General features: G+C 73.0%; 97 protein-coding genes and 2 pseudogenes (1 of these 99 running past the window's edge). 62 read left to right on the plus strand and 37 right to left on the minus strand.

Translation table 11 applies throughout. From position 1 onward, the window contains the following. A protein-coding gene (locus ACZ619_RS23315; RefSeq protein ID WP_469602020.1) for an alpha/beta hydrolase crosses the window boundary here: on the minus strand, nucleotides 1–450 show its start. It extends 1,173 nt beyond the left edge of the window; 450 of the gene's 1,623 nt are visible here — the first part of the coding sequence; its start codon is at nucleotides 448–450; its stop codon lies off the left edge, out of view. 303 nt (nucleotides 451–753) lie between these two features. Here ACZ619_RS23315 and ACZ619_RS23320 point away from each other — a divergent pair, with 303 nt between their 5' ends. The 3 genes from ACZ619_RS23320 (at nucleotide 754) to ACZ619_RS23330 (ending at nucleotide 3,457) form a co-directional block, all read left to right on the plus strand. Then, nucleotides 754–1,413, plus strand: a complete 660-nt coding sequence (locus tag ACZ619_RS23320) for a chaplin (RefSeq protein ID WP_469602023.1) — start codon at nucleotides 754–756, stop codon at nucleotides 1,411–1,413. A gap of 353 nt (nucleotides 1,414–1,766) precedes the next feature. Further along, a complete protein-coding gene (locus tag ACZ619_RS23325; protein ID WP_469602025.1) occupies nucleotides 1,767–2,621 on the plus strand; it encodes a GNAT family N-acetyltransferase in 855 nt (284 codons plus the stop codon). Nucleotides 2,622–2,677: 56 nt separating this feature from the next. Beyond that, nucleotides 2,678–3,457 carry a GNAT family N-acetyltransferase gene (locus ACZ619_RS23330; protein ID WP_469602028.1) on the plus strand — a complete coding sequence of 260 codons (780 nt, stop codon included), beginning with the start codon at nucleotides 2,678–2,680 and terminating at the stop codon, nucleotides 3,455–3,457. Nucleotides 3,458–3,473: 16 nt separating this feature from the next. Here the strand turns inward: ACZ619_RS23330 and ACZ619_RS23335 are convergent, their stop codons facing one another. Next, the gene (locus ACZ619_RS23335; protein ID WP_469602031.1) at nucleotides 3,474–3,737 is read right to left on the minus strand and encodes a GlsB/YeaQ/YmgE family stress response membrane protein; all 264 of its coding nucleotides are present in this window, start codon (nucleotides 3,735–3,737) and stop codon (nucleotides 3,474–3,476) included. A 220-nt stretch (nucleotides 3,738–3,957) separates the two neighbouring features. Here ACZ619_RS23335 and ACZ619_RS23340 point away from each other — a divergent pair, with 220 nt between their 5' ends. After that, nucleotides 3,958–5,409: a hydrolase gene (locus tag ACZ619_RS23340; RefSeq protein WP_469602033.1), complete on the plus strand. Its 1,452-nt coding sequence runs from the start codon at nucleotides 3,958–3,960 to the stop codon at nucleotides 5,407–5,409. A gap of 48 nt (nucleotides 5,410–5,457) precedes the next feature. On the opposite strand, the gene ACZ619_RS23345 is transcribed toward ACZ619_RS23340, so the two are convergent. After that, nucleotides 5,458–8,196, minus strand: a complete 2,739-nt coding sequence (locus ACZ619_RS23345; protein WP_469602035.1) for a glycoside hydrolase family 2 protein — start codon at nucleotides 8,194–8,196, stop codon at nucleotides 5,458–5,460. A gap of 480 nt (nucleotides 8,197–8,676) precedes the next feature. Here ACZ619_RS23345 and ACZ619_RS23350 point away from each other — a divergent pair, with 480 nt between their 5' ends. Then, nucleotides 8,677–10,146, plus strand: coding sequence for an APC family permease (locus ACZ619_RS23350; protein ID WP_469602038.1), 1,470 nt, complete (start codon nucleotides 8,677–8,679; stop codon nucleotides 10,144–10,146). Nucleotides 10,147–10,261: 115 nt separating this feature from the next. Here the strand turns inward: ACZ619_RS23350 and ACZ619_RS23355 are convergent, their stop codons facing one another. Continuing rightward, on the minus strand, nucleotides 10,262–10,702 hold the full coding sequence (locus ACZ619_RS23355) for an SPW repeat protein (protein ID WP_469602041.1): 441 nt from the start codon (nucleotides 10,700–10,702) through the stop codon (nucleotides 10,262–10,264). A gap of 135 nt (nucleotides 10,703–10,837) precedes the next feature. Here ACZ619_RS23355 and ACZ619_RS23360 point away from each other — a divergent pair, with 135 nt between their 5' ends. The 8 genes from ACZ619_RS23360 to ACZ619_RS23395 all read left to right on the plus strand — a co-directional run bounded on the left by ACZ619_RS23360 (nucleotide 10,838) and on the right by ACZ619_RS23395 (nucleotide 18,533). Further along, nucleotides 10,838–11,071 carry a hypothetical protein gene (locus ACZ619_RS23360; protein WP_469602293.1) on the plus strand — a complete coding sequence of 78 codons (234 nt, stop codon included), beginning with the start codon at nucleotides 10,838–10,840 and terminating at the stop codon, nucleotides 11,069–11,071. Between the two features lie 487 nt (nucleotides 11,072–11,558). Then, nucleotides 11,559–13,079: a transferase gene (locus ACZ619_RS23365; protein ID WP_469602044.1), complete on the plus strand. Its 1,521-nt coding sequence runs from the start codon at nucleotides 11,559–11,561 to the stop codon at nucleotides 13,077–13,079. Between the two features lie 24 nt (nucleotides 13,080–13,103). Beyond that, the gene (locus ACZ619_RS23370) at nucleotides 13,104–13,907 is read left to right on the plus strand and encodes a DUF4328 domain-containing protein (protein ID WP_469602047.1); all 804 of its coding nucleotides are present in this window, start codon (nucleotides 13,104–13,106) and stop codon (nucleotides 13,905–13,907) included. 118 nt (nucleotides 13,908–14,025) lie between these two features. Then, nucleotides 14,026–14,538, plus strand: coding sequence for a RipA family octameric membrane protein (locus ACZ619_RS23375; RefSeq protein ID WP_469602049.1), 513 nt, complete (start codon nucleotides 14,026–14,028; stop codon nucleotides 14,536–14,538). Between the two features lie 91 nt (nucleotides 14,539–14,629). Then, nucleotides 14,630–15,121, plus strand: coding sequence for a hypothetical protein (locus tag ACZ619_RS23380; RefSeq protein ID WP_469602051.1), 492 nt, complete (start codon nucleotides 14,630–14,632; stop codon nucleotides 15,119–15,121). Between the two features lie 704 nt (nucleotides 15,122–15,825). Next, nucleotides 15,826–16,188: a bifunctional 3-phenylpropionate/cinnamic acid dioxygenase ferredoxin subunit gene (locus ACZ619_RS23385; RefSeq protein ID WP_469602053.1), complete on the plus strand. Its 363-nt coding sequence runs from the start codon at nucleotides 15,826–15,828 to the stop codon at nucleotides 16,186–16,188. Then, nucleotides 16,185–17,348, plus strand: a complete 1,164-nt coding sequence (locus ACZ619_RS23390) for an NAD(P)/FAD-dependent oxidoreductase (RefSeq protein ID WP_469602056.1) — start codon at nucleotides 16,185–16,187, stop codon at nucleotides 17,346–17,348. Before ACZ619_RS23385 ends, ACZ619_RS23390 begins: the two co-directional genes overlap by 4 nt. Nucleotides 17,349–17,399: 51 nt before the next feature. Beyond that, nucleotides 17,400–18,533: an aromatic ring-hydroxylating oxygenase subunit alpha gene (locus ACZ619_RS23395; RefSeq protein ID WP_469602059.1), complete on the plus strand. Its 1,134-nt coding sequence runs from the start codon at nucleotides 17,400–17,402 to the stop codon at nucleotides 18,531–18,533. A 60-nt stretch (nucleotides 18,534–18,593) separates the two neighbouring features. Here the strand turns inward: ACZ619_RS23395 and ACZ619_RS23400 are convergent, their stop codons facing one another. Next, nucleotides 18,594–19,391, minus strand: coding sequence for an IclR family transcriptional regulator (locus tag ACZ619_RS23400; protein ID WP_469602062.1), 798 nt, complete (start codon nucleotides 19,389–19,391; stop codon nucleotides 18,594–18,596). A gap of 150 nt (nucleotides 19,392–19,541) precedes the next feature. Between ACZ619_RS23400 and betA the strand changes: the two genes are divergently transcribed. The 10 genes from betA to ACZ619_RS23450 all read left to right on the plus strand — a co-directional run bounded on the left by betA (nucleotide 19,542) and on the right by ACZ619_RS23450 (nucleotide 35,358). Continuing rightward, on the plus strand, nucleotides 19,542–21,212 hold the full coding sequence (gene betA, locus ACZ619_RS23405) for a choline dehydrogenase (RefSeq protein ID WP_469602064.1): 1,671 nt from the start codon (nucleotides 19,542–19,544) through the stop codon (nucleotides 21,210–21,212). Between the two features lie 187 nt (nucleotides 21,213–21,399). Further along, nucleotides 21,400–22,869, plus strand: coding sequence for an aldehyde dehydrogenase family protein (locus ACZ619_RS23410; protein ID WP_469602067.1), 1,470 nt, complete (start codon nucleotides 21,400–21,402; stop codon nucleotides 22,867–22,869). A gap of 19 nt (nucleotides 22,870–22,888) precedes the next feature. Then, nucleotides 22,889–23,980: a quaternary amine ABC transporter ATP-binding protein gene (locus ACZ619_RS23415; protein ID WP_469602070.1), complete on the plus strand. Its 1,092-nt coding sequence runs from the start codon at nucleotides 22,889–22,891 to the stop codon at nucleotides 23,978–23,980. Continuing rightward, nucleotides 23,980–25,956 carry an ABC transporter permease gene (locus tag ACZ619_RS23420; RefSeq protein ID WP_469602073.1) on the plus strand — a complete coding sequence of 659 codons (1,977 nt, stop codon included), beginning with the start codon at nucleotides 23,980–23,982 and terminating at the stop codon, nucleotides 25,954–25,956. Before ACZ619_RS23415 ends, ACZ619_RS23420 begins: the two co-directional genes overlap by 1 nt. 14 nt (nucleotides 25,957–25,970) lie before the next feature. Continuing rightward, complete coding sequence (locus ACZ619_RS23425) at nucleotides 25,971–26,936, plus strand: ABC transporter substrate-binding protein (RefSeq protein ID WP_469602077.1); 966 nt, start codon at nucleotides 25,971–25,973, stop codon at nucleotides 26,934–26,936. A gap of 219 nt (nucleotides 26,937–27,155) precedes the next feature. Then, nucleotides 27,156–29,594, plus strand: coding sequence for a GcvT family protein (locus tag ACZ619_RS23430; protein WP_469602080.1), 2,439 nt, complete (start codon nucleotides 27,156–27,158; stop codon nucleotides 29,592–29,594). A 113-nt stretch (nucleotides 29,595–29,707) separates the two neighbouring features. Continuing rightward, nucleotides 29,708–29,980, plus strand: a complete 273-nt coding sequence (locus ACZ619_RS23435) for a hypothetical protein (RefSeq protein WP_469602083.1) — start codon at nucleotides 29,708–29,710, stop codon at nucleotides 29,978–29,980. Continuing rightward, entirely contained in the window at nucleotides 29,977–31,209 is a 1,233-nt protein-coding gene (locus tag ACZ619_RS23440) for a sarcosine oxidase subunit beta family protein (RefSeq protein ID WP_469602085.1), read from the plus strand. The genes ACZ619_RS23435 and ACZ619_RS23440 overlap by 4 nt, the downstream gene beginning before the upstream one ends. Before the next feature lie 11 nt (nucleotides 31,210–31,220). Then, entirely contained in the window at nucleotides 31,221–34,625 is a 3,405-nt protein-coding gene (locus ACZ619_RS23445) for a sarcosine oxidase subunit delta family protein (RefSeq protein ID WP_469602088.1), read from the plus strand. Continuing rightward, entirely contained in the window at nucleotides 34,618–35,358 is a 741-nt protein-coding gene (locus tag ACZ619_RS23450) for a sarcosine oxidase subunit gamma (RefSeq protein WP_469602090.1), read from the plus strand. The genes ACZ619_RS23445 and ACZ619_RS23450 overlap by 8 nt, the downstream gene beginning before the upstream one ends. Nucleotides 35,359–35,404: 46 nt before the next feature. On the opposite strand, the gene ACZ619_RS23455 is transcribed toward ACZ619_RS23450, so the two are convergent. Then, nucleotides 35,405–36,454, minus strand: coding sequence for an acyl-CoA dehydrogenase family protein (locus ACZ619_RS23455; RefSeq protein WP_469602093.1), 1,050 nt, complete (start codon nucleotides 36,452–36,454; stop codon nucleotides 35,405–35,407). A gap of 169 nt (nucleotides 36,455–36,623) precedes the next feature. Between ACZ619_RS23455 and ACZ619_RS23460 the strand changes: the two genes are divergently transcribed. The 6 genes from ACZ619_RS23460 to ACZ619_RS23485 all read left to right on the plus strand — a co-directional run bounded on the left by ACZ619_RS23460 (nucleotide 36,624) and on the right by ACZ619_RS23485 (nucleotide 42,531). After that, the gene (locus ACZ619_RS23460) at nucleotides 36,624–37,970 is read left to right on the plus strand and encodes an aldehyde dehydrogenase family protein (RefSeq protein ID WP_469602095.1); all 1,347 of its coding nucleotides are present in this window, start codon (nucleotides 36,624–36,626) and stop codon (nucleotides 37,968–37,970) included. A 45-nt stretch (nucleotides 37,971–38,015) separates the two neighbouring features. Then, on the plus strand, nucleotides 38,016–38,921 hold the full coding sequence (locus ACZ619_RS23465; RefSeq protein ID WP_469602097.1) for an oxidoreductase: 906 nt from the start codon (nucleotides 38,016–38,018) through the stop codon (nucleotides 38,919–38,921). A gap of 508 nt (nucleotides 38,922–39,429) precedes the next feature. Further along, entirely contained in the window at nucleotides 39,430–39,813 is a 384-nt protein-coding gene (locus tag ACZ619_RS23470; protein WP_469602100.1) for a BlaI/MecI/CopY family transcriptional regulator, read from the plus strand. Beyond that, nucleotides 39,810–40,748, plus strand: coding sequence for a M56 family metallopeptidase (locus tag ACZ619_RS23475; RefSeq protein WP_469602103.1), 939 nt, complete (start codon nucleotides 39,810–39,812; stop codon nucleotides 40,746–40,748). The genes ACZ619_RS23470 and ACZ619_RS23475 overlap by 4 nt, the downstream gene beginning before the upstream one ends. 272 nt (nucleotides 40,749–41,020) lie before the next feature. After that, nucleotides 41,021–41,422: a VOC family protein gene (locus ACZ619_RS23480; protein ID WP_469602105.1), complete on the plus strand. Its 402-nt coding sequence runs from the start codon at nucleotides 41,021–41,023 to the stop codon at nucleotides 41,420–41,422. A 38-nt stretch (nucleotides 41,423–41,460) separates the two neighbouring features. After that, complete coding sequence (locus tag ACZ619_RS23485) at nucleotides 41,461–42,531, plus strand: adenosine deaminase (protein WP_469602108.1); 1,071 nt, start codon at nucleotides 41,461–41,463, stop codon at nucleotides 42,529–42,531. Here ACZ619_RS23485 and ACZ619_RS23490 read toward each other — a convergent pair. Together ACZ619_RS23490 and ACZ619_RS23495 are read right to left on the minus strand one after the other, a co-directional pair. Next, nucleotides 42,513–43,028 carry a mycothiol transferase gene (locus tag ACZ619_RS23490; RefSeq protein ID WP_469602111.1) on the minus strand — a complete coding sequence of 172 codons (516 nt, stop codon included), beginning with the start codon at nucleotides 43,026–43,028 and terminating at the stop codon, nucleotides 42,513–42,515. The genes ACZ619_RS23485 and ACZ619_RS23490 overlap by 19 nt on opposite strands. 234 nt (nucleotides 43,029–43,262) lie before the next feature. Continuing rightward, nucleotides 43,263–44,177: a LysR family transcriptional regulator gene (locus ACZ619_RS23495; protein WP_469602114.1), complete on the minus strand. Its 915-nt coding sequence runs from the start codon at nucleotides 44,175–44,177 to the stop codon at nucleotides 43,263–43,265. 111 nt (nucleotides 44,178–44,288) lie between these two features. Here ACZ619_RS23495 and mgrA point away from each other — a divergent pair, with 111 nt between their 5' ends. Beyond that, entirely contained in the window at nucleotides 44,289–45,281 is a 993-nt protein-coding gene (gene mgrA, locus ACZ619_RS23500) for an L-glyceraldehyde 3-phosphate reductase (protein ID WP_469602117.1), read from the plus strand. A gap of 60 nt (nucleotides 45,282–45,341) precedes the next feature. Here the strand turns inward: mgrA and ACZ619_RS23505 are convergent, their stop codons facing one another. Beyond that, nucleotides 45,342–45,806, minus strand: a complete 465-nt coding sequence (locus ACZ619_RS23505) for a nuclear transport factor 2 family protein (protein ID WP_469602119.1) — start codon at nucleotides 45,804–45,806, stop codon at nucleotides 45,342–45,344. Nucleotides 45,807–46,118: 312 nt separating this feature from the next. Between ACZ619_RS23505 and ACZ619_RS23510 the strand changes: the two genes are divergently transcribed. From ACZ619_RS23510 to ACZ619_RS23525, 4 genes are all read left to right on the plus strand, one after another. Then, nucleotides 46,119–46,529: a hypothetical protein gene (locus ACZ619_RS23510; RefSeq protein WP_469602121.1), complete on the plus strand. Its 411-nt coding sequence runs from the start codon at nucleotides 46,119–46,121 to the stop codon at nucleotides 46,527–46,529. A gap of 69 nt (nucleotides 46,530–46,598) precedes the next feature. Next, nucleotides 46,599–48,941, plus strand: coding sequence for an ABC transporter ATP-binding protein/permease (locus tag ACZ619_RS23515; protein ID WP_469602123.1), 2,343 nt, complete (start codon nucleotides 46,599–46,601; stop codon nucleotides 48,939–48,941). 20 nt (nucleotides 48,942–48,961) lie between these two features. Then, nucleotides 48,962–49,510: a hypothetical protein gene (locus ACZ619_RS23520; RefSeq protein WP_469602126.1), complete on the plus strand. Its 549-nt coding sequence runs from the start codon at nucleotides 48,962–48,964 to the stop codon at nucleotides 49,508–49,510. After that, the gene (locus tag ACZ619_RS23525) at nucleotides 49,510–50,430 is read left to right on the plus strand and encodes a serine/threonine-protein kinase (protein WP_469602129.1); all 921 of its coding nucleotides are present in this window, start codon (nucleotides 49,510–49,512) and stop codon (nucleotides 50,428–50,430) included. The genes ACZ619_RS23520 and ACZ619_RS23525 overlap by 1 nt, the downstream gene beginning before the upstream one ends. A gap of 39 nt (nucleotides 50,431–50,469) precedes the next feature. On the opposite strand, the gene ACZ619_RS23530 is transcribed toward ACZ619_RS23525, so the two are convergent. Continuing rightward, nucleotides 50,470–51,729 (minus strand): streptophobe family protein, encoded by a 1,260-nt coding sequence (locus tag ACZ619_RS23530; protein WP_469602132.1) that lies wholly within the window; start codon nucleotides 51,727–51,729, stop codon nucleotides 50,470–50,472. A gap of 216 nt (nucleotides 51,730–51,945) precedes the next feature. Between ACZ619_RS23530 and ACZ619_RS23535 the strand changes: the two are divergent. Both ACZ619_RS23535 and ACZ619_RS23540 read left to right on the plus strand, forming a co-directional pair. Next, nucleotides 51,946–53,151: pseudogene (locus ACZ619_RS23535) on the plus strand (DUF6777 domain-containing protein); the annotation flags it as partial. Between the two features lie 330 nt (nucleotides 53,152–53,481). Continuing rightward, complete coding sequence (locus ACZ619_RS23540) at nucleotides 53,482–53,934, plus strand: ATP-binding protein (RefSeq protein WP_469602135.1); 453 nt, start codon at nucleotides 53,482–53,484, stop codon at nucleotides 53,932–53,934. 101 nt (nucleotides 53,935–54,035) lie between these two features. Here the strand turns inward: ACZ619_RS23540 and ACZ619_RS23545 are convergent, their stop codons facing one another. Together ACZ619_RS23545 and ACZ619_RS23550 are read right to left on the minus strand one after the other, a co-directional pair. Continuing rightward, nucleotides 54,036–54,923 carry an RNA polymerase sigma factor SigF gene (locus tag ACZ619_RS23545; RefSeq protein WP_469602138.1) on the minus strand — a complete coding sequence of 296 codons (888 nt, stop codon included), beginning with the start codon at nucleotides 54,921–54,923 and terminating at the stop codon, nucleotides 54,036–54,038. Between the two features lie 199 nt (nucleotides 54,924–55,122). Then, a complete protein-coding gene (locus ACZ619_RS23550; protein ID WP_469602141.1) occupies nucleotides 55,123–55,935 on the minus strand; it encodes a class I SAM-dependent methyltransferase in 813 nt (270 codons plus the stop codon). Nucleotides 55,936–56,111: 176 nt separating this feature from the next. Here ACZ619_RS23550 and ACZ619_RS23555 point away from each other — a divergent pair, with 176 nt between their 5' ends. Then, nucleotides 56,112–56,594 (plus strand): VOC family protein, encoded by a 483-nt coding sequence (locus ACZ619_RS23555; protein ID WP_469602143.1) that lies wholly within the window; start codon nucleotides 56,112–56,114, stop codon nucleotides 56,592–56,594. Between the two features lie 58 nt (nucleotides 56,595–56,652). Here ACZ619_RS23555 and ACZ619_RS23560 read toward each other — a convergent pair whose 3' ends face one another. The 4 genes from ACZ619_RS23560 to ACZ619_RS23575 form a co-directional block, all read right to left on the minus strand. Further along, a complete protein-coding gene (locus ACZ619_RS23560; protein WP_469602146.1) occupies nucleotides 56,653–57,537 on the minus strand; it encodes a geranyl diphosphate 2-C-methyltransferase in 885 nt (294 codons plus the stop codon). Between the two features lie 50 nt (nucleotides 57,538–57,587). Continuing rightward, the gene (locus ACZ619_RS23565) at nucleotides 57,588–58,640 is read right to left on the minus strand and encodes a family 2 encapsulin nanocompartment cargo protein terpene cyclase (protein WP_469602149.1); all 1,053 of its coding nucleotides are present in this window, start codon (nucleotides 58,638–58,640) and stop codon (nucleotides 57,588–57,590) included. 15 nt (nucleotides 58,641–58,655) lie between these two features. Further along, nucleotides 58,656–60,098: a family 2B encapsulin nanocompartment shell protein gene (locus ACZ619_RS23570; RefSeq protein WP_469602152.1), complete on the minus strand. Its 1,443-nt coding sequence runs from the start codon at nucleotides 60,096–60,098 to the stop codon at nucleotides 58,656–58,658. Nucleotides 60,099–60,326: 228 nt separating this feature from the next. Beyond that, nucleotides 60,327–61,334: a zinc-binding alcohol dehydrogenase family protein gene (locus tag ACZ619_RS23575; RefSeq protein WP_469602287.1), complete on the minus strand. Its 1,008-nt coding sequence runs from the start codon at nucleotides 61,332–61,334 to the stop codon at nucleotides 60,327–60,329. Nucleotides 61,335–61,481: 147 nt separating this feature from the next. On the opposite strand from ACZ619_RS23575, the gene ACZ619_RS23580 reads away from it, so the two are divergent. Further along, on the plus strand, nucleotides 61,482–62,276 hold the full coding sequence (locus tag ACZ619_RS23580; RefSeq protein WP_469602155.1) for a VOC family protein: 795 nt from the start codon (nucleotides 61,482–61,484) through the stop codon (nucleotides 62,274–62,276). Between the two features lie 71 nt (nucleotides 62,277–62,347). Then, nucleotides 62,348–63,049 carry a ribonuclease H family protein gene (locus ACZ619_RS23585; protein ID WP_469602158.1) on the plus strand — a complete coding sequence of 234 codons (702 nt, stop codon included), beginning with the start codon at nucleotides 62,348–62,350 and terminating at the stop codon, nucleotides 63,047–63,049. A gap of 30 nt (nucleotides 63,050–63,079) precedes the next feature. On the opposite strand, the pseudogene ACZ619_RS23590 reads toward ACZ619_RS23585, so the two are convergent. Continuing rightward, a pseudogene (locus tag ACZ619_RS23590) lies at nucleotides 63,080–63,298 on the minus strand (tyrosinase family oxidase copper chaperone); the annotation flags it as partial. A gap of 269 nt (nucleotides 63,299–63,567) precedes the next feature. On the opposite strand from ACZ619_RS23590, the gene ACZ619_RS23595 reads away from it, so the two are divergent. From ACZ619_RS23595 to ACZ619_RS23615, 5 genes are all read left to right on the plus strand, one after another. Beyond that, on the plus strand, nucleotides 63,568–64,758 hold the full coding sequence (locus tag ACZ619_RS23595) for an FAD-dependent monooxygenase (RefSeq protein WP_469602161.1): 1,191 nt from the start codon (nucleotides 63,568–63,570) through the stop codon (nucleotides 64,756–64,758). 124 nt (nucleotides 64,759–64,882) lie between these two features. Beyond that, complete coding sequence (locus ACZ619_RS23600) at nucleotides 64,883–66,376, plus strand: MFS transporter (protein WP_469602164.1); 1,494 nt, start codon at nucleotides 64,883–64,885, stop codon at nucleotides 66,374–66,376. Next, nucleotides 66,373–66,975 (plus strand): TetR/AcrR family transcriptional regulator, encoded by a 603-nt coding sequence (locus tag ACZ619_RS23605; RefSeq protein WP_469602167.1) that lies wholly within the window; start codon nucleotides 66,373–66,375, stop codon nucleotides 66,973–66,975. The genes ACZ619_RS23600 and ACZ619_RS23605 overlap by 4 nt, the downstream gene beginning before the upstream one ends. Before the next feature lie 102 nt (nucleotides 66,976–67,077). Next, entirely contained in the window at nucleotides 67,078–68,061 is a 984-nt protein-coding gene (locus ACZ619_RS23610; RefSeq protein WP_469602170.1) for an aldo/keto reductase, read from the plus strand. A 97-nt stretch (nucleotides 68,062–68,158) separates the two neighbouring features. Then, nucleotides 68,159–68,644: a DUF6328 family protein gene (locus ACZ619_RS23615; protein WP_469602173.1), complete on the plus strand. Its 486-nt coding sequence runs from the start codon at nucleotides 68,159–68,161 to the stop codon at nucleotides 68,642–68,644. Here ACZ619_RS23615 and ACZ619_RS23620 read toward each other — a convergent pair. From ACZ619_RS23620 to ACZ619_RS23655, 8 genes are all read right to left on the minus strand, one after another. Beyond that, nucleotides 68,629–69,297, minus strand: a complete 669-nt coding sequence (locus ACZ619_RS23620) for a DUF2238 domain-containing protein (protein WP_469602175.1) — start codon at nucleotides 69,295–69,297, stop codon at nucleotides 68,629–68,631. The two genes, ACZ619_RS23615 and ACZ619_RS23620, sit on opposite strands and share 16 nt — an antisense overlap. A 68-nt stretch (nucleotides 69,298–69,365) precedes the next feature. Beyond that, nucleotides 69,366–69,791, minus strand: a complete 426-nt coding sequence (locus tag ACZ619_RS23625) for an SsgA family sporulation/cell division regulator (protein WP_469602178.1) — start codon at nucleotides 69,789–69,791, stop codon at nucleotides 69,366–69,368. 63 nt (nucleotides 69,792–69,854) lie between these two features. Beyond that, entirely contained in the window at nucleotides 69,855–70,901 is a 1,047-nt protein-coding gene (locus ACZ619_RS23630; RefSeq protein WP_469602181.1) for a hypothetical protein, read from the minus strand. Nucleotides 70,902–71,017: 116 nt separating this feature from the next. Then, nucleotides 71,018–72,637, minus strand: coding sequence for a serine/threonine protein kinase (locus tag ACZ619_RS23635; protein WP_469602184.1), 1,620 nt, complete (start codon nucleotides 72,635–72,637; stop codon nucleotides 71,018–71,020). A gap of 200 nt (nucleotides 72,638–72,837) precedes the next feature. Further along, nucleotides 72,838–73,797, minus strand: a complete 960-nt coding sequence (locus ACZ619_RS23640) for a threonine/serine dehydratase (protein ID WP_469602187.1) — start codon at nucleotides 73,795–73,797, stop codon at nucleotides 72,838–72,840. Nucleotides 73,798–73,904: 107 nt separating this feature from the next. Beyond that, nucleotides 73,905–74,582: an AIM24 family protein gene (locus ACZ619_RS23645; protein ID WP_469602189.1), complete on the minus strand. Its 678-nt coding sequence runs from the start codon at nucleotides 74,580–74,582 to the stop codon at nucleotides 73,905–73,907. Nucleotides 74,583–74,638: 56 nt separating this feature from the next. Beyond that, nucleotides 74,639–75,982: a CAP domain-containing protein gene (locus ACZ619_RS23650; protein WP_469602192.1), complete on the minus strand. Its 1,344-nt coding sequence runs from the start codon at nucleotides 75,980–75,982 to the stop codon at nucleotides 74,639–74,641. Between the two features lie 145 nt (nucleotides 75,983–76,127). Continuing rightward, nucleotides 76,128–77,351 carry a serine hydrolase domain-containing protein gene (locus ACZ619_RS23655; protein WP_469602195.1) on the minus strand — a complete coding sequence of 408 codons (1,224 nt, stop codon included), beginning with the start codon at nucleotides 77,349–77,351 and terminating at the stop codon, nucleotides 76,128–76,130. Between the two features lie 136 nt (nucleotides 77,352–77,487). Between ACZ619_RS23655 and ACZ619_RS23660 the strand changes: the two genes are divergently transcribed. Then, entirely contained in the window at nucleotides 77,488–77,940 is a 453-nt protein-coding gene (locus ACZ619_RS23660) for a M4 family metallopeptidase (RefSeq protein WP_469602198.1), read from the plus strand. Nucleotides 77,941–77,973: 33 nt separating this feature from the next. Here ACZ619_RS23660 and ACZ619_RS23665 read toward each other — a convergent pair whose 3' ends face one another. Further along, on the minus strand, nucleotides 77,974–78,717 hold the full coding sequence (locus ACZ619_RS23665) for a hypothetical protein (RefSeq protein ID WP_469602201.1): 744 nt from the start codon (nucleotides 78,715–78,717) through the stop codon (nucleotides 77,974–77,976). A gap of 158 nt (nucleotides 78,718–78,875) precedes the next feature. On the opposite strand from ACZ619_RS23665, the gene ACZ619_RS23670 reads away from it, so the two are divergent. From ACZ619_RS23670 to ACZ619_RS23685, 4 genes are read left to right on the plus strand one after another with little or no spacing between them, the layout of a single operon-like run. After that, nucleotides 78,876–80,066 carry an ROK family transcriptional regulator gene (locus ACZ619_RS23670; protein ID WP_469602204.1) on the plus strand — a complete coding sequence of 397 codons (1,191 nt, stop codon included), beginning with the start codon at nucleotides 78,876–78,878 and terminating at the stop codon, nucleotides 80,064–80,066. 35 nt (nucleotides 80,067–80,101) lie between these two features. Beyond that, complete coding sequence (locus tag ACZ619_RS23675; protein ID WP_469602207.1) at nucleotides 80,102–81,898, plus strand: alpha-galactosidase D; 1,797 nt, start codon at nucleotides 80,102–80,104, stop codon at nucleotides 81,896–81,898. A 37-nt stretch (nucleotides 81,899–81,935) separates the two neighbouring features. Beyond that, a complete protein-coding gene (locus ACZ619_RS23680; RefSeq protein ID WP_469602210.1) occupies nucleotides 81,936–84,266 on the plus strand; it encodes a glycosyl hydrolase family 95 catalytic domain-containing protein in 2,331 nt (776 codons plus the stop codon). After that, on the plus strand, nucleotides 84,263–85,495 hold the full coding sequence (locus tag ACZ619_RS23685) for an SGNH/GDSL hydrolase family protein (RefSeq protein WP_469602213.1): 1,233 nt from the start codon (nucleotides 84,263–84,265) through the stop codon (nucleotides 85,493–85,495). The genes ACZ619_RS23680 and ACZ619_RS23685 overlap by 4 nt, the downstream gene beginning before the upstream one ends. A 12-nt stretch (nucleotides 85,496–85,507) precedes the next feature. Here the strand turns inward: ACZ619_RS23685 and ACZ619_RS23690 are convergent, their stop codons facing one another. The 4 genes from ACZ619_RS23690 to ACZ619_RS23705 all read right to left on the minus strand — a co-directional run bounded on the left by ACZ619_RS23690 (nucleotide 85,508) and on the right by ACZ619_RS23705 (nucleotide 91,997). Continuing rightward, a complete protein-coding gene (locus ACZ619_RS23690; RefSeq protein ID WP_469602216.1) occupies nucleotides 85,508–88,393 on the minus strand; it encodes a helix-turn-helix transcriptional regulator in 2,886 nt (961 codons plus the stop codon). A gap of 108 nt (nucleotides 88,394–88,501) precedes the next feature. Then, complete coding sequence (locus ACZ619_RS23695) at nucleotides 88,502–88,855, minus strand: UBP-type zinc finger domain-containing protein (RefSeq protein ID WP_469602219.1); 354 nt, start codon at nucleotides 88,853–88,855, stop codon at nucleotides 88,502–88,504. Then, the gene (locus tag ACZ619_RS23700; protein ID WP_469602222.1) at nucleotides 88,852–90,324 is read right to left on the minus strand and encodes an ATP-binding protein; all 1,473 of its coding nucleotides are present in this window, start codon (nucleotides 90,322–90,324) and stop codon (nucleotides 88,852–88,854) included. Before ACZ619_RS23700 ends, ACZ619_RS23695 begins: the two co-directional genes overlap by 4 nt. Continuing rightward, nucleotides 90,321–91,997: an NAD(P)/FAD-dependent oxidoreductase gene (locus tag ACZ619_RS23705; protein WP_469602225.1), complete on the minus strand. Its 1,677-nt coding sequence runs from the start codon at nucleotides 91,995–91,997 to the stop codon at nucleotides 90,321–90,323. The genes ACZ619_RS23700 and ACZ619_RS23705 overlap by 4 nt, the downstream gene beginning before the upstream one ends. Before the next feature lie 196 nt (nucleotides 91,998–92,193). On the opposite strand from ACZ619_RS23705, the gene ACZ619_RS23710 reads away from it, so the two are divergent. Next, nucleotides 92,194–93,063: a universal stress protein gene (locus ACZ619_RS23710; protein WP_469602227.1), complete on the plus strand. Its 870-nt coding sequence runs from the start codon at nucleotides 92,194–92,196 to the stop codon at nucleotides 93,061–93,063. A 30-nt stretch (nucleotides 93,064–93,093) separates the two neighbouring features. Here the strand turns inward: ACZ619_RS23710 and ACZ619_RS23715 are convergent, their stop codons facing one another. The 3 genes from ACZ619_RS23715 to ACZ619_RS23725 all read right to left on the minus strand — a co-directional run bounded on the left by ACZ619_RS23715 (nucleotide 93,094) and on the right by ACZ619_RS23725 (nucleotide 95,809). Next, complete coding sequence (locus tag ACZ619_RS23715) at nucleotides 93,094–94,329, minus strand: DUF4032 domain-containing protein (protein WP_469602230.1); 1,236 nt, start codon at nucleotides 94,327–94,329, stop codon at nucleotides 93,094–93,096. Nucleotides 94,330–94,339: 10 nt separating this feature from the next. After that, the gene (locus ACZ619_RS23720; protein WP_469602233.1) at nucleotides 94,340–95,089 is read right to left on the minus strand and encodes an MBL fold metallo-hydrolase; all 750 of its coding nucleotides are present in this window, start codon (nucleotides 95,087–95,089) and stop codon (nucleotides 94,340–94,342) included. Between the two features lie 93 nt (nucleotides 95,090–95,182). Then, on the minus strand, nucleotides 95,183–95,809 hold the full coding sequence (locus tag ACZ619_RS23725) for an alpha-ketoglutarate-dependent dioxygenase AlkB (protein WP_469602236.1): 627 nt from the start codon (nucleotides 95,807–95,809) through the stop codon (nucleotides 95,183–95,185). A gap of 124 nt (nucleotides 95,810–95,933) precedes the next feature. Here ACZ619_RS23725 and ACZ619_RS23730 point away from each other — a divergent pair, with 124 nt between their 5' ends. Further along, nucleotides 95,934–96,560, plus strand: a complete 627-nt coding sequence (locus ACZ619_RS23730) for a TetR/AcrR family transcriptional regulator (protein WP_469602239.1) — start codon at nucleotides 95,934–95,936, stop codon at nucleotides 96,558–96,560. A 20-nt stretch (nucleotides 96,561–96,580) separates the two neighbouring features. Beyond that, complete coding sequence (locus ACZ619_RS23735; protein WP_469602290.1) at nucleotides 96,581–98,254, plus strand: FAD-binding dehydrogenase; 1,674 nt, start codon at nucleotides 96,581–96,583, stop codon at nucleotides 98,252–98,254. Nucleotide 98,255: 1 nt separating this feature from the next. Here the strand turns inward: ACZ619_RS23735 and ACZ619_RS23740 are convergent, their stop codons facing one another. After that, nucleotides 98,256–98,603: a DUF488 domain-containing protein gene (locus tag ACZ619_RS23740; protein ID WP_469602242.1), complete on the minus strand. Its 348-nt coding sequence runs from the start codon at nucleotides 98,601–98,603 to the stop codon at nucleotides 98,256–98,258. A gap of 173 nt (nucleotides 98,604–98,776) precedes the next feature. Between ACZ619_RS23740 and ACZ619_RS23745 the strand changes: the two genes are divergently transcribed. The 4 genes from ACZ619_RS23745 to ACZ619_RS23760 are packed head-to-tail and all read left to right on the plus strand — an operon-like array spanning nucleotide 98,777 to nucleotide 103,591. After that, entirely contained in the window at nucleotides 98,777–100,183 is a 1,407-nt protein-coding gene (locus tag ACZ619_RS23745) for a M1 family metallopeptidase (RefSeq protein ID WP_469602245.1), read from the plus strand. A 54-nt stretch (nucleotides 100,184–100,237) separates the two neighbouring features. Beyond that, the gene (locus tag ACZ619_RS23750) at nucleotides 100,238–101,029 is read left to right on the plus strand and encodes a hypothetical protein (RefSeq protein WP_469602248.1); all 792 of its coding nucleotides are present in this window, start codon (nucleotides 100,238–100,240) and stop codon (nucleotides 101,027–101,029) included. 31 nt (nucleotides 101,030–101,060) lie between these two features. Beyond that, a complete protein-coding gene (locus ACZ619_RS23755) occupies nucleotides 101,061–101,759 on the plus strand; it encodes a response regulator transcription factor (RefSeq protein WP_469602251.1) in 699 nt (232 codons plus the stop codon). Continuing rightward, nucleotides 101,756–103,591 carry an ATP-binding protein gene (locus tag ACZ619_RS23760; RefSeq protein ID WP_469602254.1) on the plus strand — a complete coding sequence of 612 codons (1,836 nt, stop codon included), beginning with the start codon at nucleotides 101,756–101,758 and terminating at the stop codon, nucleotides 103,589–103,591. Before ACZ619_RS23755 ends, ACZ619_RS23760 begins: the two co-directional genes overlap by 4 nt. Here ACZ619_RS23760 and ACZ619_RS23765 read toward each other — a convergent pair. The 3 genes from ACZ619_RS23765 to ACZ619_RS23775 form a co-directional block, all read right to left on the minus strand. Continuing rightward, nucleotides 103,584–103,832, minus strand: a complete 249-nt coding sequence (locus ACZ619_RS23765; protein WP_469602257.1) for a WhiB family transcriptional regulator — start codon at nucleotides 103,830–103,832, stop codon at nucleotides 103,584–103,586. The two genes, ACZ619_RS23760 and ACZ619_RS23765, sit on opposite strands and share 8 nt — an antisense overlap. Before the next feature lie 111 nt (nucleotides 103,833–103,943). Continuing rightward, nucleotides 103,944–105,158 carry a saccharopine dehydrogenase family protein gene (locus ACZ619_RS23770; protein WP_469602260.1) on the minus strand — a complete coding sequence of 405 codons (1,215 nt, stop codon included), beginning with the start codon at nucleotides 105,156–105,158 and terminating at the stop codon, nucleotides 103,944–103,946. A 230-nt stretch (nucleotides 105,159–105,388) separates the two neighbouring features. Further along, a complete protein-coding gene (locus ACZ619_RS23775; RefSeq protein WP_469602263.1) occupies nucleotides 105,389–106,267 on the minus strand; it encodes a LysR family transcriptional regulator ArgP in 879 nt (292 codons plus the stop codon). Between the two features lie 121 nt (nucleotides 106,268–106,388). Here ACZ619_RS23775 and ACZ619_RS23780 point away from each other — a divergent pair, with 121 nt between their 5' ends. From ACZ619_RS23780 to ACZ619_RS23805, 6 genes are all read left to right on the plus strand, one after another. Further along, nucleotides 106,389–107,006, plus strand: coding sequence for a LysE/ArgO family amino acid transporter (locus ACZ619_RS23780; protein WP_469602266.1), 618 nt, complete (start codon nucleotides 106,389–106,391; stop codon nucleotides 107,004–107,006). Nucleotides 107,007–107,168: 162 nt separating this feature from the next. Next, a complete protein-coding gene (locus ACZ619_RS23785; protein WP_469602269.1) occupies nucleotides 107,169–108,488 on the plus strand; it encodes an MFS transporter in 1,320 nt (439 codons plus the stop codon). A 153-nt stretch (nucleotides 108,489–108,641) separates the two neighbouring features. Next, on the plus strand, nucleotides 108,642–109,889 hold the full coding sequence (locus ACZ619_RS23790) for an alpha-hydroxy acid oxidase (protein WP_469602271.1): 1,248 nt from the start codon (nucleotides 108,642–108,644) through the stop codon (nucleotides 109,887–109,889). Nucleotides 109,890–109,919: 30 nt separating this feature from the next. Next, nucleotides 109,920–110,591: a FadR/GntR family transcriptional regulator gene (locus ACZ619_RS23795; RefSeq protein ID WP_469602274.1), complete on the plus strand. Its 672-nt coding sequence runs from the start codon at nucleotides 109,920–109,922 to the stop codon at nucleotides 110,589–110,591. Further along, nucleotides 110,591–110,926: an L-rhamnose mutarotase gene (locus ACZ619_RS23800; RefSeq protein ID WP_469602277.1), complete on the plus strand. Its 336-nt coding sequence runs from the start codon at nucleotides 110,591–110,593 to the stop codon at nucleotides 110,924–110,926. Before ACZ619_RS23795 ends, ACZ619_RS23800 begins: the two co-directional genes overlap by 1 nt. Then, a complete protein-coding gene (locus tag ACZ619_RS23805) occupies nucleotides 110,923–111,798 on the plus strand; it encodes an amidohydrolase family protein (RefSeq protein WP_469602280.1) in 876 nt (291 codons plus the stop codon). Before ACZ619_RS23800 ends, ACZ619_RS23805 begins: the two co-directional genes overlap by 4 nt. The last annotated feature ends 111 nt before the right edge of the window (nucleotides 111,799–111,909 follow it).

Here is a 111,909-nt window from a genome sequence, read left to right on the forward strand (position 1 = left end):
GCCGCAGCTGACGGGGGAGGAGCGGCCGACCCCGCGCGGGTCGAAGCCGACCACGTCGTAGCCGTTGGTCAGGCTCATGAAGTCCTTGCCGGACTGTCCGAGCCCGCTGACGCCCGAGCCGCCCGGGCCGCCGAAGTTCAGCAGCACCGAGCCCCGTGACGGGCCGGTCGCCCGGTAGCGGGACAGCGCCAGGTCGAGGGTGCCGCCGGCCGGTTTCGCGTAGTCGAGCGGGACGGTGACCCTGCCGCACTGCATGTCCTTGGGCAGCTCCGTGTCCTCGCACGCCGTCCAGCGGACCTTCTGCCGGTAGAACCGGGCCAGGTCGGGCTCGGAGCGCCCGTCGCCCGCCGCGGCGGCCCCGGGCAGGCCCGCGCCGATCAGTGCCAGCGCGACGGCTCCGGCGCCGGCGCAGCGCCGCAGGCCGGGCCGGGTACGGGGCATGGCCGGCATCGAGGGCCTCCAGGGACGCTCCGTGACGGACCGGGAACAGGACTTTCGCTCACCATAAGCGGGTCCCGCGGCCCACGCCTCCCGGCGGACGGGCCGCTGCGGGGGCCGCATTCCGCACGCGATCACCTGCTTCGGACCCCTTGTGCACCTTTGCCACCGGTTCGATATCGGTGTCACTCGATGGGGTGAAAGAGAGATAAGCCATAACTCTGCCGGTTCGTCTGCGTTTTAACCGGTGCGGGCGAGCGCCCGCAATCTTGTCTGGAAGGCAGGGAACCTATGAGACGGGTTACCCGAAACGGTGTGATCGCCGTCGCCGCCGCCTCCGGTGCGATGGCCATGACGGTCCCGGCCTGGGCCGACGCGGGCGCGGACGGCGTCGCGGCCGGCTCGCCCGGGGTGGTCTCCGGCAACGGCATCCAGTTGCCGGTCCACCTCCCGGTGAGCGTGTGCGGCAACACCGTGAACGTGGTGGGGCTGCTGAACCCGGCGGCCGGCAACACCTGCGCGAACACCGGCGGCGGCGCGCACGCCGCGCCCGGCGGTTCGGCCTCGTCCGGCGGGGCGTCCGCGCGGGGCACCGAGCAGGGCTCGCCCGGGCTGGTCTCCGGCAACGGCATCCAGTTGCCGGTCGACCTCCCGGTGAACGTCAGCGGCAACAGCGTGGACGTGGTCGGCATCCTCAACCCGGTCCTCGGCAACACCGCGGTGAACACCTCCGTCGACCACCCGAGCACGCCGGAGATCCCCACCCCGCGGCCGCCCGTCTCGGAGCCGCCCGTCGCCGAGCCGCCCGCCCCGACGAAGCACTACCCGGACCCGAAGCCCGTGGTGCCGCCGGCCGCGACCACCCTGGCCCACACGGGGACGGACCTGGCCGGTCCGGCCGCCGCGGCCAGTGCGGCGCTCCTGATCAGCGGGGCCGCGCTGTACCGGCGCTACCGCCCGGACCGCAGGGGCTGACCCGCCGGCTGCCGGCCCCGCGGTCTGCCGCCGGGGCGGGCCGACGCGGCGCGTGACGAGGCGGACCCCACCGGCCCCCGCCCGGTGAGGTCCGCCTCGTCATGCCCGGACCTCGTCATGCCCGGACCTCGTCATGCCCGGACCTCGTCCTGCCCGGGCCTGGTGCGGCGATGCGGCCGGACCCAATACGACCGGACCCGGTGCGGCCGGCCGGTCCGCCTGCGGGTCCCGCGGAACCGGACGGTGGCCTGATCCCGGTGTGGTGGGCCGGCCGGTGGTCGGGAAGGATGCCGCGGGCGCGGTGCCGGTCACCGCGCCGTTCGTCCGGCCCCACCACGGAATGGAGCGCACCGATGGCCTCTCCGGCACCCGAGGACCTCGTCGTCACCCGGGCCACGCTCGACGACTGGACGGTGGTCCGCGCCTGGGCGGCGGACGAGGGCTGGAATCCGGGGCTGTCGGACGCCCCGGCCTTCTTCGCCCAGGACCCCGAGGGGTTCTTCCTCGGCCGCGTCGACGGGCAACCGGTCTCGGCCGTCTCCGTCGTCAACCACGGCGCCGACCACGCCTTCCTCGGCTTCTACCTGGTCCGGCCCGACCTGCGTGGCCACGGCCACGGCCTCACCACCTGGAAGACCGCCCTGGCCCACGCCGGCGACCGCACGGTCGGCCTGGACGGCGTGGTCGCCCAGCAGGAGAACTACCGCCGGTCCGGCTTCGAACTCGCCTACCGCACGGTCCGGTTCACCGGCGCGGTCCCGGCCGGCGCCCACCCCGAGCGGGTCCGCCCCGCGCACGCCGCCGACCTGGCGGCGGTCACCGCCTACGACAGCGTCTGCCACCCGGCGGACCGGCCGCGCTTCGTGGCCGCGTGGCTCACCGGCCCCGGACACCGGGCGTTCGTCCGCCATGACGGCGACCGCCTCACCGGCTACGGCGTGATCCGTCCCGGCCACGACGTGCCGCGCATCGGCCCTCTCTTCGCCGACACCGCCGAGGACGCCCGCGCCCTGTTCGCCGCCCTCACCGCCGAGGCGGCCGGCGGCCCCGTCGCCATCGACGTGCCGGAGACCAGCCCGGCGGGCGTCGCCCTCGCCGAAGAGGCAGGTTTCACCGCCTCGTTCGAGACCGCCCGCATGTACACGGGCCCGGTCCGCGACCACGCCCGGGACCGGATCTTCGGCGTCACCACGCTCGAACTCGGCTGAGCCGCCGCGCCGGAAAACGCGTTGCCGGGGCCGCGTCCGGATGCTTGAGTGCGCGGATGGATCGACAGGCGGTGCTCGCTCGCTACGACCGTGACGTGCGCGAGGGCGCCCGGCCCGACGGCCCCGGCGCCCGTGTCGAACGGGCCGGGGCGGTGGTGCGCCAGGTCGCGGACGACGACGGGTGGAACGGCGTCCTGTGGACGGACCTGGACGGGACGACCGCGGACCGCGCGATCGCCGAGCAGATCGGCTGCTTCACCGGACTGGGCCGCCGCACGTTCGAGTGGAAGCTCTACGGCCACGACCTGCCGTCGGACCTGGGCGCGCGGCTGGCCGCGGCCGGGTTCGTGCCCGAGCCGCCCGAGACCCTCATGGTCGCCGAGGTCGGCGCGGTGGCCCTCGACGCCGTGCTCCCCGAGGGGGTCCGGGTGGTGCCCGCCACGGACGCGGCGGGCGTCGGGCTCGTGGTGGAGGTCCACGAGAAGGCCTTCGGCACGGACGGTTCGGGGCTGCGGCACCGGCTGCTCGCGCGGCTGGCCGAGCGGCCCGGCACCGCGGTCGCCGTCGTGGCCCTGGCCGGGGACGAGCCGGTGAGCTCGGCCCGCCTGGAACTCGTGCCCGGGACGCCGTTCGCCGGACTGTGGGGCGGCGGCACGGTGGCGCGGTGGCGGGGGCGCGGGCTCTACCGCGCCCTGGTCGCTCACCGCGCGCGTGTCGCCGCGGCCCACGGTTGCCGGTATCTCCAGGTGGACGCCTCGTCCATGAGCCGGCCGATCCTCGGCCGGCTCGGTTTCCACGCGCTGACCACGACCACGCCGTACGTGTACGCGGGCTGAGCGCCCCGCGCCGACGTCACCGGCGCGACCTCGTCCGGTCCAGGGCCGCCACCCCGACCGCCGCCAGGGCGATCTGGATGAACCACTCGATCCAGTCCGGGCCCTTGGTGTCGGCCACCCCGAAGCCCGCCGCGATCGCCGAGCCCAGCAGTGCCGCCACGATGCCGACGACGATGGTCAGCAGCAGGCCGATGTGCTGCCGGCCGGGAACGACCAGGCGCCCCAGGACGCCGATGACGAGCCCGATGATGATGGCGCTGATGATGCCCGAGATCTCCATGTCCGCCCCTCCTCGTGTGAATCCCGCTGCTGTGCAATCTGCCCGCTGAATCCGGAGCCAGTCCCCTCCCGTTGTTTACGGCGGTTTTCTGTTCACCGATCCGACATGCCATGTACCTTTCAAAGAGTCAACGCGTGTAGAAATCTCGACCAGGTTCTACGCGCGCAGAGTTGGCGCCCGCCGCACCGCCTCTACCCCACCCCTCATGGAGGTTCGCCGGATGCTTGGATCCAGCAGATCCCGCCACAGACTCACCACCGCCCTGGCCGGACTCGGACTGCTCCTGACCGGGGCCGCTCTCCAGGTCGGCACCGCGGCCGCGCCCGCCCACGCGGCCACCACCTACCGCGTCCTGTTCGACGACGGCCACGCCGAGGAAGCCGGCAACGCGGACTGGATCATCTCCACCAGCAAGCCCGATCCGCTCTCCGAGGACTCCTCCCCGTCGTCCGAGACGGACTGGACCGGCGCCCTCTCCTCCTGGGGCGTCGACCTGCAGAAGACGGGCAGCTACAGCCTGAAGACCGCCACCAGCGCGCTGACGTACGGCGGTTCGTCGACGACCGACCTGTCGAACTTCGACGCGCTGGTCCTGCCCGAGCCCAACACGCTGTTCACGACCGCAGAGAAGACCGCGATCATGAACTTCGTGAACAACGGCGGCGGACTGTTCATGATCTCCGACCACACCGGCGCCGACCGCAACAGCGACGGTGAGGACGCGGTCGAGATCCTCAACGACCTGATGACGAACAACAGCGTCGACTCGACCGACCCGTTCGGGTTCTCGATCGACTCGCTCGACATCAGCTCCGGCTACCCGGCCGCGATCAGCGACAGCAGCGACCCGGTGCTCAACGGCGCCTACGGCACGGTCACCAAGAGCCTGATCGCCGACGGCACCACCGCAACCCTCACGCCCGCCGACAACTCCAACGTCAAGGGCCTGGTGTACCGCAGCGGTTACTCCGGCAACACCGGAGCCTTCTTCCTCACCAGCACCTTCGGCAGCGGCCGCGTCGCCTTCTGGGGCGACAGCTCCCCGATCGACGACGGCACCGGCCAGTCCGGCAACACGCTGTACGACGGATGGAACGACAGCGGCGCCACCAACGCGGCCCTCGCCCTCAACGCCACCGCCTGGCTCACCGGCGCGAGCAGCGGCAGCAGCGGTGGCGGCGGTGGCGGGTCCGGCACCTGCACCGCCGCCCAGCTCCTCGGCAACAACGGCTTCGAGTCGGGCAGCACCACCTGGAGCGCCACCAGCGGCGTCATCACCAACTCCAGCAGCGAGTCCGCCCGTACCGGCTCGTACTACGCCTGGCTGGACGGCTACGGCTCCTCGCACACCGACACGCTCTCCCAGTCGGTGACGATCCCGTCCGGCTGCACCACCGCCGCCCTGAGCTTCTACCTGCACATCGACACGGCGGAGACCACCACCAGCACGGCGTACGACACGCTCAAGGTCCAGGTCCTCAACAGCTCCGGCACCGTGCTGAGCACTCTGGCGACCTACTCCAACCTCAACGCGGCCAGCGGCTACACCCAGCGCAGCTTCAGCCTGGCGAGCTACGCGGGCCAGACCGTGACGCTCAAGTTCACCGGCGCCGAGGGATCCACCCTGCAGACGTCGTTCGTCCTCGACGACACGGCTCTCAACGTGAGTTGAACCGAGGTGTCGGGGCCCGGCCGGAGTCCCCGGCCGGGCCCCGTCCGTTCAGCGCGCCGGGAACGTCCGCTCCTGCGCGTTCCAGCCCGAGACCCGCACCTGGGGGGCCGAGCCGTGCAGGTCGGCCGTGCGGTAGGTGGCCGTCAGGGTCGCCGTCTCACCCGGCCAGAGGCTGACCTGGTTGTCCGACCAGCGCACCGGCAGCACCGGCCGGCCGTCGGCGTCCACGAGATGGACGTCGGTCAGCAGGGACGGGGTCCCGCCCGTGCCCGTGTCGCGGACCGTGACGGTGGTGGTCGACGTGCCCCCCGAGTCCCTCGTGGACGCCGTCGCCGTGACCGGGACCCGGTCCATGGACGACAGTCCGGTGAGGTCCGCGTAGCCCGTCGTGGGGGTGTAGTACCAGTCGGTCCTCGCCCAGTCGAGGGTGTCGGCCTTGGCGGACAGCCAGTAGACGTTGCGGCTCACCTCCCGGCCGTCGGCGTCGGTGAGGACCAGCCGGGCCAGGTAGGTGGACGGCAGCCCGCTCACCGACGCCGGCAGCGTGAGCGCGGTGGTGTGCGCCCCCTCGCCCCCGACCGAGACACCGCTGACGGTCCGGTCGTACCTCTGGGTGCCGTCGGGGTCGAACAGGGTGGCCCGGACGGTGAGTCCGGAGGCCGGTGCCGGCCGGTTGCCGACCACCTCGACCGAGCCGTTGTCGTACGAGTACTGGACGTGCAGGGGCTCGTTGGCCTTCTTCGCGCCGAAGTAGGCGCCGCCCTGGTCGAGGTAACGGTCCATCAGCTGCCAGTGCAGGGAGGTCCAGCCGCTGTTGAACATCCAGTAGACGATCCCGGTCGAGGGCTTCGAGGCGTCGGTCTGGTTGCGCCCGTACGCCTCGTACTGCGCCCGGACGTTCTCGTACTGGGCGAGCTGGGCCTTGCGGACGTAGTCGGTCAGGCTCGTGGGGGCGCCGTAGCGGCCGGTGAGCGCGGCGTCGTAGAGCTTCAGGGTGCCGAAGGTCGCGGACGGCGAGCGGTGGTACTGCTTGGCGTCCGGGTTCTTCCAGAGGGTGTCGAGTTCGGCCGGGGTCATCATCCGGCGCAGGGTGTCGAGGGTGGGGATGTCCGGGCCCGCGCTGGTCTCGGAGTTGAAGCCGGTGGCGCCGCCCTCGCGCTTGGCGTACCAGTAGCCCGGCGGGACCCAGTCGTAGGGGCCGCTCATCTTCATGCCCGAACCGCCCAGCTGCGGCGCCGACTTGTCCGAGGCGGCGGGGACCACCGGGACGGCCCAGTCGGCGGCGTTCAGGGCGTCCAGGTAGTTCTTCTCGATCTTCGCGTCGGGTGCGGCGTCGCTGCCGACCAGGAAGGAGACGACGCTCGGGTGGTCACGCAGCCGGGCGGCCTCGGCGGCCATCGAGGCCTGGGCGACCCGGTAGTCGGCGGCGGTCCACTTCTCCCCGCTGCCTTCGCTGTTGACCTGCCCCTCCCACTTGTCGCAGCACTCCCAGCCGGGCAGGGTGAGGACGCCCAGGCGGTCGGCGAGCCCGAAGAACTCGTCGGGCTCGATGTGGCCTTCCAGCCGGATGGTGTTCAGGCCCAGGTCGAGGGCGTACCTCAGGCGGTCCTCGGCGTAGGCGCGGTCCCAGCGCAGGAACTCGTCCGGTGACCAGCCGCCGCCCTTGACGAGCAGCCGGCGGCCGTTGACCGAGTACTGGCGGGCGCCGTCGGAGTTCAGCGGGGCGCGGACGTCCCGGATGCCGAAGTCCTCGTGGGCGGTGTCCGAGACCGTGCCGGCGACGGACACGGTGAGGTCGAGAGCGTAGAGCGGCTGGCCGCCCATGCCCGCCGGCCACCACACCCTGGGGGAGTCCAGGTGCAGACCGGGGGTGTCGGCGGGGGTGAGGACGACGCTCCTGGTCTCGTGGGCGGCGAGCGTGACCGACCTGGTGAGTGCGACCCCGGCGACGGTGCCGGAGACCTCGGCGGTGACCGGCGCGTCCGAGTCGTTGCGGACCTGCGCCTTCACGGTCAGGTCGGCCGTCGCGAGGGAGGGCACCGCGAGCTTCGTCACCACGTGCGCGTCGCGCAGCGCCACCGGGCCGCCGCGCCGGACCAGGACGTCACGGACGATGCCCATGTTCTGGTCGGGCGGCGGCTGGAGCCAGTCGAGCCAGCCCATGGTGAGGTTCTTGTTCGGGTCGTTGGGCCGGATGCGGAAGGCCACCGTGTTCGTGCCGGCCGTCACCAGGGAGGTGACGTCCAGTTCGTGGTGGGTGTAGGCGCCGGTGACCTCGTCGGTGGTGGCGACCCGGTGGCCGTTGACGTACACGTCGGCGGCCGAGATCACCCCGCTGAAGTCCAGGTAGGTGCGCCGGGAGGGATCGGCGACCGTGAAGTCGCCGCGGTACCACCAGGGCACCTGGAAGAGCGACTTGGGGATCTTCTGGAGGTTGGTGGAGACGAACGGGTCGTCGTACACGCCGTCGGCGAGCAGCGCGGCCAGGACCGTGGAGCGGGGCCCCGCCGGATACCAGCCCTTCGCCGGGTAGCCCGGGGAGGAGATTTCCGCCGCGGTGTCGCCCACCTCGGCCGTCGAGCGGATCGCGAAGCCCGCCAGGGGAGTGGCGGAGCCCGCGGCGGACGGCACCCGGGTGATCCTGGGGTGGCCGTGCGAGGGTGGCTCGGGCGTGGCCCCGGCCGGCTTCCTGGCGCCGGCCCAGGCGCTCGTGTTCAGTGAGCAGAGCAGGCCGAGGGCCACGGTGGCCGTGGCGAGGCGCCGTCCGGGGGCGGGGCGAGGGAACACGGTGGTCTCCAGCCTCGTAAAGTTAGGAAACTTTACTAACCCGACTCAAGCTAGGATTCCGCTGACGGTGTGTCAAACATGCTGGCCTCCGAGCGAGTTGGCGTCGCCCTGGGCGGAGGGCGGCCGGTCGGCGCTCGAACACCAGGTCAGGGGCGGTGTCGAGGCCCGAGGCCACCGCGCCGAGCGCGACCGCTTCCTCGCCCGGCCGGGCGCCGGCTCCGGGAGCGGCGGCAGGCCGAGGCCGTGGCCGGCCCCCGCCGCCGCGCACCACCTGGTCGGGATCGAGCACGGCCGCGGCCTGCGTCGCGTACCGGCCGCACCGCGACATCGCCGGCCGCCATCGGGCCGTTCTCGCGGACCCCCGTCGCATACTTGACGCCTCTGGTGGGGCTCCTCGGCTTTGCCGGCCGTCCCGCCCTGCCGGCCGACACCCCGCCTCTCCTCGCCCTCTCGCCCCCTTCCCGCGTCAGGAGCCCAGCCATGACCGGTAGCCCGGGTAGTCCCCTCGGACCCGGTGGTCCGCCGTCCGAGGGCGGCTTCGTCCGGCGCGTGGGCCTGTTCCAGGCCACCGCGATCAACATGAGCCAGATGTGCGGCATCGGTCCGTTCGTGACCATCCCGCTGATGGTCGGCGCGTTCGGCGGCCCGCAGGCGGTGCTCGGCTTCGTCGCGGGCGCGCTGCTCGCACTCTGCGACGGCCTCGTCTGGGCCGAGCTGGGCGCCGCGATGCCCGGCTCCGGCGGCAGTTACGTCTACCTGCGCCAGGCCTTCCAGTACCGCACCGGGCGCCTGATGCCGTTCCTGTTCGTCTGGACGGCGATGCTCTTCATCCCGCTGATCATGTCCACCGGAGTGGTCGGCTTCGTCCAGTACCTCGGCTATCTCGCCCCCGGACTCGGCCGGACCTCCGGCGACCTGATCGGGCTCGGGATCATCGCCCTGGCGGTGCTCCTGCTCTGGCGCGGCATCGAGCACATCGCCCGGATCACCGCCGTCATGTGGACGGTGATGATCGCCTCGGTGCTGCTGGTGATCGCCGCCGCGGCCGGCGGCTTCAGCCCGCACCTGGCCTTCACCTACCCGGCGCACGCCTTCGACCCGACGAGCGGCCACTTCTGGCCCGGCTTCGCCGCGGGCCTGACCATCGGCATCTACGACTACCTCGGCTACAACACCACCGCGTACATGGGCGCCGAGATCAAGGAACCCGGCCGGGTCCTGCCGCGCTCCGTCCTCTTCTCGATCCTCGGCATCATGGTGATCTACCTGCTGCTCCAGATCGGCACCCTCGGCGTCGTCGACTGGCACCGGATGACCGACCCGGCCGACATCGCCTCGACGTCGGTGGCCTCGGCGGTGCTGGAGGAGACCTGGGGCAGGGGGGCCGCCGACACGGTCACCGTCCTGATCCTGATCACGGCCTTCGCCTCCGTCTTCACCGGCCTGCTCGGCGGCTCCCGGGTGCCCTGCGACGCGGCCCGCGACCGGGTCTTCTTCCGCCCCTACGAGAAGCTCCACCCCAGGCACCGGTTCCCGACGCTGGGGCTCGCGACCATGGGGGTCGTCACCGCGGTCGGCTTCCTGATCGGCCGCCACACCGATCTCGCCACGCTCATCCAGCTGCTCACCACGGTGATGGTGATCGTGCAGGCGCTGGCCCAGATCGTGGCGCTCACGGTGCTGCGCCGCCGGCAGCCGGGCCTGGAGCGGCCGTACCGGATGTGGCTCTACCCGCTGCCGGGCATCGTGGCCTTCGCCGGCTGGTGCGTGATCTACGGCTACGCCGACAGGAACTCCCCGGGCCGCCGTCCCGTCGAGTGGTCCCTGGCCTGGCTCGTCCTCGGCTGCGCGGCGTTCCTGGTCTGGGCGCGCCTGGAGAAGGTGTGGCCGTTCGGCCCGAAGGAGATCGACGAGCAGTACCTGCGGTCCGAACAGCCGGTCGCGGTGTAGCCCCCCTCTCCGCCGGCCTGCCGTTCCGTCCGACGGCGACGGGGCCGGTCCGTCGCCGGACCGGCCCCGTGTCCTCCCTTCGAGGGGGCGCTCGCTCGGTGCGGCTACGGCGTCACTACGGCGTGGGGGACCGCTTGGCCGCCGAGCCGGCGCACACCAGGCCCAGGCAGAGGGCCAGCGCACCGATGATGATGTTGTTGAGGACGACCCCTCTGTCGGGGCTGGTGCCGACGATCCAGGGGGCGATGATCATCCAGATGCCCATCGCGCACATGGCCCAGCTCAGGCCGTACATGCGCTCCGGGGCCCGGGTGAATCCCAGGGCCAGCAGGCCTATCGCTATGCCCATGATCAGGTTGTGGGTCATCAGCGCGGGCTGGCTCGCCGAGTAGTGGAGGATCCACGGGGACGCCGCGCAGTACAGACCGAGCAGGAACACCGGTCCGTCCACGAGAGCCACATCACGGCCGCCGAGCATGCGGTCGTAACGCTCCCGCATCTCGGAGACATCGGGGTGGCTCGTTATGTCACTTCGGCCGTGCGAGACGTTGGCCATGACTCGTCTCCTTTGACGTGAGGCCTGACCGCGGCTGATGTGCGGTTTGCGCCGCTTATCAGCATTCTGCCCTTATTTCCTGCTTATGTGTAGCTCTCGGCGTGTCCAGGTCGAGTCCGTTCCGACGGCTTCGGCATGTCCGCGTCGATCCGGGGCAGCCGCACGGTACGGCGGACATCGACGCGGGAGGTGACGGGCCGTATGGGCGCGAGGGTGCTGGAGCGATTTCCCGCCGGGGCTCCCCGGGGGTCGTGGCCTGCCGAGGAGTACGCGGCGCGGTGCCGGGCCGAGGGCGAGCCCGCGACCGTGGTGATGGACCTGAGGACGGACGCCTTCCTGGTCGTCGTCCCGGGCGCCGACGACGACTGACCGCCCGGGCCCGCCGGTCGGCCGGGCGGCGGCTGCCCGGCCCAACTGGCCTTGCCCCGTTCGCCGTACCGCGCCCCCGGGCTCCGGGCGAGCGGCGGGACGAGCGGCCAGGAGCGGACCTCCGGCTCACCGGGCGGGGCGGAGCGGGGGAACGGCGTCGGCAGGGCGTGCAGCCCTTTGGCGGTGAGGCGGTACGGACCGGCCCGTGCGCGGCGCGTCGGGGAGCGGTGAGCCGGGCGCCGTCGCCGCCGTGCCGAGGTCGCCCACCGGACCCGTCCCGGTCCCGCCCGGACCCGTCTGCCCGGCGGGCGGGCCGTTCGCGGCCCGGCGCGGCAGGGGGAGGACGCGGCGGCGGCTCCTCATCCGGTCGTTCATGAGCACCACCCGGCGTCGCAGAAGGCGGGGCTGACAGTTCGTGGGGCGAGGTGGTAGTACGGGACACGGTCCGCGCAGGGGGGCGGTGCCGGCGAGACGGGGGTGGACCGAGGTGTCCTCGCGCTTACGGGCGTCGGCCCGGCTGATCACGGTGGTTGCGGTCGTCGCGGGCTATGTCGCGCTGCACCTGGCGATCAGCGCGGGCCTGGCTTCGCGGGCCTGCGACCGCTTCCGGGACGCCCCGGCACGGGCCGCCGCGTTCACCGCCGCGCTGGACCGGTATGCCGCCGGGGAGGTGTCCGCGCGTGTGGGGATCCGCGCGGGCGACACGTGGTTCAAGGAGAACGCACCGTCGGGAGCGAGCCGCTCCGCGGTCTCCTCCGCCACCGGTGACGTCGAGAAGGGGCGGCTCTCCCTCGCCCGCGAGCGGGTCGAGGGACTGACGGGGGACGTCGAACGGGACCGCGCGCGGCTCGACCGCGAACGCGGCTCGGCGCGTGCGACCGCGCTGGCCTGGGCGGTGCCCGCCGTGCTCCTGCTCGGGCCGGCGCTGTGGCTGAAGCGCCGGCGCCGGTCGGGCGCCGCGGAGATCGTCGGTGTGGTCAGCAGGTTCGCCCCGCCTCAGCCGTGGTGGCGGCGTCCGGTGTTCCTGCTGGCCAGTGACGCCGGATACGTGCTGTTCGCGGCAGGCGTCCTCGCCATCAGCCTGGCGCAGCGACAGGGCTACGAGATGCCGCCGATGGCGTTCATGTCGGTGCTGGTCGGTGGTCTGGCCGCGCTGGGGGCCGGGGCCCTCATCCTGCGCCACACCCGGCCGCGCTCGGCGCGGGGCGCGGCCCAGGCCCTGCTGGCCGACGGCCGCCAACCCGTTCTCTACCTGCGCAGCTTCGCCGACGACGACACCGCGGCCCAGATCGACGACTCGACGGCGTACGCCGGCATCCACTCGCGGGAGGAGCAGTTCGCCGGTGCCCTGGGCACCGTCGGCCCTGTGATCACGGTGGGCAGGCCCGGGGAGCCGTTGCCGCAGTTGGGGGCGGCGCGGTTCTACCTGCCGCTCGACAACTGGCAGCCCACGGTGCTGCGGCTGATGGAACTGTCCCAACTCATCGTGCTGCGACTGGGCCTTGGCGACGGGCTGTGGTGGGAGGTCCAGCAGGCTCGTGCCACCCAACCGGCGAGGAAGCTCGTCCTGCTGGCACCGAGCGGGCTGCCGGAGGTGGTCGAGCGGTTGGAGGAGTACCTGCCGACCCCGTCTCAGCTGGACGGAGCGGCCGGTACCGATCCCTGGACCGCCGCCGTCATCACCTTCGGTCCCGACTGGACGCCCCTGGTGCACCCGGTGGGTCCTGTGCCCCGTGCCAAGATCTCGCGAGGCTCGCTCGTGCGCCGCGGCTTCCGCGTCATGAAGGACACCCTGGGACCGACGGCGAACTTCGCCTCGCCCGCCTACCACCTGGCTCGCGCCCTGAAGGCCGCCCTGGCGTCCGTGGGGATCCGTAGACGGACGATGGTCTGGAGGTCCGGCCTCGCCGTGCAGGCATCGTTGGGCAGAGGCGCCGCTCTGGTCACGGCCCTGGCCCTGCTGGCCTTCCTGGTCTTCCGGGCGCTGGAACTGTTCGCCCCCGGGTAGCGTCAATTTTGAGGACGGTCCCGCATGACGCTCGTCGAAACAGGGGACACGACAGAGCAGCGTCCGGTGGCACGGCGCTCCGGACAGTGCACGCAAGCAGCGCGATTCGGATCGAACGATCTTCGGGGGAGGATCATGGACGGTGCGCAGCAGGACACGCCGACCAGCGCGGGTTCGGCCAGTGGGGAGCGGCGCAGGACGTTGACCGGTGCGGCCACCGCCGTGACGGTACTGATCTCGTTGGAACTCGTGCGTGAGGTGTTGGTCTCGGCCTACAACTGGCGCCTTTATTTCGTCGCCCATGACTACCTGGCCGCGAGAGCGACGAGCGCTGACCTGGAAGCCGCCCAGACCGACGCCCTCGCGAAGCTGGTGTCCTGGCCGTCGTTCCTGGCATGGATCGCGGGCGGCGTGGCCTTCCTCGTCTGGCTGTGGCGGGCCCGGATCAACGCCGAGCTGATGAGCGGTGCCGCCGCGTTCCGCCGGTCCCGGGCCTGGGCCGTGAGCGGCTGGATCGCCCCCGTGGTCAACCTGTGGGTCCCGTACCAGGTCGTGTCGGACGTCTGGCGGGCGAGTGCCCCCCGGCGATCCGTCCCGCTCACGCTCGTCAAGGCCTGGTGGGCGCTGTTCGTCGTCGCCAACGCCGTTGTCAGGCCGATGCAATGGCGCATGTCCTCGAAGCTCGACAGCGAGCAGAACGTGCTGTCCAACGCGGAGGTGTCCACCCTGCTCACGGCGCTCTACCTGGTGTCCGGCCTGCTGCTCCTCCTCGTCGTCGGGCGCGTCACCGCGTGGCAGAGCCACAAGCATGCGCAGAACGCGGCGTAGGGGAGCGGGGCACGCGCCCCTGTGAACGCCGCGGCGCGGGCGCCGCACGGCCGTCGCCCGCCGGTCGCGGCACTGGCCTGTACGAGCACACGGTGACGAACTACGGGGGAAAGCCGACATGGCCGGTATCAGTGACTCCTTGTGGAACGAGGACGTCGACGCGGAGAACTTCCGTGACTCCGCCGCGACGTATCAAGCCGCGGTCTTCGAGCAGTACAAGCTGTGCGTGGAGATGGCGGACCGGGTCAGCGCCCGGCGCAACCTCGCCAACACCTTCTTCCTGACCCTCCACAGCACGCTGCTCGTCTTCTGCGGCACCTGGTTGTCCCAGGAGCACCACCGCAGGACCCCGGTCGTCATCACGCTGGTGGCCCTGGTGGTCCTGCTGGGCATGTGCGCCACCTGGTGGATCACTGTCCGTTCCTACCAGCAGTTGAACAGAGGCAAGTTCGAGGTGATCGGAGCGTTGGAAGAGCGTCTGGCGGCCCGAGCCTTCGTGGCCGCCGAATGGCGTGCGCTCGGCGAGGGGCGGGACTGGCGCGTCTACCTCCCGCTCAACCGTGTCGAACGCTGGATCCCTCTCCTCTTCGCGGTGGCCTATCTCCTGAGCTTCGCCGCCGTCGCGCTGTGACGGCGGCGGCACCCGCTGCCGCCCGCTCTCCCCGCCACCTGAGCGGGTTAAGGTGAAGGGCAAATAGCCTCGGCCGGAAGCGGGTTGTCGCATGGTCACCATCGCTGTCACCGGTCACATGGACCTGGCCGACGACGCGGTCGGCCGGATCCGCACAGGCCTCCGTGAACTGCTGGCCGACCTGCGCGACGACGTGCTGGTGGGGCGCTCGTGCCTGGCCCGCGGTGCCGACACCCTCTTCGCCGAGGAGATCCTCTCGCTCGGCGGCCGGCTGTCGGCGATCATCCCGTCCCGGGACTACCGGGAAGCGGTGGTCCGCCCCGCGGACCTCGCCGAGTTCGACGCTCTGCGCGACGCCGCCGCCGAAGTGGTGGTCCTGCCCTACGAGCATGCGGGTCTCGGCGCCTACGAGGCGGCCAATCGCCGGCTCCTCCAGGGGGCGGACCGCCTCGTCGCCGTCTGGGACGGCAGCGCCCCCACAGGTCGTGGCGGCGGCACGGCGGACACCGTGGCCGAGGCCCGCCTGGCCGGGCTGGCCGTCGACATCGTGTGGCCCCTCGGCGCGTTCAGGTCCGGCAACTGACACCTGTGCCACTCCTCCTGGCCGTCGTCGTCATCGTTCGCGTCGGCCGCGTCCGCGTCATGCGGGGCTCGCCGCACGTCCGCCGCCGGCGTGGGGGCCGTGTCACCCACAGGGTGCCCGCGCTCGGAACCGGACCAGGCGTTCTCGGCGGCGCCGCCAGGTCCCCCGTCCGCCGCGCAGCCGGCCCGCAGCGTGGGCCCCTCGGAGGACCCTTCACACGCTGAAAGGCCGCCCCCGGGCGTCCATGAACCGGTCTCGCCGACACCGGTCGTTCCCTTGGCCCCGGCGACCGTTGACCGTCGCTCCGGGCTCCGCGATGCTGTGTTGCGTAACATGAGGCGCAAGTCGCATAGGGCAACATCTCGCCGGTTCTGACGGTCGAGGAGCGGCCGTGTCCCGGCCGCTCCGTGCCGTCGTCGCGCGGAGCGAGGGCGTCCCCGCGGTGCGCGGCGTCCGCGTCGCGGCCCGGGAGGAGGAGCGGTCGCGGGAGCGGATCCGCCGCGTCCCCCGGCCGTCCCCGCAACGCGGCGAGGTCTTCGTTTCCGCTGTTCATCCTTGCCGCCGGAAGCAGTTCGGCGTGCCCCGGGAGCCGCCGTCGGGGCCCGTGCGGACCGGCGGGTGGACGCCTTGACAACGCTTCGGAGCCGCCCTCACACTGTCGTTGCGCTCATCGCAATCCGTTTCGCTATACGCACCGAGGTGTCATGAAGATTCCCGCGTGCCGTCTCGCGGATCTGCCGCGAGGCGAGGCCCACCGGCTCGACATCGACCCGCCCGTGTCGGTCTTCCACACCGACGAGGGCGAGCTCTTCGCCATCGACGACACCTGCACCCACCAGGACGCCTCGCTCGCCGACGGCTGGCTGGAGGGCTGCGAGGTCGAATGCCCGCTGCACGCCTCGAAGTTCGACCTGAGGACCGGCGCGGTGGACGCGCCCCCGGCCAAGCTCCCGGTCCGCACCCACGAGGTCCTCGTCGAGGACGGCACCGTCCACGTCCGCCTCTCCGCCGCCGCCCCCAACCTGCCGCCGTGCGTCAGCGCCCGCCTCGCCGGAGGCGCCGCGTGAGGAGCGTGGCCGTGGTGGGCGCCTCGCTGGCCGGGCTGTCGGCCGCGCGCTCACTGCGGCAGCAGGGGTACGACGGCCGGCTGGTCGTCGTCGGCGACGAACCCCACCGGCCCTACGACAGGCCGCCGTTGTCCAAGGAGTTCCTGGCCGGCACCCTCGGCGAGACGGACCTCGCGCTGGAGGGCGACGACGAGGAACTGGACGCCGAGTGGCTGCTCGGGGTCCGGGCCACCGGGCTCGACCGCGCCGGGCGGGCGGTCCGGCTCGCCGACGGCCGTGCGGTGCGCGCCGACGGCGTGGTCCTCGCGACCGGGGCCGCCGCCCGCACCCTGCCCGGCACCGACGGCCTCGCCGGGGTGCACGCGCTGCGCACCCTCGACGACGCCCGCGCCCTGCGCGCGGACCTCGCCCGGGGCGGCCGCCTGGTGGTGATCGGCGGCGGGTTCGTCGGTGCCGAGGTCGCCTCCACGGCGTACGCCCTCGGGCTCGACGTGACCGTCGTCGAGGCGGCGCCGACCCCGCTGGCCGGACCGCTCGGCGAGACCATGGGCCGGGTCGTCTCCGCGCTGCACGCCGACCACGGGGTCCGGCTGCTGTGCGGGACCGGGGTCAAGGGGCTGGGCGGCGAGCGCCGGGTGGAGGCCGTACTGCTGGCGGACGGCCGCAGCGTGCCCGCCGACACCGTCGTCGTCGGCATCGGCGCCCGCCCCTGCGTCGACTGGCTCGAAGGCTCCGGCGTCCCGCTCGACAACGGCGTGAAGTGCGGCGCCGACGGACGCACCGGTGTGGCCGGGGTGGTCGCGGTCGGCGACTGCGCCAACTGGTACGACCCGCGCACCGGCACCCACCGCCGGGTCGAGCACTGGACCGGCGCCCTGGAACGGCCGGCCGCCGCCGTCACCGCGCTGCTCACCCGCGGTGCGACGGAACCCGGAACGCCCCGGCCCCCGTACTTCTGGTCCGACCAGTACGGCGTCAGGATCCAGTTCGTCGGGCAGGCCGCCGGCGCCGACAGCGTCACGGTCGAGGAGGGCTCCACCGGCGACCGCAGCTTCCTCGCCGTCTACCGGCGGGCGGACCGGCCGGTCGCCGTGCTCGGGATGAACCAGCCACGGCTGTTCACCCGCGCCCGCAAGCAGTTCGGCACCGCCGCGTCCTGACCCGGCGCCCGCGTCACCCACCGATCCACGACGTCCTCCGAGGAGTGCACCGTGACCTCGACCAGCCTGCCGGACAGCCTGATCGCCACCCTCCCCGGTTCCGCCTACACGGATCCCGGCATCTTCGCCCAGGAACAGGAGCGCATCTTCGAGACGATGTGGTTCTGCGTCGCCCGCGCGGCCGACCTGCCGAAGCCCGGAGCGTTCCGCACCGTCGACGTGGGCCGCGAGAGCATCCTCGTCACCCGGGCCAGGGACCACTCGGTCCGCGCCTACTTCAACGTCTGTCGGCACCGCGGGGCCAGGCTGCGCACCGAGGAGGCCGGCGAGGTCAGGCGGGCGTTCCAGTGCCCCTACCACGCCTGGACCTACGGCCTGGACGGCAAGCTGGTCGCCGCGCCGAACCTCACCTCGATGCCCGACGTCGGCCGCACCGAGTACGGCCTGGCCGGGGTCGCCGTACGGGAGTGGCTGGGGTACGTGTGGGTGTGTCTGGCGGAGGACCCGCCGTCCTTCGAGGAGGACGTGATCGGGGCGGCGGTCGAACGCCTCGGCGACGTGGCGTCGATCGACCGCTACGACGTGGCGAGCCTCTCGGTGGGCCGGCGGATCGTCTACGACGTCAGGGCGAACTGGAAGCTCATCGTCGAGAACTTCATGGAGTGCTACCACTGCGCCACCATCCACCCCGAACTGACCGAGGTGCTGCCGGAGTTCGCCGACGGCTACGCCGCCCAGTACTACGTGGGCCACGGCGCGGAGTTCGGCGAGGAGATCCAGGGCTTCACGGTCGACGGCTCCGAGGGGTTGGACCGCATACCCGGGGTCTCCGCGGACCAGGACCGGCGCTACTACGCGATCACCGTCAAGCCGCAGGTGTTCATCAACCTCGTGCCCGACCACGTGATCTTCCACCGGATGTACCCGGTCGCCGCCGACCGCACGGTCGTCGAGTGCGACTGGCTCTACCTGCCGCACGTCGTCGAGAGCGGCAAGGACGTCAGCCGGTCCGTGGAACTCTTCGACCGGGTCAACCGCCAGGACTTCGACGCCTGCGAGCGCACCCAGCCGGGGATGACTTCACGGCTGTACGCCAAGGGCGGTGTGCTGGTGCCCAGCGAGCACCACATCGGGGCCTTCCACGACTGGGTGCACGCGCGGCTCGGCACCGGGCGGTCCGAATGACGCCCGTGGCCCGCGCGAGCGGCTCGAACGCGGGCCGTGCGGCGATCGTCCCGAGGGCGTTCAGCCCAGGTACCCCATGCGGTGGCTGATCTCTTCCGCGCCCTTGACCAGGACCGGGGCCAGCTCGTGCATACGCTCCTCGGTGAACCGGTAGGACGGTCCGGAGGCGCTGATCGACGCGATGACCTCGCCCTCGCGGTCCCGGATCGGCGCGGCCATGGCGTGCAGCCCGATCTCCAGCTCCTCCAGCGTCCAGGCGTAACCGCGCTCCCGGGCCTCGGCGAGGTTCTTCTCCAGCTTCGCCTTCGAGGAGACGGTGTGCGGGGTCAGCTTCTTCAGTCCGGTCTTTGCGACCAGCGCGGCGCGCTCCGCGGCGGCCAGGTGGGCCAGCATGATCTTGCCGCTGGACGTCGCGTGCAACGGGGTCAGCTGGCCGACCCAGTTGTGCGCCGTGACGGCGGCCGTGCCGCGCACCTGGTACAGGTTGATCGCGTAGTGCTCCCGCAGCACGGCGATGTTGACGGTCTCGCCGATCTCCTCGGCGAGCCGCTCGCAGACCTGCCGGCTCTGCTGGGTGACGTCGATGCGGCCCGTGACGGCGCCGGCCAGGCGTACGATGCCGAAGCCGAGTGCGTACTTGCCGCGCTCACCGGCCTGTTCCACCAGACCTCGCGCCTCCAGGGCGCCGAGCAGACGGAACGCGGTCGACTTGTGGACATCGATCTGGGCGGCCACCTCGCTGACCCCCGCCTCGCCGCGCTGGGCCAGGATCTCCAGGACGCTGATGGCGCGGTCGACGGACTGCACACCACCGGAAGATGAGCCGTTCGTTTCTGTATCCGGACTGTAGTTGCTCATAGCGAAACCATACGCGCAGTAAACAACGCACTCCAAGTAACGCGATGTGAACAAAGATCTTACAAGTTGCGTTGTTCGCAACCTGGTGCGCATGACGCTACCCGTACTAGCATGCCGCGCACATCGACGGCGCGAGCGAGACGAGGCACCATGGCTCCCTTGCAGTACGACTTCGTCATCGTCGGCGGCGGATCGGCCGGCTGTGCACTGGCGAACAGGCTCTCGGCCGATCCCGGCAACCAGGTGCTGGTCCTCGAGGCGGGCCGCCCCGACTACCCGTGGGACGTCTTCATCCACATGCCCGCGGCGCTGACCTACCCCATCGGCAGCCGCTTCTACGACTGGAAGTACGAGTCCGAGCCCGAGCCGCACATGGGCGGCCGCCGCATCTACCACGCCCGCGGCAAGGTGCTCGGCGGCTCCAGCAGCATCAACGGCATGATCTTCCAGCGCGGCAACCCCATGGACTACGAGCGCTGGGCCGCCGGTCCCGGCATGGAGACCTGGGACTACGCCCACTGCCTGCCCTACTTCCGCCGGATGGAGAACTGCCTCGCGGCCGACCCGGACGACGAGTTCCGTGGCCACGACGGCCCCCTCGTACTGGAGCGCGGCCCGGCCGCCAACCCGCTCTTCGCCGCCTTCCTCAAGGCCACCGAGGAAGCCGGCCACGCGCCCACCGACGACGTCAACGGCTACCGCCAGGAGGGCTTCGCCAAGTTCGACCGCAACGTCCACCGCGGCCGGCGGCTGTCGGCGGCGAAGGCCTACCTCAAGCCCGTCCGCAAGCGCCCCAACCTCACCGTGCGGACCCGCGCCCTCGTCACCCGCGTCCTGTTCGAGGGCAAGAAGGCGGTCGGCGTGGAGTTCCGCCGCGGCAAGGGCGCCCTCCAGCAGGTCCGCGCCAAGGAGGTGGTCCTGTGCGGCGGCGCCGTCAACTCGCCGCAACTGCTCCAGCTCTCGGGCGTCGGCAACGCCGAGGAGCTGACCGCCCTCGGCATCGACGTCGTCCACGACCTGCCGGGCGTCGGCGAGAACATGCAGGACCACCTGGAGGTCTACATCCAGTACGCGTGCAGGCAGCCCGTCTCCGTGCAGCCGTACCTGGCGAAGTGGCGGGCCCCCTTCATCGGCCTGCAGTGGCTCTTCCGCAGGGGGCCCGCCGCCACCAACCACTTCGAGGCCGGCGGCTTCTGCCGCAGCAACGAGGACGTGGCCTACCCCAACCTGATGTTCCACTTCCTGCCCATCGCCGTCCGCTACGACGGCTCCGTGCCCGCCGGCGGCCACGGCTACCAGGTCCACGTCGGCCCCATGTACTCCGACGCCGTCGGCTCGGTGAAGATCCGGAGCAAGGACCCCGCCGAGCACCCGGCGCTGCGCTTCAACTACCTCTCCACCGAACAGGACCGCCGGGAGTGGGTCGAGGCGGTCAGGACGGCCCGCCGGCTCCTGGGCCAGCCCGCCCTCGCCGCCTACAACGACGGGGAGGTCTCGCCCGGCCCGTCCGTGCAGAGCGACGAGGAGATCCTCGACTGGGTCGCCAGGGACGCCGAGACCGCCCTGCACCCCTCCTGCACCTGCAGGATGGGCACCGACGAGATGTCCGTCGTCGACCCCGCCAGCATGCGGGTGCACGGCGTGGAGGGACTGCGGGTGGTCGACGCCTCCGTGATGCCCTACGTCACCAACGGCAACATCTACGCGCCCGTGATGATGATCGCCGAGAAGGCCGCCGACCTCATCCTCGGCAGGGAACCGCTGGAACCCTCCAAGGCCGTCTACTACCGGCACCGCGACGCCCGGAAGCAGGCCGGATAGCACACGGCGACCCGGGCCCCGCGGGCGTGTTCGCGGGGCCGCCGGCGGGCGCGGCGGGCCCGCGTCCGTTCGCCTTCGGCCGGGATGCGCCGCCCTCTTGACGGCGTCCGCCCCTTCGGCCATGGTGTTCCACCACAAGCAATCCAATGCACAATACGCAACGAATTCGGGCTCGAAGGGCGCGGCCGTGGCAGATCTGTACATGGATGGAAAATGGCGCGCCGCGGCGGCCGGCGGCCGCCGCGAGATCCGCTGTCCGGCGGACGGCAGCCTCGTCGCGACGGTCTGCGAGGCGACCCGCCCGGACACCGAGGCCGCGATCGGGGCGGCTCGGCGCGCCTTCGACGAAGGGCCCTGGCCGCACACCCCCGAGCGTGAGCGCGGCGCCCTGCTGCTGCGCACCGCCGGCATCATCGAGCGCGACACCAAGGAATTCGCCCGCGCGGAGTCCCTGGACACCGGCAAGCGCCTGGTGGAGAGCGAGTACGACATCGCCGACGTCGTCTCCTGCTTCCGCTACTACGGCGGCATCGCCGCAACCGACGCCGGCCGTGTGATCGACACCGGCCGCGCCGACGCGATCAGCCGGATCACCTACGAGCCCGTCGGTGTCTGCGGACTGATCACCCCCTGGAACTACCCCCTTTTGCAGGCGAGTTGGAAGGTCGCTCCGGCCCTGCTCGCGGGCAACACCGTCGTCCTCAAACCCAGCGAGCTGACCCCCTCCACCTCGATCCTGCTGATGAAGGCACTGGAGGAGGCCGGGCTCCCGGCCGGCGCCGCCAACCTCGTGCTGGGCGCCGGGGCCGAGGCGGGCGCCCCGCTGGCCGAGCACCCGGCGGTCGACATGGTGTCCTTCACCGGCGGCCTCGACACCGGCCGGCACATCATGGCCACCGCCGCCGCCACGGTGAAGAAGGTCGCCCTGGAGCTCGGCGGCAAGAACCCCAACGTGGTGTTCGCCGACGCGGACTTCGAGACCGCCGTGGACTTCGCGCTCACCGCCGTCTTCCTCCACTCCGGCCAGGTCTGCTCGGCCGGCGCCCGGCTGATCGTCGAGGACCGCCTGCACGACGCCTTCGTCGACGAGGTCGTACGCCGGGCCCGGCTCATTCGCCTCGGCGGCCCCTTCGACCCCGGGGCCGAGACCGGCGCGCTGATCTCCGCACGGCACCGCGAGAAGGTCGAGGCGTACGTCGCGGCCGGCCTCGCCGAGGGCGCCGTACTGCGCTGCGGCGGCGCGCGCCCCGACGACCCGGCGCTCGCCGGCGGCTTCTACTACCCGCCCACCGTCCTCGACGAGTGCCGGCAGGACATGCGCGTGGTGCACGAGGAGTCCTTCGGGCCCGTGCTCACCGTCGAGCGCTTCCGGGACGAGGACGACGCCGTCCGCATCGCCAACGACACGGAGTACGGCCTCGCCGGGGCCGTCTGGACGCAGGACGCGGGCAAGGCGCAGCGGGTCGCCCGCAGGCTGCGCCACGGCACCGTGTGGATCAACGACTACCACCCCTACGTGCCGCAAGCGGAATGGGGTGGCTTCGGGTACTCCGGCGTGGGCCGTGAGCTGGGACCGACCGGCCTCGCCGAGTACCGGGAGCCCAAGCACGTCTGGCAGAACATCCAACCCGGGCCGCAGCACTGGTTCCGCGGCTGACGCCGAAGAGAGGCCGACCATGACCCCAGCCCAGACCGAGGTGTCGCAGCGGCGCGGCACGTCCCAGGACCCGCAGGACCGGACCCCGGTCATCTCCGTGCGCCGGCTGTGGAAGGTGTTCGGTCCGAAGGCCGACGAGGTGCCCGGCTCCGAGGAACTGTGCGGACTCACCCGGCGCGAGCTCATGGAGCGCACCGGATGCACCACCGCGGTACGGGACGTGAGCTTCGAGGTGTCGCCCGGCGAGGTCTTCGTCGTCATGGGCCTGTCCGGCTCCGGCAAGTCGACCCTGGTGCGATGTCTGACCCGGCTGATCGAACCCACCTCCGGCGAGATCGTCTTCGAGGGCGAGGACATCCGCGACGCCGACCCGAGGCGCCTGCGCGAGCTGCGGCGCAGCAAGTTCTCCATGGTCTTCCAGCACTTCGGCCTGCTGCCGCACCGCAAGGTCGTCGACAACGTGGCGTTCGGCCTGGAGATCCGGGGCATGGGCCGGGCCGAGCGCGTCCGGCGCGCGATGGAGACCGTCGAACTGGTCGGTCTCGCCGGCTACGAGAACTCCTACCCCGACCAGCTCTCCGGCGGTATGCAGCAGCGCGTCGGTCTCGCCCGCGCCCTCGCCGGCGACCCCGACGTCCTCTTCTTCGACGAGCCGTTCTCCGCGCTCGACCCGCTGATCCGCCGGGACATGCAGAGCGAGGTCGTCCGCCTGCACCACGAGGTCGGCAAGACCATGGTCTTCATCACCCACGACCTCTCCGAGGCCCTCAAGCTCGGCGACCGCATCCTCATCATGCGGGACGGCCGGACGGTCCAGTGCGGCACCGGCGACGAGCTCGTCGGCGCCCCGGCGGACGACTACGTGCGGGACTTCGTCAAGGACGTGCCGCGCGGCGACGTCCTCACCCTGCGCTGGATCATGCGGCCCGCCGGACCCGACGACGTCCTGGACGGGCCGGAGCTGGGCCCGGACGTCGTGGTGCGCGAGGCGACCCGGGCCGTCCTCGCGGCCGAGAGACCCGTCAAGGTCGTGGAGAACGGCAAGCTGCTCGGCATCGTCGGCGACGAGGAGATCCTCGCCGTCGTCGCCGGGCAGGAGGGCGACGCCTGATGGCCGCCGTGGCCGACGTGAGCGCGCCGGCCGCGACGGCGCGCGGGAAGGTCGGCCGGCCGGTGGCGGTGGCCGCGATCATCGCCGTCTGGCTGGTGCTCTTCGCCGTGTTCCGCGGCCGGCAGACGCTGACCCTGGCCGCCGCCGACCTCACCGGCCTGCACCGGTGGCTGAACGACGTCAACGACAGCGTCGGAGCCAACCGCAACTCCAACCCCCTCTTCCTCTACTTCTTCAACGAGATCCGGCTGGTCATCGACCACCTGGTGACCTTCGTCCAGTCGCTGATCTCCCAGCCCGGCGGTTCCCGCCCGGTCCCGCAGATCGGCTGGCTCGGCGTGGTCGGAGTCACCGGCTACGTCTCCTGGGCCGTGGCCAACTGGCGGGTCGCGCTGCTCACCGTGGCCGGCTTCACCTTCTTCGGGCTCCAGGGCCTGTGGCAGGAGAGCATGGACACCCTGGCGCTGACCCTGTCGGCGGTGCTCGTCGCGCTGCTCATCGGCATCCCGCTCGGCGTCTGGGCCGGGCTCTCCGACCGGGTCGACCGGATCATGACGCCCTTCCTGGACCTCATGCAGACGATGCCGACCTTCGTCTACCTCGCCCCGCTCACCCTGATCTTCCTCATCGGCGGGGCCTCGGCCGTCATCACCACGGTGATCTACGCGGCGCCGCCCGCCGTCCGGATCACCGCGCACGCCATCCGGTCCGTCCCCGGGACCACCGTCGAGGCCGCCGACTCCCTCGGCGCCACCCGCACCCAGCAACTGCTGAAGGTGCTGCTGCCGATGTCCCGGCGCACGGTGGTCATGGGCGTCAACCAGACCATCATGGCCGCCCTGGCCATGGTCACGATCGCCGCTCTGATCGACGCGCCCGGCCTCGGCAAGACCGTCATCCAGGCACTCCAGTCCCTCGACGTCGGCACCGCCTTCAACGCCGGTCTCGCGATCGTCGTCATGGCCATCGTGCTCGACCGGGTCACCACGGCCGCCGCCGTCCGCACCGAGACCCGCCGCACGGGCGCGGGCCGGCTGGCCGCGTGGCGCCGGCCGCTGCTGGGGGCGGGCGGCGCCGTGGCCCTCGTCCTGGTGTACCTGTCCCACACCTACGTCTGGGCGGCCGAGTTCCCCGGCGACGGCGCCGTCGGCGGCCATGTCGCGAGCGCCGCCGACACCGCGACCGGCTGGAGCCAGGACCATCTCTCCGGCCTGACCAACGCCCTGCGGGACGTCGTCACCAACGGCCTGCTCAACCCGTTCCAGTCGCTGCTCACCGACTCCCCGTGGTGGCTCGTCGGCGCCACCCTGGTCGCGCTCGGCACGGTGCTCGGCGGCCGGCGGGCCGGGGTGACGGCCGCGGTGTGCGTCGGGCTGCTGGTCGGCACGGGCCTGTGGTCGGACAGTATGACCACCCTGGCCTCGACCGCCGTGGCCACCGTCCTGGTGATGCTGTTCGGCGCCGTGGTGGGCGTGTGGATGGGCCGCAGCGCCCTGGCGGACCGGCTGATCCGGCCCACCCTGGACGCCGCCCAGGTCATGCCGCCCTTCGTCTACCTCGTGCCGTTCCTGGCGCTCTTCGGCGCCACCCGCTTCACCGCGATCGTCGCGGCCGTGGTCTACGCGGCACCCGTCGCCGTCAAGATCATCGCGGACGGGGTGCGGAACGTCTCCGAGGCCACGGTGGAGGCGGCCGCCTCGGCCGGGTGCAGCACCTGGCAGATCATCACCAAGGTCCAGCTGCCGATGGCACGCGGCGCCCTGACCCTCGCGACCAACCAGGGTCTGATCTACGTGCTGTCGATGGTTGTGGTGGGCGGCCTGGTGGGGGCGGGCGCCCTCGGCTACGACGTCGTGGCCGGTTTCTCGCAGGGCGAGCTGTACGGCAAGGGGCTGGCGGCAGGGCTCGCCATCGTACTGCTCGGAGTCATGTTCGACCGGATCACTCAGGCTGCGGCGCGACGCGCCAGGGCTTAAGGAGCACCGACACCATGGCAAGACACTGGCGAGCCGGCGCGGCCGGCCTGGCCGTCCTCGGCCTCACCCTCACGGCCTGCGGCGGGGCGAAGGTCGGCGAGAGCAGTTCCGCCGGCTCGAAGTCCTCCGGCGGCAAGTGCGGCACCTTCAACCTGGCCGTCAACCCCTGGGTCGGCTACGAGGCGGACGCGGCGGTCGTCGCGTACGTCGCGGAGCACGACCTCGGCTGCACGGTCGACAAGAAGGACCTCAAGGAGGAGATCGCCTGGCAGGGCTTCGGCACCGGCGAGGTCGACGCCGTCCTGGAGAACTGGGGCCACGACGACCTGAAGAAGAAGTACGTCACCGGCCAGAAGACGGCCGTCGAGGCCGGCTCGACCGGCAACAAGGGCATCATCGGCTGGTACGTCCCGCCGTGGCTGGCCAAGGCGCACCCGGACATCACCGACTGGAAGAACCTCGACAAGTACGCGGCGCGGTTCAAGACGTCCGAGTCGGGCGGGAAGGGGCAACTGCTCGACGGCGACCCGTCCTACGTCACCAACGACGCGGCCCTGGTGACCAATCTGAAGCTGGACTTCAAGGTGGTGTACGCGGGCAGCGAGACCGCGCTCATCCAGGCCTTCCGGACGGCCGAGAAGAACAAGCAGTGGCTGATCGGCTACTTCTACGAACCGCAGTGGTTCCTGTCCGAGGTGCCGCTGGTGAAGGTGGACCTGCCCAAGTACACGACGGGCTGCGACGCCGACGCGGCCAAGGTCGCCTGCGACTACCCCGTCTACGACCTGGACAAGATCGTCAGCGCGAGCTTCGCCAAGTCGGGCAGCCCCGCCTACGACCTGGTGAAGAAGTTCAACTGGACCAACGACGACCAGAACACCGTGGCCCGGTACATCGCGGTGGACAAGATGTCCGACGAGGCGGCGGCGGAGAAGTGGGTCGACGCCAACCGCGAGAAGGTCGACGCCTGGCTGAAGTAGCGGGGTCGTCGAGGAGCCGGTCCGGGACGCCCGGCGGGCGGTGCGCCGTGGTGCGCGCCGCCCGCCGGGCGCCCCCGTTTCTCCCGCGTTTTCCCGGCTGTTCCCGGACACCACCGCCCCCTTGACACCCCTCCTCGCCGACGGGCACATTGAGTTGCGCAACCTGAATCAAGTTGCGCACGAAGCAACTGCACCGGTCTCAAGTTCGGAGGTTGGGCGATGGCGGGACCCCGAGTGGTCATCATCGGAGCGGGCGTCGTGGGGGCGGCCCTCGCGGACGAGATCTCCGCACGCGGCTGGACCGAGGTGACCGTGGTCGACCAGGGCCCCCTGCCGGCCACCGGCGGCTCCTCCTCGCACGCCCCGGGCCTGGTCTTCCAGACGAACCCCTCGAAGACCATGACCGAACTGGCCCGCTACACCGTCGAGAAGCTCAGCTCCCTCGACGTCGACGGCGAGCCCTGCTTCCTCCAGGTCGGCGGCCTGGAGGTGGCCACCGGCCCCGAGCGCCTCGCCGAACTCCACCGCCGCCACGGCTGGATCACCGCCTGGGGCGTCGAGGCGGAACTGCTGACACCCGACGAGTGCGTGGCCCGGCACCCCCTGCTCGACCGCGACAGGGTCCTCGGCGGCCTCTTCGTCCCCACCGACGGCCTCGCCAAGGCCGTCCTCGCCGTCGAGGCCCAGATCCGCCGCGCCACCGCACGCGGCGTCCGCTTCCTCGCCCGCCACGAGGTCCTCGACGTCCTCCAGGACGCGGGCCGCGTCACCGGCGTGCTGACCGACCGGGGCGAGCTGCCCGCCGACATCGTCGTCTGCTGCGCCGGCATCTGGGGCCCGAGGATCGCCCGCATGGTCGGCATGAGCCTGCCGCTCACCCCGCTCGGCCACCAGCTCGCCTGGACCGGCCCGGTCCCCGCGCTCGCCGGCCAGACCGAGGAGGCCGTCCGCCCGATCCTGCGCCACCAGGACGCCGACCTCTACTACCGCGACCGCTACGACGGCCTCGGCATCGGCTACTACGGCCACCGCCCCATGCCGATCTCGGCCGACGACATCCTCTCCGTCGACGAGGCCGACCGGATGCCCTCGGTCCTCAAGTTCACCGAGGAGGACTTCGCGGACGCCTGGACCGAGACGAGGTCCCTCCTGCCCGCGACCCGCGAGGCCGAGGTCGAGGAGGGCATCAACGGCCTCTTCTCCTTCACCACCGACGGCTACCCGCTGCTCGGCGAGTCCCCGGATGTCCAGGGCTTCTGGGTCGCCGAGGCCGTCTGGGTCACCCACTCCGCCGGCGTCGGCCGCTCGGTCGCCGAATGGCTGGTCGACGGCCACTGCTCGTCCTTCGACCTCCACGAGTGCGACGTCAACCGCTTCGAGCCGCACCAGCTCGCCCCGGAGTACGTGCTCGCCCGCGACTGCCAGAACTTCGTCGAGGTCTACGACATCCTCCACCCGCTCCAGCCGTCCGGGAAGCCGCGCCCGATCCGCACCAGCCCCTTCCACGCCCGCCAGCAGGAACACGGCGCGTTCTTCCTGGAGGCGAACGGCTGGGAACGCCCCCAGTGGTACGAGGCGAACGCCCGCCTGCTCGACGGCCGTTCGATCCCCACCCCCGACGACTGGGCGGCCCGCTACTGGTCCCCGATCGTCGGCGCCGAGGCCCAGGTCACCCGCGAGACCGTCGCGATGTACGACATGACCGCCCTCAAGCGGCTGGAGGTGAGCGGCCCCGGCGCCGCCGCCTTCCTGGAGGGCCTGGTCACCGGAAAGGTCGCCAAGTCCGTCGGCTCGGTGACGTACACACTGCTGCTGGACCGCGACGGCGGCATCCGCAGCGACATCACCGTCGCCCGCCTCGCCCGCGACCTCTTCCAGATCGGCGCCAACGGCAACCTCGACCTCGACTGGCTCGGCCGGCACCTGCCCGCCGACGGCGGTGTCCAGGTCCGCGACATCACCCCGGGCACCTGCTGCGTCGGCCTGTGGGGCCCGCTCGCCCGCGAGGCCCTCCAGCCCCTCACCGACGAGGACTTCTCCGACGGCGGCCTCAAGTACTTCCGCGCCAAACGCGCCTTCATCGGCCCCGTCCCGGTCACCGCGATGCGGCTGTCGTACGTCGGTGAACTCGGCTGGGAGCTGTACACGACCGCCGACCAGGGCCGGAGACTCTGGGACACCCTCTGGCAGGCGGTCGAGCCGCTCGGCGGCATCGTCGCGGGCCGGGGCGCCTTCAACAGCCTGCGCCTGGAGAAGGGCTACCGCTCCTTCGGCACCGACATGACCTACGAGCACGACCCCTACGAGGCCGGCGTCGGCTTCGCCGTCAAGCCCGACAAGGGCGACTTCGTCGGCAGGGCCGCGCTGGAGCGGCGCAGGGCGGACGTGCGGCGCCGGCTGAGCTGCCTGACCATCGACGACCCGGCCGCCGTCGTGATGGGCAGGGAACCCGTGTACGACGGTGAGCGGGCCGTCGGGTACGTGACCAGCGCGGCGTACGGATACACGATCGGCAAGGGCATCGCGTACGCGTGGCTCCCGGCGGAGCTGGCGGTGCCCGGGACCGAGGTGCGGATCGGGTACTTCGACCGGCTGGTCGGGGCGGTGGTGGCCGAGGAGCCGCTGTTCGACCCGGCGATGCGCCGTCTGCGCGGCTGAGGGATCCGAGCGGTGCCGTCGGCCGGCCGCGGGTGCGCCACGGCCGGTCGCGCAGTTCCCCGCGCCCCTCACGGGGCCGCACCGTCCGGCTTCCTGGAAGGAGTACCGCCCCCATGAACGCGCCGAACACGCCCCTGGCCCGGCCGGACCCCGAGGTGCACGCCGAGCCGGACCGCCGGCGCTCCACCCTGGAGACGGTCGCCTCCGGGAACCTGGCCCCCACCGCGGTGCCGGAGGCGCAGGGCCCGGTCGCCACGAACCCGTACGTCGCGGGCCCGGTCGCGGCGCGGCCGCACCCGGGCGGCGCCCTGCGCCCCCGCACCGAGGCACGCGCGGCCCAGCACCCGCTCCCCCCGCACCTCCCGCACGACGGAGACGTCCGATGAGCCCCAGCACCCCAGGCGCCGGCCTCCCCGGCCACCCTGACTTCCTCTGGCGCACACCCGAGCCCAGGCGCTCGTACGACGTGGTGATCGTGGGCGGCGGCGGCCACGGCCTGGCCACCGCCCACTACCTCGCCAGGAACCACGGCATCACCGACGTCGCCGTCCTGGAGAAGGGCTGGCTCGCGGGCGGCAACATGGCCCGCAACACCACGATCATCCGCTCCAACTACCTGTGGGACGAGAGCGCCGGCATCTACGAACACGCGCTCGGACTGTGGGAGGGGCTGGAGGAGGAACTGGACCACCCGATCCTCTTCTCCCAGCGCGGCGTCCTCAACCTCGCCCACAGCCTTCAGGACGTCCGCGACGGCGTCCGCCGGGTCGAGGCCAACCGCCTCAACGGCGTCGACGCCGAATGGCTCGACGCGGACGGGGTCAAGGAGGTCTGCCCGATCGTCAACACCTCGCCCGGCGTGCGCCATCCGGTCCTCGGCGGCACCTACCAGCCCCGCGCCGGCATCGCCAAGCACGACTACGTCGCCTGGGGCTTCGCCCGCTCCGCGGACGCCGCCGGCATCGACATCATCCAGAACTGCGAGGTCACCGGGGTGGACGTGGCCGGCGGGCGGGTGGTCGGCGTCCAGACCACCCTCGGGCCCATCGCGGCCGGCAAGGTGGCCCTGTGCTCGGCGGGCCACACCTCGGTTCTCGCCGCCATGGCCGGCCTCGAACTCCCGCTCCAGAGCCATCCGTTGCAGGCCCTGGTCTCGGAACTCCTGGAGCCGGTGCACCCGACCGTGGTGATGTCCAACGCGGTGCACGTCTACGTCAGCCAGGCGCACAAGGGCGAACTGGTGATGGGCGCGGGCATCGACGCGTACAACTCCTACACCCAGCGCGGCGCGTTCCACGTCATCGAGGAGCAGATGTCCGCGGCCCTCGAACTCTTCCCGGTCTTCGCCCGCGCCCACGTGCTGCGGACCTGGGGCGGCATCGTCGACGTCAGCCCGGACGCCTCACCCGTCGTCGGCCTCACCCCCGTCGGCAACCTGTACCTCAACTGCGGCTGGGGAACGGGCGGTTTCAAGGCCACCCCCGGGGTCGGCTGGGTCTACGCACACACCATCGCCCACGACACCCCCCACCGGCTGAACGCCCCCTTCTCGCTCGACCGTTTCACCACCGGCGCGCTCGTCGACGAGCACGGCGCCGCCGCGGTGGCCCACTAGGGAGCCCGACCATGCTGCTCATCCCCTGCCCGTGGTGCGGGCCCCGCGACGAGGCCGAGTTCCACCACGGCGGCCAGGCCCACGTCCCCTACCCCGAGGACCCCGCCGCCCTCACCGACGAGGAGTGGGCGCGCTATCTGTTCTTCCGCGACAACCCGAAGGGCCCCTTCGCCGAGCGCTGGACCCACTCGGCGGGCTGCCGCAGGTGGTTCAACGCGGTGCGAGACACGGCGACGAACGAGATCCTGACGGTGTACCGGGCGGGCGAGCCACGCCCCGCCGATCCGGCTCCGGTTCCGACTCCGGTTCCGGCCCGTCCGCCGTCCGAGGCCGGGACCGCTGAGGCCGAAGCGGCCCACGTGGAGGCAGCCCCGGGCCGGGCGGAACCGACAGCGCCCCTCCAGGACGCGACGGGCGGGGACGGAGGCGACGGAGGCGACGGAGGGGATAGAAGGGCCGGAGGGGACGGCTGGGACAGAGGGGCCGGAGGGGACGGCCGGGACAGAGGGGCCGGAGGGGACTGCGGGGGCGGCCAGCCGTTCCGCGCCCGCGTCGGCGGCCGGATCGACCGTGCCGCCCCCCTCACCTTCACCTTCGACGGCACCGAGTACCAGGGCTACCGCGGCGACACCCTCGCCTCCGCCCTCCTCGCCAACGGCGTCATCACCGCCGCGACCAGCATCGGACTCGGCCGCCCCCGCGGCATCTTCTCCGCCGGTGTCGAGGAACCCAACGCGGTCGTCCAGATCGACGCCCCCTTCCCCGAGCCCATGCTCCCCGCCACCGCCGTCGAGCTCTACGACGGCCTGGCCGCGAGCGGCCTCCCGGGCCAGGGCCGCCTCGCCACCGTCCCCGACCCCGCCCGCTACGACGCCGTGCACGCCCACTGCGACCTGCTGGTGGTCGGCGCGGGCCCGGCCGGTCTCGCCGCCGCGGCCGCCGCCGCGAGCAGCGGCGCCCGGGTGATCCTCGCCGACGACCAGCCTGAGCCCGGCGGCAGCCTGCTCGGCACCGGCGAGCACTTCGACTGGGTCACGGCGACCCGGGCCCGCCTCGAAGCCGCCCCCGAGGTCCGGTTCCTGCCCCGCACCACCGTCTTCGGCTACTACGACGACAACCACCTCCTCGCCGTCGAACGCCGCACCGACCACCTCGGCGCGGCAGCCCCCGAGAACGTCTCCAGGCAACGCGTCTGGCGGATCCGCGCCCGGCGCGTCGTCCTCGCCACCGGCGCCCACGAGCGCTCCCTCGCCTTCGGCGACAACGACCGCCCCGGCGTGATGCTGGCGGCCTCGGCGCGTACGTACCTGCACCGGTACGCCGTGCTCCCCGGCCGGCGGGCCGTCGTGTTCACCACCAACGACAGCGCCTACCCGGCCGCCCTCGACCTCGCCGCGGCCGGGGTCGCCGTCGCCGCGATCGTCGACACCCGGCCCGCACCGGGACCGTGGGCCGAGCGGGCCAGGGCCGCCGGGATCGAGGTGCTCCCCGGACACGCGGTCACCGGCACGGCGGGCGGCGACCGTCTCACCGCCGTGACCGTCGCCCCGTACGGAGACACCGAGTCCGAGGACGCCTCGCACGCAGAGGCCCCGCCCGAGGACACCCCGCACGGAGACACCCCGCGCGAAGGAGCCCTCGCGCAGCGGGAGTTCGCCGCCGATCTGCTCCTCGTCTCCGGTGGCTGGAACCCCGTGGCGCACCTGTACAGCCAGGCGGGCGGCAGGCTCCGCCACGACGGGGAACTCGGCGCGTTCGTACCCGACGGCTGCCGGCAGGCGGTGGCGGTCGCGGGCGCCGCGAACGGGGCGTACGACCTCGCCACGGCCCTCGCCCAGGGCGTGGCGGCCGGTGCCCGCGCGGTGGCGGCGGAGGGCTGCGCGGCCAGGACCCCCGAACTCCCCGCCGTGGCCCCACGGCCGTACACCCCGCCCATGCAGGTCTTCACCGTCCCCGGCACCGGCCCCAGGTTCGTCGACCTCCAGCGCGACGTCACGGTCGAGGACCTCGCCCGGGCGACCGGCGCGGGCCTGCGCTCGGTCGAGCACACCAAGCGCTACACCACGGCAGGCACCGCCAACGACCAGGGCAAGACCGGCGGCGTGCTGTCGAGCGGCGTCGTCGCCGAACTCCTCGGCGTGGACGTCTCGGCGCTCGGTCTGCCCACCTTCCGGCCGCCGTACACGCCCGTCTCCTTCGCCGCCCTGGCCGGCCGCGGCCGCGGCGCGCTGCTCGACCCGGTCCGCACCACCGCCCTGCACGGCCTGCACCAGGCGCACGGCGCGCTGTTCGAGAACGTCGGCCAGTGGAAGCGGCCCTGGTACTACCCGCGCGACGGCGAGGACATGGAGACCGCGGTGCTGCGCGAGTGCCGGGCCGCGCGCGAGGGCGTCGCCCTCATGGACGCCTCCACGCTCGGCAAGATCGACGTTCAGGGCCCCGACGCCGCGCTCTTCCTCGACCGGCTCTACACGAACACGATGAGCACCCTGAGGGTCGGCATGATCCGCTACGGCGTGATGTGCCGCCTGGACGGGATGGTGTTCGACGACGGCACGGCCATCCGGCTCGCCCCCGACCGGTTCCTGGTCACCACCACGACCGGCAACGCGGCGGCCGTCCTGGACTGGATGGAGGAGTGGCTCCAGACCGAGTGGCCCGAACTGCGGGTGCGCTGCACCTCGGTCACCGAGCACTGGGCCACGGTCGCCCTGGTCGGCCCCCGGTCCCGCGCCGTCCTCGGCGCGCTCGCGCCCGAACTCGCCGTCGCCGACGCCGACTTCCCGTTCATGGCCTGGCGGGAGACGGCCGTCGCCGGCATCGAGGCACGGGTGTGCCGGATCAGCTTCTCCGGCGAACTCGCCTACGAGATCAACGTGTCGCCGTGGGAGGCCGTCGCACTCTGGGAGGCGCTGTACGAGGCGGGCGCGCCGTACGGCATCACGCCGTACGGGACCGAGGCGATGCACGTGCTGCGGGCGGAGAAGGGCTACCCGATCGTCGGCCAGGACACCGACGGCACGGCCACCCCGCAGGACCTCGGCATGGGCTGGGCGGTGTCGAGGAAGAAGCCCGACTTCATCGGCAAGCGCTCCCACACCCGCGCCGACACCGTCCGCCCCGACCGCAAGCAGTTGGTCGCCCTGCTCACGGACGATCCCGCGGCCGTTCTCCCGGAGGGCACCCACCTGGTGGCCGACGGCGAACTGTCCGCCCCGCCCGTGCCGATGCTCGGCCATGTCACGTCCAGCTACCGCAGCGCGGCGCTCGGCCGCACCTTCGCGCTCGCGCTGGTCAAGGGCGGCCGGCAGCGCATCGGGGACCGCCTCTACGCGCCCGTCGGCGAGCGGCTGCTGCCGGTGACCGTCGCGAGCCCCGTCCTCTACGACCCCGAGGGAGCCCGCCGCGATGGCTGACACCGCCCCGACCGCCCGGCAGCGCAGCCCCCTGGCCGCCGCGGCCCACCGCCTGGCCGCCGCGACCCGTTCCTCCGGGGGCGCGCTCCGGCTGGCCGAACTCCCCTTCCTGGCCCAGGTGAACGTCCGCCTCGACGCCAAGGGCCCGGCGGCCGACGCCGTCGCCCTGGCCCTGGGGCTCCCCCTGCCCCTGGAACCCGGCACCGCCGTGCACGCGGGGGAGGTGACCGTTCTCTGGCTGGGGCCCGACGAGTGGCTGGTGGTGGGCCGGCCCGGCACCGAGCGGGACCTGGAGAGCCGAATCCGCGCGGCGGCGGACGGCGAACCGGTCGCGGTCACCGATGTCTCCGCCCAGCGCACCACCCTGCTGGTCGGCGGCCCCCGCGCCCGCGACCTGCTGGCCCACGGCTGCTCGCTGGACCTCCACCCGCGCGTCTTCGGCCCCGGCCGCTGCGCGCAGACCATGCTGGCCCGCGCCCAGGTCGTACTGGTCACACGCGCCGGGGACGAGGGAGGGGCCGCGGAAGGGGCCGCGGAAGGAGCCGAGGAAGGAGCCGAGGAAGGAGCCGCGGAAGGAGCCGCGGAAGGGGACACGGGAGGGGCCGGGCGCGCGGACGGGCCCGGGGACGAGGCCAGGCCCGGGCCCGCGGACGGTTTCTGGGTCCTGGTGCGTTCCTCCTTCGCCGGCTACCTGGTGGACTGGCTCCTGGACGCGGCCGTGGAATACACGTGAGGAAGCCCGGCCCCCGCCGGTGCGGCCCGGTCCGTCAGCGGGAGGGCTAGACGACGGCGCCGGGCCGCCGCGCGAGATGCTCCAGATGAGCCGTGCGGGCCGCGCTCGTCTGCCCCTGCACCAGGAGGAAGAGCGCCTCCCGGGCGAGGCGCTGGGCGCGGTGGGTGACCAGCATCGTCCGGCCGCCTCCCGTCACCACGGCCGCCTCCGTCGCCGTACGCAGCAGCGCGAACGCCTCCGCCCGCACCGCCAGCCGCTCCTCGGCGCGCTCGTGCGGCACCGGATGGTCGGCGAGTGCGTAGGCGCGGCGGCGCACCTCGTCGAGACGCGCCCGCAGCGGCTGCGCGTACCCCTCCTCGACCAGCGCCAGCGCCGCCCGCGCGATCCCGAAGACCGCGGGGTTCGCGTTGAGCGTCCTCGGGTGGTCCGACGCCGCCCAGTCCGCGTGCGGCAGCCGCAGCGCGACCGCCTCCTCCGGGACCCTTAGGCCGTCCAGGTCCAGCGACACCGTCCGGGACGCGGTGAGCGCCGCCAGCCGCATCGGCTCCGACGGGCGCAGACCCGGCCGTTCCCGTGCCTCGACGAACGCGAACAGGGCCTCGCCGGCCCCGGTCACCCCGGCCAGCAGCATCACGTCGTTCAGGCCCCAGCCCGTGTACCAGGGCACGGTGCCGTCGAACCGCCAGCCGTCCCCCTCGCGCCGGACCCGCACGGGGGTACGGGGGTAGGACCGCAGATGCGCGTACGCCACCCCCGAGAGCAGCTCGCCGCGTGCCAGCGGGCCCAACAGGCGCTCCCGCACCGGCAGTCCGGTCCCGGCCAGGGTCTGCACGGGGGTGTGGTGCTGCGTCTGCACGAACCACGTCGAGCAGCAGGCCCCGGCCAGGATCTCCGCCGTCTCCCGCAGGACCGCCGCCGGCGCCGCCGAGCCGCCGTACTCCTGCGGCGCGTTCACCCCGAGCAGGCCCGAGCGCTTGACCGCCTCGATGTGGCTCGCGGGGACGCCCTCCTGGTCGACGCGCTCGGCGGCGGGGGAGAGGAGGTCGTCGGCGAGGGCCCGGGCGCGGGCGACGAGCGGGTGTGCGGTGACGGTCATGGAGAGGATTCTTCCGGCTTCCCGGCGCGCACCCGTCGGCCGACCGGGTGTGATCTTTGTCAAGCACGGCGGTTTCCTGGTGCGCGGAATTTACTTCGGCCCATGAATGGTTGCAATGTACATCTGAGTACATTCGACCGTCCGAGACCGCGGCCGGGCCGCCGGGCCCGTGCGCACCACCAGCGAGGCATCCGTGAACCAGTCCACCCCCGAGCAGCCCGCCGACGTAGTGGCCCGGCTGCGCGCCACGTTCCGCACCGGCCGCACCAAGCCCGTCGAGTGGCGCACCGGCCAGCTGCGCCGGCTGCGCGCCATGCTCACGGAACGCGGCGACGAGCTCGCCGCCGCCCTCCACGCGGACCTGGGCAAGAGCAGCGGCGAGGCCTACCGCACGGAGATCGACTTCACCATCCGGGAGATCGACCACACCCTCGACCACCTGGACGAGTGGCTGCGCCCCGAGTCCGCACCGGTCCCGCGCCACCTCGGGGCCGACGCGACGGCCTGGACCCAGTACGACCCGCTCGGTGTCGTCCTCGTCATCGCCCCGTGGAACTACCCGGCCCAACTGCTGCTCGCCCCGGTGGTCGGCGCCCTCGCCGCGGGCAACGCGGTCCTCGCCAAGCCCAGCGAGCTGGCCCCGGCCACCTCGGCGGCGCTGGCCCGGCTGATCCCCGCCTATCTCGACACCGAGGCGGTGGCCGTCGTCGAGGGCGGCGTCCCGGAGACCACGGCCCTGCTCGCCGAGCGCTTCGACCACATCTTCTACACCGGCAACGGCACCGTCGGCCGCATCGTGATGCGCGCCGCCGCCGAGCACCTCACCCCGGTCGCCCTCGAACTCGGCGGCAAGTCACCGGTGTTCGTCGACCGCGACACCGACCTCGCCGTGGTCGCGGACCGGCTGGCCCGCGGCAAGTTCCTCAACGCCGGACAGACCTGTGTCGCCCCCGACTACGTCCTGACCGACCCCGGCACGGCCGCCGCCCTGGAGTCCGCTCTGGTCAAGGCCGTCCAGGCGCTGTACGGCGCCGAGCCCAAGGAGTCCGGCGAGTACGGCCGGATCGTCAACGAGCGCCACTTCGACCGGCTCAGCGGCCTGCTCGGCTCGGGCCGGGTGGTGGTCGGCGGCGACACCGACCGCGCCGTCAAGTACATCGCGCCCACCGTGCTCGCCGACGTCGACCCCGGCTCCCCGGTGATGCGGGAGGAGATCTTCGGCCCCATCCTGCCCATCGTCACCGTCGCGGACCTCGACGCGGCGATCGGGTTCATCAACGACCGCGACAAGCCGCTCGCGCTCTACGTCTTCAGCGAGTCCGCGGAGACCCGGGACCGGATCGCCGCCGAGACCTCCTCCGGCGGCCTCGGCCACGGCCTCCCGCTCGCCCATCTCACCGTCTCCGACCTGCCGTTCGGCGGGGTGGGCGAGAGCGGCACGGGCAGCTACCACGGCCGCTACTCCATCGAGACGTTCAGCCACCGCAAGGCGGTCCTCGCCAAGCCGCTCGGCTGACGGGAACGCGGCCCCTGCTGCGGGGCCCTGTGCCAGACTCCGTCGATGACCTCCGAAACGATCACCGCGGACGCCTCCGGCACCTGGAGACTCGGCGACCTGCCCGTCCACCGCCTCGGTTTCGGCGCGATGCGGCTGACGGGCAGCGTCCCCTTCCGGCACGGCTCACCGAGCGACCGCGGCCGCTCGATCGCCGTGCTGCGCAGGGCCGTCGACCTCGGTGTGAACCACATCGACACGGCGGCCTTCTACTTCTCCGACCTGCGGTCCGCCAACGAACTGATCAACACCGCCCTCTCCCCGTACCCCGACGACCTGGTGATCGTCACCAAGGTCGGCCCGCACCGGGACTACTCGGGCGAGTGGGCCACCGCCGCGCGCCCCGACCAGCTGCGCGGACAGGTCGAGGAGAACCTGCGCCAGCTCGGCCGCGACCACCTGGACGTCGTGAACCTCCGCCGGATGCGCCAGGACTCGATCGCCGAGCACTTCGGCGCCCTCGCCGAACTGCGCGAGGCCGGACTGGTCCGGCACCTCGGCGTCTCCGACGTGGAACCGCGCCACCTCGACGAGGCCCTCGCCATCGCCCCCGTGGTCTGCGTGCAGAACCGCTGGGGGCTCGACACACCCGACCCCGCCACGGACGAACTGGTCCGCCTCTGCGGCGCGCGCGGCATCGCCTTCGTCCCCTTCTTCGCCGTCGCGGGCCAGGCCGGGGGAGGGGGCACGCCCCAGGCTCCCGACGACGAGATCCTCGCCGTCGCCCGCGCGCACGGCGCCGCTCCCGCCCAGATCCGCCTCGCCTGGACCCTCCACCAGGGCCCGCACGTCCTGGCCATCCCCGGCACCGGCGACCCCGACCACCTCACCGAGAACGTGGCCGCGGGCGCCCTCCGCCTCACCGACGCCGAACTGACCCGCCTGGACACGCTGCACCACAGGCCCGCCTGAGGACCGCGCCGGGGGCGCCGGGCGCCGGGCGGCGCGGGAACCACGCGCCGTGGCCGGTGCGGGTCAGCCCCTCCAGCCGCCTTCGCGCATGAGGTGCCGGCCGCATCTCCATGCCCGCGAACCCACCGGCCGGTCCCGGCCCGCGCCCCCGGCCCGCGCCTCGGCTCCCGCGCCCCAGGTCCGCGCCTCGGCTCCCGCGCCCCAGGTCCGCGCCTCGGCTCCCGCGCCCCAGGTCCGCGCCCCAGGTCCGCGCCCCAGGTCCGCGCCCCAGGTCCGCGCCTCGGCTCCCGCGCCTCGGCTCCCGCGCCTCGGCTCCCGCGCCTCGGGCCCGCGCCCCAGGTCCGCGGTCCCGCGCCCCGCCCCGGCGGTTCCGCTCCGTGCCGGAAAGCCCGCGCCCCGTCGCGGCCCCTCGCATAATGGGCGCACAGATGCTCGGTGGTCCTCGGCTGACTACACTGCCGTAGACGATCTGTCCGACCGCGGACGAAGACGGGGTGAGAGACCTTCCATGGCCGACTCGAAGGACGAACGCCGGCCGGCCGGTGAGCTGGAGGCGTCCGTCATGGCGGCGCTGTGGGCCGCCGGCGCACCCCAGACCCCCGGGCAGGTGCAGCGGAGCCTCGGTACGGACCTGGCCCGCACGACCGTGACGACGATCCTGACCCGGCTGCACGACAAGGGTGTGGTCGGCCGCCACCGCCAGGGCCGTGGGTACGCCTACTTCCCCGTCCAGGACGCCCAGGGCCTGACCGCGAAGCGGATGCACACCGAACTCGACCGCGACGCCGACCGGGAGACCGTGCTGGCCCGCTTCGTCGCCCAGCTCAGCCCCGACGACGAGCGCGTGCTGCGGGGCCTGCTCGAAGCCGACGAGCAGCCCGGTGGATCATGATCGCCCTGCTCGTCCTGCCCCTGCTGGTGCCGTTCGCCCTGCCGGCGCTCGCCCGGCGGGCCCTGGACCGGCTGGCGCCCGCGGCCGCGCTCTGGACCGTCACCGGCTCGGCCGTCGCCCTCGCGGCCTGCTCACTGGCGGCGCTCGGCGCGTTCGTCCTCACCGGTCTGCTCAAGGTGCCGTTCTTCGCGGCGCTGGGTGAACTGATCCGGCCGCTGCACATCGCCTCCGACCGCTTCGTGCTGCCGCTCGCGGCCGCCTCGGTCGGTGCCGTCGCCGTGGGCACCTGGAGCTTCGGGCGGTCGGTGCTCCGGCAGGCCCGCGCCTTCCACGCGGCCCGCACGGAGGCCGGCCGGCGGCCCGCTGCGGGCGACCTGTGCGTGGTCGACTCCCCGAGTCCCGACGCGTACGCGCTGCCCGGCCGGCCGCACCGGATCGTGGTCACCACGGGGATGCTGCGCAGCCTCGACGGAGCCGAACGCGAGGCGCTGTTCGCCCATGAGCGGGCGCACAACGCGGGCGGCCACCACTACTTCCTCGCCGCGGCCGAACTCGCGGCGCACTGCCATCCGGCGCTGCGGCGGGTGAGGGACGTCATCCGGCTGGCCGTGGAGCGGGTGGCCGACGAGGCGGCGGCGCGTGCGGTGGGGGACCGGCGGCTGACCGCCCGTGCGATCGCACGGGCCGCGCTGGCGGGCCAGGGCGGGGGCCTGCGACGGCCGGCGTTCGTACCCGGGGCAGCGTCGGGGCCCGTACCCCGGCGGGTCCAGGCGCTGCTGGCCGCACCCGACACGGCCCGGGGCCGGCGACGGGCCGGCGCCTGGACCGCGACCCTCCTGCTGACCTGCACGCTCCTGTCCTGCGCCGCATCGGCAACCGGCATGATCGACTTCCACCACCAGGTCGAGATCGCCCAGGGGGAAGCGGCGCGGTAGGCCGGGTTCGGTTCGGTGCGGTCCGGTGCGGTCCGGTGCGGTGCGGTGCGGTGCGGTGCGGTGCGGTGCGGTGCGGTGCGTGCTGGGCGGGGCGTGGTGCGTGGTCGGCGGTGGTGCGGTCCGTGGCGTGTGTGCGGGTGCGCTCCGGCTGGGCGCGCAGTCCCCGCGCCCCCTGTCTGGGCGCCGTCGTCGTGTCGGTCCTCGACATGACTGGCGTGCGGTACGTTTTACGTATAACCTCTCCCGCTAACCAGCCCCACCGAAAGGCCCCCATGGCCCCCACGCGACGCGTCGCCCTGGTCACCCTCGTCGTCGGCGACTACGACGAGGCGATCCGCCACTACACCGAGGACCTCGGGTTCCGGCTCGTCGAGGACGCGCCGCGGCCGGACGGGTCGCGGTGGGTCGTCGTGGAGCCGGGGGCGGAGGGTGCCGGTACCGGGCTGCTGCTCGCCCGCGCCAAGAACGAGGAGCAGCGGGCCCGCGTCGGCGACCAGACCGGCGGCCGGGTCGGGTTCTTCCTGCACACCGACGACTTCGCCCGCGACCACGCCCGGATGACCGCCGCCGGCGTGACCTTCCTGGAGGAGCCGCGGCACGAGCCGTACGGCACCGTCGCCGTCTTCCGGGACCTGTACGGCAACCGCTGGGACCTGCTCCGGCCCGCAGCCTGACCGATCGCCCCGAACCATCTGCCGAGGAAAGCTCCACCATGACCGCTACGCGCGTAGACGAAGCTGTGATCCGCCGCCTCCCCAAGGCCGTCCTGCACGACCACCTCGACGGCGGCCTGCGCCCCGCCACCCTTGTCGAGCTCGCGGCGGAGATCGGTCACACCCTGCCCGCCACCGACCCGGACGAGCTGGCCGCCTGGTACTTCGAGGCCGCCAACTCCGGTGACCTGGTGCGGTACATCGCCACCTTCGAGCACACCCTCGCCGTCATGCAGACCAGGGAGGGGCTGCGGCGCGTCGCCGAGGAGTACGTCCTCGACCTCGCGGCCGACGGTGTCGTCTACGGCGAGGTGCGCTACGCGCCGGAGCTGAACGTGAAGGGCGGGCTGTCGCTCGACGAGGTCGTGGAGAGCGTGCAGGAGGGCCTCGCCGCCGGTATGGCGAAGGCCGCCGCAGCGGGCACCCCCGTCCGCGTCGGCACCCTGCTCTGCGGCATGCGGATGTTCGACCGGGTCGGGGAGGCGGCCGGGCTGGCCGTCACCCACCGGGACGCCGGTGTCGTCGGCTTCGACATCGCCGGCGCCGAGGACGGCTTCCCGGCTGCCGACCACCTCGCCGCCTTCGAGCACCTGCGCCGCGAGAGCGTGCCGTTCACCATCCACGCCGGTGAGGCCTACGGCCTGCCCAGCATCCACCAGGCGCTCCAGGTCTGCGGCGCCCAGCGCATCGGGCACGGCGTCCGCATCACCGAGGACATCGTCGACGGCAAGCTCGGCCGGCTCGCCGGCTGGGTGCGCGACCGTCGGATCGCCCTGGAGATGTGCCCCACCTCCAACCTCCAGACCGGCTGCGCCACCTCCATCGCCGAGCACCCGATCACCGCGCTGAAGGACCTGGGCTTCCGGGTCACCCTCAACACCGACAACCGGCTGGTCTCCGGTACGACGATGACCCGTGAGATGTCCCTGCTGGTCGAGGAGGCCGGCTGGACCGTCGAGGACCTGCGCACGGTCACGGTGAACGCCCTGAAGAGCGCGTTCATCCCGTTCGACGAGCGCAGGGCCCTCATCGAGGACGTCGTCCTGCCGGGCTACGCCGCCGCGCTCTGAAGCAGCCCCCGCAGCAGGGCCGCCTGTCCGACGTGCTGGAGATCGTCGGACAGGACGCTCACCAGCCGCACGCCCAGGGTGACCGGCGGATCCCAGCGGGTGTCCACGATCCGTTCGAGATCCTTGGCGGGCAGCTCGCGCAGCACGCCCAGGGTCTGCTCGTGCACCGCGTCGTGGTAGCCGGTCAGCAGGTCACCGGAGTCCACCGTGACCTTGGCGACCTGCGCCGGGGTGTGGCCGTACCCGTGGTCACGCGGCGGCAGGTCCAGGCCGAAGCGCTTCTCCCAGCCCTGGGCAAGCCACACCTGGTCCAGGCCGAAGGCGTCGGCGACGTGGTCGTCCTGGATCCGGGTGAGGTGCCAGACCAGCCAGGTGACGGAGTTGGCGTCCGGGGCCGGGCGCCGGTTGAGCAGGTCGGGGGCGAGGCCGTCGAGGGCCGCGTGGACTTCTTCCCGGATGCGGCCGAAGCCGTCGATGAGGATGTCCCTTGCATGCATACGACCACGATCGCTCATCGCCGCTCCTCATGCGCCCGGAATCCACCGGAATCCAGCTTCCGCGAAAGCCCGGTGGCACCCGACCGGACAGCCGGGTCCGACGGAAGAGTCTCTTTGTCGTCCTCCTCCCGGACGGGCGCCCGGGGCACGAACAACCGCCACGCCCGCCGCGGCACGGTGTCCGTCGGCGCGCGCGCCGCGCGGTACCGTCCGTCACGACGGGGCAGGCCGGGGTCAGGAGGGGCGGGATCCGTCCGGGGGCGTCGCCGGGTCCTCTGATGCGAGGAGGGCCATCAGGGCCCGGGCCGCCGGGCTGGTGGCCGTCTCGGGCGGCAGCAGCGCGACCGTCTCGTACGCGGCCTCGTCCGCGCCCTTGAGGACGAGCGCGGTGAGCGAGGGCCGCTTGTGCCGGAAGTGGCGCGGTACGACGGCGATGCCGAGGTTCTCGTCCACCAGGTCGAGCAGGCTGTGCACGTCGTTGACCTCCAGCGCGACCGTGCGCCGCACCCCCGCCGAGGCGAAGGCGGCGTCGGTCGAACGGCGCGGGCCCCAGTCCGGGTGGAAGTCGACGAACACCTCCCCGTCGAGGTCCTCGGGCGTCACCGCCGCACCGCCCGCGGCGAGGCGGTGGCTGGGATGGCACAGCACGGTCATCGGCTCGCCGGTCAGTGACACCGAGCGCAGCTGGTCGGTGTCGTCCTGGACGCGGTAGGCGAAGGCCAGGTCCAGCCGGCCCGCCGCCACCTCCTCGGCGAGAGGGCCCGAGCCCGCCTGGCGCAGCCGGATCTCCACGTCCGGGTGGCGGCGCCGGAAGGCGGCGAGGAGCCCCGCCACATGCACCCCGGCGATGCACTGCTCGGTGCCGAGCGCCAGCGTCCCGCGCAGCACGCCCTGCACCGCGGCCACCGCCTCGTGCGCCGAACGCACCTGGGCGAGGATCCGCTCCGCCTCGCCGAGCAGCGCCCGGCCCGCCTCGGTGAGGGTGACCCTGCGGGTCGTCCGCACGAAGAGCGGGGCCCGCAGCTCGCGCTCCAGGGCCCGGATGGAGGCGGACAGGCCCGACTGGGACACCAGCAGCCGTTCGGCGGCCCGGGTGAAGTGCTGGTCCTCGGCGACCGCGACGAAGTGCTGGAGGTGGCGCAATTCCATGATTGAGAAGCCTAGCCGCACAATTCCATCGGATTCTTCTGTTGGACCACTGCCCACGGCTCGGGAAAGAGTGGGATCGGTAGTTCGTGTGCCAACCCCTCTGGAGTCGCGTTGTACACCGCACACCCCGACCGCTACGCCGACATGCCGTACCGCCGCAGCGGCCGCAGCGGCCTGAAGCTTCCCGCGCTGTCGCTCGGCCTGTGGCACAACTTCGGGCCCGACCGGGCCGTGACGACCCAGCGCGCCATCCTGCGGCGCGCCTTCGACCTCGGCGTCACCCACTTCGACCTGGCCAACAACTACGGGCCGCCGCCCGGCGCGGCCGAGTCCGCGTTCGGCGAGGCGCTCCGGGCGGACTTCGCCGGGTACCGCGACGAGCTGGTCATCTCCACCAAGGCCGGTTATCTGATGTGGCCCGGCCCGTACGGCGAGTGGGGCTCGCGCAAGTACCTGCTGTCGTCCCTGGACCAGTCGCTGACGCGGATGGGCCTGGACTACGTCGACATCTTCTACTCGCACCGCCCGGACCCGGAGACTCCCCTGGAGGAGACGATGGGCGCCCTGCACTCCGCGGTCCAGCAGGGCAAGGCGCTCTACGTCGGCATCTCCAACTACTCGGCGGAGCAGACCCGCGAGGCCGCCCGGATCCTCGGTGAGCTGGGCACCCCGCTGCTGATCCACCAGCCGCGCTACTCGATGCTCGACCGGCGTCCCGAGACCGAGGGCCTCCTGGACGCGCTCGACGAGCTCCAGGTCGGCTCCATCGTCTTCTCCCCGCTGGAGCAGGGCCTGCTGACCGGCCGCTACCTGGACGGCATCCCCGAGGGCTCCCGGGCCGCGAGCGACAGCCCGTTCCTGAACTCGGACGCGGTCACCGCGGACCTGGTCGCCCAGCTGCGCGACCTGGACGAGGTCGCCAAGGGCCGCGGCCAGACCCTGGCGCAGCTCGCCCTGTCCTGGGTGCTGCGCGGCGGCCGGGTGACCTCCGCGCTGATCGGCGCGAGCAGCCCGCAGCAGGTCGAGGACTGCGTCGGCGCCATCGGCAACCTCGACTTCGACGCGGAGGAACTGAGCCGCATCGACGCGATCGTCAACCGCTGACGCGAGCGTCGGCCGCTGACGTGATCGGCCATCGCCGACGCGTCCGGCGGGGCGGACGCGTCAGTGCGCCCGCCCCGCCCCTTTGACGGCTCCCGGGCGTCGGCGCGCCCGGGAGCCCCGCGCCCCGTCGCCGTCCCCGCTTCTGGCTCCGTCCGGTACCCGGTCCAGGAAGCCCCGGACGTGCCGGATGCGGCCGTCCTCGCCGAGTGTGACCACGTCAAAACCGGCCACCGGGGCCTGGTCGTCGCTCCCGTCCACCGGCTCCCGGCCGAAGCGCGCGCTCTGGTGGTCGCCGTCGACTGGCCCGAGCGGACGGGACACGAGACCCGGGAACCGCTCGTGCGCGGCCGCGATCAGGGCCGTGATCCGCCCGTGGCCTGCGACGTCGGCCGGCGGGTCGGTGCGGGTGTCCTCCGGGGGCCGGGCCTCGGCGACGGCCGCGCCCGGCGCCCCGGGCTCCGCCGCGTTCCGGGCCTCGACGTAGCGGGCGGCGTCGGCCCGGTGACGGTCGGTGTTCACGGCCATGGCGAATCGGCCCCCCGTCGAGAGACGTCACCGCTGGTGGGAGAGCAGATCGCGGTCCACGGCGATCCTTCGGCACCACCATGCCCGGTACCGCGTGACGGGTCCACCACTGCGCGGCCAACGAAGGCCGGCCGGTACAGCGCGCGCATTTCGGCCAATTCGAAGGTCGAATATGCCAAGAGACTGGCCGGAAAGGCGTGGTGACAGTGTTTCGAAAGTGAACATACTCGAATGTCAGGAGCACTTCACCGCACAGGAGCCGCACGGAAACCCGGCCGCGACGGCACACCGGCGAGCTACGGGGGAGTGATCGTGCACGACGAATTCCTGTGCCATGTCACGGCGTACGGGGTGTGCGGCGGCCAGCGCATCGGCGTGCCGCTCGGCACCTACCGCGCGCCGACCCTGGCGCTGGCCCTGTGGTGGTTACGGGACCGGGCGACCTGGATCGCGGAGCGGCTCGACCCCTTACCCGAGAACCCCCGCTTCCCCCGGGGATCGCTCGTCCCGGTCGCGGACACCGTCTCCGACGTCCCCGGACTGCTCCGCGGCTGGTGCGCCGACGTGGTCCGCCAGGAACTCGTCGCCGACGAACTCGCCGGCGGACGGCTGGTGCGGATCGCCGTCCAGGACGACACCACCGAGTACGAACTGCTCGCCGAGTCCGTCGACGCCCTCCGTATGCAGCGCACCATCCCCGCACTCGTCGTCCCCGTCGCCTGACCCGCGACGGCCGCCGTCCCCTCGGCCACGGTCGGGCACACACATGGTCATATCGGTAGAATTCTGGCCATGGCGGAGCGGCACGTCGCCTCGACGGCGCCCGAACTCGTCCTGGAGACCGACACGGGCTCCACGGTGATGAGCCCGGGCCGCGACTACCACGTCGGGCGCGACCCGTTGAGCGACATCGTCATCGACGATGCCCGGGTCTCGTGGCACCACGCCGTGCTCCGGCCCGGGGACGGCCACTGGACACTGGCCGACGAGCACAGCACCAACGGCACCTACGCCGACGGCCGCCGCATCAGCGAGGGCGAGGTCGGACCCGGCACGGTGATCCGCTTCGGCAGCCCCGCCGACGGGCCCTCCGCGGTCCTGAGCGGCCGCCCCGCACCCGCCCCGGACCGCCCCTCGTCCGTCTCCATGCCCGCCCGGACCGGCACCTTCCGTTGCCCCTCCTCGGTACGGCCGCTACGGGCCCGCACCGTCCGCATCGGCCGCGCCCCCGACAACGACGTCGTCGTCGACGACCTGATCGTCTCCCGCCACCACGCCGAACTGCGCGCCCACCCCGACGGCAGCTACGAGATCGCCGACCTCGGCAGCCACAACGGCACCTACCTCAACGGCCGCACCGTCCTGCGCGCCCCGCTCGGCCGCCGCGACATCGTCGGCATCGGCCACTCGGCGTTCTGCCTGGTCGACGGCGAGCTCCAGGAGTACGTCGACACCGGCGAGGTCTCCCTCGACGTCCAGGACCTCACCGTCGCCGTCGACCGCGGCCGCAAGGTCCTGCTGGACCACGTCTCCTTCCCGGTCGGCCAGAAGTGCCTGCTCGCGGTGGTCGGGCCGAGCGGCGCCGGCAAGTCCACGCTGCTCGGCGCCCTCACCGGGCAGCGCCCCGCCGAGCACGGCACGGTCCTCTACGACGGCCGCGACCTGTACCGCGACTACGCCGAACTGCGCCAGCGCATCGGCCTGGTCCCGCAGGACGACATCCTGCACGTCCAGCTGACCGTGCGCAGCGCCCTCACCTACGCCGCCGAACTGCGCTTCCCCGAGGACACCGCCAAGGCCGAACGCCGGCAGCGGGTCGAGGAGGTCATCCGGGAACTGGGCCTCGAACAGCGCGCCGGGCAATCCGTGCACAGCCTCTCCGGCGGGCAGCGCAAGCGGGTCAGCGTGGCCCTGGAACTGCTGACGAAACCGTCCCTGCTGTTCCTCGACGAACCGACCTCGGGTCTGGACCCCGGCATGGACCGCTCGGTGATGAACATGCTGCGCGGCCTCGCCGACGACGGCCGTACCGTCATCGTCGTCACCCACAGCGTGCTCAGCCTCGACGTCTGCGACCGGCTCCTGGTGCTGGCGCCGGGCGGCCGGACCGCCTACTTCGGGCCGCCCGGCGACGCCCTCGGCTTCTTCCGGTTCGACGAGTGGCCCGAGGCCTTCGAGGCGTTCGAGCGGGACACCGGACGGGACTGGGCGGGGGAGTACCGCGCCTCGTCGTACCACCGCAAGTACATCGTGAACTCCAGCGCGCAGCCCGTGCTGCCGCGCGGCGGCCCGGTCGCCCCGGCCCCGCCGCCGCCCCGGCCGCGCAGCTGGGGCGCCCAGTTCTCGACACTGGTGCGCCGCTACACGGCCGCGCTCGCCGCCGACCGCACCTTCCTCGCCATCATGATCGGGCTGCCGTTCGTGATGGGCGCGATGGCCCGCGCCGTCGCCGGCGGCAGGCTCACCTTCGACACCGCCACCAACGCCCTGCTCACCCTCTGCGTGGGCGGGGTGCTGACCGGCGCGGCCAACGCCGTGCGCGAACTGGTCAAGGAACGCGTCATCTACCAGCGCGAGAGAGCCGTCGGCCTGCCCAGATCGGCGTACGTCATGTCGAAGGTCGTCGTCCTCGGGACCGTCACCGTGCTCCAGGCGATCGTCCTCACCCTCGTCGGCCTGGCCGGCGTCGATCTCAACGCGCCCGGCGGGAACGGCGTGCTCATGCCGCCCCTGCTGGAGATCACCGTCGCCGTGGCCGTGCTCTCCTTCACCGCGATGATGCTCGGCCTGCTGATCTCCGCACTGGTCCGCAAGGAGGAGGTGACGATGCCGCTGCTGGTGCTGCTCACCGTCGTCCAGGTCGTCTTCTGCGGGACCCTGCTGAAGCTCGACGGCGTGCCAGGCCTGGAGCAACTGGCCTGGCTGGTGCCCTCCCGGTGGGCGCTCGGCGCCATGGCCGGCACCGTCGAACTGCACCGGATCGTGCCCGGCACCATCACCGCCGACCCGATGTTCCGGCACTCGGCGGGCGTGTGGCTGCGCAACATGCTCATGCTGCTGGTGCTGGCGGCCGCCTTCGGCCTGGTGCTCTCCCGGCTGCTGCGCCGGCACGAACCCGCCGTCATGCGGAAGTAGCCGCGGAAGGAGCGGACACGATGACGACCACGCCAGGATTCCGCCCCACCCATGTCGTCCCGCCCGACGGCATGCCCGCCTGGGAGGCGCCCGACCCGGCCCGGCCCACCGTGCCCCTCGACCCGCTGCTGCCGGTACGGCTGGTGGAGCGGCGCGGCGACTGGGCCCACATCGGCTGCGCCAACGGCTGGGCGGCCTGGGTCGACGGCCGCTACCTCGTCGCCGTACCCCAGGACCCGCCCGTCACCGGCGGCCCCGCAGGCGAGGCGGGCGATCCGCGCCCGCTGCTCGCGCGTGCCGAACGGGCCCTGGCCGACTACCGCGCCGCCGTCGAGGAACTCGCCGGCGGCGGCCTCGACGGGGAGTCGTTCCGGGGCCGTACGCACGGGCTGCGCGTCGGAGTGGTGGTCGACGGAGAGTCCGTGTGGGTGTACGACGCGGCCGACGGACGCTGGCTCTACGGCGACGGACGGCGGCTGTCCACCTACGTCACCGACCGGGCGCACCCGGGCGCGGACAGCCCCGGTCACGATCCGACCCGGGTGGTCACCCCGAACGGCGAGCGCTGATGACGAACGGCGGCACGGACCGGCTCGCCGGGCCCGCGGGCACCCGGATCGCGGGCTACCGGATCGAGAGCCGGATCGGCCGGGGCGGCATGGCCGTCGTCTACCGGGCCCGCGACCTGCGCCTGGACCGCACGGTCGCGCTGAAACTGCTCACCCCCGAGCTGGCCCGCGACGACACCTTCCGGCAGCGCTTCACCCACGAGTCCAGGGCGGCCGCCGCCATCGACCACCCGCACATCGTGCCGGTCTTCGAGGCCGGCGAGGCGGACGGCGTCCTGTATATCGCCATGCGCTACGTCGACGGCCTCGACCTGCGCCACCTCCTGGACCGGGAGGGGCCGCTGGCCCTTTCCGCGGCGGTCCGGATCGCCGCCCAGGTGGCCTCCGCGCTGGACGCCGCCCACGACCACGGCCTGGTCCACCGGGACGTCAAACCCGGCAACATCCTGGTCGCCCGCGGTACCGACAGCGACCACCCCGAGCACGTCTACCTGACCGACTTCGGCCTCACCAAGAAGTCCCTGTCCCTGACCGGCTTCACCTCCGTCGGCCAGTTCGTCGGCACCCTCGACTACGTGGCCCCGGAGCAGATCGCCGGCCGCCCGGTCGACGGCCGCTGCGACCAGTACGGGCTCGCCTGCGTCGTCCACGAGACCCTGACGGGCCGTCCGCCGTTCGTCCGCGAGGACGACATGGCCGTGCTGTGGGCCCACCAGTACGACGAGCCGCCCGCCCCCAGCGCGGCCCGCGCGGAGCTGACCGCGGCCGTCGACGCGGTCTTCGCCAAGGCCCTCGCCAAGAACCCCGACGACCGCTACGACACCTGCCTCGCCTTCGTCGGCGCCCTGCGCGCGGCCGCGGCGGGCCACGCACGGCGGGTCACCCGCCCGCCGCCCTGGGCGCGGCCCGTCTTCCGGTAGGCGGCCCGTCTTCCGGTAGGCGGCGCGCGCCGTCCGACGTCAGGTCTCCACCTCGCCCCGCCGGTGCACCGGGCGCGCGAGCAGCGCGCCCAGGAAACCGGCGGCCAGTCCCCACAGCACGCCCAGGCCGAGCGCCGGCCACAGCTCGGGCCGCAGGAGCAGCTCGCCCGACAGGTTGCCGCCCAGGTCGCCGATGCCGAGCAGGGAGAGGCCGTAGTGGGCGCAGACCCGGCCGGTCAGACAGAGCGTCAGCACCGTCAGCGCGAGCGCGACGGCCAGGTGCACGGCGTGCCGCCAGGGGCGGATCCTGGCCGGGGAGCGTGCCGCCGTCAGGACCGCGGCCGCCGACAGCAGCACCGCGTCCACCACGACCAGCCACCACCAGCGGCCGTCGTGGGCGGCGAGGGCGCGCAGGTCGAGCGTGGACACGTCCGGGGTGCGCAGGATCTCGGCCAGCACATGCGGCAGGGGCAGGCCGAAGGGACCGTCGACGCGCCCCTTCCAGGTGACCCCGAGACCGAGCGTGAGGGCCAGCCAGGCCACGTTGGGCAGCCCGAGCAGGATCACCGCGAGGGTCTCCCTGGCATGCCCGCGGGTCACCATCGCCACCAGGGCGGCGAGCAAGGCGAGCACTACGTACGCCAGCACGAACGCGACCATCGCGTACGCCGCCGGGCGCACCGACGTCCCGAAGCGCAGCAGCCGTCCCGGCAGCGGGGCACCGGGCGACACCAGGAGCGCGAGCAGCAGGATCCCGGCCAGCCACAGCAGTCCGAACAGCAGTGTGAGCGGCACGTCCGTGGTGAACCCCGCCCGCGGCGCGGCGTCCAGCAGGCCGGTGAGGTCACTGAGCGTGCCGTCGCCCAGGTCCACGGCGAAGGTGTGCCGGGCCCCGAGGGCCGACCCGGTCAGCGCGAGCAGCCACAGCACCGCGATCCGCGCCGCCCACCCCGCCAGTTCCCCGGTCCCGGCCACCGCCCGGTGCCGCAGCGGCCGCAGGAAGCCCCCGCCGGCCAGCAGCGCCCCCACCAGGGTCACCGACAGCGGTACGACGGTGAGCCCGGCGTTCGTCCGGGCCAGTTCGCCCGCGTTCCCCGACAGCTCGACGCTGCCGCCCACGGCCGTCACCACCGTCGCGAGGACCACCGGGACGAAGGCGTCCTCCGGCAGGTCCGTCGCGCCCGCCGCCCACAGGCCCGCCGCGGCCACCACGACCATGCCCAGCAGCGCGGCCAGCACCACGGCCAGCGCCTGCGGCCAGCCGTGCCGGGCCACGGAGCGGCCGGCCGGCGCGCTCACGGGCCGCTCGGCGCGGTCATGGCCTGCTCGGCGGCGGCTCGGCGGCGATCGGTGGGCTCACGCTGTCACGCTAGGCAACCCCCGCGAGGCCCGCTCGCCGGGTGGGCCGTCCGCGTCGGCTTGCGGACGGTACGGGACCGGCGCACATTGGGCTCGTTGTACATCAAATGAGGCATTTTTCATGAATGCCGTTTAGTTCAACGGGGAGATGAGCGCGTGAGCGTCGAACCGCCGTCATCCGGCCGCCCCACAGGACCTCCCTCCGGCCCGCTGTCGGGGCCCTCCCAGCCGCCCGCAGGCCCGCCCTCCCAGCCGCCCGGCGGCGGAGGCGGCGGGGGCGGCGACGACGGAGGCCCGCACCGGCCGTGGTGGCGCTCCACGCCCCGGATCGCGATGCTCACCACCGCGGTGGTCGTCGCCGCCGTCCTGGTCGTGGTCCTCACCCGTACGGGCGAGGACTCGGGCAAGCGCGGCGAGGTCTTCCTCCAGGCCGCGAACAGCACCGGCCAGGACCCGTTCACCGCGTCCAGCGCCAAGGACAGCTCCGCCGCCCCGGTCTCCCCGGCCCCGGCCGCGTCCGCGGCACCGGCCAACCAGGTGCGCGGGGTCGACGGCGGCGCGCCCGGTCTCTACACCGGGACGAAGAACAGCCCCAGCTGCGACGTGGAGCAGCAGGTCGGGTACTTCCGGGCCGACCCGGCCCGGAACAGGGCGTTCGCCGCACAGGTCGGCGTCCAGCCCTCCGGTGTCCCCGCCTACCTGCGCTCCCTCACTCCCGTACAGCTGCGCGCGGACACCCGGGTCACCGCCCACGGCTACCGCGACGGCGCCACGACCAGCTACCAGTCCGTCCTCCAGACGGGCACCGCCGTCCTGGTCGACGGACACGGGGTGCCCCGGGTGCGCTGCGCCTGCGGCAACCCGCTGGCCGCGCCGGTGGCGCAGCAGAACACGCCCAGGACCACCGGCACGGCCTGGCCCGCGTACCACCCCTCGAACGTCGTGGTCGTCTCGCCCGCCGCGCAGATCGTCAACGTCTTCGTCATCTACGACCACGAGCACGACGACTGGATCGGCCGGCACCGGGGCGACCACAACGGGCAGCACGACCGCCCGGCGAAGCCCCCGGCCAACCCGTACCCCATGAACCCGCCGGCCCAGCAGGGCTGCCCGCCCTCGCCGGGCCGCACGCCCGCCCCCGGCGCCACGCCGTGCCCGTCCGGTTCGGCCGGGTCGTCCTCGCCGTCCGGCCCCGCCACCGGCTCGAAGTCCCCGCCGTCGAAGTCGCCCGCCTCGAACTCCCCGTCCTCCGGGCGGCCGTCCTCGAAGCCGCCCTCGTCGCAGTCGCCGTCCTCCGAGCCGCCCTCGTCCTCGTCGCGGTCCCCGAAGACGGAGCCGCCGAAGTCCCAATCGCCGAAGACGGAGCCCCCGAAGTCCGAGCCGCCCAAGTCGGAACCGGCGTCGCCGAAGTCCCCGGCGGCCCCGCCCTCCGGGCAGCCCGCGTCACCGGCCTCACCCGGCCCCGAGTCCTCGGCGGCCCCGGTGTCCTCGGCCGCCGAGCTGTCCTCGGCCCCCGAGGTTCCCGCGGTCCCGCCCGGCTCCGAGCCCGCGGGCCCCGGATCCCCGGCGGTGTGAGGCACGTGACGTGCTTGTGCGCGATCGGCGAACACGACCGGGGACTGCCGGACCGCACTCGGGGTACGAGCATGGTTGCAACAGCGACCGGCCGGACGGCCACCGAGAGAGACACGCATGACCGAAAACCTGGGCGGGGCAGTGATACCGACTGGCTTCGACGTACCCGTGGAGCCGCTGCGGCGGACGGCGCACTACACCGGGGAACCCGGCTGCATCGCGGAGGCGCGGGACTTCGCCGCCCGGTTCCTGGACCAGCTCAGGACCGAGTGGTGCGCCGCGATCGACCCGCGCGCCGACGGTGAACTGCTGCTGGTGGTGAGCGAACTGGTCACCAACGCCGACCGGCACAGCAACGGCCCGTACATCCTCGAACTGGAGGGCACCGACAGCGCGGTCCTGGTCTCCGTGTACGACAGCAGCGCCGCCCTGCCCCGGCGCTTCCCCCGGGACCCCGAGCGCGTCGGCCGGCACGGACTGGAGATCGTCCACGCGCTGGCCTTCGAGGTCACCGCCGAGCGGGTGCCGGTCGGCAAGCGGGTACGCGCGCTGATGCGCTTCCCGCAGTGAGCCGCAGTGAGCCGGTCGGCCGTCGCCCGGCCCGTCGTGCGGCCGCATGCCGCGGGCGCCGCCCCACGCACCGGTGCGGGGCAGCGCCCGGAAGTCCGCCGTCAGGCGCAGCCGAGCTCGCCCAGCATCCCCTGGCGCAGACGGGTGATGATCCGCTTGATCAGGCGGGACACATGCATCTGGGAGCAGCCGAGCCGCTCACCGATCTCCGCCTGGGTGGCCTCCTCCACGAACCGCAGATGGATGATCTCGCGGTCGCGTTCGCTCAGCTCGGCCATGAGCGGGGCCAGCGACTGGAAGTCCTCGACGAGCCGCAGCCCGTCCTCCTCGACGCCGATGAAGTCCGCCAGCACCGCCTCGCCGTCCTCGGGACCGTCCCCGGTGAGCGCGGCGTCCAGCGAGGACGAGTTGTAGCCGTTGGACGCCAGCTGGCCCTCGATCACCTCGTCCTCGGAGAGGTTCATGAGCGTGGCGAGTTCGGCGACCGTCGGCTCGCGGTCGAGGCGGCTGGAGAGCTCCTCGCGCGCCTTGGCCAGTTCGACCCGCAGCTCCTGGAGCCGGCGCGGGACGTGCACCGCCCAGGTGGTGTCACGGAAGAACCGCTTGATCTCGCCCACGATGTACGGCAGCGCGAAGGAGGTGAACTCGACCTCGCGCGACAGCTCGAACCGGTCGATGGCCTTGATCAGCCCGATCATCCCGGTCTGGACGATGTCCTCCATGTCGTCGCCCCGGTTGCGGAACCGGCCGGCCGCGAACCGCACCAGCGACATGTTCATCTCGATGAGCGTGTTGCGGGCGTACTGGAACTCGGGAGTCCCCTCCTCCACCTCGGTGAGCCGCTGGAAGAACTGACGGGACAGTTCCCGGGCGTCGCGCGGGGCGACGGACTTCGGGTCCTCGATTCCCGGCAGTGCCCCGTCCGCCGTCGACGGCTCGACGAACTGGGCGGTGCTCACTGCTTCCGACCGGATCCCGGCGGTATTCATTTACCTCTCCCACGTAAGTCACGGTTCGGCGTCTGCCTGTTCGGCCTGTGTCGTTCCGGCCCTGTCCAGATGTTCGCCCTGGCCCGGGTACCCGGAATCGGACGTCCCATGCGTGCCTCGACGGTTCGGGTACCCGGGGTGACGCCCCGCATGCGCCCCGTTCACCCGGGTGGCGGAAAATCGGCGTACCGGCGCGGTCTCATCCGCCGGCGCGCACGGCCGTGATCAGCTCGTGCCAGTAGCGCTTGGTGACGACACCGCCGTACCGCGTGTCGATCAGTGCCCGGATGTCCGCCAGCAGCCCGTGCCGGGCGGGGCCCGGGAGCGCCCGGTGGTTGGAGTAGGTGAGGAGTGCGTCCAGGTAGGTCTCGGTGGAGTAGGTGATCTCCTGGGCGTGGCCGTGCAGGGTGAGGCCGGTGAAGCACGGGGAGGCGGTGAACTCGGCCGTGTCGGTGGTGACCTCGGACTCGGGGCGCTGACGCAGTCCGGGCGGAGTGGCCGGATCCCATCGCTCGTAGCACTCCTGGACCTCGGCGAAGAAGTCCTCGGTGCCGCCCGCCACATGGTGGGTGGTGACGACGGCGAGCAGCCCGCCGGGGCGCAGCGCCCGGGCCGGCTTCGCCAGCCGGACCGCCGGGTCGATCCAGTGGAAGGCGGTCGCGCAGACCGCCGCGTCGAACGGTTCCGGCGGCGGCTCCCACTCCTCGAAGTCCGCGGTCACGACGTCCACGGCGGGGAAGGCGGCCAGCAGCCGGCGGGCCACGGCGGCCATGACCGGGCCCAGTTCCACCGCCGTGACCGCGCAGCCGGACCGGGCCAGGTCCACGGTGAGCTTGCCGGTGCCCGGGGCGATCTCCAGCACCCGGACACCCGGCGCGGCGCCGGTGACGCGGACCAACTCCTCGACCAGGGACGGGGGATAGCGGGGCCGCGCCCGCTCGTACAGCTCGGCGTCCTCGTCGAAGACGCCCCGCAGCCCGGACCGGTCCCCCGTGAACTCGTACGCTTCCATGCCGGGCAGGATGCCCATCGCCGCGCGGGCGGGCCACTGCTTTTGGGCCGGGGGAGTGAGCAGCCGACCGGCGCGACCTGCTCGGCGACGGTCCCGCGCGCATGCGCTCGACCGATGAGTTTCCGGGCCGGCGGGGGTCGGTACAGATGACAGCGTCCCACGCCCAGGAGGTGCTCATGACCACCGACGGTTTCACCACGTGTCTCTGGTTCGACGGCCAGGCCGAGGAGGCCGCCCACTACTACGTGTCGATCTTCAAGAACTCCACCATCGGAAAGGTCGGCCGCTACACCGAGGCCGGACCGGGCCCCGCCGGCTCGGTGATCGCCGTCGACTTCACGGCCAACGGGCACCGGTTCGTCGCGCTCAACGGCGGCCCGCAGTTCACGTTCAACGAGGCGATCTCCTTCCAGATCCACTGCGACGGCCAGGAGGAGGTCGACCACTACTGGGCCAAGCTCACCGAGAACGGCGGCGAACCCGGCCCGTGCGGCTGGCTCAAGGACCGCTACGGCGTGTCCTGGCAGGTCATCCCCGACGGGCTGTTGGAGATGATCGGCGACGCCGACCCGGAGCGGGCCGCGCGCACCACCAGGGCGATGTACGGCATGGGCAGGCTCGACATCGCCGAACTGCGCAGGGTGCACGCCGGCGAGTGACCAGGACACGGACGGGGGCGGTGCCCGCGGACACCGCCCCCTCGCGCCCGCGGCCGGGTCAGACCCGGTCGGCCACGATCAGCAGGTACTGGAAGCTGCCGTTCTTGTACGCGGTGAGGAACGCGTCCTCGACACCCGTCACCAGGTGCTCGGCCTCCTTGCGCAGTTCCCAGTAGGGGATGGTCGCCTGGGTGAGGTCCTCCACGTGGACCGGCACCAGCCGGTTGTTCGCCATCGCCCGGAAGTACTCCGACCTCGGGTGGATGTCGCAGATGTAGTGCGCGTTGATCAGCGACACCTCGCGCGAGGCCTGCCCGTAGGTGTTGTTGTAGCAGCCGGTGATCGTGACGTACCGTCCGCCGCGGCGCAGCAGCCGGGCGTGCTCGGCGAAGAGCAGCTCCAGCTCGACGTACATCGTGGACTCGTTGTTCCAGGAGGCCGCGTACGCGCCCGTCTCGAAGCCGGTGTCCAGCATGTTCCGGTGGTGGTAGCGGACCTTGTCGCCGACGTCGCGCTTGCGGGCCATGTCGTTGGCGAAGCCGGCCTGCTTGGCGGAGATGGTGACGCCGTCGGAGGAGCAGCCGTAGCGCAGGTTCGCGACGATGCTGCCGCCGCCCCGGCCGCAGCCGGCGTCGAAGACCCGGTCGGCGGGCGTGAGCGGGCCGAGGTGGGAGGCCAGCAGTTCGGCCTGGGCGTGCTCCAGGCGGTGCAGTTCGCCGGTGATCCGCTCCTTGCGCAGACCGGGGTCGGCCTCGTCGAGCACCGACCAGTCGGCCTCACCGATGCCGTAGTGGTGGTGGTACAGGTCGTCGATCTTCCCGAGTTCGAGGTTGACCGGGTTCTCCTCGGCGTTCCAGTACTCCGCGACGCTGTTCTGGTACCTGGACTGGGTCGGCACCGGGGCTGACGTGGTGGTCTTCCGAGCGACAGGGGCGGTGGTCAACAGTTGCTCCTCGAAGTGTTTCTGACGGTGTTTCGGTGTGGCTTGGGTGGCTACCAGTAGTCGGGCAGGTGGTAGCGGCTGGAGTTGGTGGCGTGCCACTCGTGGTTGCCGGAGACCCAGGCGGCCAGGCTCTCGGCGTAGCGCGCGACGACGGGCGAGCCGGCGGCGAGCGCGGCCGACTCCTCCTCGAAGGCCTCCATGATCCGGTTGTGGATGTCGACGGACCGCAGATAGGCCGCCTTCAGCCCGCGCCGGTCGTTGGCCGCCACCACCTGGGGCAGGTTGAGGTGGTCCGGATCGCTGGCCAGCTCCTTGGTGAAGGAGTACAGGTCGTTGACGATCGTGGTGGCGTTGCAGGCGAGGGCGGTGATCCGCTGGATCTCCGGTCGGGCGTAGACCTGTTCGGGCAGTTCGTAGCCGTCCACCGCGTCGACGATCGACAGACAGGGCCGGAAGTTGTTGTACTGCCGCATCACCAGGTACTCCCAGACCCGCGGCACGTACCCGGTCTCCATCCAGGCCGCCTCGCCGAGGTAGCCGAGGTGCAGCCGGGCCATGTCGTGCACGAACCGGTCGGTCTGGCTGGGCGTGGCGACGGCCGCGAGGTCGGCGACGGCGAAGTGGTAGGAGCGCAGCGGGCCGTCCGCCCGGATGCCCTCGCGCCACTCCTCCTCCAGCTCCGGGATGCCGTGGAAGGGGTCGAGCGCGGACTGGGCGATGATCAGCGGGCCGCCGAGGCCGCGCCGCGATCCGCCCCGGCCCTCGTCCTCCTCGCAGTAGCAGGAGTCCACGATGTTCTCGGCGAGCAGCAGCTTGCCGGCGACGGTGAGCCGGTCCAGGTCGAGCCCGCCCGGATGCTGGAGTGCGACGGCCCGGCCGAACTGGAACTCCGAGAAGTCGCCCTTCCAGCTCTCGGGGAACAGGTCCAGTTCCCGGGCCCAGGCCTCCAGCCGGCGGTCGAGTTCGGCGGCCTTCTCCGGATCGGCGGGCACGGCCGGCCGGTAGCGCAGTCCGGGGACGACCCCGGTGCGCCGGGCCGGACGCAGACCGAGCGCGATGCTCGGCGGCCCGGGCAGGACGTAGGAGGTGCTGGTTGTGGTCATGTGTGCTCCGGGCCGTCAGTCGGCGGTGCGGCCGAGCTGGACGTTCTCGAGGATCCCGGCGGCGTCCGGGACCAGGATGGCCAGCGAGTAGTAGGCGGTGACCAGGTAGTTGACGACGGCCTGCTCGTTGATGCCCATGAAGCGGACGTTCAGGCCCGGCTGGAACTCCTCGGGGATGCCGGTCTGGTGGAGGCCGACGACCCCCTGGTCGGCCTCGCCGGTGCGCAGCGCGATGATGCTGGTGGTGTGGTCGTCGCTGATCGGGATCTTGCTGCACGGGTAGATCGGCACCCCGCGCCAGGCCGGGATCTCGTGCCCGTCGACGTTCGCGCTCGCGGGCACCAGACCGCGCCGGTTGCACTGGCGGAAGAAGGCCGCGATCGCCTTCGGGTGGGCCAGGATCACCTTGGTCTTGCGGCGCATGGAGATCAGCTCGTCCATGTCGTCCGGGGTCGGCGGCCCGGTGAAGGAACTGATCCGCTGCCCGTAGTCGATGTTGTGCAGGAGCCCGAACTCCCGGTTGTTGACCATCTCCCATTCCTGGCGCTCACGGACCTCCTCGACCGTGAGGCGCAGCTGCTGCTGGGTCTGGTCCATCGGGTGGCTGTAGAGGTCGGCGACCCTGGAGTGCACCCGCAGCACGGTCTGGGTGAGTGACAACTCGTACTCGCGCGGGGCGAGTTCGTAGTCGACGAAGCCGCCGCGCAGGGTCGGCTCGCCGCTGTGGCCCGCCTGCACGGGGACCTCTGCCTCGCCCTTGCGGTTCATCGGCAGCCGCTGCCGGTCCACATAGGCCCGCAGATGGGCGCCGAGCGAGGGCACCCGCTCCATGATCTCCTCGGCGACCGTCCAGGGCAGCGCCAGCACCACGCCGGCCGTCTCCGCCCGGACCGAGGTGAGCCACAGCGGGTCGGTCTGGCCGACCGCCTCGTCGCCCATCTGGTCGCCGTCGGTGACGACCCCGACGACCTCCTCGTCGCCGTACTTGCCGGCCGCGTACCGGGTGAACCGGCCGTGCACCACCAGGTAGGTCTCGGTGACCGGCTGCCCGGCCTCGAACAGCACCTGTCCGGCGCGCACTTCGCGGGGCTCGAAGCGGTCGGCGAGCTGGTTCAGCGCCTCCGGGTCGTCGTAGCCGCGCAGGATCGGCAGCTCGGTGAGGGTCCGCGGGATGACCCGGATGTCGTTCCCGCCGTTGTGCTCGAAGCTCACCCGGCCGCGTCCGGTGCGCAGTTGGAGGCGCCGGTTGACCCGGTAGGCGCCGCCCTTGACGTCCACCCACGGCAGTGTCCTCAGCAGCCACCGGGAGGTGATGGCCTGCATCTGCGGTTCGGACTTGGTGGTCGTGGCCAGCTGGCGTGCGGCCCGGGTGCTGAGACTGGTGAGCTGCCCGTCGGCGGTCGGATCGGGCTCGGGCTCGTCTACGGCGGAACCGAGGACGCTGTCCGGTGTGGACACTTTCCCTCCATCGGAGCGGTGAACTGAGGTGACCTGAAAGGCCGGTGGTGTGCGAGGTAGCGCTGCGTACCGACAAGACAACAGGCCGGGGTGATCTCGGGGTACGGCGCAAATGGGGCGGATCTTTGCCTTGGTTGCGCAAACCCGTTGCCTGGTGTGGAAAGGGGCGTGCGGGTCAATTGCGCGCCGGTGGCCCGCTCTTGTGCCCTGGCGGGCGCGGGGTTGGATTCAGGAAAGGTCGTTCACCAGCACGGCAGCCCCGTCGAAGCGCCCTTCCTTGAGGTCTCGCAGGGCTTTCGGGGCCTCGGAGAGGGGATACGCGTGGGTGGTGGCGCGGACTCCGTGGTGGTCGGCGAGGGCCAGGAACTCCCGCCCGTCGGCACGGGTGTTCGAGGTGACACTCCGCAGCTCGCGTTCGTAGAACAGTTCGCGCTCGTAATTCAAAGGGGGTACGTCGCTGAGGTGGATGCCCGCTACGGCCAGCACCCCGCCGCGGTCCAGGGCACGCAGTGCCACCGGGACGAGACCGCCGGCCGGCGCGAACAGGATCGCGGCGTCCAGCGGCTCGGGCGGCGTCTCGTAGGCGTCCCGGGCCGATGCCGCGCCCAGTTCCAGCGCCAGCCGGCGGGCCTCGGCGCCCCGGGTCAGCACATGCACGGTCGCGCCCCGGGCGAGCGCCAGCTGGGCGCAGAGATGGGCGCTGCCCCCGAAGCCGTACAGCCCGAGCCGGCCGCCCGGCGGCAGCGCGGCCCGGGACAGCGCGCGGTAGCCGATGATCCCGGCGCACAGCAGCGGAGCCAGCGCCTCGTCCGGCAGGGCGCCGGGCAGCCGGTACGCGAAGGCGGCGGGGACGGTCGTGTACTCGGCGTAGCCGCCGTCGGCGTCCCAGCCGGTGTACTCCGAGTGCGGGCACAGGTTCTCCGCGCCCCGCAGGCAGTAGGCGCAGGTTCCGTCGGTGCGCCGCAGCCAGGCCACCCCGACCCGGTCGCCCACCGCGAAGCCGGACACCGCGGCGCCCGCGCCCGCGACCTCGCCGACCACCTCGTGCCCCGGGGTCACCCCGGGCCTGCGCACCGGCAGATCGCCCTCCGTGACATGCAGGTCGGTGCGGCACACCCCGCAGGCCCGCACCCTGACCAGCAGCTCGTCGGCCCCGGGCACCGGCACCGGCCGCTCCACGAGCCGCAGCGGGTCCGTCCCGACCGGTCCGGGCCGCACCACCGACCACGCCCGCATCACGTCCGCCATGCAGAGCCCCGTCCGCCGAAGGCCGCTCTCCCGCTCCCAGTGTCCGCCGGAGTCCACGGTTCGGCGCGCGGGCCGACCGGCCGGTGGCTAGCGTGAGGAAACGGGAGAATCCGCACGATCGGAAGGGCCGCGGCCATGCCGGTACAACCTGAAGGAACCCCTTGCTGGGCCGATGCGATGTTCACCGACCTGGAGGGTGCCAAGCGATTCTACGGCGAGGTCCTCGGCTGGACCTTCGGCGACTCCTCCTCCGAGTACGGCAACTACACGCAGGCCTACGCCGACGGGAAGGCGGTCGCCGCCGTCGTGCCGCCCATGCCCGGTCAGGAGGGGCAGTCGCAGTGGTGCCTCTACTTCGCCTCGCCGGACGCGGCGGCCACCGCCGCGCGGATCAGGGAGAACGGCGGCGAGGTGCTGATGGAGCCGATGCAGGTCGGCGACTTCGGCACGATGTGCCTGGCCCGGGAGCCCAGCGGCGCGGTCTTCGGGATCTGGCAGGGCGGTGTCCACGAGGGCTTCGAGGCGACCGCCGTGCCCGGCGCCTACTGCTGGGCGGAGGTCTTCACCCGCGAGCCCGGGAAGGCGGACCCCTTCCTCACCGCCGTCTTCCCCTACACCGTGAAGCAGATCGCTGACCAGCACGTCGACTTCCGGATGTTCGACGTCGGCGGCCAGACCGTCCTCGGCCGGATGCGGATGACCGACGAGTTCCCGCCCGAGGTGCCGTCCTACGTCAACGTGTACTTCACCGTCGCCGACTGCGACCAGGCCGTCACCAGGGCCGTGGAGCTCGGCGCGATGCTCCGCTTCGGCCCGATGAGCAGCCCCTTCGGCCGGTTCGCGGCGCTCAGCGACCCGCAGGGCGCCAACTTCTCGGTGATCGACATCACCACCACCGAGGGCGAGATGCCGGCGGTCTCGGACGTCTGACCAGGCCGGACGCCGGGCAGGGCGCCCGGGGACGGTCGGCACCACGGCGGGGCGGGGCGTCCGGCCGTGGCATGATCGGGCCCATGCGTGAACGAGTGGTGGCCGCGTGCGACGGGGCTTCTAAGGGAAACCCGGGACCGGCCGGCTGGGCCTGGGTGGTGTCCGACGACGCGGAGACCCCGGCCCGCTGGGAGGCCGGGCCGCTCGGCAGGGCCACCAACAACGTGGCCGAACTGACCGCCCTGGAACAGTTGTTGACGGCGACCGACCCGGACGTGCCGCTGGAGGTGCGGATGGACTCGCAGTACGCGATGAAGGCGGTCACCACCTGGCTGCCCGGCTGGAAGCGCAACGGCTGGAAGACGTCCGGCGGCAAGCCGGTCGCCAACCAGGAGCTGGTCGTCCGCATCGACGAACTCCTCGGCGGCCGCACGGTCGACTTCCGCTACGTACCCGCCCACCAGGTCGACGGCGACCCGCTGAACGACTTCGCCGACCGCGCGGCCAGCCAGGCGGCGACGGTCCAGGAGGCCGCGGGCAGCGCCCTCGGCTCGCCGGTGCCGCCGCCGTCCCAGGCGCCCGCCGCTTCCCCCGGTGCCCCGCGCCGCAAGGCGGCGCCCCGCAAGAGTTCCGGTGGCGGCTCCGCCGCCCGGACCATCAAGGCCAAGTTCCCCGGCCGCTGCCTGTGCGGCCGCTCCTACGCCGCGGGGGAGTCCATCGCCAAGAACGGGCAGGGCTGGGGCCACCCGGAGTGCCGTACGGCCGAGGCCTGATCGGACGTCGAAGGCGCAGGACGGCCGGTGCCCCCCCGTGGCGGCCGGGCGGCCCCGTATCCGGCGACCCCGGTGGACCTCGTCGAAGGGTTCGAGGGGTCCCTCGTGCCGGTGAACGTCGGCCGGGACACCGGGCGCGACGAGGGTCTGGGCGCCGGCCGCGGCCGCCGCGGTGAGCGCGCGACGGCGGGTGGGTCCGGGAGATGACCCCGTATGCCTGTCCGCCGGTTCCGCAGCGGGCGAAATCACCCCGATCGGGTCGGCTGCGATCAGGGCAATCGACTACATGTCATACGGGATTGAGCGAAGATGATCTTTCCTCCCGCAGGGGCTCGATGAACCCGGAACGGGTCATTCCCTGCTCGGGCGAGGGGGATTCCGCCGATCCTTCGCCGCGGTGCGCCGCCCGGGTGCCATGGCTCACGGCGTCAGGCTGACGCGATTCGAGAACCCTGACGCCCGCGCCGCCGCTGCTACCCTGCGGTGCCCATTGGCCACGTTCGGTGATTCCCAGAGGTGTGTGCGTGAAGGTCGTCTGTGTCGGAGGCGGGCCCGCTGGCCTGTATCTCGCGATCCTGCTCAAGCTGCAGAACCCGTCCCACGACATCACCGTCCACGAACGCAACCCCGAGGGCTCCACCTACGGCTGGGGCGTCACCTACTGGCGCGCCCTGCTCGACCGGCTGCACGCCCACGACCCCGAGTCCGCCCGCGCCGTCGAGGCGGGCTCGGTGCGCTGGGACCGGGGCGAGGCCCACGTCCGCGACGAGGTCACCCGCCGGCCCGGCGACGAGGGCCACGGCATCGGCCGCCACCGCCTCCTGGAGATCCTCGCCGCGCGCGCCCGATCCCTCGGCGTACGGCTGGAGTTCGAGGACGAGATCACGCCCGAGCGGCTCCCCGAGGCCGACCTGGTCGTCGCCGCCGACGGCATCCACAGCGCCCTGCGCGCCCGGCACGCCGACCACTTCGGCACCGAGAGCGCCGAGGGCCGCAACCACTACGTCTGGCTCGGCACCACCCGGGTCTTCGACTCCTTCACCTTCGCCTTCACCGAGACCGAGCACGGCTGGGTGTGGTGCTACGGCTACCCCTTCGACGCCGGGCACAGCACCTGCGTCATCGAGTGCGCCCCCGAGACCCTCACCGGCCTCGGCCTCGACACGATGAGCGAGGGCGACCAACTCGCCCTGCTGGAGAAGCTGTTCGCCGGCATCCTCGACGGCCGCCCGCTGATCGGCACCTCCACGGCGGCCTGGCCCGTCTTCCGCACCCTCACCAACCGCACCTGGCACCACGGCAACCTCGTCCTGCTCGGCGACGCCGCCCACACCACCCACTACTCCATCGGCGCCGGCACCACCCTCGCCCTGGAGGACGCGATGTGCCTCGCCGCCGCCGTGCGCGAGCACGCCGACCTGCCGCAGGCCCTCACCGCCTACGAACGGCGGCGCCGGGCCGAACTGCTCTGCGCGCAGAGCGCCGCCCGGCTGAGCGCCCGGTGGTACGAGAACCTGCCCCGCTACATCGGCCTGCCCCCGCACCGCATGTTCGCCCTGCTCGGCCAACGCCACTCGCCCCTGCTGCCGTACGTCCCGCCGCAGCTCTACTACGGCATCGACAAGGCGGCCGGTCGGCTGGAGGTGCTGCGGCGGTTCAAGCGGTGGCTCGGACCGCGGGCCGCGCGCGCCCTGCACAGCCGTTCGTGACACGTGGTCGTCACACCCGGCCGTAACGGCCGGTTCCGGCGGCGGGCGGCGTTGGTGAATAAGCATTCACCCGATAGGGTGAATTGACATTCACCTTCACAGAGCGCCGCCCGCAGGAGTGCCGATGGACCAGCCCGCCCCGACTGCCAGCCAGGCGGGCCCGCCCGTCGCACCGCCGTCGCTGCGGGACCGGATGACCATCCCGGTCCTGGCCTTCGGCGGCATCCTCATGGCCGTCATGCAGACGGTCGTCGTCCCCCTGCTCCCCGACCTGCCCCGGCTCACCCACTCCTCGGCCGGCGCCGTCTCCTGGACCGTCACCGCCACCCTGCTCGCCGGAGCCGTCCTCACCCCCGTGCTGGGCCGGGCCGGGGACATGTACGGCAAGCGCCGGGTACTCACCGGCGCCCTGGTCCTGATGACCGCCGGGTCCGTGCTGTGCGCCCTCTCCTCGGACATCGCCGTGCTCATCGCGGCCCGCGCCATGCAGGGCGCCGCCGCCTCCGTCGTACCGCTGTCGATCAGCATCCTGCGCGACGAACTCCCGGCCGAGCGCCGGGGATCGGCGGTCGCGCTGATGAGCTCCACCGTCGGCATCGGCGCCGCGCTCGGCCTGCCGCTGGCCGCCCTCGTGGTGCAGTACTACGACTGGCACACCATGTTCTGGCTGACCAGCCTCCTCGGCGCGGCCGGCGTCGCGGGCGTGTGGTGGGCGGTCAAGGAGTCGCCCGTGCGCGAGTCCGGCCGCTTCGACGTCCTCGGCGCGCTCGGGCTGGCCGTCGGGCTGACCTGCCTGCTGCTCGGCGTCTCCCAGGGCGGCCAGTGGGGCTGGACCGGCCCCCGCGTGCTCGGTCTGTTCGGCGCCGCGGTCCTCGTCCTCGGCCTGTGGTGGTGGCAGCAACTGCGCACCGGGCAGCCACTGGTCGACCTGCACCTGGTGTCCCGGCCGCGCGTCGGCCTCTCCCATGTCGCCGCCCTGCTCACGGGCTTCGCCTTCTACGCCAACTCCCTGGTCACCGCCCAGCTGGTGCAGGCCCCCGAGGCCACCGGGTACGGCCTGGGCCTGTCCATCGTGGCCACCGGTCTCTGCCTGCTCCCCAGCGGTGTCGTCATGCTGCTGCTCTCCCCGGTCTCCGCCCGGATCTCGGCCGCGCGCGGCCCGCGCGTCACCCTTGCCATCGGCGCCGCCGTCATCGCCTGCGGCTATGTGGTCCGCATCGCCGACAGCCGCGACCTCTGGATGATCATCCTGGGCGCGACCGTCGTCGCCACCGGCACCACCCTCGCCTACTCCGCGCTGCCCACCCTGATCCTGCGGGCCGTCCCGGCGCGGCAGACCGCCTCCGCCAACGGCGTCAACGTCCTGATGCGCACCATCGGCCAGGCCACCTCCAGCGCCGCCGTCGCCGCCGTGCTCACCCACCACACCAGCCTCGTCGGCGGCACCCCGATCGCCACCCTGCACGGCTACCAGCTGGCGTTCGCCATGGCCTGCGTCGTCGCGCTCGCCGCCAGCGCCGCAGCCCTCTCCATACCCGGCGACAGGACCCCCGACGACGGCCCGCGCGCCCAGGGCCGTACCGAAAGTGCCAGGGACGGCGCGCTGGAGGGAGCATGAGTGCCGTGAGCACCCGGCCCGGCACCGACGCCGCCCCCGCCCGCAGGGACGCGGAGGCCACCAGGGCGGCCATCCTCAAGGCCGCCCGCCACCTCCTCGCCCGGCAGACGCACGCCGACATCACGCTCAAGGACGTCGCCGAACGCGCCGGCGTCAGCGCGCCGCTGATCCTCAAGTACTTCGGAAACAAGGAGGGCCTGTTCGCCCGCGTCATGTCCTTCGACACCGACGCGGCCGCCCTCCTCGACGCCCCCCTGGACGACCTCGGCCGGCACATGGTCCGGCACGTCCTGGAGAGCCAGCGCGACCGCGGCGCCGACCCGCTGGTGCGCATCGCCTTCGCGCCCCTGCACGGCGACCACGGGGACGTGCTGCGCGCCAACTTCCGCGCCCACGTCGTCGACGCCCTCGCCGCCCGGCTCACCGGACCCGACCCGGCCCTGCGCGCCGAACTCGCCGTCGCCCAGCTCATCGGCCTCGGCGTGATGTACGGCATCGCCCGCGGACCGAGACTGCGCGACGCGGCCGTCGACGACATCGCCGACCGCTACGGACCCGCGGTCCAGGCCCAGCTGACGCTCCGGCGGACCGCCGCCTGACCCGCCGACGCGCCCTGCGAGCCCGCGGCCGGCTGCCCGCGGCGGCTCGACCCCGCCCCAGCCCGTGACAGCGTTGTCCGTGGCAGATGACACAATGACGCCATGGACGAACGCGTAATCGGCAGGTCGGGACAGCAGGCGTCGATCGTCGGCCTCGGTACATGGCAGCTGGGCGCCGACTGGGGCGACGTGGACGAGAAGGACGCCCTGGCGGTCCTGGAGACCGCGGCCGAGTCGGGGGTGACCTTCTTCGACACCGCCGACGTGTACGGCGACGGGCGCAGCGAGCAGACGATCGCGACCTTCCTGCGCGGCCGGCCGGACCTGCACGTGCTGGTGGCCACCAAGATGGGCCGCCGGGTCGACCAGATCCCGGAGAACTACGTCCTGGACAACTTCCGTGCGTGGAACGACCGGTCGCGCCGCAACCTCGGCGTGGACCGCCTGGACCTGGTGCAGCTGCACTGCCCGCCCACCCCGGTCTACTCCTCGGACGAGGTGTACGACGCCCTCGACACGATGGTCGAGGAGGAGCGGATCGCGGCCTACGGCGTCAGCGTCGAGACCTGCGCGGAGGCCCTCACCGCGATCGCCCGCCCGGGCGTGGCCAGCGTGCAGATCATCCTCAACCCGTTCCGTGTGAAGCCGCTGCGCGAGGTCCTGCCGGCCGCCCGGGAGGCGGGCGTCGGCATCATCGCGCGCGTGCCGCTCGCCTCCGGACTGCTCTCCGGGAAGTACACCAAGGACACCGTCTTCGCGGCCGACGACCACCGGACCTACAACCGGCACGGCGAGTCCTTCGACCAGGGCGAGACCTTCTCCGGCGTCGACTACGCGACGGGCGTCGAGGCCGCCGCCGAGTTCGCCGCCCTCGCCCCCGAGGGATACACCCCGGCCCAGCTCGCCCTGCGCTGGATCATCGACCAGCCGGGTGTGACCTCGGTGATCCCGGGCGCCCGCAACCCGGAGCAGGCCCGCGCCAACTCGGCCGCCGCCGGCCTCCCCGCGCTGTCCGCGAAGACGGTCACCGCGATCGGCGAGCTCTACGACCGCCGGATCAAGGAGCAGGTCGAGAACCGCTGGTAGCCGCCGGGCGGGGGAGCGGCGAGGAGCGGGGGAGCGGTACCGCCCGTGCGCAGCTCCCCGCCGTTTGAACGATCTTCCGCGCGGTTACCCGCACCGTATGAGCGAGTCAGCGCGGCGGTCGGGACGCGACGAGTCCGCGGAGGAACGCGCGGACCGGATGTGGTCCGAGCTCGTCCAGGAGGTGCGGGTCGCCCAGACCGGCGTGCAGATCCTCTTCGGTTTCCTGCTCACCGTGGTCTTCCAGCCGAGGTACGGCGAGCTGTCCCAGGTGGATCGGACGATCTACATCGTCACCGTCGTCCTGGGCGCCTCGGCCACCGGCGCCCTCATCGGACCGGTCTCCCTGCACCGGCTGGTCGCCGGCCGGAAGGTGAAGCCGGAGGCGGTCCGGCTGGCCTCGCTGATGACCTCGGTCGGCCTGTTCCTGCTGCTGGCCACCATGACCGCCTCACTGGTGCTGATCCTCCGGGTGGCCACCGGCGGCGGCCAGGTCACCTGGGTGGTCGCCGCCGTGGTCGTCTGGTACCTGCTGTGCTGGTACGCCCTGCCGCTGTGGGCCCGGCGCCGTCACACCGTCCGCTGAGCCGTCTCCAGCGCGCGTAGCTGCCGGTCGTGCACCCGGCTGAGCAGCAGCACCGAGACCGTCGCGCCGATCAGCGCGCAGAACATGTCCCACTGGGTGTCCCACACATCGCCCTGGGTGGCCAGGAAGGCGTCCGCGCCGTGCCCGGCGATCTCGGCGGCCAGCCACTCCAGCAGCTCGAAGCAGGCGCTGAAGGCTAGGCAGGCGCACACGGTGAGCGGGGCCAGCCAGCGGCTGCCGCGCAGCGGCGAGGTACGGCTGAGCAGCTCCCGGACCAGGACCGCCGGCACGAACCCCTGCATGAGGTGGCCGAGACGGTCGTACGGATTGCGCTCCAGACCGAAGGTGTCGCGCACCCAGTCGCCCGCCGGGACCTCGGCGTACGTGTAGTGGCCGCCGACGGCCAGCACCAGCGAGTGCACGGCCAGCAGGCCGGCGAGCAGCCCGGTGAGCGGGAAGCGCCGCCAGGTCAGCACCACCAGCGGGAGCCCGACCAGCACCCACACCGTCTCCAGGAACCAGGTCGTGCGGTCCTTCGCGCCCCAGGCCGAGAGGGCGGTGCCGGCCACCACCACCCCGGCGAACAGGGCGGGCGGAACACGGCGTCCCGCAGGGTGCGGAACGGGGCGCGGGGCGGGGTGCACTGCGGTCATCGCGGACTCCTTGTCGTGGGAGCCCCATCCTGGCCGCGCCGCCCGGGCCCGGACATGAGTACGACTACTCAGCCGGTGGCGAGGATCTCCGCGAGTACGTCGTCGACATGGACCTCCTCGCGGCCGGGCGCCACCGCCATGTAGGTGTCGCTGAGGAAGGCGGCCAGCGCGGGCGCCCACACGAACACCACCGCGTGGTGCCGCTCGCCGCCGGGCAGGGGATCGCCGAGGAAATCCATCCGCACTTCCCTCCAGCGCCCCTGCCGCACCGGCCGCAGCCGGATGTCCCCGGCCCCGACCGGTTCTCTGAGCCCGTCGTTCAGCATCTCGCGGTCCAGCCGCCACCGGGCGAGCACCCGGCCGTCCAGGGTGAACACCGCGGTGACGGCGAACGGGTCACCCGCGTCGTACGACAGATGGGCGAGGACGGGACAGCGGCCCGTCCCGTCCGCGCGGAGCTGTACCACCAGGGTCCTGTGCACGATGGGGTTCACGCGAGAGGCCTCCGAGAACGATCGGCTTGGTGCCCTCTAGTACCCCTCTCGCGTGGAAAACGCTCAATCGAGAGCGGAATTTCCCGTCCCCCGTGCGCCGCGCAGTGCGCTCAGGCAGGAACCGATGGCCTGCTGGAGGTCCTCCAGACGCTGGACCATGTCGTCCTCGTAGAAGTCCTGGGCGTCGTCGAAGGTCAGCTCCTCGAACGCCCTGGTCGCCTTCTGCAGGCTGCTGTAGAACTTCGTGCGCCGTTCCTGCACCCGGAGCTCGGGGTCGGCCTCGACCGCCTCCACGACCAGGTTCTTCATGGTGTCGTAGGCCTCGGTCGCCCACTCGCCGGTGTTCTCGTCCTCGTCCAGCTCGTCGAGGAGCGAGAGGTGGCGCTCGGCCTCCTGGCGCAGGTCGGCCGGCGCGTCCACGGTCTGGCCGGCCGGGGTCTTGATCTGGCCGGACTCGGCGATCTGCCGGACGTAGCCGATGCGGTCGGCCGAGCGGCTCTCGGTGGCGACGGCCTTCTTCAGGTCGGCGGTGCGGACCACGTCCCGGGCCAGCACGGTCTGCAGGTCCGGGTCCTCCCTGACGCGGTCGAGGAGGGCGGCGCGGGCCGCGCGGGCGGTGGACGGGTCGGCGAGGATCGCGGCGCGCAGCGCGGTGGGGTTCTCCGCCACCTCCAGCGCCTTGGTGGGCCGGATGCCCTCGGCCTCGGCGGCCTCCGCGATGGCGGTGCCACGCTCGGAGGTCGCGCTGTTGCGGGAGACGTAGTAGCTCAACCAGACCTCGGAGTCCGGGAGTTCGACGTCCTGGCCCGGGGCGAGCGCCTCGAAGTGCGGGACGAGGCCGTCGTCGGCGGCCCGGTCCCAGGCCTTGTAGTAGCGCATGACCCGCTCCGGGGAGCAGTCGGCCAGCTCGGCGAACTCCTTCGCCGACACCTTCGGCGTCTCCTCGGCGCCCTGACCGCCCGGCCGCACGCTGCGGGCCACCATCAGTCCGAACGTCCAGCCCCCGGTGCGCACATAGGCGCCGAACTCCCGTGCGTCCCGTGCCACGAGGTCGGAGAGGGGGGCCGGGGACGCGCCGGACGTCTCGGACGGGTCGATCGCTAGGGTCACGGAGGACACTCCTGAAGGCCGTCGAACTGCATACGTACAGACCGGCAGCCTATATCGGCCCATTGGCGCTGGTTTGCCATCCGGCCGACGGTGTCGCCGATCCGGCGAGGAGTTCGCTACGCCACCCGGAACGACTGAAGGAACGTCTTCGTCGCGAGCTTGTCCGCCGCGTCGTCCCAGGTGCCGGCCGGGGTCGTGATGCGCAGCGAGAAGCTGCGGCCGCCGCCGAGCAGGAAGCCGCGGCCGAAGGTGTGCACCCGGTCCGCGCCGGTGCCGGAGAGCCACTCCATGTCGGCCGCCCGGTACCCCTGGTAGGTGGTCGCCTCGATCCGGCCGACCTCCTGGTAGCCGTCCAGCCGCTCCAGCTGCGGTGCCACGTCGTCCCGCCAGACGGCGACCGGGTCGGGACCCGCCTCGGTGCTGTAGGTCACGGCGAGGGTCCGCAGGTCGTCGCCGCCCGGGCCGAAGGTGACCCGGTAGGCGCGGTCGTCCGCCCGGGAGGTCTGCAGCCGCTTCCAGCCCGTGGGGAGCGCCACCGAGAAGCCCTCCGGGGCGGTGTAGCGGTGGAAGCCGGCCGGCAGGGCACCGGCCGTGGCGTCCGCGGAGGCCGAGGCCGACGCGCCCGCGCCGGGTGCGGCCGAGGTCCGCGAGGGGGAGGGTGCGGAGGGGGAGGTGCTCGGGGTGTTGCCGTCCGTGCGGTCGCCCGGGTCCGCGGCCGTCGCGGACGTGCTCGCCGACACGCCCGCCGAGTCGGATCCCGGCAGCCCCTGGGTCGCGGCCAGCACCGCCACCGACACCGTCAGCACGGCCAGCGCGGTGCCGCCGATCATGGTCGTCCGGCTCCATCCCGAGGCCCTGGCGGCCACATAGGCACCGCGCAGCCTGGGCACCGGAGCGGGCTCCCCGACGGCGTCCGGGTCCTCGTCGAGAACGCGGGTCAGCGCCTCGCGGGTCACCTGGCGGTTCAGCCGTTCCCGGGAGTTCTTGCGCAGCAGCCCCTGCACGACCTGGGTCAGCGGCCCGGCCCGCAGCGGGGTGCGCAGCGGCAGCCGGTCCACGCCCTTCAGGGTGGCGTCCGGACGGCCGCGGTCCCGGAACGGCGCGCGCCCCTCGACCATCGTGTAGAGGACCGCGCCGAGTGCCCACAGGTCGGCGGCCGGCCCGATGCGCTCGTCGCGGGCCTGCTCCGGCGAGGCGTACGAGGGTGCGGTGACCCGGGGCGCCAGCGTCGCGCCCGCCAGGCCGAACCCGGTGATCACGACCGGTCCCCGGTCCCGGACGATGATCTGGCCGGGGGACAGCTCGCCGTGGGTGTAGCCCTCGGCGTGCGCGGCGTCCAGCACGTCGAGCACCTCCAGGGCGATCCGGGCGGCCCGCACGTAGTTGAACGAGGGCTGACCGCGCAGGAGTTCGCTGAGCGGGGTGCCGTCGACCAGCTCCGTGACCGTCCACAGCGCGCCCGCCTCCTCGAAGGCGTCGATCACCATGGCGACCCGGCCGGGCCGCAGCGCGCCCATCACCTCGGAGGTGCGCATGACGCGGGCGGTGGCCCGGCGCACGGTGTCCTCCGTGAGGTCGCCGGGCAGCGCGATCCGGGTCACCAGGCGCGACCGCTCCGCCCGCACGTCCTCCGCGTACCAGCCGACGCGGTTCGGCTCGCGGTCGGCGACCTCGAGGAGCCGGTACCGTCCGGCGATCAACTCGTGTGCGGAGACATGCGCCTCGACCATCGTCATCCCTCGCTGGTACCCCTGCCTCGTCTTGACCAGAGGTACGGGGAACGCGCCCGGGTTTGTTCAAAGAATCTGCAACTCCGGCCCCATTCTTGCCTTTTATTCAACCACCGGCAGCTGCTGGAAACTTCAGGAAAACAGTGAATGGCCGGGCCTCGACCTGCGGGTAACCGACGGTAAAGGCCCGGCTGCGATCCGCTCCCTCAGCCGAGCCCGAAACGCTCGGTCCACTCCGCGATCTCCCGGTGGGTCACATTGCCCCCGCACACCACGAGCCCGATCCGGGCCCCGTCGCCGACCCGCTCCACCACCTGCCGGGCGGCCGGCAGCAGACAGCCGGCGGCCGGCTCGGTCCACAGCTTGGCGTGCTCGGCGAACTCCAGGCTGCCCCGCACGGCCTCCCGGTCCGGGACCACCAGGACCTCCTCCACCAGCGCCGAGACGAGGTCGTACGTCAGCCGGGACGCGGTCGGCGCGCTCAGCGTGGTCACGATCGACGACACCGGCACCGAGAGCGGGCCGCCCGAGGCGAGCGCCTCCGACATGGCCTGCGCCCCCTCCGTCTCCACGCCCCACACCCGCACACCGGGCCGCAGGGCGTGCAGGGCCGCCGCGACGCCCGCGATCAGGCCCCCGCCGCCGATGCTCACGAGGACGTCGGTGAGGTCGTCCGCGTCCTCGGCGAACTCCAGGCCCACCGTGCCCTGCCCGGCGATCACGACCGGGTCGTCGAACGGGTGGACCAGGGTGAGGCCCTCGTCCCGCAACACGGTCACCAGCTCGAACGCCGAGCCCATGCCGTCGGTCAGCCGCACCGCCGCCCCCGCCGCCTCGACCAGCTCGATCGAGCGGGCGGGCGCGGTCCGGGGCATGACCACGGTCGCCTTCACGTTCAGGGCCTCGGCCATCACCGCGAGGGCGATGCCGTGGTTGCCGCCGCTGACGGCCACCACCCCGGCCGCCCGCTCGGCCTCGGTCAGCGACAGCAGCTTCGCCGTGGCGCCGCGCGCCTTGAACGAGCCGGTGCGCTGAAGGAGCTCCAGCTTGGCGGTGACCGGGGCACCGAGGAGTTCCGACAGGCCAGGACTGGACACGGTGGGCGTGCGCACCACGTGCCCGGCGATCCGCTGTGCGGCGGCTTCGATGTCCGAGATGCCGATCAAGGCCGTTCACCCTTCCGGCGCGGGGGTGAGAGACCGCGCCCCTCGCACCCTCACCCGGGCGGACGCCCCAGGTCAAACCGGATCGGCGGTCCCGGCCGGGCGGGGTGTCAGTGCTGCTGCGCCTTCAGCGGGGTCTGCTCGCTCGGCCGCACCACGACGTACCCCTCGCCCTGGAGCATCAGCTGGAGGGCCTCGCCCGAACCGCCGCGCAGCATCGAGCCGATGGACTGCGAGCGGTGCAGCGAGGTCTGGAGCTGCGCGGTCCACCCCACCACCGCGTCCGTGTCCACGTACACCGGGGCCTGCGGCGTGACCGGTATCACCAGCGGATTGCCGTCGCAGATCAGCCCGAGCTTGCCGTATCCGGAGAACACGCTGTTGAACAGCCCGCCGCCGGCGATGCCCGACCCCTTCACCGTCTTGATCTCGTAGGACAGGGAGGCGTCGAAGCAGAGCACGTTGCGGCCGTTGACCGTGAACCGGTCGCCCGGCTCGATCTCGACGATGAAGCAGTTCTGCGCCTCGTGCGCGAACCAGGCCTCGCCCTGGCCCTGGACGGCCATCAGCGGCAGCCCCTCGCCGGTGACCGCGCGCTTGAGCATGCCGCCCACGCCCTGGCCCTTGCGCTCGAACCGCAGGCTGCCGCGGTGCGCGATCATCGCGCCCTGGCGGGCGAACATCTCGCCGTTCACCGTGTACTTGATGCACTTCGCGTTCTCGACCGTCATGCCCGGCTCGACGGCCGGCCCCACCAGGTGCCGACTGGAAAAGAGATCACCCTTCATGCCGGGCATGGTGTCCCGGACGGAGTCGTTCCGCCAAGATCGCGGAACGTATCGGTTCAGGCACCGAACAGCTGTGTCCAGTACGTCCCCGCCCGGCCGCCGCCCGCGAAGCCGATGCCGATGTGGGTGAAGTCCGGTTTGAGGATGTTGGCCCGGTGCCCGGGGCTGTTCATCCAGCCCTCCACCACCTCGGCTGCCGAGCGCTGGCCGCAGGCGATGTTCTCGCCGATGGTGCGCCGCCGGGAGCCCGCCGCGGCGGCCCGGTCCCAGGGCTGGGTGCCCTCGGGGGAGGTGTGGGAGTAGAAGTCGCGGGTCGCCATGTCCGTGCTGTACGCCTGGGCGGCCGCCGCCAGCGGCGGATCCACCGCGAGCGGTGGCAGTCCGGCCCGGCCGCGCTCCCGGTTGGTGAGGTCGGTGACCTCGGCGTGGGTGCGGGCCAGTTCGGTCTCGGTGAGGGGTCTGGCCCACAGAGCGGTCCAGTAGGTGTCCCCGTCCCCGGGGGCGCGGACATGGGCCAGACCGGCGTGGGTGAACGCCGCGCCGAGGAGTGTGCTCCGGGCCTGTTCGGTGCGCAGGCAGTAGTCGACGAACTCGGCCGGGGTGCGGGGGCCGGAGACGAGGTGCTCGCCGACCGTGACGTACGCGAACCCGGCCCTGCCGATCCGCTGGTGGACGGAGACGCCGTCGCGGCTCTCGGTGGCGAGGGCCCCGGCGTCGGCCATCGCGGCGGCGTGGGCCCGGGCGGCGGCGGTGAGCCGGGCGTCATGGGACACCGGCGGCCGGCCGGCCCGGGCGCGGGCGGAGTTGACCAGGTCCAGCAGCGGGTCCGGACCGGGAGCCGAGGCCACCGAGGGGCGCGGCGGCGAGGCCGCGGTGCGCTGGGGCGGGATCGTGGCGCGGAAACCGGCGGCGGGGCGGTCGTCGTCGGCCACGTCGACCCCGAAGTCCCGGGCCAGTCCCGCCAGCCCGTCCGCGTACCCCTGGCCGATCGCGCGCAGCTTCCAGCCGGTGCCCCGGCGGTAGATCTCGGCGAGCAGCAGCAGGGTCTCCGACCGCGGGCGCGGCGGGGCGAAGCGGGCCAGGGTGCGGCCCAGACGGTCGGTGACGTGCAGGGCGGCCGCGGGCAGCCCGCCGAGCGGGGTGCCGGGCTCGGCGGCGGTGACCGCGAGGGTGACGCGCTCGGCGCCGGCCCGCAGCAGCGCCGGCTCGACGGTCAGGGTGTCGCCGCGCAGCCGGACCCCGGGCGCGTCCGGCTGGTTGTAGAACACGAAGTCGGGGTCGCCGCCGACCTTGCCGCTGTCGTCGGTGATGAGCGCGGACACGTCGAACGGACCGGGTACCCGCAGCGTCAGCGCGCCGCCCGGAAGGGGCAGGTTGCCCCCGGGGACCAGCTCGCTCATCGCGCCGCCTCGGGGAGGTCAGGGGCCGGACGTCGCGCCCGGTGGGGGAGTCGCCGGTAGAACGACCGGCCCGCGCGCGAGGTTCCCCGGGATGACCGGGGCGGGAGCGGCAGCCGGCGCGGCCCCGCTCCCGCCCTCGACCGCGCTACTGCTCCCGTGGCGCGGCCGGGGCCACGTCCTCCCGCTCGACCGGTGCCGCCGCGGCCCGGGCCGGCTTCCGCTTGCCGCAGAACGCCGGCTCCAGGGTCTCCGCCAGCTTGTTGAGCACGGCCGAGCTGTTGGAGGCGTTGGCGAGCGCGGTGAGGCTGCGCTTGCCGTCCTTGGTGGTGAAGGCGTACGTGTAGTAGCCCTGGACGGCGCCGGTGTGGCCGTACACCGAGATCCCGCAGGACAGGTCGCGGCGGCGCAGGCCCAGGCCGTAGGAGGTGGTGGCGTTGACGCGGCTGAAGCTCTCCATCTCCCTCAGGCCGGCGGAGGAGGTCAGCCTGCCCCGGACCAGCGCCGAGTAGAAGGTGTCGAGGTCGTGGGCGGAGGAGATGATCGCGCCCGCGCTCTGCGCCCAGGACACCGTCTGGTTCGTCGCGTCGACCGGCTGGGCGCCTGCCGTGTCCGAGGTGAGGTAGCCGTCCGCGTGCTGCCCGGGGATCTTCGTGTCGGGGTGGACGTAGAACGTGTCGGTCAGCTTCAGCGGCGTGAAGATGCGGTTCTGGTACTCCGTCCTGACGCTGTGTCCGGTGAGCTTCTCGATCAGCAGGCCGGCGACCACGAAGTTGGTGTTCGAGTACGAGTACGCGGCTCCCGGCGCGTTGGTGCGCGGCTTCCTCAGCGAGAGGTCCACCAGCTGGCGGTAGGTGAAGACCTTGTCGCGGACCGCCTCGAAGCCGGACACGCTGCTGGCGAACAGGTCGTTGGTGTAGTCGTACAGACCGCTGCGGTGGCTCAGCAGGTGCCGCACGGTGATGCGGTCGTCCGGGAGCAGGCCCGGCAGGTAGCGGTTGACGGGCGCGTCCAGGGCGAGCCTGTGCTCGTCCACCAGTTGCAGCAGGACGACCGCCGAGAACGTCTTGGTGACGCTGCCGACCCGGAAGCGGTCGGTGGTCGTGATGGCCCGCCGGGTGCTCCGGTCGGCCACGCCCGACGTGGACCTGTACACCTTCGTGCCGTCGTCGATCCGGGCCAGCGCGCCGGGCGCCCCCGTCGCCACGACCGACCGCAACACCGCGGCCAGGCCAGCGGTGTCCGGCGCCGGCAGGGCGGCGGCCGCCCTCGGCTCCGCTCCCGCCATGGGCACGGCCTGCGCCGGGACCGCGAGCAGCGACAGCGCCACCGCCCCGAGGACCGCGCTTCTGCTCACCATTGCCGAGACCATCCGGACTCTGCTCCTCTCCGTGCTGTTTCCGAGCTGCTTCCGGTGCGAGATGGGTCACATCCGGTCCAGGGAACCTTCTCGCATCCCGTCACATCTCCACAGCCGACGCACAGATGGTCACCCGTTTGCGTTTTGCATGGACATGGCAAGCCTGGAGGGTTGCGGCCCGGCCCGACCGGCCCCCTGGCGCCCCGCGGCGCCACGCCGTACGGCGAAGGTGCACGACGCCGAGGTGTACGTCGGCTCCGGCGTCCCCTCGCACGCGTGCTACCTGCTCGCCGAGGGCGGCGGCCGCACGGCGATCGGCGCCACCGCCTACGACGCGCCGCCCTGCGACGGCTCCACGGCCGAGGGCATCGGCCGGGCCGGGGCCGCCGCGATCTTCTGCCGCGCCCTGACCCGCCACATGGTCTCCACCGCCGACTTCCCCGACGCGCGGATCGCGACGCTGAAGGCGGCCAAGGACCTCTACGGCGCGAACGGCGTCGAGTGCCGGACCGTCGACCGGGCCTGGGCCGCGGTCGGCGTGACCGTCGCCGACACGCCGACACGCCGGCCGCCCGCCGCCGGCGGGCGGCCCCGGTGCTGATCCGGGTGGACCGGCGGGGGCCGGGCGCCGGGATCAGATCCACTGCTCCTCGACCTCTTCCGCCACCGCGAACACCGCGTCGCAGGACGGGCAGCGCCCCTGCCCGAACACATGGGTGAGGGTCTCGGCGACCTCCGTCCGCCCTGCCCGCACCGCCTCGCCGTACAGCCGCGCGCCGAGCCCCGTCAGCCGCTCCGGGGGAGCGGGGGTCAGCTCGCCCCGGTCCGCCGCGCCGCCCTCGGGTTCGAGCCCCGGCACGTAGTCCCCGGCGGACACGAACGTGCCGTACTCGCCGAACGCGACGAACAGACCCTCCGCGCACTGCGGGCACTCGACCTCGTACTCCCCGCTGTTGACCCCCTCCAGCGCCTCGGACCACACGTCCTCCCCCTCGAACGCCAGCACGGACTGAAGGAGGTTCACGAACACGGGGGAGGACAGCCCTGAGTCCGTGAGCAGGGCGCGGGCGACGGCCAGGAACTCGCCCATCTCCCGCGCGTACTCCGCGCGCTGCGGGTCCTCCGCGCAGACGGTGATCGCGCCGGCCAGCACCACCGCCTGCGCGGGCGAGCCCGGCGCCCGGCCGCCCGCTATCCCCGCGAGCGTCGGCAGCGCCGCCCAGCTCGCCTCGTAGACCGTGCCCTGATGGCACAGCGCCGACCACAACTCGCCCCACACGGTGTCGTCGTCGGCGCCGCCGAGCCGGGCGAAGAGGCCGGGGATGTCGTCCGCCGGGCCGTAGGCGTGGGTGAGCCGGTGCCAGTCGATCGTCGTCATACGGTGATTGTGCAACCCGCCACCGACAACGCCCGATCGCCTGCCAACCGCCCCTCTGCGCCCCTCATTTGAAGGCCATGGGAGCCTCACAGTCAACCTTCAGGTGATTCCTGTTTCTTTTATTGACAGCGGAAAATAAGGCACCTAGGTTCCCGGCCATGAGTTCGACCTCCCGCGCCGAGACGTTCCCGGCCCACACGCCGGCCGTCTCGCAGATCTTCACCACGGTCCTGTCCCACGGCCCCCTCACCCGGCTGGAGGCGGCCCGCCTGGCCGGCCTGTCACCGGCGGCCGTGACCAAGGCCGTCCGGCCGCTGCTCGCGGCCGGCTACCTCGCGGAGGACGCCGACGACGAGGCCCGCCCCGCCCTCGGGCGTCCGGCGAACCTGGTCCGGGTGGACGGCGGGCGCGCGCTGTTCATCGGGGTCAAGATCACCGGCGACGAGGTCATCGCCGTCCTCACCGACCTGTGCTGCCGGATCCTGCTGTCCCGCCGGCTGCCGGTCACCGACCGCGCCGTCGGGGCGGTGCTCGCCTCCGTCGCCGGACTCACCCACGAACTGCGCGTCGAGGCGGCGGACTTCGGCGCTCCCGTCCTCGGCCTCGGCATCGCCGTCTCCGGCGACGTGGACCGCGTAGAGGGCGTGGTGCGCTACTCGCCCTTCCTCGACTGGCGGGACGTCTCCCTCGCCGAACTCGCCGCCATGACCACGGGGTTGCCGGTCGTCGTCGACCACGACGTACGCGCCCTGACCGTCGCCGAGCAGTGGTTCGGCGCCGGGGTCGGCCTCCTGGACTTCGCCGTGGTCACCGTCGGCGCCGGCATCGGCTGCGGCCTGGTGGTCCACGGCCGGGTCGTCGCGGGCGCGCACGGGGTGGCCGGGGAGATCGGACACGTGCCCATCGACCCGGCCGGCCCGCTCTGCCACTGCGGCAACCGGGGCTGCGTCGAGGCGATCGCGGGGGACGCCGCGATCGTCACCCGCATGCGTGAGGTGACGGGCCGTCACCTCGCGGACCCCGCCGAGGCGGTGGCCCTGGCGCACGACGGCGTGCCCGGAGCGCGGGAGGTCTACGCCCGGGCCGGCGAGGCCATCGGCCGGGGCATCGCCACCGTCGCCAACCTCTTCGGCCCCGAACGCGTGATCATCTCCGGCGAGGGGCTCGCCGCCTACGACCTCTTTGCCGGGCAGATCCTCGACTCGTTCACCGCGGCCGCCTTCGGCTCCGCCGCGCAGTGCGACGTACAGACCCGCCCGCTCCCCTTCGAGGAGTGGGCGCGCGGGGCCGCGGCCGCCGCGATCCAGTCCTTCATCACCTCGTCCCCCACCCCGACGGGCAAGGGCTGAGCAGCCCGAGACCCCGAACCCAGGAGGTAGGACCCATGCGGTCACCTTCGTACTCCGCCCTGCCCGCACGCGGGCTCAGAGCCGTCCTCGTGCTCGCGCTGACCGCCGCCTTCGCGGCCGGCGTGCCCGCCGCCGAGGCCGGCACCCCCACGCCCGTCGCGGCCAAGCCGTACATGGGCTGGACGAGTTGGAGCATGCAGTCGTCCAAGTACCCGGGCCTCAACGACCAGGGCGACTACAGCTACCTCACCGAGGCGAACGTCCTCGAACAGACCGACGCCATGGCAGGCAAGCTGAAGAAGTACGGCTACGAGTACGTCAACATCGACGCCGGCTGGTGGATGGACTGGAACTGGAAGTCCGGCTACGACCGCTACGGCCGCCAGAAGGCCGACCCCGCCCGCTTCCCCAGCGGTATGAAGGCCGTCGCCGACCACATCCACGCCAAGGGCCTCAAGGCCGGCATCTACCTCCCGGCCGGGCTGGAGAAGGGCGCGTACGGCGACGGCACCACACCCGTGTGGAACGCGGACGGCTGCACCACCGCCGACGTCGTCTACGACGACCTGCGCACCACCAACGGCTGGGACAGCTCGTACAAGATCGACTTCGACAAGCCCTGTGCCCAGAAGTACATAGACTCCCAGGCCCGGTTGATCGCCGGGTGGGGCTTCGACTTCCTCAAGCTCGACGGCGTCGGCCCCGGCTCCGGCAAGAGCGGCGACCAGTACGACAACGTCGCCGACGTCGCCGCCTGGCACCGGGCGATCACCGCGGCCGGCCGGCCGATCCACCTCGAACTGTCCTGGTCGCTGTCGATCGGCCACGCCGCCGACTGGAAGAAGTACTCCAACGGCTGGCGCATCGACACCGACGTCGAGTGCTACTGCAACACCCTGGTCAGCTGGGAGAACTCGGTCGACGACCGCTGGGACGACACCCCGGCCTGGACCGACAGGGCGGGCCCCGGCGGCTGGAACGACCTCGACTCCCTCGACGTCGGCAACGGCGCCATGGACGGCCTCACCAAGGCCGAACGGCAGAGCTACGCCACCCTCTGGGCCATCGCCAAGTCGCCCCTGTACACCGGCGACGACCTCACCGCGCTGGACGACTACGGGCTCTCCCTGCTGACCAACCGCGAGGTCATCGGCGTCGACCAGAGCGACAACCCGCCGGCCCGGCCCGTCACCCCGTCCGACCCGCAGCAGGTCTGGGCCGCGAAGAACGCCGACGGCACCTACACGGTCGCCCTGTTCAACCTCGCCGACTCGCCCGCCGCCGTCACCGCCGACTGGACCGCCCTCGGCTTCACCGGCAGGGCCTCGGTCCGCGACCTGTGGAACCACGAGAACCTCGGCGACCACCAGAACAAGATCACCCAGGCGCTGCCCGCGCACGGCTCGCGGCTGTTCACCGTGACACCGAAGGGCAGCGCGGTCACGGCCGTCGCCTACGAGGCCGAGTCGGCCGCGAACACGCTCGACGGCAACGCGTCCGTCGCCGGGTGCGACGCGTGCTCCGGTCAGAAGAAGGTCGGGAACCTCTACCTCGGCGGCAAGCTGACCTTCGACGACGTCGTCGTCGACAGGGCGGGCACCTACCTGGTGAAGGTCGCGTACGTCAGCGGTGACGCGCGCTCGGCCACCGTCTCGGCGAACTCCGGGGGCGGTACCGGCCACAAGTTCCCCTCGACCGGCGACTGGGGGACCGTCTCGACGGTGAGCGTGCCGGTGGCCCTGAAGGCCGGTGCCAACACGATCAGCTTCGACAGCGGATCGGGATACGCGCCGGACATCGACCGGATCGACGTGCCGAAGTCACCCCGGTAAGAGCGCTGCCGTCGCCCCGACTCCGAAGGACACCGAGATGCACAGACGCAGCTTCCTCACGCTCGCCGCCGCCGGAGCCCTCGCCGGGCTGCCCTCCTTCAGCGCCTCCGCCGTTCCGCCGCGTTCCTCCGAGCCGCTCACCGCCGCCCGCCACCTGCTCTGGTGGCAGGCGCCCGCCGACGACGGGTCGATGATCGGACAGGGGCTGCCCGTCGGCAACGGCCGGCTCGGCGCCCTCGCCGGCAACGACCCCGGCCGTGAACTCCTGCTGGTCACCGACGCCACCCTGTGGACCGGCGGACTCAACGACACGCTCGACTCCGACGGCCAGTTCCCCTACGGCCGGGGCGACTTCGGCTCGCTCACCCTGCTCGCCCGGCTCACCGTCGAGATCCCCGACCACGACCTGGGCGCCGTCTCCGGCTACCGCCGCACCCTGGACCTCGACAACGGCGTGGTGACGACGTCGTACGTCCGCGACGGGGTGACGTACCGGCGGCAGATCTTCGCCAGCCGACCCGACGACGTCGTCGTGGCGCACTTCAGCCAGGACGGCGGCGGCCGCTACACCGGAACCGTCACCCTCGAAGGCACCCACGGCGAGACCGGCGGCACGGCCGGCTCCTTCGCCGGGTCCTTCGCCAACGGGCTGCGGTACGGGGCCGCCGTCACCGCCCGCGGCAGCGGCGGCGGCGTGCGGGTGCGCGGGACGCACATCGACTTCGACGGCTGCCGGGAACTCACCGTCGTGCTGAGCGGCGGCACCGACTACGCCCCGGACGCCGCCGCCGGCTACCGCGACCCCTCCCTCGACCCGCGGGCCCTGGCCCGCACCAAGGCCGAGCGGGCCGCCCTGCACTCCGCCGACGCGCTGCTGCGCACGCACGCGGCCGACCACCGGGCGCTGTTCGACCGCTTCGGCCTCTCGCTCGGGACCTCGACGCCCGAGCAGCGCGCGCTCGACACCTGGGAGCGGCTCCGCGCCCGCGCCGACACCGGGGACCCCGACCCCGAACTGGAGGCTTCCTACGCCCAGTTCGGCCGCTACCTGATGATCGCCGGATCGCGGGACAGCCTGCCGGCGGGTCTCCAGGGCCTGTGGCTGGACGGCAACGACCCGGACTGGATGGGCGACTACCACACCGACATCAACATCCAGATGAACTACTGGGCGGCGGACCGGCTGGGCCTGTCCCCGTGCTTCGACGCCTTCACCGACTACTGCGTCGACCAGCTGCCGTCCTGGACGGACCTCACCCGGCGGCTCTTCCAGGACTCCCGCAACCGCTACCGCAACTCCACCGGCAAGGTGGCCGGCTGGACCGTCGCCGTCTCCACCAACCCCTACGGCGGAGGCGGCTGGTGGTGGCACCCGGCGGGCAACGCCTGGCTCTGCCAGAGCCTTTGGGAACACTACGAGTTCACCCGCTCCCGCGCCCACCTGGAGAAGATCTACCCCCTGCTCAAGGGCGCCTGCGAGTTCTGGGAGGCGCGGCTGCTCACCACCACCCTGGACAGCGGGAAGAAGGCGCTGATCGCCGACAGCGACTGGTCACCGGAACAGGGACCGCTGGACGCCAAGGGCATCACCTACGCCCAGGAACTGGTCTGGACCCTGTTCGGCAACTTCCGCACCGCGGCCGCCGAGCTCGGCAGGGACGCCGGCTACGCGGAGACCGTCGACGGCCTGCGCGACCGTCTCTACCTGCCGGTGGTGAGCCCGAAGACCGGCTGGCTGGAGGAGTGGATGTCCCCGGACAACCTCGGCGAGACCACCCACCGCCACCTCTCGCCGCTCGTCAACCTCTTCCCCGGCGACCGGATCCGCCCCGACGGCTCCACCCCCGCCGACATCGTCGAGGGCGCCACCGCCCTGCTCACCGCCCGCGGCATGAACAGCTTCGGCTGGGCCAACGCCTGGCGCGCGCTGTGCTGGGCCCGGCTCAAGAACGCCGACCACGCCTACCGGCTCGTGGTCGGCAACCTCCGCCCGTCCAGCGGCGGCGGCAACGGCTCGGCCCCCAACCTGTTCGACATCTACGAGGTCGAACAGGGCCGGGGCATCTTCCAGATCGACGCCAACTTCGGCACCCCGGCCGCGATCGCCGAGATGCTCCTCTACTCACGCCCCGGCCACCTGGAACTGCTGCCCGCGCTGCCCGACGCCTGGGCCGCCGACGGCTCGCTCACCGGGGCGGGGGCGCGCGGCGGCTTCGTCGTGGACCTGAGCTGGCGGGACGGCAGGCCGACCCGGGTCCGTATCCACAGCGTCGGCGGGCGCAGGACGGAGGTCGTGTTCGGTGGTGTGTCACACACCGTCACGCTCGCGCCCGGCGGCTCCGTCACCCTGAAGGACTTCTCCCGGTGACCGGCCGCCGCGCGCGCCTCCGGCGCCTCGCCGCCGTACTGCTGGCCGCCCTCGTCTGCCAGACCGGGCCCGCCCGGGCGGCCCTCCCGCGGGAGCACCCCGCGCGGACCGCCTCCGCCGCCCGGCACTCCGTCGTCACCTGGGGAGCCAGCGCCGACCGGATGGGCGAGGGCACCGCCGGCCGCGGCTACCGGCTGGTCGTGCGCACCAGCGTCGCCGGAAGCGGGCTGAGGGTACGCCTGTCCAACGCCTTCGGCGACCGGCCGCTGACCCTCGACAGCGTCTACGCCGGCCTGCGGAGCGAGGGCGCCGCACTCAAGCGGGGCACCAACAGGCCGCTGACCTTCGACGGCGCCCGCACCGTCACCGTGCCCGCCGGCGCCACCGCGTGGAGCGACCCGCTGCCCGGCAGCCTGCCCGCCGGCAGCGACCTGGTCGTCAGCCTGCACAGCCCGGACGCGGCCGGACCGGCCACCGGCCACTCGATGGCCATGCAGACCTCCTACACCACCGAGGGCGACCACACCGCCGAGGAGAGTGCCACCGCCTGGACCGGGACCACCGGCTCCTGGTGGTACCTGGACTCGGTCTCCGTCCGGCCGTCCGGCCCGGCCACCGGGGCCGTGGCGGCGCTCGGCGACTCCATCACCGACGGCTGGGCCTCCACCGGCGACCTCGACCGGCGCTGGCCCGACTACCTCGCCCGCCGCCTCCGCACGGCGGGCACCGGGATCAAGGGCGTGGCGGACGAGGGGATCTCCGGCAACCAGGTCCTCGCCGACGGCGCCGGGCAGAGCGCCCTGCACCGGCTGGACCGGGACGTGCTGAGCCAGCCCGGCGTCCGTACCGTCTTCCTCTTCGAGGGGGTCAACGACATCAAGGCGCACACCGGGGTCACCGCGGCCGGCCTGATCGCCGGGTACCGCGAGATCGTCCGCCGGGCCCACGCGGCCGGGAAGTGCGTGGTCGCCTCCACCGTCGGCCCCTTCGAGGGCTGGCCGGAGTGGGACCCGGCGGGCGAGGCCGTCCGCCAGGAGGTCAACGAGTTCATCCGCACCAGCGGGGAGTTCGACGGCGTCACCGACTTCGACCGCATCCTGCGCAGCCCCTACGACCACGCGCGCATGCTGCCGTTCCTCGACGGCGGCGACCACATCCACCCCAACGACAAGGGCATGCAGGCCATGGCCGACGCCGTCGACCTGGCGGGTCTCGACTGCGACCGCTGAACCGCCCCCCGGTCACCCCCGGGCCGTCGGCTCCGGGGTGACCAGGCCCTCTCGATAGGCGACCGCCACCGCCTCCGTACGGCTCGCCGCGCCCAGCTTGGCGAGGATGTTGGAGACATGGACGCTCGCCGTCTTGCCGGTGATGAACAGCTCCTCGCCGATCTGCCGGTTGCTGCGGCCCAGCGCCAGCAGCCGCAGCACGTCCCGCTCCCGGGCGGTGAGCGGGGCGACCCGGCCGTCCGCCGCGCCCCGGGCACCGTCCGCCGGCGGGCGGAGCAGCGCGTCGAGCCGCTCCAGCAGCGGTACGGCACCCAGGGCCAGGGCCGTCTCCCGCGCCGCGCCGGCCTGCTCCGCCGCCTCCGCCCGCCGGCCCCCGGCCAGCAGGGCCTCGGCGAGCCGCAGCCGAACCCGGGCCCGCTCGTACACATCGCCGTACGCGAACGCGGCCACCGCCTTCTCCCAGGCCGCCGGATCCGGCCCGGACACCGCCCGCGCCCACTCGGCCTCGGCGCGTGCCAGCCAGGCCCGCCCCTCCGGCCCCTGCCGCCCGGCCGCGCTCCGGGCCGTCTCCAGCAACTCGCCGGCGACCGCCGCCCAGTGCTCCTGCTCCCCGGTGCCGCGCAGCGCGGCCGCCCGGTCCGCGACCGCACCCAGCGCGAGCGCCGCCAGCCGCACGGTCACGTCCGGCGGCCGTCCCCACTCGTCGGTCAGCCGCGCCACGGTGGCCCGCATCCGCGCCACCGCCTCCTCCGGCTCACCCCGCCAGGCGGCCGCGTCGGTCAGGACGATGCCCCCGACCAGCCATCCCATCCCGTCGAAGGGCTCCCCGAGCAGCTCCCGGGCCCGCTCGGCCGCGTCCGCCTCGCCCCGGGCCGACGCCACGTACAGCACCGGGCCCTTCGCGTATCCGGGCACCGCGTCCCCGTCGGCCGCGCGCACGCACTCGTCCCACCGGCCCAGCGTGTACAGCACCAGCAGCCGCAGATAGCGCAGCTCGGAGGCGTACGGCGACGACTGGAGCCCGGAACGCCGGGCCCGGTCCAGACCCTCGGTGATCCACGGCAGGCACTCCTGGAAGTCGCCGGTCTCGAAGCAGCCCACGGCCAGGCTGTACAGCGCCCGGACCTCCACCGGCGCGTCCCCGGCCGACCGGGCCAGCTCCCTCGCCTCCCGGAGCCGTTCACGCCCCTCCCGGGTGCCGCGGCCACCGCCCTCCAGACGGGCCAGCGAGATCAGCAGATCGGCCCGGGCCGCGGTGGCGCCGATCCGCTCCGCGACCTCCAGGGCCTGCCGCGCGACGCGCAACGCGGTGGCGTCGTCACCGACCTGACGGGCCGCCATCACATGGGTCGACGCCGCCCACACCCAGGTCCGCGACGGCGGATCGGCCGGGATCATCGCCAGCGCCTCGCTGCTGTAGGCGAACGCGGCGTCGAGGTTGTCGACGGTCATCAGGTTCCCGGCGAGCATGTAGCGCACCCGGGCGGCGAGTTCGGGATCCGCGTCCTGGGCGGTGCCGGCCAGCGCGGACCGGGTCAGGGACACCGCCCGGTGCGCGTCACCGGCGTGCGCCGCGGCGGCCGACGCCCGCAGCGTCAGGGTCACCGGGTCCAGCCCCTCACCCGAGGGTCGCCCGGCGGACGGCACGGACGGCCACAGGTCGAGCGCCGTCTCCAAGTGCCGCAGCTCCTCGGCGGGCGCCCCCACCCGCCGCGCGTGGTCGGCCGCCTCCAGCGACGCGGCCAGGGCCTCCGGCCGGTCGTGGCTCTCCCGGTAGTGGTGCGCCCGCTCGGCCGCCGTCTCCGCGCCGCCGCGCGCGGCCAGCAGCCCGGCGAACGTGCCGTGCAGCCGCGAGCGCTGGCCGGGCAGCAGGTCCGCGTACACCGCCTCCCGCGCCAGGGCGTGCCGGAAGGCGTACGTGTCCCTGTCGCCCGGGGCCAGCAACTGCCGCCCCACGGCCTCCCGCAGCGCCGACTCCAGCTCCTCCTCCGGCAGCCCGACCGCGTCCCGCAGCAGGTCGTGCCCGACCCGGCGCCCGGCCACCGCGGCCGTGCGCAGCACCTGCTGGGCGGTCTCCGACAACTGCTCGACACGGATGAGCAGCAGGTCGGCGAGGCCGCTGGGCATCCCCTCCGTGTCCGCCGCGGCCACCAGCTCCTCCGTGTAGAAGGCGTTGCCCTCGGCCCGCCCGACGATGTCCCGCACCGCCGCGTCCGGCAGCGGCCGCTCCTGAAGCGCCCGCACCAGCCGCCGCACCTCGGCGTCCGCCAGCGGCCGCAGCTCCAGCCGCTCCACGGCGGGCAGCCGCACCAGCTCGGCGAGGAGCGGCCGCAGCGGATGCCGCCGGTGCAGGTCGTCCGCGCGGTAGGAGGCCAGCACGACCAGCCCCCGGGGCAGCACACCCCGGCTGAGCAGGAACCGCAGCAGGTCCCGGGACGACTGGTCGGCCCAGTGCAGATCCTCCAGGACCAGCACCAGCGGAGCGGCGGCGGCGAGATCGGCGAACAGACCCGCCACGCCTTCGAAGAGCCGCAGCCGCGCGTCCGCGTCCCGGGCGGCGTCCGTCCCGGCGCCCAGCAGCCGCGCCACGACCGGATGGGCCCCGACGAGCGCCGCGTACCGTTCGTCGGCGGCCAGCACCCCGAGGATCTCGGTGAAGGGCAGATACGGCAGCCCCACGTCACCGAGATCGACACAGTGACCGGTGACGACGACGGCCCCGGCCGCGACGGCCCGCTCGGCCGTCTCGTCCAGCAGCCGTGTCTTGCCGACCCCGGCGTCCCCGGCCACCAGCAACGCCTGCCCGCGCCCGCCCCGGGCCCGCTCCACCACCGCGGCGAGGCGCAGCAGCTCCTCGTCCCGCCCGATCAGCGGACCACCGAACGATCTCTGTCCCACGCCCACATCCTCGCAAGAAGCGCGGGGGAGGAGACCCGTGGGGCGCGACCGGCCGCGGCGCACCCGTGGCCGCCGACGCGACAGGACCCCGTCACCCCCCGTCGACGGTCAGCCCCGCAGCACCCGGGCCCAGTCCTCCGGCACCCGCTCCGCGGGACCCGGCACCGACTGGTCGGCGGGATGACTCACCGGCGGCGCCAACTCCGGCCCGGCCTCGAACAGTTCCTTCGTCTCGAAGTTCCAGAACCACCCCTCGCCCGGTTCGTAGCTGCGGATGATCGGATGCCCGGTGTCACGGAAGTGCGCCGTCGCGTGCTTGGACGGCGAGTCGTCGCAGCACCCTATGTGCCCGCACTGCGCGCACCGCCGCAGATGGAACCACCAGCCACCCGCCGCGTCGCACTCCACACAACCCGCCCCGCTCGGCGGGACGTCCTGGTCGATCGAGGTGTCCTCGCTCATGCTGCCTCCACAGGCGTCTCGGTTTCCTCGGGCGTCGTCTCGGCGGTCAGCGGAAGCAGCACCTGGAACCGGGTGTCCCCGGGCACGGACTCCACGCGCAGGCTGCCGTGATGCTTGTTCACGACGATCCGCCAGGAGATGTCCAGGCCGAGGCCCGTGCCCTGCCCCACCGGCTTCGTCGTGAAGAAGGGGTCGAAGATCCGGTCCTTGATCTCCGGCGCGATCCCGCCCCCGGTGTCCCGGAACTCCACCAGCAGCTGTTCGTGGTCGAGCGCGGTCCGCACGGTCAGCGTGCCGCGTCCGCCGCCCGCGCCCTTCATCGCGCAGACCGCGTTGTCGATGAGGTTGGTCCACACCTGGTTGAGCTCGGCCGGATAGGCCGGGACGGACGGCACCGCGCGGTCGTAGTCCTTGACCACCTCGATGTCCTGGCCGATCTTTCCGGACAGCATCAGCAGCGTGCTGTCGAGGAGTTCGTGCACGTCCACCACCCGGTAGGGCGCCCGGTCCAGCTGGCTGTACTGCTTGGCCGCGTCGACGAGGTGCGAGATCCGGGTCGTGGAGTCGTCGATCTCGTTCATCAGCAGCTCGGTCTCGACGGTGTAGTTGAGCCAGCCCACCGCGTTGGGCAGGATCTCCTCGCCGACGGCGGCCGCGACCTGCTCCAGCCAGTCGGTGTCGAGCCCGGCCTGCACGAACGTCGGCGCGAGCTGCCAGCCGTGTTCGATGCCCCGGTCCTCCAGCCAGTCCGTGAGCACGTCCTCGCGGTCGGAGGCCTCCAGCGGGCTCAGCGACGGCGCCTTGGCGACCCGCTCGGCGGTCCGCTCCTGGATCTCGACGAGACGAGCCAACTGCTCCCGGGCGAAAGGGCCTTCGGCGATGATCGCGAGCTTGTGCCGCATCTTGGCCACCCGCTCGCGCAGCGTGGCCGTGGCCCGCACGGCCGCGGCGGCCGGGTTGTTGAGCTCGTGCGTGAGTCCCGCGGACAACGAGCCCAGCGCCAGCAGCCGCTCGCGCTGCCCGATCGCCGCCTGGGTGTTCTTCGAGCCGAAGAACAGGCCCTCCAGCAGGTGGACGGCCATCGGGAACCAGTCCTGCATGATCTCCGCGAAGGTGTCCGCCGGCAGCACGAAGAACCGCGTCGGCTCGGTCACCCGCATCGAGTTGTTGTACGCCTGCCGCACCCGGTCCCCGAGGTAGGCCTGCATGGCGCCCGCGTACACGCCCGGCTGCGAGGTCCGGGTGACCTCGACGTCGTCCCCGGCGACCCGCCGGGAGAGCACCACGGTGCCCTCGATCATCACGTAGAAGCAGGTCGCCGGGGAGCCCTCGGTGTAGACGGGGCCCGGCTGGAACAGCTCCACCCGGCCCGCGGCGCACAGCCGCCCCAGCTGCTCCGGTGCCAGCTTCTCGAACAGGAACAGCGCGCCGACCTCCCGCGGGCTGCACGGCATCGGCTGCCCGCTCATGACTGCTCCAGGTACCGGTGGACGAGCATCACTGCCATGGCTCCCTCTCCGACGGCGGACGCGACACGCTTCGCGGACTCGGCGCGTGCGTCGCCCGCCACGAACACGCCGGGAATGCTGGTCTCCAGGTGGTACGGCGGCCGGTCCAGCTCCCAGCCGCCGGGCGGCCGTCCGTCGACGGTCAGGTCGGGCCCGGCCAGGATGAACCCGCGCCCGTCGCGCAGCACGGTGTCGCCGAGCCAGTCGGTCAGCGGCGCCGCCCCGATGAAGACGAACATCCACTGGGCGTCGACCTGTTCCCGGTCACCGCTGTGCACATGCCGCAGGGTGAGCTGTTCCAGGCGCTCGGTGCCGTGCGCGGCGTCCACCACGGTGTGGCTGCGCACGGAGATGTTCGGGGCCTCGTTGATCTGCTGGATCAGGTAGTACGACATCGAGGCCGACAGGTCGGCGCCGCGCACCAGCAACGTCACCGACTTGGCGAACCTCGACAGGTACATGGCCGCCTGGCCCGCCGAGTTGGCGCCGCCGACGATGTACACGTCCTGGCCCTGGCAGGAGGCGGCCTCGGTGAGCGCCGAGCCGTAGAAGACGCCGCAGCCGGTCAGGTCGACACAGCCGTCCGCCTCCAGCTGCCGGTACTGCACCCCGGTCGCGAGGATCACGCTGTGCGCGGCGACCGCCGAGCCGTCCGCGAACCGCACCACCCGCGCGCCCCCGTTGACCTCCAGCCCGGTCACCTCGCGGGCGGTGAGGATCTCGGCCCCGAACTTGGCGGCCTGCCGCCGGGCCCGGTCGGTCAGCTGGGCGCCGGACACGCCGTCCGGGAAGCCCAGGTAGTTCTCGATGCGCGAGCTCTGCCCGGCCTGCCCGCCGGTCGCCGACCGCTCCACGAGCACGGTCCGCAGCCCCTCCGACGCCCCGTAGACCGCCGCGCCGAGCCCGGCCGGGCCGCCGCCGATCACCACGAGGTCGTAGAAGTCCGCCGTCGGCGTGGTCGCCAGGCCCACGCGCGCGGCCAGCTCCGGGGCCTCCGGCTCCACCAGGGGCGTGCCGTCCGGCGTGATCACCAGCGGCAGCCGGTCCCCGTCCGCCCCGGCCGCGGCCAGCAGCCGCTGCCCCTCCGGTTCCTCGACCGAGTACCAGCGGTAGGGCACCTGGTTGCGGGCGAGGAACTCCCGTACGTCCGACGACCGCGCCGACCAGCGGTGCCCGACCACCTTCGTGGCCGGCACCGGCTTGTAGTCGCTCGCCCGCCAGGCGTCCAGGAGGTCGTCGAGGACCGGGTAGAGCTTCTCCTCCGGCGGGTCCCAGGGCTTGAGCAGGTAGTGGTCCAGGTCGACCACGTTGATCGCGTCGATCGCCGCGTCGGTGTCCGCGTACGCGGTCAGCAGCACCCGCCGGGCGCCCGGGTACACGTCCAGGGCCTGTTCCAGGAACTCGATGCCGTTCATCCGCGGCATCCGGTAGTCGGCCAGGATCACCGCCACCAGGTCACCGCGCAGCTTCAGCTCGCGCAGCGCGTCCAGCGCCGACTCCCCGGACTCGGCGCGCACGATCCGGTACGACGCGCCGTAGCGGCGCCGCAGGTCCCGGGCGACGGCACGGGAGACCCCCGGGTCGTCGTCCACGGTCATGATGACGGTCCGCGCCGTGTCGGCAGCCTGTGCCATACGTCTCCCACCCCGAGGCGTCGCTTCTACGGTCGGCGGGCCCTCCCGGAGGAGCACGGCCGCCGCACCGGTTCCCGCCCATCGTATGTTCGATCGCCGGGCTTCGCTCCGGTAGCCGGACGGGCCCCCTGACCCCGCGGTACGCGAGACTGATCACGCACACGCGGTACACGCGGAACACTGAGGAGGCCGGTGCATGACACGCCCGATCACGGCTGGGGTCGACGGTACGCAGGAGAGCCTCGCCGCTCTCGACTGGGCGGCCCGGGAGGCGGTGCGCCGGGGGCTGCCGCTGCGGGTGGTGCACGCCTGGCGGTTCGAGGCGCACGAGGCGCTCGGCGGTGACCGGGAGGCCCAGCGCGGGTGGGTGTCCGAGGGGGTCGGCGAGTCGGTGCGGGCCGTGACCGGCCGGTATCCGGAGCTCACGGTGAGCGTCGACGTCGTGACGGGCGGCCCCGTCGAGGTGCTGCTGGAGGCGGCGGCCGGGGCCGAGCTGCTGGCGCTGGGCTCGCGCGGCCACGGGCCGGTCGTCGGCTTCCTGCTGGGCTCCGTCGGCCAGCAGGTGATCGCCGGGGCCGCGCGCCCGGTGGTGCTGGTGCGCGCCGGGGACCGGCCCGCGGCCGAGGCCGGCGGGCGGGAGGTCGTCGTCGGCCAGCAGGGCGGGCCCGAGGACAGCGCCGCCGCGCTGGAGTTCGCGTTCACGACGGCCGCGGCCCGGGGTGCGACGGTCCGGGCCGTCCGGGCCTGGACGCTGCCGCCGGTCTTCGCCTACAGCCCCGGCTCGCTGAAGCTGCTGGACGAGGCCGGCGGCCTGGAGCCGTACGAGAAGAAGGCGCTGGACGAGGCGCTGCGCCCGCTGCGGGAGCGGTTCCCGCGGGTGCCGGTCGCCGAGCACCTGGAGATGGGCAGCGCCGGGCAGGTGCTGCTCTCGGTTGCCGGGCGGGCGCAGCTGATGGTCGTCGGGCGGCGTGCCCACCGGACGGCGGTCGGCGCCCGCATCGGCTCGGTCGCGCACGGCGTGCTGCACCACGCCGACTGCCCGGTCGCCGTGGTGCCGCACGACTGAGCGACCCCGGCCCCCGGGGCCCGCCCCGGGTCATTCCGGGGTGACCGGCTCCAGGGTCTCGCGCGCCTTGGGCAGCACGTTGTCGATGTAGTCCCGCACGGCGCTGTCCAGGCCCATGTCGTGCTGCGCCCGCTCGGACAGGTACCAGCGGTGCTCCAGCAGCTCGTGGTAGATCTCCGCCGGGTCCATGGCACCGCGCAGCTCCAGCGGCACGGCCCGCACGGTGGGGCGGAAGACGTCCCGCACCCAGCGGTGGGCCAGCACCTCGGGGCGGGCGGCGAGGGGGTCGCCCGGGGCGTAGTCGTCCTGGGTGGCCATCCAGCTCTCCAGGTCGTTCAGCAGCCGCCGGGCCTGGTTCTCCTCGGCGTCCAGGCCGGTCAGCCGCAGCAGCTGGCGCTGGTGGTGCCCGGCGTCGACGACCTTCGGCACGAAGGTGACGGTGTCGCCGCCCGAGGAGTGCTCGATCTGCATCTCGGCGACGTCGAACCCGAGCTCGTTGAGCCGCCGGATCCGGCGCTCGATGTAGTGGTACTTGCCCGCCGGGTACACCGAGGTGCGGGTCAGCTCCTGCCACAGCTCGCCGTACCGGGTGCAGATCTCGAACCCGAACTCGACCGGGTCCAGCGAGGGGTGCAGCGCCCCCGACGCCTCCAGGTCGAGCAGCTCGCCGCTGATGTTCACCCGGGCCAGGTCGAGGTCGTACTCCCGCTGCCCGTTGCTGAGCTGCGGATGCAGGTCGCCGGTCTCGGCGTCGACCAGGTACGCCGCGTAGGCGCCCGCGTCCCGCCGGAACAGCGTGTTGGACAGCGAGCAGTCGCCCCACGCGAACCCGGCCAGGTGCAGCCGGACCAGCAGCACGGCGAGGGCGTCCATGAGCCGGTGCATGGTGGCCGGACGCATGGTCGTCTCGAACATCGAGCGGTACGGCATCGAGCCGCCCAGGTGCCGGGTGACCAGCACCGGTTCCAGGGGGTCGCCCGCCGTGTCGGTGCGGCCCGTGATCACCGCGAGCGCGTCGACCGCGGGGATGCCGATCTTGTCCAGGTCGCGCAGCAGCCCGTACTCGCGCAGCGCCGGGCGCTCCGCCAGCTCCTTGACGGCGATGACCTCGTCGCCGGCGCGGGCGTACCGCACCACGTGCCGGGAGATGCCGCGGGGGAGGGGGACGAGGTAGTGCTCGGGCCACTCCTCCAGGGGGACGTCCCAGGGGAGTTCGAGCAGGAGCGCGGGATGCTCCGGGTTGGTCGCGCTGATCTGCAGTGCCATGGCCCCGACCTTAGACGGCGCGCTCGCGGGCCTGGTCGGCGGCCGCCTTGACGGAGCCCCGGTGCAGGGGGCCGTGCCCGGGCAGCAGCGCGTCCGCGTCCAGCGCGCCGATGACGTCCAGCGAGGCGACCGCGCGGGCGCGCTCGTGGTGGAACATGTCCGGCAGCAGCTGCGGGCCCCGCAGGCGCGAGGTGCGGTGCCCGCTGACCAGGGCGTCACCGGAGATCACCAGCCCGGCCTCGGGCAGGTGGTAGACGGTGTGGCCGTCGGTGTGGCCGGGCGTGTGCACCGGGACCGGCCGGCCGGGCAGGTCCAGCGGGCCCTCGGCGGACGGGAACGCCTCGGGCGCCGCGACCGGGTGCTGCTCGGTGCCGCCGACCCGCAGCACGTGCGCCAGCCAGGGCACCACACCCGGCCGCCAGGCGTTCCTCAGTACGTCCCCCACGGCCACCTGCTGGAGGAAGTCCCGCCGGGCGTGGGGGACTTCGGCCTCGTGCGCGTAGACCGGCACGCCGTACGCCGAGCGCAGGTGCTCGGCGGAGCCCAGGTGGTCGTTGTGGGCGTGGGTGATCAGGACGGCGGCCACCGCCTGCGGTGAACTCCCCACCTCGGCCAGCGAGTCCAGCAGGTCCTGCCGGTCGCCCGGGTAACCGGTGTCGACCAGCGTGACGGCGTCCCCGTCCTTGAGGATCACCCAGTTGGTGTGGGAGCCGTGCACCAGATAGGTGCCGTCCGTGACCTGGCGTACGTCCGCGCCCATGTTCGTCGTCCCGTGTGGTGAGGAGCCTGTGCGACGAGCACAGCAAAGCAGATGTGGATCAAGGCGGGCGCAGCGAGGGCCCCCTCGCCCGCCTCACCGCACCCCGCGCGGCCGGAACTGGACGCTGATCCGGGGTCCGGCGGCCCGTGCGGTCTTCGGTACGCAGTGCTCCCAGGTCCGCTGGCACGAACCGCCCATCACGATCAGGTCGCCGTGTCCCAGCGGGCGCCGGACCGAGGCGCCGCCGCGCAGCGGACGCAGCAGCAGGTCGCGCGGCGCGCCCACGGAGAGGATCGCCACCATGGTGTCCTGCCGCGCGCCCCGCCCGGTCCGGTCGCCGTGCCAGGCGACGCTGTCGTGGCCGTCGCGGTAGTGGCAGAGCCCGGCGGTGGTGAACGGCTCGCCCAGCTCGTCGGCGTAGTGCCGGGTGAGGGCCTCGCGGGCCTCGGCGAGCATCGGGTGCGGCAGCGGGTCGCCCGCGCCGTAGAAGGCCAGCAGGCGCGGTACGTCCACGAGGCTGTCGTACATCCTGCGGCGCTCGGCGTGCCACGGGACCTCGGCCGCCAGCTGTTCGAACAGGGCGTCGGCGCCGCTCAGCCAGCCGGGCAGCACGTCGATCCACGCGCCGAGGCCGAGCACCGTGCGGTGGACGCCGTCGAGCGGGCCGAGCCGCAGTTCGTCGGTCTGGTCGAAGAGGGAGCCCTGGAGGTGCGTGGCCATGGAGCCAGCGTACCCCTTAATCGAAAATCTGTTCCTTTTTGGATTCCGGGCCGACCGTGCCCGCACGGCCCTTTCGATACGTTGGTGTATCCGATACATTCCCGTATTGAACGGAGGTCAGGACATGACCGTGGACGGCGCGACGAAGCGCGTGACCCGGCGTCGGGTGCAGACCCGCGCCCGGCTGCTCGACGCCGCGTTCACCGTGTTCGCCGCCAAGGGCTTCGGACGCGTCTCCATCGAGGAGGTCTGCGAGGCCGCCGGCTTCAGCCGGGGCGCCTTCTACTCCAACTTCGCCACCCTCGACGAGCTGTTCTTCGCCCTCTACCGGGACCGCGCCGACCTCATCGCCCGGCAGGTCGCCGACGCGCTCGCCGTCGACGGCCCCGACCCGGACGTACCGGCCTCCGTGGACCGGGTCACCGACGTCCTGCTCCTGGACGTGGACTGGCTCCTGGTGAAGACCGACTTCCTGGTGCACGCGGCCCGCGACCCCGCCGTCGCCGAGGCCCTCCTGGAGCACCGCGCCCGGCTCCGGCGGTCCATCGCGGACCGCCTCTTCCGGGCCCGCGGCCACACCCCGGTCCCCGGCGTGCTCGGCGACGCCGAGGGCGCCGCGCACGCCGTGGTCGCCGCCTACGACGGAGTCACCGTCCAGCTGCTGCTCGACAAGGACGTGGACCGGGCCCGCGGCTGGCTCGGACAACTGCTCACCGCGCTGCTGACGGACGGCAGCACCCACCCCGTATGAGAAGAAGGGCATCCCTCGCCATGGACGCGGACGTCATCGTCGTCGGAGCCGGCCTCGCCGGTCTGGTCGCGACGCACGAACTCACCAGCCGGGGCAGGCGCGTCGCCCTGGTCGACCAGGAGAACGCCGCCAACCTCGGCGGCCAGGCGTTCTGGTCCTTCGGCGGGCTCTTCCTCGTCGACTCGCCCGAGCAGCGCCGCCTCGGCATCAAGGACTCCCTCGACCTGGCCTGGAACGACTGGCGCGGCAGCGCCCAGTTCGACCGCGAGGACGACGAGGACTCCTGGGCGGTGCGCTGGGCGCGCGCGTACGTCGAGTTCGCGGCGGGGGAGAAGCGGCCCTGGCTGCAGAGCCACGGCATCAGCCTGCTGCCGACCGTCGGCTGGGCCGAACGAGGCGACCTGCGGGCCGACGGCCACGGCAACTCCGTACCCCGTTTCCACGTCGCCTGGGGCACCGGCACCGGGGTGGTCGAGCCCTTCGCCCGCTACGCCAAGCAGGCCGCCCGCGACGGACTGCTCACCTTCTACCACCGCCACCAGGTCGACGAACTGGTCATCGAGGGCGGCGAGGCGCGCGGGGTGCGCGGCACGGTCCTCGCCGACGACGACGCGGCGCGCGGCGTCGCCTCCCACCGCGACCGCGTCGGCGACTTCGAACTCACCGCCCAGGCCGTCGTCGTCACCACCGGAGGCATCGGCGCCAACCACGACATCGTCCGCCGCTACTGGCCCGAGCGCCTCGGCACACCCCCCGCCGAGATGGTCACCGGCGTCCCCGCCTACGTGGACGGCCGCATGCTCGACATCAGCGCCGAGGCCGGCGTCCGCCTGGTCAACCGCGACCGCATGTGGCACTACACCGAGGGCATCAAGAACTGGAACCCCGTCTGGCCCGGCCACGGCATCCGCATCCTGCCCGGCCCGTCCTCGATCTGGCTCGACGCCCTCGGCCGCCGCCTGCCCGACCCCTGCCTGCCCGGCTACGACACCCTCAGCACCCTCAGGTACCTGCGCACCACCGAGGACATCGCCGGGTACGACCACTCCTGGTTCGTCCTCACCCGCAGGATCGTCGAGAAGGAGTTCGCGCTCTCCGGCTCCGAGCAGAACCCCGACATCACCGCCAAGGACCGCAGGGCCGTGCTCCGCGACCGGCTCCTCGGCAAGGGCGCGCCCGGCCCGGTGCAGGCCTTCCTCGACAAGGGCGCGGACTTCGTGACCGCGGCCTCCCTGGACCAGCTCGTCGAGAAGATGAACGCGCTCACCGACAAGCCCCTGCTCGACGCGGCCGGGATCCGCCGCCAGATCGTCGCCCGCGACCTCCAGATCGACAACTCCTACAGCAAGGACTCCCAGGTCCAGGGCATCCACAACGCCCGCCGCTACATCGGCGACCGGCTGGGCCGGGTCGCCACCCCGCACCGCATCCTCGACCCCGCCGCCGGACCGCTGGTCGGCGTCAGGCTGCACACCCTCACCCGCAAGACCCTCGGCGGCATCCAGACCGACCTGGACTCCCGCGCCCTCGGCGCCGACGGGCAGCCGGTCGGCGGGCTGTACGCGGCCGGCGAGGTGGCCGGCTTCGGCGGCGGCGGTGTGCACGGCTACAACGCGCTGGAGGGCACCTTCCTCGGTGGCTGCCTGTTCTCCGGCCGGGCGGCGGGCCGGGCGGCGGCCGAGCAGACCGCGTGACCTACTCGGACAGGAGCCGCGCCAGCACCGTGGCGTGGCTCTCCCGAGGCGTCTTCGACGCGGTGAGCAGGGTGACCGGGCCCTTCCCTGCGGTCTCCCGCAGGCCGTCCAGGAGCCCGGCCGGCCCGGGGGCGTCCAGCTCCGCCTCGTAACGGCGGACGAACTCCTCGTACGACCCGCCCCCGTGGAACCAGCGGCGCAGCCCGTCCGACGGCGTCAGCTCCCTGGGCCACTCGTCCACGTGCGCGTCCTCCTTGGACATCCCGCGCGGCCACAGCCGGTCCACCAGGACCCGCACCCCGTCCTGCGGCTCGGGCGGTTCGTAGATCCTGCGCACGCGCACGCTCACGGTCGATGCACCTCTCGGGCTCGCTGACGGTGCCGCGAGCGTACGCGGCGGACCCGCAGCCCCGGCCGCCGACGCGGCACGACTTGACCTGAATGAGGGGGAGACCCGGACACCCGCGCGCCTACTCTGTGGGCCTGCGACCGATCATCGGCCACCCCCCCCGAGGAGCGATTGTGCAGCCTGCCCCCAGGAGACGTACCGCGGTCCTGCGCCGCGAGGCGGTCCTCGCCACCGTCCCGGTCGCCGTGGCGGCCCTGCTCGCCGCCGCCGGACCGGCCGCGGCGGGCACCGTCGGCGCCGCCGGCGCGGGCGACCCCTACTTCCCGCTCAGCGGGAACGGCGGCTACCACGTCGCCCACTACGACCTGACGCTCCGCTACGACACCGCCTCCCGCCGCCTCGACGGCAAGGCCGTCCTCACCGCCCGCGCCACCCAGAAGCTCACCCGCTTCGACCTCGACCTCAAGGGGCTGAAGGTCACCCGGCTCACCGTCGACGGCCGCGCCGCCCGCTTCAGCCGCAGCGGACAGGAACTGGTCGTCACGCCGTCGCACGCGCTGCCCAAGGGCCGCGAGTTCGAGGTCACCGTGGTCTACGGCGGCACCCCCGGGCCGGTCACCGACCCCGACGGCTCGGACGACGGCTGGATCCCCACCGACGACGGCGCGTTCGTCGCCGGGGAGCCGCAGGGCGCGATGACCTGGTTCCCGGCGAACAGCCACCCCAAGGACAAGTCGTCGTACGACTTCACGATCACCGTCCCCAAGGGGCGCACCGCCGTCGCCAACGGCGTCCTCCTCGGACAGCGCACGTCAGGCGACCGCACGACCTTCCGGTGGCGGCAGAGCGAACCGATGGCCGCCTACCTCGCCACCGCGACGGTCGGCAGGTTCAAGGTCGAGCAGTACACCACCCGGGACGGCGTCAAGGTGTACAACGCGGTCGACCCGCGCGAGGCGAGCGCGTCGGCGGCGGTGCTGAAGAAGCTGCCGTCGGTGCTGGAGTGGGAGAGCAGGCTGTTCGGCCCGTACCCGTTCCGCTCCGCCGGGTCGATCGTCGACCACGCGCCGGACGTCGGCTACGCGCTGGAGACGCAGGGCCGGCCGCTCTACGACTCCGTGCCCGACCTGAGCACCCTCGTGCACGAGAACGCCCACCAGTGGTTCGGCGACTCCGTCTCCGTCACCGCCTGGAAGGACATCTGGCTCAACGAGGGCTTCGCCACCTACGCCGAGTGGCTGTACAGCGAGCAGCACGGCGGGGACAGCGCGCAGAAGACCTTCGACGCGCTCTACGCCGAGCCGGCGAGCGACGAGCTGTGGGCGTACCCGCCCGGGGATCCCGGCAGCGGCGAGAACATCTTCGGCACACCCGTGTACGAGCGGGGCGCGATGGCGCTGCACCAGCTGCGCAGGGCCGTCGGGGACGCGGTGTTCTTCCGCATCCTGCGCGCCTGGGCGGGGCAGCACCGGTACGGGCACGGCACGACCGCCCGGTTCGTGAAGCTGGCCGAGGCGGAGTCGGGCAAGGACCTCGGTCCGCTGTTCCGGACGTGGCTGTACCAGAAGGGCAAGCCGTAGAAGGGGCCCTGGAAGCTGACCGGTTCCTCACAACTCTGCGGCAGGGTCGGTCTCATGATCGATCGCAGAACAGCTGTCGCACTCGTCGCCTCCCCGCTCCTGCTCTCCGGCTGCGGGGGAGGCGCCGAGGCCGCGCCGGGCCGCCCCGGCGACAACCGGGCGACGGGCGACGGCGGGGCGGCGGCGGACGGCCGGGCTGCGGAGGACGTCGGGGCGGCCGGCGCGACGGCCTCCCCCGTGTCCGGGAGCGGTTCCGGGCCCCGTGGCATACCCGGGCTCGGGCCCAGGACGACGGCCGCCATACCCCGGCGGGCGGAGCAGGTCGTCGTCGCCAGGGGGCGGGGCAGGGACTCGTCCGTCTCCGGCGTCGTCCTCTACCAGCGTGACGACGACGGGTGGCAGGCCGGGGCCGGCTGGCCCGCGCACAACGGCAGGGACGGCTGGAGCGACCACCACGTGGCCGGGGACCTGCGCTCGCCCCTCGGCGTGTACGGACTCACCGACGCCGGGGGACTGCTCGCCGACCCCGGGAGCAGGCTGCCGTACCACCGGTCGTACGGCTTCCGGTCGCCCGGCACCGGCTTCGAGGGCGAGCCGCTGGAGGGATCCTTCGACTACGTGATCGCCATTGATTACAACCGCGAGCCCGGCACTTCGCCGCTCGACTGGACCCGGCCCCTGGGGGCCGGCCGGGGCGGCGGCATCTGGCTGCACGTGGACCACGGCGGTCCGACGCACGCCTGCGTCAGCGTCGCGAAGGGCCATATGAAGGAACTGCTGCGCACCCTCGACCCGGACCGGCATCCGGTCGTCGTCATGGGGTACGCCGACTGGCTCGCCCGGTAGACCGCCGCCACTCCCCCTAGGATCCGAACTCGTGTGCGCACATGTGCTGGTCGCCGAGGACGACGAGATGCAGGCCGAGCTGATCCGGCGCTCCCTGCTGGCCGAGGGCCATACCGCGACCGTCGTCCACGACGGGGCCGCGGCGCTGGACGCGGCGCGCCGCCTCGGGCCCGACCTCGTCGTGCTCGACCTGATGCTGCCGGTGATCGACGGCTTCGGCGTCTGCCGGACGCTGCGCGGCGGCGATCCGGAGATCCCGGTGCTGATGCTCACCGCCCGGTCCGACGAGGACGACGTGCTGCTCGGCCTGGAACTGGGCGCCGACGACTACATGACCAAGCCGTACAGCCCCCGGGAGCTGATGGCCCGGATCCGGACCGTCCTGCGGCGGAGCGGGCGGGCCGTCGCGGTGCGCGGGGAGCCGGCCGTGACAGCCGCCGGGATCAGCGTCGATCCCGTACGGCACGAGGTGCGCCGGGACGGGGTGCCGGTGGAGGTGACCCCGGCCGAGTTCCAGATCCTGCTCGCCCTGGCGGGGGAGCCGGAACGGGTCTTCACCCGGCGGCAGTTGCTCCAGTGCACCCGGGGCTTCGACCGGTCCTCCACCGAACGGGCCGTCGACGTCCACGTGATGAACCTGCGCCGGAAGATCGAGGCCGATCCGCGGCGGCCGGTGCGGCTGCTGACCGTGTTCGGGGTCGGCTACAAGCTGAGCGGCGGACCGCGGTGAAGCCCCGGATACCGTGGCGCAGACGGCTGCTGGTCCGGCTGCTGTTCACCTCGGTGCTGATCGCGCTCTGCTCGGTGGCCGCCACCGCCTGGCTCGCGGTCACGACCACCACCAGCGCGCTGGAGGAGGAACAGGGCCAGGACCTCGCCGCCGACAACCGGATCCTCGCGCAGCTGAGCGGGTACGCCGCCGGCCACCCCGACTGGACGGGCGTGCGGCGCACGGTCAGGGAGCTGGCCGCCGAGACCGGCCGCAGGATCGCGCTGACCACCGCCGACCGCACCCCGATCGCCGACTCGGCGTCCCGTGGGACCCCGCTGCCACCGCGGCCGGCCGCCGCCGTGGACCCCCTGCACACCGACACCTACAGCGAGTCCGGCGCCCAGCTCAGCGGCATCGACCCGCGCGCCGTCGGCCCCTACCGGCTGCCGGCGCCGGAGCGCGTCAAGCTGGACAAGGAGGCGAAGGCACGGCAGTCCTGCTTCGACCGCTACGGGGTCCGCGTCCTGATCAGACACACCCCGAGCGGCCGCCCGTACTTCGCCGACGAGGACGGCACGGTCTCCGGCGACTACCTGACCGAGGACTGCGGCTACGGCCTGAACAGCCCCACGGCCACGGAGAACAAGGCCCGGGCGGCCCTGGAACGGGGCGCCGCTGCCTGCGCCAAGGACAAGGGGGGCGTGCCCGGCAACTCGTACCTGGTGATCGGCTTCGACCCGGCGGGCACCACCACCGCCCAGCGGTTCCTGGCGAAGTACGGCAGCCTGGGCACGGACAGGGCGGCCCGGATCGTGCGGAGCTGCATCGAGAGCGCCTACCGCGCCCAGCTCGACCCCTATGTCGCCCCCGCCGCCGAGCTGTTCCTCGGCATCGGCGACCAGACCCAGCCCCGCTTCGACATGTCACCGGCCAACAAGGCCAGGATCGTCGGCGCGGCCGGCCTGGTCCTCGCGGTCACGGTCGCCGTCACCGCGGTCGTCGCCACCCGTCTCGTACGACCGCTGCGGGCGCTGACCCTGGCGGCGCGCCAGCCGCCCGAACTGCACGTCCGGGCGCCGGTGCGGACCCGCGACGAGACGGGACTGCTGGCCGAGGCGTTCAACGACCTCACCGAGCGCCGGGAACGCCTTGAGGAGCAGCGCAAGGCGATGGTCAGCGACATCGCCCACGAACTGCGCAGCCCGCTCACCAACATCCGCGGCTGGCTTGAGGTCACCCGGGACGGGGTCGTGGAACCCGCCCCCGCGCTGCTGGCCTCGTTGCACGAGGAGGCCCTGGTGCTCCAGCGGATCATCGACGACCTCCAGGACCTGGCGGCCGCCGACGCCGGCACCCTGCGCGTGCACCGCGAACCGGTCCGCGCCGCCGACCTGACGGACCAGGTCGCCGCCGCCCACCGGGTCGCCGCCGACGCGGCCGGGGTCACCCTGGTGACCGACGCCGACACCGACACCGCCGTCTGGCTCGACGCCGACCCGGTGCGGATGCGGCAGGCGCTGGGCAACCTGCTCTCCAACGCCATCCGGCACACCCCCGCCGGGGGGACCGTCACGCTCACCGTCCGCCGCGACGGGGACGACGTCGTCCTCGCCGTCCGCGACACCGGTCCGGGCATCGCGCCGGACGATCTCCCGCACGTCTTCGAGCGGTTCTGGCGCGCGGAGAAGTCCCGCAGCCGCCGCACCGGAGGCAGCGGGCTCGGCCTGCCGATCGTGCGGCACCTGGTGGCCGCCCACGACGGCACCGCCGAGGTGCGCAGTGAGCCCGGCGAGGGCGCCGAGTTCACCCTGCGGCTGCCGGCGGCGGCCGCACCGGCCGACGTCAGCTGAAGCGGCGCGCGATCGTGCGCCGCCCCAGCATCCGGCGCTCCGTCTCCGTCGCACCGCCCCAGACGCCACCGGTCTGCCCCGTCTCCACCGCCCAGCGCAGGCACGGCTCCCGGACCGGGCAGCGGTCGCAGACGGCCTTGGCCCGCCGCGTCTGGCGCAGCGCCGGGCCGGTGCTGCCGATCGGGAAGAAGAGGTCGGGATCCTCGTGGCGGCACTCGGCGCGCTCTCGCCAGTCGTCCATCGAAGTCACCTGCGATCCAAGTCGACTCTGCCGTTCCGGGGGCGTCGCCCCCGTCCGGGTCACCGGAGCGGGCGCGGCCGAAACGGCCAAGTCCCGGGAAATCGCGGGCGGTCACTGCTCGCGCAGGCCCCAGGGCGAGCCGTACTCGGTGAGCAGGTCGAGGAACGGGCGGGCCGGGAACGCCTCCGGGCCGAGGACGCCCGAGCCCGACCACACGCCGGTGGCCAGGAGTTCGAGGGCGACGACCGGGTTGAGGGCCGTCTGCCACACCACGGCCTGACAACCGTACTCCGCCATCGACCACTCGTTGTCGACCACGTGGTAGAGGTACACCTCGCGCGGGCTGCCGTCCTTGGTGCCGCGCACCCAGGTGCCCGCGCAGGTCCTGCCGCGCATGCGGTCGCCCAGCGTCGCCGGGTCGGGGAGCGAGGCGGCGACCACGTCCCGGGGCGAGACCGCGACCGGCCCGTCGGGGCCCGGCACGGTCACCGGTGCGGTGCGGTCCAGCCCGAGCAGGTGCAGCGTCCGCAGCGTCTCGATGAACTCCCGGCCGAGCCCGTACTTGAAGGTGACCCGGCGCGCCTCCACCCAGCGCGGCACGAGCAGCACCTCCTCGTGCTCGACGTTCACGCACTCCACCGGGCCGATGCCCGCGGGGAAGTCGAAGACCTCGGGTTCGCTGAACGGCGCGGTGGTGAACCAGCCCCGGTCCCTCTCGTAGACGACCGGCGGGTTGAGGCACTCCTCGATGGTCGTCCAGATGCTGAAGGAGGGCGCGAAGCCGTATCCGTCCACGGTCAGGTTCGCGCCGTCGCGGATGCCGATCTCCTCGATCTCGTCGAAGAGCTCGTCGGCCGCGTACCGGGCGAACACGTCGGACAGCCCCGGCTCCACGCCCATCCCGACGAGCGCCAGCGCACCCGCCCGCTCCCACTCCCCGGCCAGCGCGAACTGCTCGTCGCCGAGCTTGACCCCGCACTCCTCGTACGGCCGTTCGGCGTGCGGCCGGGACAGCGACATCGCCATGTCGAGGTAGGCGGCGCCGGCCGCGCGGGCGGCCCGGAACAGCGGCATCACGAAGCGCGGGTCGGTGGCGTTCAGCAGCACGTCGCACCCGTGCCGGGTCAGCAGCTCCGCCACGGCCGACTCGTCGCAGGCGTCGATGCGCTCGGCCCGGAACCGCTCGTCGCCGACGGCCGCCACGGCCGCCTCGGCACGCGCCGGGTCGTAGTCGGCGACCACCATCAGGTCGAGGAACGGGCGGCGGGCCGCGATGCGGGTGACGGCGGTGCCGACACCTCCGGCTCCCACGAGCAGAACACGCATGGCGAAAACTCCTTCTCGGACACGGAGCGGGGCCGTTACGGCCGCCTCGGCCGGAATCAAACGCCGTGCCCGTGCACCAGGTCAATGGCGTGGGGCACGGGCCCCGCCGACGCCGCACGACCGCCGGCCGGCCTTCAGGGCCGTGATGCGTCCGCTTCAGGGCCGTGATGCGTCCCCCCTCACGGCCGCGATCCGTCCCCCTCACGGCCGCAACGCCTTCCCGCCCGCCCTCACGGTCGCAGGGCTTCCCGTGCCCGGGCCGCCACCGCCTCCGCGAGCGCCTCCAGCGCCGGTGAGTCCAGCTTCCACTGCTGCCAGTACAGCGGCACGTCCACCCACAGCTCCGGGCCGAGCGGCACCAGCCGGCCGCTCCGCAGCCGTGGCCCGGCCTGCGCCTCGGGCACCATTCCCCACCCCAGCCCGGCCGTCACCGCGTCCACGAACCCCTCGGACGTCGGCACGTAGTGCCGCAGCGGACCGGCGCCGTCCCGCCCCAGCCGCCGCAGGAAGGCGTCCTGGAAGTCGTCCCGCCGGTCGAACACGATCACCGGCGCCCAGGCGAGCGCGTCCGCCAGCGGCCCCGTCACCCGAGCCGCCGCGAACCCGGGGCTCGCCACCGGCAGGTACCGCATCCGCCCCAGCGCCCGCACCGCGCACCCGGGCACCGGGTCCGGCGACGAGGTCACCGCCGCCATCACCAGCCCCTCGCGCAGCAGCGCCGCCGTGTGGTCCTCGTCCTCGCGCCGCAGTTCGACATAGACGTTCGGCAGATCGGTCAGCGCGCCGAGGAACCAGGTCGCCAGCGAGTCCGCGTTGACCGCGACCGGCACCCGTACCGGCTCCCCGGTCCCGCCCATGCCCAGCTCGCCGCGCGCGTCGCCCTCCAGCCGCGCCAGCTGCCGGGCGAACCGCACCAGCACCTCGCCCGACTCGGTCGGCCGGACCGGCTTGGTGCGCCGCAGCAGCACCCGGCCCGTGCGCTGCTCCAGCGCCTTGACCCGCTGGCTGACCGCGGACGGCGTCACGTGCAGGGCCGCGGCCGCCGCGTCGAACGTGCCCTCGTCCACCACCGCGAGCAGCGTCCGCACCTGGTCCAGGGGAAGCTCCACGTCCCACTCCCGTCCTCGCCCGCTCCAGCGGCGCGACCGCCACGCGGGACTTCAGCTCCGCTAAAGGTACGTAAAAATCTTTAGCTGTACCCATCGTGATCGCTTCCGTAGCGTCGACGGCATGTCCAGCGCTCTCGCCGCCGCTGCCGCAGGATTCGGCAGCGGCCTCTCGCTCATCGTCGCCATCGGCGCCCAGAACGCCTTCGTCCTGCGCCAGGGCGTCCGCCGTGACGCGGTCCTCGCCGTCGTCGGCATCTGCGCCCTGTCCGACGCCGCGCTCATCGCCCTCGGTGCCGGCGGGGTGGGCGCGGTCGTCGTGGCCTGGCCGGGCGCGGTGCGGGCGATCGGGCTGATCGGCGGCGTCTTCCTGCTCTGCTACGGCGCCCTCGCCGCCCGCCGGGTGATCCGCCCCGGCGGCGCGGGCCTGCGCACCGAGGGCGAGGCGGCGGGCTCCCGGCGGCGCGCGGTGCTCACCTGCCTGGCCATGACCTGGCTGAACCCGCACGTCTACCTGGACACCGTCTTCCTGCTCGGCTCCCTCGCCGCCCACCGGGGCGACCTGCGCTGGACCTTCGGCCTCGGGGCGGCGCTGGCCAGCCTCTGCTGGTTCGCCGCGCTCGGCCTCGGCGCCCGGCTGCTCGGCCGGTACCTGGCCCGGCCGGCCGCCTGGCGGGTGCTGGACGGGCTGGTGGCCGCGACGATGACCGGTCTCGGGCTGATGCTGGTCGCCGGATCCTGAGACGCGTGGTTCGGCGGTCATGGAAGGTGCTGGGATAGTGATCCCGCATTCGAAAGATGTAGCGGGCACCCAGACGTCGGGCACCAGACGTCCGGCAACGGAAGTCCGGCGCCCGGAAGACCAGCACTCAGAACACCAGGACACCAGGACACCAGGACCTCCGTGGACACCAGCGAGAGCAGCAACACCTCCGACACCGCTCCGTCCGGCACCGGATCGCCCGGCGACGCCAAGGCCGCTCCGCCCGGCCGCGGCTGGCGCCGCTGGGCGATGGACACCCGCCCGCTGCGCGTCCCCGCCTACCGCCGGCTGTGGACCTCGACGATCGTCACCTCGGTCGGCAGCCAGCTCACCGCCGTCGCGGTGCCCAAGCAGATCTACGACATCACCGGGTCCTCGGCCTGGGTCGGTGCCGCGAGCCTCGCCGGACTGCTGCCGCTGATCGTGTTCGCGCTGTGGGGCGGCGCCGTCGCCGACACCATGGACCGCCGCAAGCTGCTGCTGATCACCAACGTGGGCATCGCCGTCACCTCGCTGCTGTTCTGGCTCCAGGCGGCCACCGGTCTGGAGTCCGTGGCCGCCCTGATGGTGCTGCTCGCCGTGCAGCAGGCCTTCTGGGGCCTGAACGCCCCGGCCCGCAACGCCTCCATCGCCCGGCTCGTCCCCGAGGCGCAGCTGCCCGCCGCCAACGCCCTCGGCTCCACGGTCATGCAGACCGGGCAGGTCGTCGGGCCGTTGCTCGCCGGTGCCCTGATCCCCGTCATCGGCCTGCCCGAGCTGTACCTGGTCGACGCGCTGGCCCTGTGCGTGACGGTGTGGGCGGTCTACCGGCTGCCCTCGCTGCCGCCGCTGGCCGGCGCGCCGGCCCGGCGGGCCGGGGTGCGGGAGATCGTGGAGGGGTTCCGCTACATCTCCATGCACAAGGTGCTGCTGCTGTCGTTCCTGGCCGACATCATCGCGATGGTCTTCGGCATGCCCCGCGCCCTGTTCCCGCAGCTGGCCGCCGAGACCTACGGTTCCTACGGCGAGGGGCTGGCGCTCGGCCTGCTGTTCGCCGCGATCCCCATCGGCGCGGTCCTCGGCGGGCTCTTCTCGGGCACCTTCTCGCGGGCCCGCCGGCACGGGCTGATGGTGATCTGCGCGGTGGTCGGCTGGGGCGTGGCGATCGCCGGGTTCGGACTGAGCCGCAACCTCTGGATCGGCGTGGTGTTCCTCGCCGCCGCCGGGGTCGCCGACATGGTCTCGATGGTCTTCCGGGGCGCGATCCTGCTGTCCGCCGCGACCGACGAGATGCGCGGCCGGATGCAGGGCGTGTTCACGGTGGTGGTCGCGGGCGGCCCGCGCCTGGCCGACGTCCTGCACGGCGCCCTGGGCTCCGCGTTCGGACCCCGCGCGGCCGTCGCGGGCGGCGGCCTGCTGGTCGTGGCCGTGATGCTGGGCCTGGCCGTCGCCGTCCCCGCGCTGCGTCGCTACCGCGTCTGAGCCTCGGGGGCAGGGGGTCTGGCGCTCGCCGTCACCCTTAACCGGACATCGGATGTTTAGTATGATGCGGTGGTTGCCGCGGCCGCATGGCGCGGGTCGCAGCACCCTCGCCTCCAGCGGCGGTCCGCACGGGCCGCCGCCCGCACCCGAACGGTGACCGCATTGGTACAGCGACAGATACCCCGCCCCGCCGAGATCCTCGAACTCGCCAAGTTCAAGAAGCCCGAACTCAACGGCCGCAAGCGCCGGCTGGACCGGGCCCTGACCATCCACGACCTGCGCGCCATCGCCAAGCGCCGCACCCCGCGCGCGGTCTTCGACTACACGGACGGGGCCGCCGAGGGCGAGCTGTCGCTGGCCCGGGCCCGCCAGGCCTTCGAGGACGTGGAGTTCCACCCCGCGATCCTGCGCAGCGTGCCCGAGGTGGACACCGCCACCACCGTCTTCGGCGGCCCCTCCGCCCTGCCCTTCGGCATCGCGCCCACCGGGTTCACCCGGCTCATGCAGACGGAGGGCGAGACCGCCGGCGCCGGCGCGGCCGGTGCCGCCGGGATCCCCTTCACGCTCTCCACGCTCGGCACCGCGTCGATCGAGACCGTGAAGGCCGCGAACCCGCACGGGCGCAACTGGTTCCAGCTGTACGTCATGCGCGACCGGGAGATCTCCTACGGCCTGGCCCGGCGGGCCGCCGACGCCGGGTTCGACACGCTCTTCTTCACGGTCGACACCCCGGTCGCGGGCGCCCGGCTGCGCGACAAGCGCAACGGCTTCTCGATCCCGCCCCAGCTGACCCCGGCCACCGTCCTCAACACCCTGCCCCGGCCCTGGTGGTGGTGGGACTTCCTGACCACGCCCAAGCTGGAGTTCGCCTCGCTGACCTCCACGGGCGGGACCGTGGGCGAACTGCTGGACTCGGCGATGGACCCCTCCATCGGCCTGGACGACCTCAGGGTCATCCGCGACCTGTGGCCCGGACGGCTCGTCGTCAAGGGCGTGCAGACCGTCGAGGACGCCAAGAAGCTCGTCGGCCTGGGCGTGGACGGCATCGTCCTGTCCAACCACGGCGGCCGGCAGCTCGACCGCGCTCCCGTGCCGTTCCACCTGCTGCCCAAGGTCGTCAGGGAGGTCGGCAAGGACGTGGAGATCGCGGTCGACACCGGCATCATGCACGGCGCCGACATCGTCGCGTCCATCGCCCTCGGGGCGCGCTTCACCCTGGTCGGCCGCGCCTACCTCTACGGACTCATGGCGGGCGGACGCGAGGGCGTCGACCGGGCGATCGCCATCCTCGCCGACCAGGTCGTCCGTACGATGAAGCTCCTCCAGGTCTCCTCCCTGGAGGAACTCGCTCCCCGCCATGTGACCCAGCTGACCAGGACGACACCCCTGCAGCTCGGATAGACATCCGATCATTTGGTCTAGAGTGGTCGCATGGCCGTCACCGACGTAGCGATTCTCAAGATCAAAGAAATGATCGTCTCGGGCGATCTCTCGCCCGGATCCAGGCTTCCTCCCGAGAAGGAGCTGAGCGAGGCCCTCGGGCTCTCGCGCAACTCGCTGCGCGAGGCCGTGAAGGCGCTGGAGGTCATCCGCGTCCTCGACGTACGGCGCGGCGACGGCACCTATGTCACCAGCCTCGAACCGCGGCTGCTCCTGGAGGCCATGTCGTTCGTCGTCGACCTCCACCAGGACGACTCGATCCTGGAGGTCCTCGCCGTACGGCGGATGCTCGAGCCGCAGGTGGCCGCCCTCGCCTGCCGCTCGATCACCGACGCCCAGCTGGCCGAGATCGAGAAGCAGCTCGCGGACGTCGGCGAGGACGCCGACGTGGAGAGCCTGGTCGCCCACGACATCGCGTTCCACCACGCGATCGCCGAGGCGACCGGCAACGCCTATCTGACGAGTCTGCTCGACTCCCTGTCGAGCGACACCGTCCGCGCCCGCGTCTGGCGCGGCATCACCGAGGGCGGCTCGGTCTCCCGCACCATCGACGAGCACCGCAGCATCCTGGATGCCGTCCGGCACCGGAACCCGGAGCTCGCCCAGGCACTGATGTTCGCCCACGTCTCCGGCGTGGAGCACTGGCTCAGAAAGGCCCGCTGATGCGCGTCGCGCTGCACTCCGAGATCCGAGAGGGCGCCGTCGATCTCTACCGGGAACGGCACCTGCGGATACCCGACGACCTGGTCGCCGTGTTCGGCCGGCTCGGCATCCACGACTGGACCATCTGGCGCTCGGGACGGCGGCTGTTCCACCTGGTCGAGTGCGACGACTGGGACGCGGCCTACGCGGCCCTGCCGCAGGAGCCCGCCGACCAGGCCTGGCAGCGCGACATCGGGCGGTTCGTCGAACTGTTCCGGGACGCCGACGGCGCGGCGGGCACCGGCCCGCTCGAACAGGTCTGGGACCTCGCGGCGCAGCGGGACGGCGGACGGTGACCGGGCCCCTGCCCGGCGGCGGGGCGGCCGGCACGGAGCTGATCGACGCGCACACGCACGTCTGGGACCCGCGCCGGCTGCGGTACGACTGGCTCGCCGGTACGGCGCTGGACCGGCCGCGGCTGCCGGCCGACATCGACGACGCCGACGGCGCGGTGACCCGCTGGGTCTTCGTCGAGGCCGACGTCACCCCGGACTCGGCCCTCGACGAGGCCCGCTGGGCCGGGGCGCTGGACTGGCCCGGACTGGCGGCGGCGGTCGTGGCGGCCGACCTGGAGGCGCCCGACGCCGGTGAGCGGGTCGGCCGGGCGGCCGCGCTGCCGTTCGTGCGCGGCATCCGCCATCTGCTCCAGGGCCTGCCGGACGAGCGGCTCGCGGCGCCCGCGCTGCGCAGGGGACTGGCCGAGGTGGCCCGCGCCGGCCTGGTCTTCGACGCCTGTGTGCGCTGGACCCAGCTGGACGCCCTGGACCGCCTGCTGGCCGGCTCCGGCGACGGGATCACCGTCCTCGACCACCTGGGCAAGCCGCCGGTGGACGAGGGGCTCGGCTCGGACGCGGGACAGGCCTGGCTGGCGGCGCTCGGCCGGCTGGCCCGGCACGAGCGGCTGACGGTGAAGCTCTCCGGACTGCCCGCCGAGGCCCGCGACGCCGACACCCTGCGCCGGCACGGCCCGGACCTGCTGCGCGCCGCCCTGGACCTGTTCGGCCCGGAGCGCTGCCTGTTCGGCGGTGACTGGCCGGTGAGCACCGGGACCGACGGCAGGACGACGACGGCCGAGTGGATCGGCCTCGTGCGCGACGCCGTCGGCGCGCGGGACTGGCCCCAGGTCGCCGCGGGTACCGCGCGCAGGGTCTACCGGATCGCCGACTGAGACGACGGTGCCCGGCTCCCCGTTATGTTCTTCGCGGCTCCGCAATGGGGCCGCTGGCCTCCGGGCCCGGCATGACTGTGTCCCCCTGTCGAACGGATGACCTGGGGGGTG

This window comes from Streptomyces sp. NPDC104367 (genome assembly GCF_055583825.1).

Excerpts from the sequence above, each read along its gene's own strand:
- ACZ619_RS23325 (WP_469602025.1), top strand. The coding sequence starts at position 1,767 with ATGGCCTCTCCGGCACCCGAGGACCTCGTCGTCACCCGGGCCACGCTC.
- ACZ619_RS23330 (WP_469602028.1), top strand. The coding sequence starts at position 2,678 with ATGGATCGACAGGCGGTGCTCGCTCGCTACGACCGTGACGTGCGCGAG.
- ACZ619_RS23335 (WP_469602031.1), bottom strand. The coding sequence starts at position 3,737 with ATGGAGATCTCGGGCATCATCAGCGCCATCATCATCGGGCTCGTCATC.
- ACZ619_RS23340 (WP_469602033.1), top strand. The coding sequence starts at position 3,958 with ATGCTTGGATCCAGCAGATCCCGCCACAGACTCACCACCGCCCTGGCC.
- ACZ619_RS23350 (WP_469602038.1), top strand. The coding sequence starts at position 8,677 with ATGACCGGTAGCCCGGGTAGTCCCCTCGGACCCGGTGGTCCGCCGTCC.
- ACZ619_RS23355 (WP_469602041.1), bottom strand. The coding sequence starts at position 10,702 with ATGGCCAACGTCTCGCACGGCCGAAGTGACATAACGAGCCACCCCGAT.
- ACZ619_RS23360 (WP_469602293.1), top strand. The coding sequence starts at position 10,838 with ATGTCCGCGTCGATCCGGGGCAGCCGCACGGTACGGCGGACATCGACG.
- ACZ619_RS23370 (WP_469602047.1), top strand. The coding sequence starts at position 13,104 with ATGACGCTCGTCGAAACAGGGGACACGACAGAGCAGCGTCCGGTGGCA.
- ACZ619_RS23375 (WP_469602049.1), top strand. The coding sequence starts at position 14,026 with ATGGCCGGTATCAGTGACTCCTTGTGGAACGAGGACGTCGACGCGGAG.
- ACZ619_RS23380 (WP_469602051.1), top strand. The coding sequence starts at position 14,630 with ATGGTCACCATCGCTGTCACCGGTCACATGGACCTGGCCGACGACGCG.
- ACZ619_RS23385 (WP_469602053.1), top strand. The coding sequence starts at position 15,826 with ATGAAGATTCCCGCGTGCCGTCTCGCGGATCTGCCGCGAGGCGAGGCC.
- ACZ619_RS23400 (WP_469602062.1), bottom strand. The coding sequence starts at position 19,391 with ATGAGCAACTACAGTCCGGATACAGAAACGAACGGCTCATCTTCCGGT.
- betA (WP_469602064.1), top strand. The coding sequence starts at position 19,542 with ATGGCTCCCTTGCAGTACGACTTCGTCATCGTCGGCGGCGGATCGGCC.
- ACZ619_RS23415 (WP_469602070.1), top strand. The coding sequence starts at position 22,889 with ATGACCCCAGCCCAGACCGAGGTGTCGCAGCGGCGCGGCACGTCCCAG.
- ACZ619_RS23420 (WP_469602073.1), top strand. The coding sequence starts at position 23,980 with ATGGCCGCCGTGGCCGACGTGAGCGCGCCGGCCGCGACGGCGCGCGGG.
- ACZ619_RS23425 (WP_469602077.1), top strand. The coding sequence starts at position 25,971 with ATGGCAAGACACTGGCGAGCCGGCGCGGCCGGCCTGGCCGTCCTCGGC.
- ACZ619_RS23430 (WP_469602080.1), top strand. The coding sequence starts at position 27,156 with ATGGCGGGACCCCGAGTGGTCATCATCGGAGCGGGCGTCGTGGGGGCG.
- ACZ619_RS23435 (WP_469602083.1), top strand. The coding sequence starts at position 29,708 with ATGAACGCGCCGAACACGCCCCTGGCCCGGCCGGACCCCGAGGTGCAC.
- ACZ619_RS23440 (WP_469602085.1), top strand. The coding sequence starts at position 29,977 with ATGAGCCCCAGCACCCCAGGCGCCGGCCTCCCCGGCCACCCTGACTTC.
- ACZ619_RS23445 (WP_469602088.1), top strand. The coding sequence starts at position 31,221 with ATGCTGCTCATCCCCTGCCCGTGGTGCGGGCCCCGCGACGAGGCCGAG.
- ACZ619_RS23450 (WP_469602090.1), top strand. The coding sequence starts at position 34,618 with ATGGCTGACACCGCCCCGACCGCCCGGCAGCGCAGCCCCCTGGCCGCC.
- ACZ619_RS23455 (WP_469602093.1), bottom strand. The coding sequence starts at position 36,454 with ATGACCGTCACCGCACACCCGCTCGTCGCCCGCGCCCGGGCCCTCGCC.
- ACZ619_RS23465 (WP_469602097.1), top strand. The coding sequence starts at position 38,016 with ATGACCTCCGAAACGATCACCGCGGACGCCTCCGGCACCTGGAGACTC.
- ACZ619_RS23470 (WP_469602100.1), top strand. The coding sequence starts at position 39,430 with ATGGCCGACTCGAAGGACGAACGCCGGCCGGCCGGTGAGCTGGAGGCG.
- ACZ619_RS23475 (WP_469602103.1), top strand. The coding sequence starts at position 39,810 with ATGATCGCCCTGCTCGTCCTGCCCCTGCTGGTGCCGTTCGCCCTGCCG.
- ACZ619_RS23480 (WP_469602105.1), top strand. The coding sequence starts at position 41,021 with ATGGCCCCCACGCGACGCGTCGCCCTGGTCACCCTCGTCGTCGGCGAC.
- ACZ619_RS23485 (WP_469602108.1), top strand. The coding sequence starts at position 41,461 with ATGACCGCTACGCGCGTAGACGAAGCTGTGATCCGCCGCCTCCCCAAG.
- ACZ619_RS23490 (WP_469602111.1), bottom strand. The coding sequence starts at position 43,028 with ATGCATGCAAGGGACATCCTCATCGACGGCTTCGGCCGCATCCGGGAA.
- ACZ619_RS23495 (WP_469602114.1), bottom strand. The coding sequence starts at position 44,177 with ATGGAATTGCGCCACCTCCAGCACTTCGTCGCGGTCGCCGAGGACCAG.
- ACZ619_RS23505 (WP_469602119.1), bottom strand. The coding sequence starts at position 45,806 with ATGGCCGTGAACACCGACCGTCACCGGGCCGACGCCGCCCGCTACGTC.
- ACZ619_RS23515 (WP_469602123.1), top strand. The coding sequence starts at position 46,599 with ATGGCGGAGCGGCACGTCGCCTCGACGGCGCCCGAACTCGTCCTGGAG.
- ACZ619_RS23520 (WP_469602126.1), top strand. The coding sequence starts at position 48,962 with ATGACGACCACGCCAGGATTCCGCCCCACCCATGTCGTCCCGCCCGAC.
- ACZ619_RS23525 (WP_469602129.1), top strand. The coding sequence starts at position 49,510 with ATGACGAACGGCGGCACGGACCGGCTCGCCGGGCCCGCGGGCACCCGG.
- ACZ619_RS23540 (WP_469602135.1), top strand. The coding sequence starts at position 53,482 with ATGACCGAAAACCTGGGCGGGGCAGTGATACCGACTGGCTTCGACGTA.
- ACZ619_RS23545 (WP_469602138.1), bottom strand. The coding sequence starts at position 54,923 with ATGAATACCGCCGGGATCCGGTCGGAAGCAGTGAGCACCGCCCAGTTC.
- ACZ619_RS23550 (WP_469602141.1), bottom strand. The coding sequence starts at position 55,935 with ATGGAAGCGTACGAGTTCACGGGGGACCGGTCCGGGCTGCGGGGCGTC.
- ACZ619_RS23555 (WP_469602143.1), top strand. The coding sequence starts at position 56,112 with ATGACCACCGACGGTTTCACCACGTGTCTCTGGTTCGACGGCCAGGCC.
- ACZ619_RS23565 (WP_469602149.1), bottom strand. The coding sequence starts at position 58,640 with ATGACCACAACCAGCACCTCCTACGTCCTGCCCGGGCCGCCGAGCATC.
- ACZ619_RS23575 (WP_469602287.1), bottom strand. The coding sequence starts at position 61,334 with ATGCGGGCGTGGTCGGTGGTGCGGCCCGGACCGGTCGGGACGGACCCG.
- ACZ619_RS23580 (WP_469602155.1), top strand. The coding sequence starts at position 61,482 with ATGCCGGTACAACCTGAAGGAACCCCTTGCTGGGCCGATGCGATGTTC.
- ACZ619_RS23585 (WP_469602158.1), top strand. The coding sequence starts at position 62,348 with ATGATCGGGCCCATGCGTGAACGAGTGGTGGCCGCGTGCGACGGGGCT.
- ACZ619_RS23600 (WP_469602164.1), top strand. The coding sequence starts at position 64,883 with ATGGACCAGCCCGCCCCGACTGCCAGCCAGGCGGGCCCGCCCGTCGCA.
- ACZ619_RS23605 (WP_469602167.1), top strand. The coding sequence starts at position 66,373 with ATGAGTGCCGTGAGCACCCGGCCCGGCACCGACGCCGCCCCCGCCCGC.
- ACZ619_RS23610 (WP_469602170.1), top strand. The coding sequence starts at position 67,078 with ATGGACGAACGCGTAATCGGCAGGTCGGGACAGCAGGCGTCGATCGTC.
- ACZ619_RS23615 (WP_469602173.1), top strand. The coding sequence starts at position 68,159 with ATGAGCGAGTCAGCGCGGCGGTCGGGACGCGACGAGTCCGCGGAGGAA.
- ACZ619_RS23620 (WP_469602175.1), bottom strand. The coding sequence starts at position 69,297 with ATGACCGCAGTGCACCCCGCCCCGCGCCCCGTTCCGCACCCTGCGGGA.
- ACZ619_RS23635 (WP_469602184.1), bottom strand. The coding sequence starts at position 72,637 with ATGACGATGGTCGAGGCGCATGTCTCCGCACACGAGTTGATCGCCGGA.
- ACZ619_RS23645 (WP_469602189.1), bottom strand. The coding sequence starts at position 74,582 with ATGAAGGGTGATCTCTTTTCCAGTCGGCACCTGGTGGGGCCGGCCGTC.
- ACZ619_RS23650 (WP_469602192.1), bottom strand. The coding sequence starts at position 75,982 with ATGAGCGAGCTGGTCCCCGGGGGCAACCTGCCCCTTCCGGGCGGCGCG.
- ACZ619_RS23655 (WP_469602195.1), bottom strand. The coding sequence starts at position 77,351 with ATGGTCTCGGCAATGGTGAGCAGAAGCGCGGTCCTCGGGGCGGTGGCG.
- ACZ619_RS23660 (WP_469602198.1), top strand. The coding sequence starts at position 77,488 with ATGGACATGGCAAGCCTGGAGGGTTGCGGCCCGGCCCGACCGGCCCCC.
- ACZ619_RS23665 (WP_469602201.1), bottom strand. The coding sequence starts at position 78,717 with ATGACGACGATCGACTGGCACCGGCTCACCCACGCCTACGGCCCGGCG.
- ACZ619_RS23670 (WP_469602204.1), top strand. The coding sequence starts at position 78,876 with ATGAGTTCGACCTCCCGCGCCGAGACGTTCCCGGCCCACACGCCGGCC.
- ACZ619_RS23675 (WP_469602207.1), top strand. The coding sequence starts at position 80,102 with ATGCGGTCACCTTCGTACTCCGCCCTGCCCGCACGCGGGCTCAGAGCC.
- ACZ619_RS23680 (WP_469602210.1), top strand. The coding sequence starts at position 81,936 with ATGCACAGACGCAGCTTCCTCACGCTCGCCGCCGCCGGAGCCCTCGCC.
- ACZ619_RS23695 (WP_469602219.1), bottom strand. The coding sequence starts at position 88,855 with ATGAGCGAGGACACCTCGATCGACCAGGACGTCCCGCCGAGCGGGGCG.
- ACZ619_RS23700 (WP_469602222.1), bottom strand. The coding sequence starts at position 90,324 with ATGAGCGGGCAGCCGATGCCGTGCAGCCCGCGGGAGGTCGGCGCGCTG.
- ACZ619_RS23705 (WP_469602225.1), bottom strand. The coding sequence starts at position 91,997 with ATGGCACAGGCTGCCGACACGGCGCGGACCGTCATCATGACCGTGGAC.
- ACZ619_RS23710 (WP_469602227.1), top strand. The coding sequence starts at position 92,194 with ATGACACGCCCGATCACGGCTGGGGTCGACGGTACGCAGGAGAGCCTC.
- ACZ619_RS23715 (WP_469602230.1), bottom strand. The coding sequence starts at position 94,329 with ATGGCACTGCAGATCAGCGCGACCAACCCGGAGCATCCCGCGCTCCTG.
- ACZ619_RS23720 (WP_469602233.1), bottom strand. The coding sequence starts at position 95,089 with ATGGGCGCGGACGTACGCCAGGTCACGGACGGCACCTATCTGGTGCAC.
- ACZ619_RS23725 (WP_469602236.1), bottom strand. The coding sequence starts at position 95,809 with ATGGCCACGCACCTCCAGGGCTCCCTCTTCGACCAGACCGACGAACTG.
- ACZ619_RS23730 (WP_469602239.1), top strand. The coding sequence starts at position 95,934 with ATGACCGTGGACGGCGCGACGAAGCGCGTGACCCGGCGTCGGGTGCAG.
- ACZ619_RS23735 (WP_469602290.1), top strand. The coding sequence starts at position 96,581 with ATGGACGCGGACGTCATCGTCGTCGGAGCCGGCCTCGCCGGTCTGGTC.
- ACZ619_RS23750 (WP_469602248.1), top strand. The coding sequence starts at position 100,238 with ATGATCGATCGCAGAACAGCTGTCGCACTCGTCGCCTCCCCGCTCCTG.
- ACZ619_RS23765 (WP_469602257.1), bottom strand. The coding sequence starts at position 103,832 with ATGGACGACTGGCGAGAGCGCGCCGAGTGCCGCCACGAGGATCCCGAC.
- ACZ619_RS23770 (WP_469602260.1), bottom strand. The coding sequence starts at position 105,158 with ATGCGTGTTCTGCTCGTGGGAGCCGGAGGTGTCGGCACCGCCGTCACC.
- ACZ619_RS23780 (WP_469602266.1), top strand. The coding sequence starts at position 106,389 with ATGTCCAGCGCTCTCGCCGCCGCTGCCGCAGGATTCGGCAGCGGCCTC.
- ACZ619_RS23795 (WP_469602274.1), top strand. The coding sequence starts at position 109,920 with ATGGCCGTCACCGACGTAGCGATTCTCAAGATCAAAGAAATGATCGTC.
- ACZ619_RS23800 (WP_469602277.1), top strand. The coding sequence starts at position 110,591 with ATGCGCGTCGCGCTGCACTCCGAGATCCGAGAGGGCGCCGTCGATCTC.